106 protein-coding genes, 1 tRNA gene, 1 rRNA gene and 1 pseudogene (1 of these 109 only partly in view) are annotated in these 114,747 nt (G+C 65.1%); 62 read left to right on the plus strand and 47 right to left on the minus strand.

The features are described 5' to 3' along the window. Positions 1–101 precede the first annotated feature (101 nt). Positions 102–218, plus strand: a 5S ribosomal RNA gene (rrf, locus tag ABD791_RS18790). Positions 219–786: 568 nt separating this feature from the next. Here the strand turns inward: rrf and ABD791_RS18795 are convergent. After that, complete coding sequence (locus ABD791_RS18795) at positions 787–1,641, minus strand: RDD family protein (protein ID WP_345069413.1); 855 nt, start codon at positions 1,639–1,641, stop codon at positions 787–789. A 16-nt stretch (positions 1,642–1,657) separates the two neighbouring features. On the opposite strand from ABD791_RS18795, the gene ABD791_RS18800 reads away from it, so the two are divergent. Then, positions 1,658–2,653: a stage II sporulation protein M gene (locus ABD791_RS18800; protein WP_345069774.1), complete on the plus strand. Its 996-nt coding sequence runs from the start codon at positions 1,658–1,660 to the stop codon at positions 2,651–2,653. 53 nt (positions 2,654–2,706) lie between these two features. Here the strand turns inward: ABD791_RS18800 and ABD791_RS18805 are convergent, their stop codons facing one another. The 5 genes from ABD791_RS18805 to ABD791_RS18825 are packed head-to-tail and all read right to left on the minus strand — an operon-like array spanning position 2,707 to position 8,235. Further along, positions 2,707–4,014 (minus strand): DUF58 domain-containing protein, encoded by a 1,308-nt coding sequence (locus ABD791_RS18805; protein ID WP_345069414.1) that lies wholly within the window; start codon positions 4,012–4,014, stop codon positions 2,707–2,709. A 9-nt stretch (positions 4,015–4,023) separates the two neighbouring features. Beyond that, positions 4,024–4,995, minus strand: a complete 972-nt coding sequence (locus ABD791_RS18810) for an AAA family ATPase (protein ID WP_345069416.1) — start codon at positions 4,993–4,995, stop codon at positions 4,024–4,026. After that, positions 4,992–6,296, minus strand: coding sequence for a DUF4350 domain-containing protein (locus tag ABD791_RS18815; RefSeq protein WP_345069417.1), 1,305 nt, complete (start codon positions 6,294–6,296; stop codon positions 4,992–4,994). Before ABD791_RS18815 ends, ABD791_RS18810 begins: the two co-directional genes overlap by 4 nt. A 2-nt stretch (positions 6,297–6,298) precedes the next feature. Continuing rightward, positions 6,299–7,006, minus strand: coding sequence for a DUF4129 domain-containing protein (locus ABD791_RS18820; protein WP_345069418.1), 708 nt, complete (start codon positions 7,004–7,006; stop codon positions 6,299–6,301). A gap of 14 nt (positions 7,007–7,020) precedes the next feature. Then, entirely contained in the window at positions 7,021–8,235 is a 1,215-nt protein-coding gene (locus ABD791_RS18825) for a hypothetical protein (RefSeq protein ID WP_345069419.1), read from the minus strand. 131 nt (positions 8,236–8,366) lie between these two features. On the opposite strand from ABD791_RS18825, the gene mtrA reads away from it, so the two are divergent. The 7 genes from mtrA (at position 8,367) to ABD791_RS18860 (ending at position 17,619) form a co-directional block, all read left to right on the plus strand. Further along, positions 8,367–9,047, plus strand: a complete 681-nt coding sequence (mtrA, locus tag ABD791_RS18830) for an MtrAB system response regulator MtrA (RefSeq protein WP_345069420.1) — start codon at positions 8,367–8,369, stop codon at positions 9,045–9,047. Between the two features lie 5 nt (positions 9,048–9,052). After that, the gene (mtrB, locus tag ABD791_RS18835) at positions 9,053–10,762 is read left to right on the plus strand and encodes an MtrAB system histidine kinase MtrB (protein ID WP_345069421.1); all 1,710 of its coding nucleotides are present in this window, start codon (positions 9,053–9,055) and stop codon (positions 10,760–10,762) included. Further along, entirely contained in the window at positions 10,755–12,452 is a 1,698-nt protein-coding gene (locus tag ABD791_RS18840) for an LpqB family beta-propeller domain-containing protein (protein ID WP_345069422.1), read from the plus strand. The genes mtrB and ABD791_RS18840 overlap by 8 nt, the downstream gene beginning before the upstream one ends. Before the next feature lie 89 nt (positions 12,453–12,541). Then, positions 12,542–13,282, plus strand: a complete 741-nt coding sequence (locus tag ABD791_RS18845; RefSeq protein WP_345069423.1) for a ComF family protein — start codon at positions 12,542–12,544, stop codon at positions 13,280–13,282. Positions 13,283–13,368: 86 nt separating this feature from the next. Beyond that, complete coding sequence (hpf, locus tag ABD791_RS18850; RefSeq protein ID WP_345069424.1) at positions 13,369–14,070, plus strand: ribosome hibernation-promoting factor, HPF/YfiA family; 702 nt, start codon at positions 13,369–13,371, stop codon at positions 14,068–14,070. Between the two features lie 132 nt (positions 14,071–14,202). Continuing rightward, positions 14,203–17,001: a preprotein translocase subunit SecA gene (secA, locus tag ABD791_RS18855; protein WP_345069426.1), complete on the plus strand. Its 2,799-nt coding sequence runs from the start codon at positions 14,203–14,205 to the stop codon at positions 16,999–17,001. 147 nt (positions 17,002–17,148) lie between these two features. Next, a complete protein-coding gene (locus ABD791_RS18860; protein WP_345069427.1) occupies positions 17,149–17,619 on the plus strand; it encodes a DUF2871 domain-containing protein in 471 nt (156 codons plus the stop codon). Here ABD791_RS18860 and ABD791_RS18865 read toward each other — a convergent pair. After that, positions 17,606–18,046: an Rv3235 family protein gene (locus ABD791_RS18865; protein ID WP_345069428.1), complete on the minus strand. Its 441-nt coding sequence runs from the start codon at positions 18,044–18,046 to the stop codon at positions 17,606–17,608. The two genes, ABD791_RS18860 and ABD791_RS18865, sit on opposite strands and share 14 nt — an antisense overlap. A 209-nt stretch (positions 18,047–18,255) precedes the next feature. Here ABD791_RS18865 and ABD791_RS18870 point away from each other — a divergent pair, with 209 nt between their 5' ends. After that, the gene (locus ABD791_RS18870) at positions 18,256–18,855 is read left to right on the plus strand and encodes a hypothetical protein (RefSeq protein ID WP_345069429.1); all 600 of its coding nucleotides are present in this window, start codon (positions 18,256–18,258) and stop codon (positions 18,853–18,855) included. Between the two features lie 24 nt (positions 18,856–18,879). Here the strand turns inward: ABD791_RS18870 and ABD791_RS18875 are convergent, their stop codons facing one another. Further along, entirely contained in the window at positions 18,880–19,203 is a 324-nt protein-coding gene (locus ABD791_RS18875; RefSeq protein WP_345069430.1) for a helix-turn-helix domain-containing protein, read from the minus strand. 158 nt (positions 19,204–19,361) lie between these two features. On the opposite strand from ABD791_RS18875, the gene ABD791_RS18880 reads away from it, so the two are divergent. The 3 genes from ABD791_RS18880 (at position 19,362) to ABD791_RS18890 (ending at position 22,809) form a co-directional block, all read left to right on the plus strand. Continuing rightward, the gene (locus tag ABD791_RS18880; RefSeq protein ID WP_345069431.1) at positions 19,362–19,991 is read left to right on the plus strand and encodes an SAF domain-containing protein; all 630 of its coding nucleotides are present in this window, start codon (positions 19,362–19,364) and stop codon (positions 19,989–19,991) included. Between the two features lie 2 nt (positions 19,992–19,993). Further along, a complete protein-coding gene (locus ABD791_RS18885; RefSeq protein ID WP_345069432.1) occupies positions 19,994–21,244 on the plus strand; it encodes a CpaE/TadZ family protein in 1,251 nt (416 codons plus the stop codon). Between the two features lie 71 nt (positions 21,245–21,315). Next, complete coding sequence (locus tag ABD791_RS18890) at positions 21,316–22,809, plus strand: sensor histidine kinase (RefSeq protein WP_345069433.1); 1,494 nt, start codon at positions 21,316–21,318, stop codon at positions 22,807–22,809. A gap of 206 nt (positions 22,810–23,015) precedes the next feature. Here ABD791_RS18890 and ABD791_RS18895 read toward each other — a convergent pair whose 3' ends face one another. Beyond that, the gene (locus ABD791_RS18895) at positions 23,016–23,264 is read right to left on the minus strand and encodes a WhiB family transcriptional regulator (RefSeq protein ID WP_035837005.1); all 249 of its coding nucleotides are present in this window, start codon (positions 23,262–23,264) and stop codon (positions 23,016–23,018) included. 198 nt (positions 23,265–23,462) lie between these two features. On the opposite strand from ABD791_RS18895, the gene ABD791_RS18900 reads away from it, so the two are divergent. The 7 genes from ABD791_RS18900 to ABD791_RS18930 all read left to right on the plus strand — a co-directional run bounded on the left by ABD791_RS18900 (position 23,463) and on the right by ABD791_RS18930 (position 29,879). Beyond that, positions 23,463–23,921: a hypothetical protein gene (locus ABD791_RS18900; RefSeq protein WP_345069436.1), complete on the plus strand. Its 459-nt coding sequence runs from the start codon at positions 23,463–23,465 to the stop codon at positions 23,919–23,921. 35 nt (positions 23,922–23,956) lie between these two features. After that, a complete protein-coding gene (locus ABD791_RS18905; protein ID WP_345069437.1) occupies positions 23,957–24,730 on the plus strand; it encodes a DUF1684 domain-containing protein in 774 nt (257 codons plus the stop codon). Positions 24,731–24,839: 109 nt separating this feature from the next. Beyond that, complete coding sequence (locus ABD791_RS18910; RefSeq protein WP_345069438.1) at positions 24,840–26,333, plus strand: ABC transporter substrate-binding protein; 1,494 nt, start codon at positions 24,840–24,842, stop codon at positions 26,331–26,333. A gap of 171 nt (positions 26,334–26,504) precedes the next feature. Continuing rightward, positions 26,505–27,467 (plus strand): ABC transporter permease, encoded by a 963-nt coding sequence (locus ABD791_RS18915; protein ID WP_345069439.1) that lies wholly within the window; start codon positions 26,505–26,507, stop codon positions 27,465–27,467. Then, positions 27,464–28,330, plus strand: coding sequence for an ABC transporter permease (locus tag ABD791_RS18920; protein ID WP_345069440.1), 867 nt, complete (start codon positions 27,464–27,466; stop codon positions 28,328–28,330). The genes ABD791_RS18915 and ABD791_RS18920 overlap by 4 nt, the downstream gene beginning before the upstream one ends. Further along, entirely contained in the window at positions 28,327–29,118 is a 792-nt protein-coding gene (locus tag ABD791_RS18925; protein ID WP_345069441.1) for an ATP-binding cassette domain-containing protein, read from the plus strand. The genes ABD791_RS18920 and ABD791_RS18925 overlap by 4 nt, the downstream gene beginning before the upstream one ends. Further along, positions 29,115–29,879, plus strand: a complete 765-nt coding sequence (locus tag ABD791_RS18930; RefSeq protein ID WP_345069442.1) for an ABC transporter ATP-binding protein — start codon at positions 29,115–29,117, stop codon at positions 29,877–29,879. The genes ABD791_RS18925 and ABD791_RS18930 overlap by 4 nt, the downstream gene beginning before the upstream one ends. A 137-nt stretch (positions 29,880–30,016) precedes the next feature. Here ABD791_RS18930 and bcp read toward each other — a convergent pair whose 3' ends face one another. The 3 genes from bcp to aroA all read right to left on the minus strand — a co-directional run bounded on the left by bcp (position 30,017) and on the right by aroA (position 33,174). Beyond that, positions 30,017–30,496 (minus strand): thioredoxin-dependent thiol peroxidase, encoded by a 480-nt coding sequence (gene bcp, locus ABD791_RS18935; protein WP_345069443.1) that lies wholly within the window; start codon positions 30,494–30,496, stop codon positions 30,017–30,019. A 234-nt stretch (positions 30,497–30,730) separates the two neighbouring features. Beyond that, positions 30,731–31,780, minus strand: coding sequence for a ribosome small subunit-dependent GTPase A (gene rsgA, locus ABD791_RS18940; RefSeq protein WP_345069444.1), 1,050 nt, complete (start codon positions 31,778–31,780; stop codon positions 30,731–30,733). 35 nt (positions 31,781–31,815) lie between these two features. Continuing rightward, complete coding sequence (aroA, locus tag ABD791_RS18945) at positions 31,816–33,174, minus strand: 3-phosphoshikimate 1-carboxyvinyltransferase (RefSeq protein WP_345069445.1); 1,359 nt, start codon at positions 33,172–33,174, stop codon at positions 31,816–31,818. A gap of 109 nt (positions 33,175–33,283) precedes the next feature. Between aroA and ABD791_RS18950 the strand changes: the two genes are divergently transcribed. Then, the gene (locus tag ABD791_RS18950; protein WP_345069775.1) at positions 33,284–33,931 is read left to right on the plus strand and encodes a sigma-70 family RNA polymerase sigma factor; all 648 of its coding nucleotides are present in this window, start codon (positions 33,284–33,286) and stop codon (positions 33,929–33,931) included. Continuing rightward, positions 33,928–34,170, plus strand: coding sequence for a zf-HC2 domain-containing protein (locus tag ABD791_RS18955; RefSeq protein WP_345069446.1), 243 nt, complete (start codon positions 33,928–33,930; stop codon positions 34,168–34,170). The genes ABD791_RS18950 and ABD791_RS18955 overlap by 4 nt, the downstream gene beginning before the upstream one ends. Positions 34,171–34,204: 34 nt before the next feature. Here the strand turns inward: ABD791_RS18955 and ABD791_RS18960 are convergent, their stop codons facing one another. Next, the gene (locus ABD791_RS18960; RefSeq protein WP_345069447.1) at positions 34,205–34,984 is read right to left on the minus strand and encodes a VOC family protein; all 780 of its coding nucleotides are present in this window, start codon (positions 34,982–34,984) and stop codon (positions 34,205–34,207) included. 171 nt (positions 34,985–35,155) lie between these two features. On the opposite strand from ABD791_RS18960, the gene ABD791_RS18965 reads away from it, so the two are divergent. Next, positions 35,156–37,321: an MMPL family transporter gene (locus ABD791_RS18965; protein ID WP_345069448.1), complete on the plus strand. Its 2,166-nt coding sequence runs from the start codon at positions 35,156–35,158 to the stop codon at positions 37,319–37,321. Between the two features lie 124 nt (positions 37,322–37,445). Here ABD791_RS18965 and ABD791_RS18970 read toward each other — a convergent pair whose 3' ends face one another. Together ABD791_RS18970 and ABD791_RS18975 are read right to left on the minus strand one after the other, a co-directional pair. Next, the gene (locus tag ABD791_RS18970; RefSeq protein ID WP_345069449.1) at positions 37,446–39,170 is read right to left on the minus strand and encodes a cation:proton antiporter; all 1,725 of its coding nucleotides are present in this window, start codon (positions 39,168–39,170) and stop codon (positions 37,446–37,448) included. Between the two features lie 224 nt (positions 39,171–39,394). Beyond that, entirely contained in the window at positions 39,395–43,153 is a 3,759-nt protein-coding gene (locus tag ABD791_RS18975; RefSeq protein WP_345069450.1) for a multifunctional oxoglutarate decarboxylase/oxoglutarate dehydrogenase thiamine pyrophosphate-binding subunit/dihydrolipoyllysine-residue succinyltransferase subunit, read from the minus strand. A gap of 134 nt (positions 43,154–43,287) precedes the next feature. Here ABD791_RS18975 and guaB1 point away from each other — a divergent pair, with 134 nt between their 5' ends. The 5 genes from guaB1 to ABD791_RS19000 all read left to right on the plus strand — a co-directional run bounded on the left by guaB1 (position 43,288) and on the right by ABD791_RS19000 (position 48,413). Beyond that, positions 43,288–44,727, plus strand: coding sequence for a GMP reductase (guaB1, locus tag ABD791_RS18980; RefSeq protein ID WP_345069451.1), 1,440 nt, complete (start codon positions 43,288–43,290; stop codon positions 44,725–44,727). 116 nt (positions 44,728–44,843) lie between these two features. Beyond that, positions 44,844–46,232, plus strand: a complete 1,389-nt coding sequence (locus ABD791_RS18985) for a hemolysin family protein (RefSeq protein WP_345069777.1) — start codon at positions 44,844–44,846, stop codon at positions 46,230–46,232. Next, positions 46,229–47,290, plus strand: coding sequence for a hemolysin family protein (locus ABD791_RS18990; RefSeq protein WP_345069452.1), 1,062 nt, complete (start codon positions 46,229–46,231; stop codon positions 47,288–47,290). Before ABD791_RS18985 ends, ABD791_RS18990 begins: the two co-directional genes overlap by 4 nt. Before the next feature lie 157 nt (positions 47,291–47,447). Next, complete coding sequence (locus tag ABD791_RS18995) at positions 47,448–47,831, plus strand: VOC family protein (RefSeq protein WP_345069453.1); 384 nt, start codon at positions 47,448–47,450, stop codon at positions 47,829–47,831. A 204-nt stretch (positions 47,832–48,035) separates the two neighbouring features. Continuing rightward, a complete protein-coding gene (locus ABD791_RS19000) occupies positions 48,036–48,413 on the plus strand; it encodes a VOC family protein (RefSeq protein ID WP_345069454.1) in 378 nt (125 codons plus the stop codon). Between the two features lie 47 nt (positions 48,414–48,460). Here ABD791_RS19000 and ABD791_RS19005 read toward each other — a convergent pair whose 3' ends face one another. Further along, a complete protein-coding gene (locus ABD791_RS19005; RefSeq protein ID WP_345069455.1) occupies positions 48,461–49,552 on the minus strand; it encodes an NADH:flavin oxidoreductase/NADH oxidase in 1,092 nt (363 codons plus the stop codon). A 39-nt stretch (positions 49,553–49,591) separates the two neighbouring features. On the opposite strand from ABD791_RS19005, the gene ABD791_RS19010 reads away from it, so the two are divergent. Next, on the plus strand, positions 49,592–50,446 hold the full coding sequence (locus ABD791_RS19010; protein ID WP_345069456.1) for an ADP-dependent NAD(P)H-hydrate dehydratase: 855 nt from the start codon (positions 49,592–49,594) through the stop codon (positions 50,444–50,446). 902 nt (positions 50,447–51,348) lie between these two features. Here ABD791_RS19010 and ABD791_RS19015 read toward each other — a convergent pair. The 3 genes from ABD791_RS19015 to ABD791_RS19025 are packed head-to-tail and all read right to left on the minus strand — an operon-like array spanning position 51,349 to position 53,888. Beyond that, positions 51,349–52,116, minus strand: a complete 768-nt coding sequence (locus ABD791_RS19015) for an amino acid ABC transporter ATP-binding protein (RefSeq protein ID WP_345069457.1) — start codon at positions 52,114–52,116, stop codon at positions 51,349–51,351. Continuing rightward, on the minus strand, positions 52,113–53,018 hold the full coding sequence (locus ABD791_RS19020) for an amino acid ABC transporter permease (RefSeq protein ID WP_425562273.1): 906 nt from the start codon (positions 53,016–53,018) through the stop codon (positions 52,113–52,115). The genes ABD791_RS19015 and ABD791_RS19020 overlap by 4 nt, the downstream gene beginning before the upstream one ends. A 9-nt stretch (positions 53,019–53,027) precedes the next feature. Then, the gene (locus ABD791_RS19025; protein ID WP_345069458.1) at positions 53,028–53,888 is read right to left on the minus strand and encodes an ABC transporter substrate-binding protein; all 861 of its coding nucleotides are present in this window, start codon (positions 53,886–53,888) and stop codon (positions 53,028–53,030) included. A gap of 175 nt (positions 53,889–54,063) precedes the next feature. On the opposite strand from ABD791_RS19025, the gene ABD791_RS19030 reads away from it, so the two are divergent. After that, positions 54,064–55,314: a glycosyltransferase 87 family protein gene (locus ABD791_RS19030; RefSeq protein ID WP_345069459.1), complete on the plus strand. Its 1,251-nt coding sequence runs from the start codon at positions 54,064–54,066 to the stop codon at positions 55,312–55,314. A 3-nt stretch (positions 55,315–55,317) separates the two neighbouring features. After that, complete coding sequence (locus ABD791_RS19035; protein WP_345069460.1) at positions 55,318–55,623, plus strand: thiamine-binding protein; 306 nt, start codon at positions 55,318–55,320, stop codon at positions 55,621–55,623. Here ABD791_RS19035 and ABD791_RS19040 read toward each other — a convergent pair. Next, the gene (locus ABD791_RS19040; RefSeq protein ID WP_345069461.1) at positions 55,577–56,047 is read right to left on the minus strand and encodes a type II toxin-antitoxin system VapC family toxin; all 471 of its coding nucleotides are present in this window, start codon (positions 56,045–56,047) and stop codon (positions 55,577–55,579) included. The two genes, ABD791_RS19035 and ABD791_RS19040, sit on opposite strands and share 47 nt — an antisense overlap. Positions 56,048–56,132: 85 nt before the next feature. On the opposite strand from ABD791_RS19040, the gene ABD791_RS19045 reads away from it, so the two are divergent. Further along, positions 56,133–57,419 (plus strand): MFS transporter, encoded by a 1,287-nt coding sequence (locus ABD791_RS19045; RefSeq protein WP_345069462.1) that lies wholly within the window; start codon positions 56,133–56,135, stop codon positions 57,417–57,419. Between the two features lie 27 nt (positions 57,420–57,446). Here ABD791_RS19045 and ABD791_RS19050 read toward each other — a convergent pair whose 3' ends face one another. The 7 genes from ABD791_RS19050 to ABD791_RS19080 form a co-directional block, all read right to left on the minus strand. Then, complete coding sequence (locus tag ABD791_RS19050) at positions 57,447–58,415, minus strand: endonuclease/exonuclease/phosphatase family protein (RefSeq protein WP_345069463.1); 969 nt, start codon at positions 58,413–58,415, stop codon at positions 57,447–57,449. 142 nt (positions 58,416–58,557) lie between these two features. Further along, positions 58,558–59,208, minus strand: a complete 651-nt coding sequence (locus tag ABD791_RS19055) for a response regulator (protein WP_345069464.1) — start codon at positions 59,206–59,208, stop codon at positions 58,558–58,560. A gap of 46 nt (positions 59,209–59,254) precedes the next feature. Next, positions 59,255–60,523 (minus strand): hypothetical protein, encoded by a 1,269-nt coding sequence (locus tag ABD791_RS19060; RefSeq protein WP_345069465.1) that lies wholly within the window; start codon positions 60,521–60,523, stop codon positions 59,255–59,257. Further along, complete coding sequence (locus tag ABD791_RS19065) at positions 60,520–61,689, minus strand: sensor histidine kinase (RefSeq protein WP_345069466.1); 1,170 nt, start codon at positions 61,687–61,689, stop codon at positions 60,520–60,522. Before ABD791_RS19065 ends, ABD791_RS19060 begins: the two co-directional genes overlap by 4 nt. A gap of 53 nt (positions 61,690–61,742) precedes the next feature. Beyond that, entirely contained in the window at positions 61,743–62,948 is a 1,206-nt protein-coding gene (gene metX / locus ABD791_RS19070) for a homoserine O-acetyltransferase MetX (RefSeq protein WP_345069467.1), read from the minus strand. A gap of 102 nt (positions 62,949–63,050) precedes the next feature. Beyond that, positions 63,051–64,382, minus strand: a complete 1,332-nt coding sequence (locus ABD791_RS19075) for a bifunctional o-acetylhomoserine/o-acetylserine sulfhydrylase (RefSeq protein WP_345069468.1) — start codon at positions 64,380–64,382, stop codon at positions 63,051–63,053. A gap of 140 nt (positions 64,383–64,522) precedes the next feature. Next, positions 64,523–65,647: an acyltransferase family protein gene (locus ABD791_RS19080; RefSeq protein WP_345069469.1), complete on the minus strand. Its 1,125-nt coding sequence runs from the start codon at positions 65,645–65,647 to the stop codon at positions 64,523–64,525. A gap of 29 nt (positions 65,648–65,676) precedes the next feature. Here ABD791_RS19080 and ABD791_RS19085 point away from each other — a divergent pair, with 29 nt between their 5' ends. Continuing rightward, positions 65,677–66,462: an SDR family NAD(P)-dependent oxidoreductase gene (locus tag ABD791_RS19085; protein ID WP_345069470.1), complete on the plus strand. Its 786-nt coding sequence runs from the start codon at positions 65,677–65,679 to the stop codon at positions 66,460–66,462. Positions 66,463–66,490: 28 nt separating this feature from the next. On the opposite strand, the gene ABD791_RS19090 is transcribed toward ABD791_RS19085, so the two are convergent. Next, positions 66,491–67,993 carry an MFS transporter gene (locus ABD791_RS19090; protein WP_345069779.1) on the minus strand — a complete coding sequence of 501 codons (1,503 nt, stop codon included), beginning with the start codon at positions 67,991–67,993 and terminating at the stop codon, positions 66,491–66,493. Positions 67,994–68,084: 91 nt separating this feature from the next. Here ABD791_RS19090 and ABD791_RS19095 point away from each other — a divergent pair, with 91 nt between their 5' ends. From ABD791_RS19095 to ABD791_RS19120, 6 genes are all read left to right on the plus strand, one after another. Next, a complete protein-coding gene (locus ABD791_RS19095; protein WP_345069471.1) occupies positions 68,085–68,597 on the plus strand; it encodes a phosphoribosyltransferase in 513 nt (170 codons plus the stop codon). 148 nt (positions 68,598–68,745) lie between these two features. Continuing rightward, complete coding sequence (locus ABD791_RS19100) at positions 68,746–71,070, plus strand: arylsulfatase (protein WP_345069472.1); 2,325 nt, start codon at positions 68,746–68,748, stop codon at positions 71,068–71,070. Positions 71,071–71,202: 132 nt separating this feature from the next. Then, entirely contained in the window at positions 71,203–71,745 is a 543-nt protein-coding gene (locus ABD791_RS19105) for a DUF1697 domain-containing protein (protein WP_345069473.1), read from the plus strand. Between the two features lie 291 nt (positions 71,746–72,036). Continuing rightward, positions 72,037–72,756: a Type 1 glutamine amidotransferase-like domain-containing protein gene (locus ABD791_RS19110; RefSeq protein ID WP_345069474.1), complete on the plus strand. Its 720-nt coding sequence runs from the start codon at positions 72,037–72,039 to the stop codon at positions 72,754–72,756. A gap of 8 nt (positions 72,757–72,764) precedes the next feature. Then, the gene (locus ABD791_RS19115) at positions 72,765–73,493 is read left to right on the plus strand and encodes a uracil-DNA glycosylase (protein ID WP_345069475.1); all 729 of its coding nucleotides are present in this window, start codon (positions 72,765–72,767) and stop codon (positions 73,491–73,493) included. Positions 73,494–73,523: 30 nt separating this feature from the next. After that, the gene (locus tag ABD791_RS19120; RefSeq protein WP_345069476.1) at positions 73,524–74,102 is read left to right on the plus strand and encodes a GNAT family N-acetyltransferase; all 579 of its coding nucleotides are present in this window, start codon (positions 73,524–73,526) and stop codon (positions 74,100–74,102) included. Between the two features lie 16 nt (positions 74,103–74,118). On the opposite strand, the gene ABD791_RS19125 is transcribed toward ABD791_RS19120, so the two are convergent. Beyond that, positions 74,119–74,943 (minus strand): SDR family NAD(P)-dependent oxidoreductase, encoded by an 825-nt coding sequence (locus ABD791_RS19125; RefSeq protein WP_345069477.1) that lies wholly within the window; start codon positions 74,941–74,943, stop codon positions 74,119–74,121. Between the two features lie 100 nt (positions 74,944–75,043). Here ABD791_RS19125 and ABD791_RS19130 point away from each other — a divergent pair, with 100 nt between their 5' ends. The 10 genes and pseudogenes from ABD791_RS19130 to ABD791_RS19175 all read left to right on the plus strand — a co-directional run bounded on the left by ABD791_RS19130 (position 75,044) and on the right by ABD791_RS19175 (position 85,984). Further along, a complete protein-coding gene (locus ABD791_RS19130) occupies positions 75,044–75,433 on the plus strand; it encodes a hypothetical protein (RefSeq protein ID WP_345069478.1) in 390 nt (129 codons plus the stop codon). Positions 75,434–75,644: 211 nt separating this feature from the next. Next, positions 75,645–77,081 carry an amidase gene (locus tag ABD791_RS19135; protein ID WP_345069479.1) on the plus strand — a complete coding sequence of 479 codons (1,437 nt, stop codon included), beginning with the start codon at positions 75,645–75,647 and terminating at the stop codon, positions 77,079–77,081. Between the two features lie 217 nt (positions 77,082–77,298). Further along, positions 77,299–77,748, plus strand: a pseudogene (locus ABD791_RS19140) (Fur family transcriptional regulator); the annotation flags it as partial. 249 nt (positions 77,749–77,997) lie between these two features. After that, positions 77,998–79,464, plus strand: a complete 1,467-nt coding sequence (locus ABD791_RS19145) for a catalase (RefSeq protein ID WP_345069480.1) — start codon at positions 77,998–78,000, stop codon at positions 79,462–79,464. Between the two features lie 457 nt (positions 79,465–79,921). Then, the gene (locus tag ABD791_RS19150; protein ID WP_345069481.1) at positions 79,922–80,731 is read left to right on the plus strand and encodes an NAD(P)H-binding protein; all 810 of its coding nucleotides are present in this window, start codon (positions 79,922–79,924) and stop codon (positions 80,729–80,731) included. A gap of 66 nt (positions 80,732–80,797) precedes the next feature. After that, on the plus strand, positions 80,798–81,817 hold the full coding sequence (locus ABD791_RS19155; RefSeq protein ID WP_345069482.1) for a siderophore-interacting protein: 1,020 nt from the start codon (positions 80,798–80,800) through the stop codon (positions 81,815–81,817). 100 nt (positions 81,818–81,917) lie between these two features. Continuing rightward, on the plus strand, positions 81,918–82,961 hold the full coding sequence (locus ABD791_RS19160; RefSeq protein WP_345069483.1) for an iron-siderophore ABC transporter substrate-binding protein: 1,044 nt from the start codon (positions 81,918–81,920) through the stop codon (positions 82,959–82,961). A 28-nt stretch (positions 82,962–82,989) separates the two neighbouring features. Next, the gene (locus ABD791_RS19165) at positions 82,990–84,063 is read left to right on the plus strand and encodes a FecCD family ABC transporter permease (RefSeq protein WP_345069484.1); all 1,074 of its coding nucleotides are present in this window, start codon (positions 82,990–82,992) and stop codon (positions 84,061–84,063) included. Next, entirely contained in the window at positions 84,060–85,187 is a 1,128-nt protein-coding gene (locus ABD791_RS19170) for a FecCD family ABC transporter permease (RefSeq protein WP_345069485.1), read from the plus strand. Before ABD791_RS19165 ends, ABD791_RS19170 begins: the two co-directional genes overlap by 4 nt. Then, positions 85,187–85,984, plus strand: a complete 798-nt coding sequence (locus ABD791_RS19175) for an ABC transporter ATP-binding protein (RefSeq protein WP_345069486.1) — start codon at positions 85,187–85,189, stop codon at positions 85,982–85,984. Before ABD791_RS19170 ends, ABD791_RS19175 begins: the two co-directional genes overlap by 1 nt. A 212-nt stretch (positions 85,985–86,196) precedes the next feature. Here the strand turns inward: ABD791_RS19175 and ABD791_RS19180 are convergent, their stop codons facing one another. The 7 genes from ABD791_RS19180 to ABD791_RS19210 all read right to left on the minus strand — a co-directional run bounded on the left by ABD791_RS19180 (position 86,197) and on the right by ABD791_RS19210 (position 93,325). Then, a complete protein-coding gene (locus ABD791_RS19180) occupies positions 86,197–86,478 on the minus strand; it encodes a GIY-YIG nuclease family protein (protein ID WP_345069487.1) in 282 nt (93 codons plus the stop codon). A 261-nt stretch (positions 86,479–86,739) separates the two neighbouring features. Continuing rightward, positions 86,740–87,099 carry a Fe-S oxidoreductase gene (locus ABD791_RS19185; RefSeq protein WP_345069488.1) on the minus strand — a complete coding sequence of 120 codons (360 nt, stop codon included), beginning with the start codon at positions 87,097–87,099 and terminating at the stop codon, positions 86,740–86,742. Positions 87,100–87,203: 104 nt separating this feature from the next. Beyond that, positions 87,204–88,652 (minus strand): dihydrolipoyl dehydrogenase family protein, encoded by a 1,449-nt coding sequence (locus ABD791_RS19190; protein ID WP_345069489.1) that lies wholly within the window; start codon positions 88,650–88,652, stop codon positions 87,204–87,206. A 77-nt stretch (positions 88,653–88,729) separates the two neighbouring features. Next, a complete protein-coding gene (locus ABD791_RS19195; protein ID WP_345069490.1) occupies positions 88,730–89,563 on the minus strand; it encodes an arginase family protein in 834 nt (277 codons plus the stop codon). Positions 89,564–89,599: 36 nt separating this feature from the next. Further along, entirely contained in the window at positions 89,600–90,250 is a 651-nt protein-coding gene (locus tag ABD791_RS19200; protein ID WP_345069491.1) for an NADPH-dependent F420 reductase, read from the minus strand. A gap of 138 nt (positions 90,251–90,388) precedes the next feature. After that, positions 90,389–91,123, minus strand: a complete 735-nt coding sequence (locus tag ABD791_RS19205) for a PspA/IM30 family protein (protein ID WP_345069492.1) — start codon at positions 91,121–91,123, stop codon at positions 90,389–90,391. A gap of 111 nt (positions 91,124–91,234) precedes the next feature. Then, a complete protein-coding gene (locus ABD791_RS19210) occupies positions 91,235–93,325 on the minus strand; it encodes a TPM domain-containing protein (RefSeq protein ID WP_345069493.1) in 2,091 nt (696 codons plus the stop codon). Between the two features lie 124 nt (positions 93,326–93,449). Between ABD791_RS19210 and ABD791_RS19215 the strand changes: the two genes are divergently transcribed. Continuing rightward, a complete protein-coding gene (locus ABD791_RS19215; protein WP_345069494.1) occupies positions 93,450–93,812 on the plus strand; it encodes a VOC family protein in 363 nt (120 codons plus the stop codon). A 440-nt stretch (positions 93,813–94,252) separates the two neighbouring features. Here ABD791_RS19215 and ABD791_RS19220 read toward each other — a convergent pair whose 3' ends face one another. Next, positions 94,253–95,440: an ROK family transcriptional regulator gene (locus tag ABD791_RS19220; RefSeq protein ID WP_345069495.1), complete on the minus strand. Its 1,188-nt coding sequence runs from the start codon at positions 95,438–95,440 to the stop codon at positions 94,253–94,255. A 329-nt stretch (positions 95,441–95,769) separates the two neighbouring features. Between ABD791_RS19220 and ABD791_RS19225 the strand changes: the two genes are divergently transcribed. Then, positions 95,770–95,843 (plus strand) — tRNA-Met (locus tag ABD791_RS19225). Positions 95,844–97,603: 1,760 nt separating this feature from the next. Here the strand turns inward: ABD791_RS19225 and ABD791_RS19230 are convergent. Together ABD791_RS19230 and ABD791_RS19235 are read right to left on the minus strand one after the other, a co-directional pair. Next, positions 97,604–98,335 carry a PIG-L deacetylase family protein gene (locus ABD791_RS19230; protein ID WP_345069496.1) on the minus strand — a complete coding sequence of 244 codons (732 nt, stop codon included), beginning with the start codon at positions 98,333–98,335 and terminating at the stop codon, positions 97,604–97,606. After that, positions 98,332–99,774 (minus strand): glycosyltransferase, encoded by a 1,443-nt coding sequence (locus ABD791_RS19235; protein WP_345069497.1) that lies wholly within the window; start codon positions 99,772–99,774, stop codon positions 98,332–98,334. The genes ABD791_RS19230 and ABD791_RS19235 overlap by 4 nt, the downstream gene beginning before the upstream one ends. A 243-nt stretch (positions 99,775–100,017) precedes the next feature. Here ABD791_RS19235 and ABD791_RS19240 point away from each other — a divergent pair, with 243 nt between their 5' ends. From ABD791_RS19240 to ABD791_RS19250, 3 genes are all read left to right on the plus strand, one after another. After that, complete coding sequence (locus tag ABD791_RS19240) at positions 100,018–100,368, plus strand: VOC family protein (protein WP_345069498.1); 351 nt, start codon at positions 100,018–100,020, stop codon at positions 100,366–100,368. Positions 100,369–100,537: 169 nt separating this feature from the next. Further along, positions 100,538–100,714, plus strand: a complete 177-nt coding sequence (locus ABD791_RS19245) for a hypothetical protein (protein ID WP_345069499.1) — start codon at positions 100,538–100,540, stop codon at positions 100,712–100,714. A gap of 29 nt (positions 100,715–100,743) precedes the next feature. Then, positions 100,744–101,685, plus strand: a complete 942-nt coding sequence (locus ABD791_RS19250) for a carbohydrate kinase family protein (RefSeq protein WP_345069500.1) — start codon at positions 100,744–100,746, stop codon at positions 101,683–101,685. A 10-nt stretch (positions 101,686–101,695) separates the two neighbouring features. On the opposite strand, the gene ABD791_RS19255 is transcribed toward ABD791_RS19250, so the two are convergent. The 5 genes from ABD791_RS19255 to ABD791_RS19275 all read right to left on the minus strand — a co-directional run bounded on the left by ABD791_RS19255 (position 101,696) and on the right by ABD791_RS19275 (position 107,111). Then, positions 101,696–102,442 (minus strand): endo alpha-1,4 polygalactosaminidase, encoded by a 747-nt coding sequence (locus ABD791_RS19255; protein ID WP_345069501.1) that lies wholly within the window; start codon positions 102,440–102,442, stop codon positions 101,696–101,698. Between the two features lie 126 nt (positions 102,443–102,568). Then, positions 102,569–104,173 carry an ABC-F family ATP-binding cassette domain-containing protein gene (locus tag ABD791_RS19260; RefSeq protein ID WP_345069502.1) on the minus strand — a complete coding sequence of 535 codons (1,605 nt, stop codon included), beginning with the start codon at positions 104,171–104,173 and terminating at the stop codon, positions 102,569–102,571. Positions 104,174–104,525: 352 nt separating this feature from the next. After that, entirely contained in the window at positions 104,526–104,855 is a 330-nt protein-coding gene (locus ABD791_RS19265) for a hypothetical protein (RefSeq protein ID WP_345069503.1), read from the minus strand. A 96-nt stretch (positions 104,856–104,951) separates the two neighbouring features. Continuing rightward, entirely contained in the window at positions 104,952–105,746 is a 795-nt protein-coding gene (locus tag ABD791_RS19270; protein ID WP_345069504.1) for a response regulator transcription factor, read from the minus strand. Between the two features lie 234 nt (positions 105,747–105,980). Further along, positions 105,981–107,111 (minus strand): M24 family metallopeptidase, encoded by a 1,131-nt coding sequence (locus ABD791_RS19275; protein WP_345069505.1) that lies wholly within the window; start codon positions 107,109–107,111, stop codon positions 105,981–105,983. A gap of 141 nt (positions 107,112–107,252) precedes the next feature. Between ABD791_RS19275 and ABD791_RS19280 the strand changes: the two genes are divergently transcribed. Together ABD791_RS19280 and ABD791_RS19285 are read left to right on the plus strand one after the other, a co-directional pair. Next, complete coding sequence (locus tag ABD791_RS19280; RefSeq protein WP_345069506.1) at positions 107,253–107,615, plus strand: ArsR/SmtB family transcription factor; 363 nt, start codon at positions 107,253–107,255, stop codon at positions 107,613–107,615. Next, on the plus strand, positions 107,612–108,106 hold the full coding sequence (locus ABD791_RS19285) for an SRPBCC family protein (protein WP_345069507.1): 495 nt from the start codon (positions 107,612–107,614) through the stop codon (positions 108,104–108,106). Before ABD791_RS19280 ends, ABD791_RS19285 begins: the two co-directional genes overlap by 4 nt. On the opposite strand, the gene ABD791_RS19290 is transcribed toward ABD791_RS19285, so the two are convergent. Further along, positions 108,103–109,077, minus strand: a complete 975-nt coding sequence (locus tag ABD791_RS19290; protein ID WP_345069508.1) for an IS481 family transposase — start codon at positions 109,075–109,077, stop codon at positions 108,103–108,105. The two genes, ABD791_RS19285 and ABD791_RS19290, sit on opposite strands and share 4 nt — an antisense overlap. Positions 109,078–109,356: 279 nt before the next feature. Between ABD791_RS19290 and ABD791_RS19295 the strand changes: the two genes are divergently transcribed. The 4 genes from ABD791_RS19295 to ABD791_RS19310 all read left to right on the plus strand — a co-directional run bounded on the left by ABD791_RS19295 (position 109,357) and on the right by ABD791_RS19310 (position 112,345). Continuing rightward, complete coding sequence (locus ABD791_RS19295) at positions 109,357–109,797, plus strand: VOC family protein (RefSeq protein ID WP_345069509.1); 441 nt, start codon at positions 109,357–109,359, stop codon at positions 109,795–109,797. Between the two features lie 231 nt (positions 109,798–110,028). Then, positions 110,029–110,505 carry a TIR domain-containing protein gene (locus ABD791_RS19300; protein ID WP_345069510.1) on the plus strand — a complete coding sequence of 159 codons (477 nt, stop codon included), beginning with the start codon at positions 110,029–110,031 and terminating at the stop codon, positions 110,503–110,505. A 284-nt stretch (positions 110,506–110,789) separates the two neighbouring features. After that, the gene (locus ABD791_RS19305; protein ID WP_345069511.1) at positions 110,790–111,701 is read left to right on the plus strand and encodes a toll/interleukin-1 receptor domain-containing protein; all 912 of its coding nucleotides are present in this window, start codon (positions 110,790–110,792) and stop codon (positions 111,699–111,701) included. Beyond that, on the plus strand, positions 111,698–112,345 hold the full coding sequence (locus ABD791_RS19310) for a Thoeris type III anti-phage system protein ThcA (RefSeq protein ID WP_345069512.1): 648 nt from the start codon (positions 111,698–111,700) through the stop codon (positions 112,343–112,345). Before ABD791_RS19305 ends, ABD791_RS19310 begins: the two co-directional genes overlap by 4 nt. 56 nt (positions 112,346–112,401) lie before the next feature. On the opposite strand, the gene ABD791_RS19315 is transcribed toward ABD791_RS19310, so the two are convergent. Beyond that, on the minus strand, positions 112,402–112,689 hold the full coding sequence (locus tag ABD791_RS19315) for a DUF1905 domain-containing protein (protein ID WP_345069513.1): 288 nt from the start codon (positions 112,687–112,689) through the stop codon (positions 112,402–112,404). 127 nt (positions 112,690–112,816) lie between these two features. Here ABD791_RS19315 and ABD791_RS19320 point away from each other — a divergent pair, with 127 nt between their 5' ends. Continuing rightward, positions 112,817–112,975 carry a VOC family protein gene (locus tag ABD791_RS19320; protein ID WP_345069514.1) on the plus strand — a complete coding sequence of 53 codons (159 nt, stop codon included), beginning with the start codon at positions 112,817–112,819 and terminating at the stop codon, positions 112,973–112,975. Positions 112,976–112,987: 12 nt separating this feature from the next. Here ABD791_RS19320 and ABD791_RS19325 read toward each other — a convergent pair whose 3' ends face one another. Next, positions 112,988–114,142 carry a hypothetical protein gene (locus tag ABD791_RS19325; RefSeq protein ID WP_345069515.1) on the minus strand — a complete coding sequence of 385 codons (1,155 nt, stop codon included), beginning with the start codon at positions 114,140–114,142 and terminating at the stop codon, positions 112,988–112,990. 208 nt (positions 114,143–114,350) lie between these two features. Here ABD791_RS19325 and ABD791_RS19330 point away from each other — a divergent pair, with 208 nt between their 5' ends. Further along, on the plus strand, positions 114,351–114,747 hold the start of the coding sequence (locus ABD791_RS19330) for a hypothetical protein (protein WP_345069516.1). Its footprint extends 701 nt past the window's final position; 397 of the gene's 1,098 nt are visible here — the first part of the coding sequence; it begins with the start codon at positions 114,351–114,353; its stop codon lies beyond the right edge, outside the window.

The raw sequence follows: 114,747 nt of genomic DNA on the forward strand, positions 1-114,747 counted from the left end.
AAACAACATAATTGAAGAGTTTGTCCAGAACCTTGGACGACGAAGCGATGATTGTTCGAAACGACTTGACGACCACCCTCGGGTGGTTCATCACAAGATGTTTCGGCGGCCATAGCGAGAGGGAAACGCCCGGTCACATTCCGAACCCGGAAGCTAAGACTCTCAGCGCCGATGGTACTGCAGGGGGGACCCTGTGGGAGAGTAGGACACCGCCGGACTTAACTTAGCAACACCAAGAAAGCCACCCCACCGGGGTGGCTTTCTTGCGTTAACCCACCAAACCGGACAACTGCCACACACGCCGCTGGCCACCAGCACGACCACGCCACCCACCCGGGTGGCTTTTTGCGTTAACCCGTCGGAGGCCCGGCCAGGGACCGCGCACGCACCTGCCGCCGAGAGATCGATTCGCTTGATCTCGGCACACTCGATCGCCGGGAATCGAGAGCAGAAGTAGCCGTTGGTCGAGCCTGTCGAGACCCCGCGAGCGGATCTCGACACGCGAGCGCAGCAGAGTCGCCCGAGGTGGCGTTCGTATATGGACTTACCGAATGCCTGCGTGTGAAAGCGCTCACGAGAGTGCGATTGGCAGGCCCGCCGAAGTGGACTCGATGAGAAGGAGCTGCGCGGGTCGAGCGCCGCAATGCCGGTCGGAGCCGACGCGCGCAGCGGCGCCCGGCCAGCGCGGCGTTCACTGCCTCTCGCGACGGACTCTCGGAACCTTTCGCCAGAAGCCCGCAGACGCCCCACGTGGAGCCGAGCACAACTGTTCTGCGTGGGTGAACGTTAGCGGTTCGGGAAGTCGTGCGGCAGGCCGGTCAGAACCGGAGCGAGACGCTCCTGCTGAGCCTGCTCAAGACGCAGTGCCGCGAATTCACGATCGCGGCGAAGAACCTGCACACCCAGCAGAAAAGTCTCGGGCGGAACGGAAGGCAACGGTGACACAAATGGTGCGACTTCTGCCGCGAGCGATGTCGAGAGCTTTTCTCGCGCGAACGGAGTCAGTGCAGCGGACTGACGCAGAAACTGCGCCACTCGGCGAGCGAGCCGATCGGGCAGTTTGGCGACATCCGCCGTCTGGGACCAGAGCGTGAGTTCCGGGGGGAGGCGGTGTGCCGGGGCGGTTGCACGAGGCACGCGTTCGTGCTGGCTGTACGTGCCGGCCAGCAGATCGCCCAGGCGCTTCGATTTGCTGTTCAGCAGGCCCGTCGTCGCGGCGATTCCTCCGAAGGTCATGAAGATCTCCAGCACACCGAGCAGAGCGCGGATGAACGCGTGGCGTAACCCGATGGCGCCACCATCGTCGCGCACGATACGGGCACCGATGACAGTTTTGCCGAGCGACCGACCGCCGGTCGCTGTCTCGACGAGCATCGGAACGATCAGGATGGCGAACACCAGTCCGGCAACGCTGAGCGCCTTCGACAGAGCGTCATCGATGACGTCGGCGAAGAGCCAGAACAAGAGCAGCATGATCAGCAGGTACAACAAAAGATAGGCGGCCCAATCGATGAGTGTGCCGGCGCCGCGCAGAATAATTCCGGCAGGCCGGACATCGAGCGCAACGGCTTCGCCGGTGATGAGTTCGTCATCACCGCTGACACGCTCATCGTGAACTACCGACTCCGGGGGCTTCGCCATGTCACTATTGAACCAGATGGATCTTGACGCCTATTCCGCCGCGCATCGCGCCGAATGGGACCGCCTAGCCGCACTCGGCGCGCAGCGGTCCCTCACTGGGGCGCAAGCAGATGAGTTGATCGCTCGATATCAGTCGGGTGCCACCCAACTGTCCGCGATCAAGACCACCGCCGGATCGACTCTGCAGGGCGATCGGTTGTCCGTGGCGCTGTCGCGCGCGCGCCTGCGGTTCACCGGTGCGAGCGCGAATGTGATGGCGCAGATACCTCGTTTCTTCGTGCTGCAGCTCCCGGCGGCGCTGTACCGCCTCCGCTGGATCACTCTCGTGGTGGCACTTGTGACGTTTCTAGTTGCCGGACTGTACACGGTGTGGGCGCTCGGTAATCCCCAGGTTCTGGCCAACTTCGGTTCCGACGAACAACTCGCTCAACTGGCGAACCATGATTTCGTCGACTACTACTCGTCGAACCCCGCTGCATCCTTCGCTGGCCAGGTCTGGACGAACAACGCCTTGATCGCCGCCCAATGCATTGCCTTCGGAATTCTCGGGGTCTACGTTCCCTACATCGTTCTTCAGAACGCTCAGAACCTCGGCGTCAACGCGGCAGTCATGTTTGCCTATGACCACGGTGACGTATTTTTTCTCTACATCCTGCCCCACGGACTCCTGGAGCTCACAGCGATCTTCGTTGCGGCGGCCGGGGGCCTCCGCATCTTCTGGGCTTGGATCGCCCCCGGCGCACGCACGCGTGGCCAGGCGCTGGCAGAAGATGCCCGGGCTTTGTTCACCGTGGCGATCGGCCTGGTGTTCGTTCTGCTCGTGTCAGGGATCATCGAGGGTTTCGTCACCCCGGCCCCCTGGCCCTGGCCGATCAAGATCGGCATCGGTGCGTTGGCCTTGCTACTCTTCCTCGTCTACATGCTCGTCGTCGGCAAGCGTGCCACGCGGCTCGGCGAGACGGGCGACCTCAGCGAGTTCGAGGCAGGGGCTCGCCGCATTTACGCCAGTTGAATGGCTCCGGCGGGTCGTCGCCCGCGAGTTCGCCCGACCTCTGGCCTAGCCGGTTACAGGCGGCCGGCCGCCTTCAGCGCAAGGTAGGTGTCGGAGAGCGCCGGCGGGAGGTCGGCCGGAGAAGCGGTCACGACTTCTGCACCGAGCTGGCGGATCGCTGCCGACACACGGGCGACGTCGAGCACAGCGCGCTCAGCGGCGGCGGCGGTGTAGACGTCATTGCGGTTGGAGCGCTGGTGAATCGCACTCTCCGCACCCGGATCGGTGACGGACGCCACCACGACCGTGTGCCGACGGGTCAGCTGGGGCAACACCGCGAGCAGACCGGATGAGGAGCCGGCCGCGTCGATCGAGGTCAAGAGAATGACCAGGGCGCGCTGGCTGGTGATCTGCCGCACCTGGCCGGGCACGGCAGGCCAATCCATTTCAATCAACTCAGGTTCGATCAACGCCATCGTGTCGACGAGCCGGGACAGAAGCTCTGCGCCTTGCGCTCCCTGCACCCGGCCGCGACTTCGACGGTCATACGCCAGAAAGTCGATACGATCACCGGCGCGAGAGGCGAGCGCGGCGAGCAACAGTGAGGCTTCGAAGGAGGCGTCCAGGCGCGGTTCATTGTCGACACGCGCTGCAGCGGTGCGCCCGGTGTCGACCACAATGACCACGCGACGATCACGTTCGGGGCGCCAGGTGCGCACCATCACATCATTGCGCCGAGCGGTGGCCCGCCAGTCGATGGACCGCACGTCATCGCCGCGCACATACTCGCGCAAGGAGTCGAACTCGGTGCCCTGCCCACGCACCATCACGCTGGTTCGACCGTCGAGCTCCTTCAGTCGAGCGAGTCGAGACGGAAGGTGCTTTCGGGAGTGAAACGGCGGGAGCACGCGGATGCGGCCGGGCGCGGTGAGCGTCGCTTGTCTGGCCCACAACCCCAACGGACCCACTGAACGCACTGTCACCTCTCCGACGCGGCGTTCGCCCCGACGGAACGGCGTCAGGGTGAGGCTGACACGGCGCCGCTCTCCGGCAGGGATGCTGACGCGGGTACGGTTGTTTCCGGCACCGGCCGAGGGTTGCCAGGCGTCCCTCACGACTCCCTGGAGGCGTCGACGGCCCCTGTTGGTCAGATACAACTCGCTGGTGACAGATTCACCGAGTCGCACCCGAGACGGAAGGGTACGACTGAGTGCCACCTGGCGAGGCGAGGCGGCGAGAGCCAGGTCGAGCGAACCGAGAACGACCACTCCGAGTAGCCACCAGCCCAACACGGCAGCGGCCGCGGCGAGGGAATGTCCGAGCAGCACAAGAGGCACGACGCCGAGGGCGACGAGCAAAACGAATCGTCCGGTAACGGTCATCGACGCGGCCTAGATCGGAACCTGAACCTGTTGCATGATTGAGCGCAGGATGGCGTCAACGCCGATTCCCTCGAGCTCGGCTTCTGGTCGCAGCTGGATTCGGTGGCGCCACACCGGCAGCACCATCGCCTGAACATGGTCGGGAGTGATCGACTGATAACCGTTCAACCAGGCCCAGGCTTTGGCCGACGCGAGCAATGCCGTCGTGCCGCGGGGGCTCACCCCGAGTTTCACCGACGGGCTGTGCCGGGTCGCGCGGGCCAGGTCGACGAGATAGGCCAAGACATCAGCACTCGCTCCGACTGCGGCAACGGCCTGCTGGGCTTGGGCGAGCTCGTCGGCGCCGAGCACTGCGGTCACCCCTGCGCCGGCCAAGTCACGGGGGTTGAACCCATTCGAGTGGCGACGGAGCACCTCGACCTCCGTGTCTCTCTCGGGAAGATCGAGCACCAGTTTCAGGAGGAACCTGTCGAGCTGCGCCTCTGGCAGCGAATAGGTGCCTTCGTACTCGATCGGGTTCATGGTCGCAGCGACGATGAAGGGTTCGGGAAGCGGCAGGGATCGTCCGTCGACACTGACCTGGCGTTCCTCCATGGCCTCAAGAAGCGCTGACTGCGTCTTCGGTGGTGTGCGGTTGATCTCATCCGCCAGCATGATGTTGGTGAACACCGGCCCCTGGCGAAACTCGAATTCGCCCGCTTTGGCATCGTAGATCAGCGAGCCGGTCACATCGCCGGGCATCAGGTCTGGCGTGAACTGCACTCGCTTCGTGTCGAGGCTGAGCGCGTGGCTGAGGGAGCGCACCAACAACGTCTTGGCCACACCCGGTACCCCCTCCAGCAAGACATGGCCTCGCGCCAGCAGGGCGATGATCAGCCCGGTGACCGCGCCATCCTGTCCGACGACGGCTTTTCCAACCTCAGTGCGCACCTGAGCCAAAGCCTGGCGAAGAGTTTCGTCTGTTGCTACGAGAGTCGTCATATGTCAATTCTTCCGTGTGGGGGAGCGGGCGGAGAGGACGATGGTGTGGTGCCAGGCAGCATCCGACCGACCAGGGTCTCAAGGTCGGCGAGATGGTCGGAGAGACGGACGAGGTCACTGTCGCTGTGGGGCACGTCATCGATCAGGATGGCCCTCACCTCGGCGACGGGTTGACCAGTGAGCGCTGCGACGGCGAGCGTGATCTCGGAATGATGCGCGGTGCGCGGAAGGCCGAGGCGGGTCGCGAGTCGGCTGAGCGCGCCGATGCGGAGCGCATCGATCGCACGCAGCCTGGCGGAGTTGCGCGAGTACAGGCGCGCGCGTCCTTCCATCGTCTCGTTTGCTCGCACAGTCACCGGCAGATTCTCGGCGACCAGGGGCCCGAACCGTCGCCCGCGCCAGACAAACGCGCTGAACGCAGTGAGCATGAGAAGGAGCAGTACCGGCGTTACCCAGCCGGGGGTCAGCGCGCCGAGCGAGGGGGGACCGGTGCGCGGGACATCCGCCAGGGTGGGGAGATACCAGACGACGGTGTCGCTGACGCCCAGAAGGTTGAGGGCGAGCGCGGCATTTCCGAAGGTGCCGATCTCATCGTTTCGGAACACTGCGGGCTGAGCGACGAGGGTGAGGCTCTGGCCGCCGCGAGCGACTTCGACCATCGAGAATGCGCCGTCTCCGCTCGGGAAGCACCCTGTCATGTCGGGGCTGCTCTCGTCGACGATGCGGAGTGTCGTCCCGCCGGGCGAGAGTGTGCCGGCCCTGATCGCGGCCGGCACAGAGCAGTCGGCGGAGAGCGCGTCGGCGGTGCTCACCCCACCGAAGCCGACGCCGGGCGCCACCGCGTCGAGAAAGGTGAAGTCCGGCTCCGAAACCACCGCGCGGGAAGGAAGTCGCAGCAGCTGCGTGATTTGAGCGGCCGAGAGGTAGCCGTTCTCGTCGGCAAAGAACAGGGTGGGGTCCGTACTCGTGGACAGGGCGGTGATGGCGTCGTCGAAAGTGTCGGCCACAGTGACGTTGACGCCCTGCTGACGCAGCACCTCGACGAGAGCTCTGCTTCCGGCTGGCGCCGGATTGCTCGCTGCCAACGGCACGCCCCCTGCAGTACTGCCGCCGACGATGAGCGAAGCGACGATCGAGAGGATCACGGCCCCGGCCCCGGCCAGCACCCAGAACAGCGCGCGTCGCCCGGCCGTGCGGACGGTGGGAGTCGATGACGGAGTGAGTCGGGCAGACTGCTCTCTCTCCGCCAGACGCTGAGCCCGACGTGTCGGCGTCGGATCGATCGCGGGATCTGCGGTCATGGTCATGACAGCCCGACCGGGGACCGGTCATCCGGTGCGGTGTCGTGGTCAGGCAGAACCGGCCGTTCCGCACGAAGCGCGACCTCAAGCTCAGCGAGAGAGCCGAATCCCTCCTCGGTTCCCAGAGCGCCGAGATACCGAACCTGGTCAAAGGTCACGGCTGCGCCAGCCAACTGAACCTGGCGGCCAGGAAAAGCCGTCGCGGCAGCGGCAGCAACATCGTGCGCGGTGGTGCCGGGCGACAGCTGCACGATGGTTCGCTCGAAAAGACCTCGGGCGATGGCCCGAAACATCTCCTCACAGGCGAGGCTCCATGCGCCCGTCGCGGCAGCGGCCAAGGCCGACCGACGCATGGCATCGGCAGAGCGGCGATCATCCTCGCCGAAGAGCGCAGCAGCCGGTCTGCTGCGACGGTTCAGTCGAGGAAGGCCGAAGATCAGAAACGCCGTGACCACCACCGCCGCCACAATGACGGTGATGATGAGGGGAAGCCAGGGGCCGAGTCCCTCTCCAGAGGGAACGGTCAAGGAATTGATCCATTCGAAGAACGCCTGTGAGGCCCGGTCGAACCAGGTAGGTTGAGCCGCCTGGTAGGGAGCCTTGGCCAGTTCCCCTTTCAACCATTGCCGCGCATCCGGTGCACTGGGGTCGACGGGGATGCCGGCACGCTCGAGCGCTCCTGGCCAGCTGCCCAGCGTTGTGTCGACCATCCCCCTGACCACGATCATGCCCAGGGCGACCCCACATCGGGCTGCACCGACGAACGGCGATTCTGGGCGGGGACCGGAAGATACGGATCGGGGAGCGCCTGCGAACCTGGGGAACCGGAGTGTGCCGCTTCGACGAACCGCTGCAACTCGAGATCGAGACCCTCTTTGCGCATCCGCAGATCGATATAGATGAGAGCGGTTGTCGCCGACTGCACGACCGCGGCGATTGCTCCGAGAACGAGCGAGACCAGAAGCACCAGCACGTACACAATCGCGGAGGGGATGAAACTGTCCAACGCCCCGTTGGGGTCGACGAGTGAAAAGCTGATCGAGAAGAGGAACGACAGCGGAGTGACGACCACCTGGGTGATCACGTTGACGATGGTAGCGACCAGGAACTGCACACCGAGGGTGCGCCAGAAGTAGCCGATGGTCAACGACCAGGAACGGCGCACTGCCTGCCGGATGGTGAGCCTCTCGAGCACGATCAGGCTCGGTACGAGCGATGTGCGCGTGAACAGCCACGCGCCACAGACGAGGAGTCCCAAGCCACCGAAGATGCCGATCACAACGGCGAGTACGATCCAGGTTCCGCCGAGCAACACGAGCAGCGTGACGATTCCCGCAATCAGCCCCACACCGACGAGGAGAGCAGCGGAGAGCACCAGCGTCCACAGCACCAGTGTCCACAGCCGCCGCCCTGCCGTACGCCAGAGTACGTTGAGCCGAAGCTTCTCGCCGAGGGTGGCACGGGCCACCTCGAGCACGATGACGCCCTGAAGCAGAGCCGATGCGATGACCGAAAGCGCGATCGGCAGAATCGCCGACAGCACGATGGTGAGGGCGGCACCGGCCGAGACGGCATCCTGCTCGTCGATAGGCGCGGCTTCGATGCGACCCACCGCGAAGTAGGTGACGAGACCGATGACGAGCAGCGAGATGATCAGGCTTACCGCTTGGACAAGAAGTGCGCTTCCGAACGTTGCCTTCGGGTTGCGCTTCAAGACCTGAAACGGCGCAGCGAGGAGCGTGCCGAACCCAAGCGGTCTGAGCGGGATCAAGCCGGGCTTGGGCGGGGGAGCCCAACCGTTCGGCGCGCCGGATGGCGCAGCGGCAAATCCACCGGTCGGAGCCGCGTGCTCCCCGTAGCGAGGCGCGTCTGGCCGCTGTCCGGCCGGGTCTGCCGAGGGGCCAGGAGTGGGCGATTGCCAGTTCTGCGGGTCCGTCACGTCACCCATGCTGGCACACCGGCGCTCTCGAAGCATGTTCTGAGGAGTTCCGGAGCCGTACTCGACTACGCTGAGGCCAGAGATTAGAGGAGTTGCCGCCTGACCAGGGGGCCTCAAGCGGAAACGGATGAATGAACGCACGCATTTTGGTTGTCGATGATGACCCCGCTCTGGCGGAGATGATCGGCATCGTTTTGAACGGTGAGGGTTTCGACACTCACTTCTGTGCGGACGGCGCACTCGCGCTCGGAGCATTTCACGAGACGAAGCCCGACCTGGTGCTCCTCGACCTGATGTTGCCTGGTCTGGACGGGATCGAGGTCTGCCGTCTGATCCGCGCGGAATCCGGAACCCCCATCATCATGTTGACGGCGAAGTCCGACACCACCGACGTTGTCAAGGGTCTCGAATCCGGTGCAGACGACTACATGGTCAAACCGTTCAACCCGAAGGAACTCGTCGCGCGCATCCGGACACGGCTCCGCCCGGCCGCTGTGGTCTCGTCCGCGAATCTGCACATCGGCGATCTCGTCGTCGACGCCGCCGGACACGAGGTGAGGCGGGGCGATCAGCGAATCAATCTGACCCCGCTCGAGTTCGACTTGCTCTTGGCCCTGGCATCGAAGCCGCAACAGGTGTTCACGCGCGAGATGCTGCTCGAGCAGGTGTGGGGCTATCACTACAAGGCGGACACCCGCCTCGTCAACGTGCACGTTCAACGTTTGCGCGCCAAGGTCGAGGACGACCCAGACAATCCGCGCATCGTGATGACGGTGCGCGGCGTCGGCTACCGGGCCGGCGCGGTCGGATAGTTCCAATGACTGCGCGACCGCTGTCGGCGCGACCATCGACTGTGCGCACCCCTGTGGCGCTCGGCGGCCGAACGTGGCCCCGACGGGTTGCCGCGCTCTGGCGGTCGTCTCTGCAATTCCGTACCGTCAGCATCACCGTCGTGTTGTCAGGCCTGGCGATCCTGCTCGTCGGCGTCTACATGTCGGTGAGCATCGGCAACGATCTGTTCCAGTCGCGGCTCAACCAGGTTCTTCTCGAATCGAATCGGGCGACGGCAGCGGCCCAGGGAATTCTCGATTCATCGGATGCCGCCGATCGCGTGCAAGTGCAGGCGTTGCTTGGATCTGCCCGCACGCTCATCACCGCCACCTCGTCGAGCCGCCTGATCGCGGTCCTTCGTGTTCCCGGCCAGGAAGCCTCCTCTGTCACCCCGCAGGACTCGTCGACGTTCGGTGAATCGACCGACGTCATCTCTCCCCAGCTGAGGGCGGCGGTGAGAGAAAATGCCGGCGAGCAGTTCTGGCAGTCCGTCACGCTGTCGAATGAAGACGGTCAGCAGTACCCCGGAATCGTCGTCGGCTCGCAGATTTCGGTTCCGGTGGCCGGGCGCTATGAGCTCTACATCGGCTACAGCCTGCAAGAGGCCGAAGGCACTCTCCTCTTCGTTCAGCGCACGCTGGGGATCGCCGCGGTGGCGCTGATGCTGCTGATCGGAGCGGTGACCTGGATTGTCGTGCGATTCGTGGTGACCCCGATCCGGGTCGCGGCTGAAACCAGCCAGCGGTTGGCGTCGGGGGATCTGGCCGTGCGTATTCCGGAGAAGGGGGAAGACGTCATCGCGACATTGGCGCGTTCCTTCAATGGCATGGCCGACAGCCTGCAGAGCCAGATCAAGAAGCTGGCTGATCTCTCCGAGGTGCAGCAACGATTCGTCTCCGACGTTTCGCACGAGCTGCGCACTCCGTTGACCACAATTCGCCTCGCCGGGTCTGTGCTCTACGATCAGCGGGCCAGCTTTCCGCCGGCGACCGAACGCACCGCCGAGCTGCTGCACACCCAGGTCGAACGGTTCGAGCTGCTGCTCAGTGATCTTCTCGAAATCAGCCGCTACGACGCCGGTTCAGTACAGGTCGAAGCTGAGCCCACCAACCTGGTGCACTTGGCCGAAGACGCGATTGACAGCATGCGCTCCTTGGCCGAATCGAAGGGAACGGAGCTCAGACTTGTCGCTCCTGGTGGCCATCTCAACGCGGAGGTCGACCCGCGTCGCATCCGTCGCATTCTGCACAATCTCATCGGAAACGCCATTGAGCATGGCGAGAGCAAGCCTGTCATCGTCTCGGTCGACAGCAACGCGACGGCCGTCGCGCTCTCCGTGCGTGACTTCGGGCTCGGAATGACCGATGCCGACGTCGCCCATGTCTTCGACAGATTCTGGCGGGCGGATCCGTCGCGCCAGCGCACGATCGGTGGCACGGGACTGGGGCTGGCGATCTCGCTCGAGGATGCGGCGGTGCACGGCGGCTGGTTGCAGGTCTGGTCGAGCCCGGGCCAGGGTTCTTGCTTTCGGCTGACTCTCCCCAGGCGTTCGAGCGGCACGCTCACCGAATCGCCGCTTCCCCTTCCGCCAGTGGATGAGTTGCCAGATGAGCTGCCACTGGTGGATGAGCTGCCAGACGACGTGCTTCCTGACCTCCAATTCGACGGCAATACCCAGGGAGGCCCCCATGTCTGACGCGCCCCGTCGTCGGCGCCTTCGTATCTGGGGCGCGTCGGCCGTTCTCGCTGTGATGCTTCTCGCCGGCTGTTCGGGAATTCCTCGCGCCGGAGAGGTGCAGGCCGGCGCAGCGGCACCGCAAGGCGACACCTTGACCCCCATCTTCCTGCCGTCCAGCCCCGAAGCAAACGCGAGCCAGGAGTCGATCCTGCGCGGCTTCATCGACGCGGCCTCGAGTCCGGAGAACAACTACGAGATCGCCAGAGAGTTTCTCGCCCCTGCGGACAGCGCAATCTGGGCGCCGGATGCCGGAGTGACAGTCGATGACGGAAGCGGTCGCGTGATTCAGGTCGTTGACGACATGGCGATGCAATTCTCGGTGAAACCTGTCGCAGAGGTGAACGCGAACGGTGAATACCGTGAGGTCGGATCGTCTGCCCCTGTGACCCTGCTTTACCATTTCGTGCAGGTCGACGGTCAATGGCGGATCAGCCAACCGCCGAACGGAACGGTCATCGATCAGAACACGTTCCGGGACGTGTTCAGCTCCCAGGAGCTCTACTTCTTCGATCCGACGTTTACGTACTTGGTTCCTGACCTGCGCTGGTTCCCGCGCGGAGCATCCGCCCCGACGAAAATCGTCAATGCCGTGCTCGCCGGCCCGAGCCCGTGGCTCGCCCCCGCGGTGACGACAGCGTTCCCCGAAGGAACCAAGCTCACTGCCGACGCCGTGCAAGTCATCGCACGCGTCGCACAGGTCGACCTGAACAACGAAGCGCTGAACGCCGATCGTGTCACCCTGCAGCGGATGAAATCGCAACTGACGAACAGCCTGCCTTCCGGCCTCTCGGTGACCATCACGATTAGCCACAACTCGCAGGACATCAACGATCTCGGCGATGCCGCCCCGATTGTGAACCCGCGCGGAGATGCCAGGGCTCTGATTCTCCGCAACGACGAGTTCGGATTCCTGGGCGCCACCGGAAGCACGCTGACCCCGGTGGACGGCCTCTCAGACACCATTGCAGCGCTGAAGCCGACAGCCGTCACACTGGCCGCCGGGCAGCACTTCGCGGCAGCGCTCGCCGAAGGAGGCGTCTACGGAATCGGTATCGGAGCACCGGCCAAGCTCGTGGATCCGCGGGACGGGCTCATCGCGCCGTCGGTGGACCCCTACGACGTAATCTGGTCGGTGCCGGCCGACCGTCCGGCCGAACTCTTTGCCTACACGTCGAGCGGTGAGTCAGTCGCGGTGCCGACGAGTTGGCAGGATGCGACATCGATTCGTTCGCTCGTTGTCTCGCGCGACGGAACCCGGCTGATCGCTTTGCTCGGCACCGGCGCAGACCTGCGGTTCGTGGTCGTTGCAATCACCCGCGACAAAGGAGTGCCCGTCGCTCTCGGCGAACCGCTCACCCTCGCTGCCGCTGCAGGAACTCCGCTCGGCGCTACCTGGATCGACGATGTCACCGTAGCGTCGCTGACGGCCACGTCGACGGGCACGGAGCAGATCGTTGCGCAGGAGATCGGTGGCGTGCGCACACCGCTCGAACCGGCCCCGCACAGCGTCTCGATCACGGGCGGGAACACGCTGCGCGATCTTCGGGCGCTCTCGGTCAACGACGGGCTCCAGGTGCAATGGGGGAGCGGCTGGCAGGAGCGCATCGACCACGTCGCGCTCATCGCGACGCAGCAGGGACTTCTCTAGCGGTTCTCAACAGCCGAGCCCTGCCCGGGCATTTCCACCGGAATGGGTTGTGTCAGCCGCCGGAGCCGGCGGTGCGAGAACCTGGGCCTATGACGATTCCTGGAGGTTTCTCGGCGCCTCTTCTCGATGCGCTTGCCGTCGTGCTGCCGACGACCTGCGCGGGCTGCGGGCGTCCTGACCGCGGAATCTGCACCGGCTGCCGATTCGCGCTGGGGCCACGGGTGCACGTCGTGGCCAGGGGTGAGTTGGCAGTCTGGTCGGCTCTCGAGTATGCCGACGTGGCTCGGCGCGTGATCGCCGCCTACAAAGACGGCGGAAGAGTCGACGTCGCGTCGGTTCTGGCCACGGCGCTCCGGAGCGCCGTGGTGGCCGCCCTCGCCGCAAGCATCCCGACCGGTGTCGAGGGTTTCGACGCAACCGTGAGCGGGAGTGACGACAGAGCCCTCGGCGTGCGAGTGGCGACGATTCCGTCGTCGTCGGCCGCCTGGCGCCAGCGCGGGTTCAGCCCGGTCGGTCTGCTTCTTGCCCGCGAGGGAATCGTGTCGAGCCGGGTCTTGCGACAGCGGGGAAAACGCGCTGACCAAGTCGGCCTCGGCCTCGTCGAGCGGAGCCGCAACAAACAAGGTTCGCTGGTCGCACGCGGTCGACTGGACGGCCAGGACTTTCTGATCGTCGACGACATTCTCACCACCGGTGCGACAATGCTCGAGGCGAAACGTGCAATTCTTGCCGGCGGAGGACGGGTCGTCGGACTCGCCACACTGGCCGAAACACGACGCCGTCACCCTTCTCCGCTGCACTCACAGGAAACTGGTCCTCAAATGCTGTGACTTAACTGTCCAGCCCCGCTACGGTGGTCCTAAAGGCGCGAAACAATCGCCCGGATTTGGGCGATTCGCCAGATCTGGAGGTCGTCATGGAAACTATCATCGTCGGACGAAATCTAGGGATCACTGATCGGTTTCGCGAGTACGCAACCGACAAGGCAGAGAAGATCGCGGCACTCGCCGATAAGGCACTCGCCCTTGAAATCAAGGTGAGCCGTCACAGCGAGAAGAACGGTGCGATTGGCCCCGATCGAGTGGAACTCACTCTCATCGGCAAGGGTCCGCTCGTTCGGGCTGAAGCAGACGGATCAGACAAATATGCGGCATTTGATGTTGCCCTCGGTCGACTTCTCGAACGAGTACGGCGCGCGAAGGACCGCAAGAAGGTGCATCGTGGTGGTGCACACCGCCCCACCTCGCTACACGACGCGTCAGCAAATGGCTTCAACGTTGTTGACATCACACCCGCAACCAGCGAAACACTGGAACGAGTGCGCACGGGGTCCATTCCGGTTGTCGGCAGCGACGCCGAAAACGAAGAGATCGAAGAGGCATACAGCCCCGTTGTGATCCGCCGCAAGGTCTTCGAGGCTGCACCGATGACCGTTGATGACGCGCTCTATTTCATGGAACTCGTCGGACACGACTTCTATCTCTTTCAGGACGCGACGTCACTTCGCCCCAGTGTGGTCTACCGCCGCAAGGGCTGGGACTATGGCGTCATCGAACTGGGTGAAGTCTCAGAGGAATCGCAACTGCGGGAGGTCGCTGCCAGCGGGCGCGGCGTATGACCAAGTAGCATTGCTAGAGTTGCCGGCTGAGTCGGCGCGCTGTGTCGGTAGCAGGCTGTGCCGGCAACAAAACATGGCGTCCGACCGGACGACAGGCGTGGCTTGCGCCGTGACGACTAGTGGAGTGCATTCGTGGCCTCAATTCTTGAAAAGGTTCTTCGTGTAGGAGAGGGACGCATTCTGCGTCGTCTCGAGAACTACGCCAAGGCGATCAACGCGCTCGAGGAAGACTTCAAGGGCCTCAGCGACGAGGAGCTGAAGAACGAGACGACGACCCTGCGCGAGCGCTACTCGAACGGAGAGTCGCTCGACGATTTGCTACCGGAGGCCTTCGCCGCTGTGCGTGAGGCCTCCACCCGCACTCTCGGGCTGCGTCACTTCGACGTTCAGCTGATGGGCGGGGCGGCGCTGCACCTCGGAAACATTGCCGAGATGAAGACCGGTGAAGGTAAGACTCTTGTGGCGACGACCGCCGCGTATTTGAACGCCATCACCAGTCGCGGCGTGCACGTCATCACGGTCAACGACTACCTGGCCAGCTACCAGAGCGAGCTGATGGGGCGCGTCTTCCGCGCGCTTGGCATGACGACCGGCTGCATTCTCTCCGGCCAGACCCCCGAGCAGCGTCGTGAGATGTACGCCTCTGACATCACCTACGGAACCAACAACGAGTTCGGTTTCGACTACTTGCGCGACAACATGGCGTGGCAGACCTCCGACATGGTGCAGCGCGGGCACTACTTCGCCATCGTCGACGAGGTCGACTCGATCCTCATCGACGAGGCGCGCACGCCGCTCATCATCTCCGGCCCGGCATCGGGCGAGGCGAACCGTTGGTTCACCGAGTTCGCCAGCCTGGCCAAGCGTCTGGTTCCCGACGAAGACTTTGAGGTCGACGAGAAGAAGCGCACCATCGGTGTGCTTGAGCCCGGCATCGAAAAGGTCGAGGACTACCTCGGCATCGACAACCTGTACGAATCGGCCAACACCCCGCTGATCTCGTTCCTCAACAACGCCATCAAGGCCAATGCGCTGTTCAAGAAAGACAAGGACTACGTCGTGATGAACGGCGAAGTGCTGATCGTCGACGAGCACACCGGCCGCATCCTGATGGGGCGCCGCTACAACGAAGGCATCCACCAGGCGATCGAAGCCAAGGAAGGTGTCGCGGTCAAGGCCGAGAACCAGACCCTGGCCACCGTCACCCTCCAGAACTACTTCCGCCTCTACTCGAAGCTGTCAGGCATGACCGGAACCGCCGAGACTGAGGCTGCCGAGTTCATGAGCACCTACAAGCTCGGTGTGGTTCCCATCCCGACAAACAAGCCGATGCAGCGCATCGACCAGTCGGACCTCGTCTACAAGAACGAGGAAGCGAAGTTCAACCAGGTCGTCGAAGACATTGTCATGCGTCACGAAAAGGGCCAGCCGGTTCTGGTGGGAACAACGAGCGTCGAAAAGAGCGAATACCTCTCGCGGCTGCTGGCCAAGAAGGGCGTTCGCCACGAAGTGCTGAACGCGAAGAACCACGCGCGTGAAGCCGCGATTGTGGCCCAGGCGGGTCGACTGGGTTCGGTCACCGTCGCCACCAACATGGCCGGCCGTGGCACTGACGTGATGCTCGGTGGCAACGCCGAGTTCCTTGCCGTCGCGGCAATGAACGCGAAGGGTCTCAGCCCCGTCGAAACTCCCGATGAGTACGAGACGGCCTGGGACGACGTGTTCGCCGAGGTCAAGTCGGGCGTCGACGAGGAGGCCGAAAAGGTCATCGCCGCCGGTGGGCTCTACGTGCTCGGTACCGAACGTCACGAGTCGCGCCGAATCGACAACCAGCTTCGCGGACGCAGCGGGCGTCAGGGCGACCCGGGAGAGAGCCGGTTCTACCTGTCCCTGACCGACGATCTGATGCGACTGTTCAACGCCGGCGGCGCTGAAGCGCTGATGGGGCGCCAGGGTGTTCCTGACGACCTCGCGATCGAATCGAAGATCGTCAGCCGCGCCATCCGCAGTGCTCAGTCACAGGTGGAGGGCCGCAACGCCGAGATTCGTAAGAACGTGCTCAAGTACGACGATGTGTTGAACCGTCAGCGCGAGGCGATCTACAGTGACCGTCGTCACATCCTCGAAGGCGACGATCTGCACGAGCGCACGCAGAAGTTCCTCGAGCAGGTTATCGATGAGGTTCTCACGGTGCACACCGGCGAAGGCAATGGCGACGACTGGGACTTCGACGCTCTGTGGACCGAGTTGAAGACGCTGTATCCCGTGGGCGTCACAATCGACGAGGTCGTCACCGAAGCCGGAAGCCGCGGCAAGATCAACCGCGACTTCATGCGCCGCGAAATTCTGTCGGATGCGAAAATGGCCTACCAGCGTCGTGAAGAGTCGCTCGGTTCTCCCGCAATGCGTGAGCTTGAGCGTCGCGTTGTTCTCTCGGTCATCGATCGCCGTTGGAGGGACCACCTCTACGAGATGGACTACCTGAAAGATGGCATCGGTCTGCGGGCGATGGCTCAGCGCGACCCGCTGGTCGAATACCAGCGTGAAGGCTACGCCATGTTCCAGCAGATGATGGGTCAGATCCGCGAGGAGACGGTGGGCTTCCTGTTCAACCTGGAAGTCGAAGTCAGCCAAGGACCCGATTCCGTTGCTGGTCCGGTTGTTGCGGCCAAGGGCCTCACCCCGGCTGAAACCGCTGAGGAGAAACTCAGCTACACCGCTCCGAGCGATTCCGGCGGAATTGAGGTGCGCAACCAGCGCGGTCAGATTCAGCAGGCGGCAACGGATCGCGCCCGTCGCGCCGCGGCGCCCGCCCTCGCTGAGGACGAGGCTCCCGCCGCCAATGCACAGCGCGGCGCCTTCGGGCAGCGGGCAGCCGACACCGACCAGTCGGCTCCGGTCAACCGGGCCGACCGTCGCAAGAAGAAGTAATCTCACGAAGTGTGTGATCGAGCCGGTGGCCTGAAAAGGCCGCCGGCTCGATCGGTTTAACCCACCGTCAACCGGCACAGAGGATCAGACAGATTCTGCAACTTTTGATCGATGCCATGACGTGGGGTGCCGGGCAGACTGAACTTCATGATGAAACTCTTCTCAGCCTCATTCAGTTACATGGTGCTCGGTGTTCTCTCTGGCCTGTACTACCGGGAGTTCACCAAGGCGAATGATTTCACCGGCTCGACTCAACTCGGTCTCGTGCACACCCACCTACTCACCCTCGGCTTCATCGTGCTGCTCATCGTCTTGATTCTCGAGAAGCAGTTCACCTTGTCGCGCAGCCCGCTGTTCACGTGGTTCTTCTGGGTCTACAACGCCGGTCTCATTCTCACGTCGGCAATGCTTGCGGTTCACGGGTCTCTAACCGTTGTCGGCCTCGAGTCGAACAGCGCCATCGCAGGAATCGCCGGGCTCGGCCACATCCTGCTCTCCGTCGGAATGGTGCTGTTGTTTCTTGCCCTTCGGGCTCGGCTCGTCGCGAAGCCCGACGCTGTGGAAACGTTGACCGCCCACACCCCTGCGGCAGCCGGCCCTCGAGCTACAGCACGTTGATGGCGCTGGCTCTCCAGCGGTGATCGAGGCCCTCCAAACGCAGGGCGACGGCGCGCACGCGCACCTTGCTCTTCACGATGACGACGGCCTCGATCACGCCATCACGAGGTTCAGACATGGTGATGTGCCGGATGACAAGTGTCGGACGCTGCGCGCGTTGGCCGGTGACGGCGCGGGCGCGGGCGGAGAGCACCACCCGAGTGAGGAGGTGTTTATAGACATCGTCGCTCACCCATCTGGCCAGCTGGTCGAGCTCACGTGCGCCGGCGAGCACTTCGATCACGCACCGGGTGAGGTTGATGAGGAGAGGCTCTGGATCAGGAAGCTCACTTCGGCTGGTTGGCTGTTGCCCGAAGAAGTCGTCGTCTGGAATGACGTTGCGGGACGAGGCCCTCTTCTGGGTGGCTCCCGCCACGCTGTCGTTCATTCCAGCTCCGATCTGCGTCTCCAGAAAGGTGTCGAGAATCTTTCTGGTCTTCGGGTGTGCGCATTCGATCTTTCGCGAGCGAGTCACCCCCATCTGGGGGTGGCTGCCTTGGCGGACACTCAAGCAGGCCAAGCCGGTCTTGTCTAGGTGCTGCGAAGGCCTGTGGATAACCTCTTCGGGAGGGAGACCATGACCACTAGGTTCGGGATGTGCGCTGGGACAACTTGTTTGACGACCTCGAGGGGCAACTTGAGCATGAACTGACCCTCGACGAGGTCGATCTCCGTGCAGAGCAAGAACGGCTGCGTCTCGGCCGTCTGACGCTGCGCAGCAGGCTCGTCGGACTGGGCACTGCGGCGGTCCTGCGCATCGGGTTGGTCTCAGGAGAGAGCCTCACCGTACGCCCGACGACCTTTGGTCGAGACTGGCTTGCCGCCGACATCCTGATCGCGAATCAAAGCGGGGAGCGCGGCTCAGCCGGATCGATGTGTGTGCTGCCGTTCGCCGCAATTGTCAGCGTCGTGCTCCACTCCGCGCAAATCCCGCTTTCGCTCGCGGACGAGGCGGAGTCGGCGGCCCGACTCGTCGATCGGATCGGCTTGCCGTTTGTGCTGCGCGACCTGTGCCGCAGACGCAAGCGGGTGACGATTCTCACCGTGGCCGGTGAAATCTCTGGCACGATCGACCGCGTCGGGCGGGATCATTTCGATCTGGCTGTTCATGCGGCAGGGTCATACCGGAGGGCGGCGTCCGTCACAGAGTTCAGGATCGTGCCGCTGGCCCATATCGTGTTGGTGAAGCTCGACTAGTCGACTGTGCCCAGTGGTGCTCTGCTAATCGTCTGCGCCGGTGTCAGAGTCGGGCCGGTTGATCGTGTCAGGCTGAATGATCCGCCCGCCGGAGAGCTCAGGAATGTTGCCGAAGTCTGACTGCTCCCACAATGCCAGGCGTCTCGCCTCTTCGTACTTGGCCTCAATGTAGGACTCCAGAACGACACGCTCCACGCGCCACGCTCGCGATGTACCAATGCGAATCGCGGGCAGCTCGCCGGTTCGCACCAAATCCTGCGCCTGTGCGGCGGTGATGTTCAGGATCTCCGCCGTGTCAGCGAGCGTGAGAAAGCGCCCGAGGGAGTCGGAGGACACGGAATCGGTCATGATCCGATTATGCGCTGGACGCGGTGACTCCACTGGGCGAGTGAGGTGGGTTGTGGATAACTTGCGCGCAACCTCGCCCAAGCGACGACGATGGAGCCGACGACGATCGCGCCGAGTGAATGAATCCGACGATGGGTTCAGGGCAAGGGAGTGACCTGATGAACGCAGCCGCACGGTCCGGGCGCAGCCGGTTCTGGTTCGACCCGCGGTTCTCCATCGGGATCGGACTGGTGATCACGGCGATCATCGGCGTCGTCGCCATCGTCGCCAATGCCGATGCGACGACGCCGGTGCTCGCCGCACGGGAACCGCTCATGGTCGGCGACACGATCTCCCGGTCAGACCTCGTCGCCGTGCAGGTGCGGCTGGGCACCGCATCCGACCGCTATCTGATTCCCGATGCTCTGCCGGCCGACGGGCTCGTGGTCACGCGCACCGTGGCCGCCGGCGAGCTCGTGCCGATGACAGCGGTCGGCACACAGTCCGGAATCACACTCACGAATATCGTCGTCAGGCTGCAGGGTTCGCTGCCCGCATCGATCGGGCCGGGTTCTGTCGTCGACGTGTGGGCGTCCAGGGCAGGAGAGAACGGGCAGTTCGGGCCGCCGGCGGTGCTCGTCGACGGGGCAGAGATCGTGCGCCTCGTCGCCTCCTCTGGCTTCATGACCGACGACGGCACCTCAGTCGAGATTCTGGTGCCGAAGCACGATGTGGCCGCCCTGCTTGAAGCGATGGCAAATGGCAGTGCCATCGCTGCGGTGCCCGTGAACACCCCAGTGGAGCGCTGACCGTGGCAACGTTCGCCCTGGCGCTCGACAACTCGCTTGAGGATCGCATTCTCCTCGATCTGCTCGAGCACGGGCATACGGTAATCACCCGCTCCTCGACGGCCGATGAGCTCGTTCTGGCTCTCGGGCGGGAGGCCCCAGACGTGGTGCTGGTGCTGGCCGACCGCTTGACATTGACCTCAGCGCTTTTGGCGGCGTGCGACGAGCTCGGGGTACGACTGATTGCCTTGTTCGCCTCCGACTCTGGTCGTCGGCACGCGGCGACGCTGGGGCTCTACGAAGTGCTCGACGCCGCGGCGGGGTGGTCGGAGATTGAGGCGCTCATCACCGCGGAGGTGCCGGCACCGGTTCGGGTGGGTGAGTTTTCGACTGCGAGCCAGCTGGCGAGCACAGTGATTGCCGTCTGGGGGCCAGCCGGCGCGCCGGGGCGCACCACGCTCGCCATCAACATTGCGGCAGAGATCGCGTCGGCCGGACACACTGTCGCGCTCGTCGATGCCGACACGTACAGCGGCTCCGTTGCCGCGACGCTCGGCCTGCTCGACGAAGCGCCGGGCTTTGCCGCAGCGTGCCGCCTGGCCGGCGCCGACGCACTGACTCAGACCGAACTGGAACGCATCGCCCAGCGGTACACCTCAGCGCACAGCGCGTTCTGGGTGCTCACCGGCATCGGGCGTCCGTCCCGGTGGCCTGAACTCTCAGCGGAACGCATCACCCGTACAGTCGCGGCACTCCGCCAGTGGGTCGAGTATGTCGTGATTGACACCGGGTTCAGCCTGGAGAGCGACGAAGAATTATCGAGTGACTTGTTCGCGCCGCGCCGGAATGCGGCGACACTCACGGCACTCGGTGCAGCAGACCACGTTGTCGCGTGCGGGCTGGGAGACCCGGTCGGGATGGCCCGCTTCCTGCGTTCCTGGGTAGAACTGGCCGACGTCATCACAACCTCGACGCTGACGGTTGTGATGAATCGCGTGCGGTCAAGCGCTGTCGGTCTTGATCCGAAGGGGCAGATCCTGCACACTCTGCGCCGGTTCGGCGGCATCGAGGGAGTCGTGGTGATTCCCGACGACCAACTCGCTGTCGATGCTGCGTTGCTCAACGGGCGTCCGCTGCAGGATTCGGCGCCGAAGTCGCCGGTGCGCGCCAGCATCCGTCGCCTGGTGATGACCGAGATTCTGCCGGCCGCGGCGCCAGTCCGGCCCAAACGATGGCGGATACGGCCGGCGAAGGTGCAACGCGCCTTCAGTTGATCGCTCCGGAGCGAGCGTCCGCTCCACCGGGGCAGCAGCACGGCGGCATCCGGGGCCGTAGGCTAGTGATCGTGTCGACGCTTAGTGAACTCGTACTTGCCCAGGGCCGTAGCAGCGAAGAGGATGTGGACTGGCTTCACATGCTGGTCGCCGACGGCCAGTTGATTGCCGACCTCGCCTTCGCCGACATCGTGGTGTGGGTGCCGACCGACGCGGGAAGCTTTGTTGCGGTCGCGCACATGCGCCCGTCGAGTGCAGCCACCTTGTTCTACCGTGACTTTGTCGGGCAGAACATCAAGGGCGAATGGCGCAAGCAGGTCACCGAATGTTTTGAAACGGCGAAGATCGTCGACACGACGGCTCCCGATTGGTACGAGGAGACCCCGACCCGGGTGCGTGCGATTCCGGTGATGCGCCGACTGTCGACCAGCGGTGCACAGGTGACGGATGCCCCGGTCGCCGTGCTCACCCGGCACACCAATTTGAGCGAGGCGCGCACCCCGAGCCGCCAGGAGCTCACCTTCAACGACTGCGCCAACGACCTGTTTGTAATGATCGCCTCCGGCGATTTTCCGGACCTGGGCGCACCCACCGGACCGCGTCGCGGCGCACCGCGTGCCTCCGACGGCCTGATTCGACTCGGAGTCGACGGGGTGACCACTTTCGCCAGCCCGAATGCACTTTCCGCATTCAACCGCATCGGCTTCGCCGACGAACTCGAGGGCGAGTCGCTCGCCGAGGTCACAACTCGGCTGCTGACCGGCAATGCCGTCGTCGACGAATCGTTGCCGCTCGTCGTGACCGGCCGAGCCCCCTGGCGCACCGACATCGAAGCGCGCGGGGTGACGGTGTCGTTGCGCGCGATTCCGGTGCGCAACCGCGGTGAACGCATCGGAGCGATCGTGCTCTGCCGCGACGTGACGGAATTGCGCCACCAGGAACGTGAGCTGATCACCAAAGATGCCACCATCCGCGAGATCCACCACCGGGTGAAGAACAACCTGCAGACCGTGGCATCGCTGCTGCGCATTCAGGCCAGGCGCACTCACTCTGAAGAGGCGCGTGAAGCGCTGGCGCAGGCCATGCGACGGGTGGCGGCAATCGCTGTCGTGCACGACACCCTGTCAGAGGGGCTCAGCCAGAGCGTCGACTTCGATGCCGTGTTCGACCGCGTACTGCTGCTCATCGCCGAGGTGGCCAGCGCTCACAACACAACAGCGCACCCGAAGAAATCCGGATCATTCGGCATTCTTCCGAGCGCCTACGCGACGCCGCTCGCCCTCGCGTTGACCGAACTCGTCACGAATGCCGTCGAGCACGGCCTGGCCGGACGCGAAGGCGAGGTGTCGATCGAAGCGGAACGCAACGAGGAGACCCTCACCGTGCGCGTGCGTGACAACGGCTCTGGACTGCCGGAGGGCAAGGTCGGGTCGGGACTCGGCACGCAGATCGTGCGCACACTGATTCAGGGTGAGCTGAGCGGAACCATCGACTGGCACACCATGATGGGCAGCGGCACCGAGGTGACGATCGAGATTCCCCTGCGCTACATGCAGGAGAGTTAAAGCGCGTCGAGCTTGACCGTTGCGGTCGAGTTTCCCTGCTCTGCCGGGGAAACTCGACCGCACGTGTCAAACTCGGAGAGGTGTGAACCGGCGGAGGGACGAGCCGGCGCGCAGAGAGCGCACTGGGGACACAAAAACGTGGGCCTCGGGAGACGATGATCGGTGATCATCCTCTGCCGAGGCCCACGTGAAGGTGCTGTGTGCTGCTACGAAGCGCGACGTGCGCGTGCGGCACGACGCTTCAGGGCGCGACGCTCATCTTCGCTGAGGCCACCCCAGACGCCGGAATCCTGACCGGTCTCGAGGGCGTACTGTAGGCACACCTCCGTGACGTTGCAGCGTGCGCACACGGACTTCGCCTTTTCGATCTGGTCCACTGCGGGACCAGTGTTGCCTACCGGAAAGAAAAGCTCCGGGTCAGCAGTGAGGCAGGCAGCTTTGTCGCGCCAATCCATGGGGGTGCTCCTTTATTGCGGGGGTGCATGGCCGAGAGGCCTAAATGCGATGAGTGCCGGTTGCAGGAAATGTTCAGATCAGCGCAATGTGTGAATATGCGCATAAAATCGGCTCACGTCCCTGTGAGCGTCAACCGGGCCTCAAATATGGTCCCATAATAGGGAGATCAAATCAATAGTTTTGTATGGGATTCCTCTGTGAACGACCAGCCTGACCCGATCAATTCCGCGGCTGCGCGTGCTCCGCGCCCGGTACGTCCGCCCGCGCTGCGCCTGATTATCGTGCTGCTGGCTGCCGAGGCGTTGCTGCTCTGGGTCGCCGTGGCTTGGCTGGTGCTCGAGCTTCTCACCGCCACGCCGTCGTCGCTCGGCGGCGCACTGGTGATTCTGGGGATCGTCGTGATCGCTGCGATCGGCGTGAGTGCGATCGCCGCGGGCGCCGCTCGTGGTCGCTCCTGGATGCGAAGCCCGGCGGTGACCTGGCAGCTGATGCAGATCGCCGTAGCAGTCGGCTGTTTTCAAGGTCTGTACGCGCGGCCCGACCTCGGCTGGGCTTTGCTGATCCCGTCGCTTCTCGTGCTCGTCTTGCTCTTCACGCCGCGCGTGATCGACGCGACCCGCAACACCGCGAAAGGAAATATTTCGCAATCGGAATAGTTTCGACGGTGCGGATCGTTGAGAATGGCATGGTCATGACATCCACAGCATCTACCGGCGAACTGCGCGCCTCGACCGAACAGCGTGAAGCGGCACGCTTCGGCTGGCCGGAATGGCGAGCCGCACGGTTGGCGTCGGTGGTAGCTCCGACCGGCAACCTGGCACTCGTCGAGACACGCTGGCTCGATTCGGATGCCCCGGCGCTGAGCGCCGAAGACGCACTGGTCGGTCAGCCCGACACTGTCACCGCAACGGTGCTGGCCCGCACGAATGCTGCGACAGGCCAGCCGGAGCGTGGCATCCGTCTGTGGGATGCTGCTTCGCCGTCGATCATGAACTTCGACTCCGTCACGGCGTGGGACTTCAACCCGGAATGGGTGGTCTCGGCCGTGTTCACCCCGGTAGACGCCGACCGCACCATCCCGTTCGAGCACATCCGCGACAACGGTGGAACCCGTGACCTCGTGGTTCCCGGCGACATCACCTTCACTCGCGACGGGGTTGACTACACCTTCAGCGCTTTTGACGACGACGGCACCCTGCTGCTCGTCTTCGGCGATGCGAGCAACGGCGCCACCGGCGCAGACGGAAGCTACGAAGCCGGACGTTTTCTGTTCGTGCACCGCGATGCGTCCGAATTCGGCGTCGCCGGACCCGTCGTTCTTGACTTCAACCGCGCCTTCGTGCCGCCGTGTGGTTTCTCGATTCACTACAACTGTCCGTTGCCACCACGAAACAACCGTTTCTCATTTCCGGTCGAAGCCGGCGAGAAGGCTGTTGTCTTCAGCGGTGGCCACTCTCTCTACTAACCGCGATCCGCTGGACGCGTCGATTGCTCTCAATCGATGCGTCCGTCGACCGGTTGTCGGGCAGCGTCGAAGCTGAGTCCGACCTCACACACAGCACAGGAGAATTTTCGTGAAGAAAACAACGTTGGCGATTGTCGCCACCGCCATCGCCGCAACCCTGGTACTTGCCGGCTGCGCCCCGTCCAACGGGGGCGACGCATCCACGGCGAAGGCCATCGAGGTCGGCTCGATCTACGAACCGCAGAACCTCGACAACACCGCAGGCGGCGGACAGGGCAGCGTCGAGGCGTTCAACGGCAACGTCTATGAGGGCCTGTTCAAGCTCACCGACGACGGGGCGGTCGAACCGCTGCTCGCCGCGTCGAACACGGTCAGCGAAGACGGCTTGACCTACACCTTCACCCTCGTCGACGGCGTGAAATTCCACTCCGGCAAGGCGCTCACCAGCGCCGACGTCAAGGCCAGCATCGAACGCGTCACCGCCGAAGATTCGCAGTCGGCGCGCAAGTCGAGCCTCGCCGTGATCTCCGGTATCGAGACCCCCGACGACAAGACTGTCGTCATCGACCTGTCGAGCCGCTCGATCTCGCTGCCCTACCTGCTCAGCTACGTCTGGATCGTCAACACCGAAGCGAAAGACCTGAAGACTGCCGAAGACGGAACCGGCCCGTACACGCTCGGTTCGTGGAAGCGCGGCAGCTCGCTGAGCCTGGAAGCCTGGGACGGCTACTGGGGCGAGAAGGCCAAGAACAAGGAAGTCGTCTTCAACTACTTCACCGACGCGACGGCCCTCGGCAACGCACTGCTGACCAACCAGGTCGACATCGTCACGAGCGTGCAGAGCCCGGATGCCCTGACCCAGTTTGAGAACAACCCCGACTTCACCGTCAACGACGGCAAGTCGACCACCAAAGAGGTCTTGGCCTTCAATGACCGCGTCGCACCGTTCGACAACGTCGACGTGCGCAAGGCACTCTACTCGGCGATCGACCGGAAGAAGCTGCTGAACTCCATCTGGGGCGACTACGGCACCCTGATCGGATCGATGGTTCCGCCGACCGACCCGTGGTACGAAGACCTGACCGGGGTCAACCCCTATGACACCGAGCTGTCGAAGACCCTGCTCGCCCAGGCCGGTTACCCGAACGGCTTCGAGTTCACCCTCGACACCCCGACCTACGACCCGCACCCCGCCGTTGCCGAGTTCGTGAAGAGCGAGCTGGCCAAGGTCGGCGTGACGGTGAACATCAACCCGATCAGCTCCGACGAGTGGTACACCAAGGTCTTCAAGAGCCAGGACTTCGAGGCGACGCTGCAGGAGCACGTCAACGACCGCGACGTGGTCTGGTACGGCAACCCCGACTTCTACTGGGGCTACAACAACCCGCAGGTGACCCAGTGGGTCGCCGAGGCAGAGCAGTCGGCCACCACCGACGAGCAGACCGCAAAGCTCAAGCTGGTCAACGAGCAGATCGCGAAGGATGCCGCGAGCCTCTGGCTGTATCTCTACCCGCAGATCGTCGTCTCGGCGAGCGACCTCACCGGCTACCCCGTGAATGGGCTCAACTCGCAGTTCTACGTCTACAACATCACCACGAAGTAGAGAATCTCGCTGGTCGAGGAGCGAGCGCCAGCGAGCGTCTCGAGACCTCGGAGGCCGATCCTCAAACGCGACCCAAGTTTGGAGATCGGCTCGCCGGGTCTCGAGACGCGCGCTCCTTCGTCGCGTGCTCCTCGACCAACGAGACGGATGAAACGGTAACCTGAAAGTCTCATGATCACCTATCTGCTGCGTCGCTTCGCCTTCTTGGTGATCTCGCTGCTGCTGGCCATGGTCGTGATTTTTCTGCTGCTGCGGCTCCTGCCGGGAGACCCGGCCAACGCCCTGCTCTCGGTGAACGCAACACCGGAGCAGATCGCCGCGGCCCAGGAGCAAGTGGGCAGCAACCTCCCACTCGGCGAGCAATTTCTCACCTGGTTCGGTGACATGCTGAGCCTGAACCTCGGGAGCTCGTTCATCAGCTCTCTGCCGGTCGGCCCTGAAATCATGTCGCGGCTTGCCGTCACCGTGCCCCTGACCCTGATCTCCTTCACCCTGGCCCTCGTGCTCTCCCTGTTCGTCGGCTTCATCGCCGCCTGGAAAGCCAACACCTGGTATGGCGCCGGACTCTCCGCGCTGTCGCAGCTCGGCATCGCCGTGCCGGCGTTCTGGGTGGGCATCCTTCTCGTCAGCGCGTTCTCGGTGAACCTCCGGTGGTTTCCGTCGGGCGGGTTTCCGCGCGACGACTGGGCGGATCCGGCCGCGGCGCTCCACTCGCTCGCCCTGCCGATTTTCACCATCACGATCGTGATGACCGCGTCGATCTCCCGCTATGTCAGGTCGGCGACCCTCGACGTGCTCGGGAGCGATTTTTTGCGTTCGGCCCGAGCCCTCGGTTCCGGGTTTCGCGAGGCGATGTGGCGGCATGGGCTACGCAACGGCTCGGTTCCGGTGATCTCGATCCTCGGCATCGAACTGGCCACCACGTTTCTGGGTGCCGTCGTCGTGGAGAGCGTGTTCAACCTGCCCGGACTCGGCACCATGCTGCTGAAGGCGATCGCACAACATGACTACCCGAACATCCAGGGCATCTTGCTCATCTCGACCTTCGTGGTGCTGGTGATCGGTTTCATCGCCGACATCGTGCAGCGCCTCGTTGACCCTCGCCTGCGTGGCAGCGTCTCGGGGAATCGATGAGCGCCGCCGTCGAAGTGCGCGCGGATGCGCCCGGCCCCGTGCGGCGACGGACACGTCGGTCGGTGACCCTGTCGATCGGTCTCGTGCTGGTGGGGATCGTTGTGATCACCGCGGTCGTGTCGCTGTTGTGGCTGCCTTATCCGCTTTCCGACACCACGGGCGGCCGACTTGAGGGTCCAAGCCCCGAGCACTGGCTCGGCACCGACAAACTCGGTCGGGACCTGCTCAGCCAGCTGATGGTCGGCGCCCGGATCGCGCTCGTCGTCGGCGCGGGCGCGACCCTGATCGCCGCGGTGCTCGGCGTCTCCCTCGGGCTGGCCGCAGCATTCGCCACCGACTGGCTCGACGACACCCTCTCGGCCTTTCTCGACATTCTGATCGCATTCCCGGTGCTGCTGCTGGCGATGCTCATCGTTGCCGCGCAGGGGGCGTCGCTCTGGTCGGCGACGCTGGCGATCGGTATCGCGATGTCGGCGATCGTCGCACGGCTCACCCGCGTCTTGGCCAAACGGGTGCTCGGCACGCAGTACATCACCGCCGCGCGCACTTCCGGCACCAGCCGGCCCGGCATCATCGCGCAGCACGTGCTGCCGAACATCGCGCCGACGCTGGGCGTCAACCTCGCCTTGCAATTCGGAATCGCAGTGCTTGCAGAGGCCAGCCTCTCGTACCTGGGCCTCGGCGCTCCGCCGCCCAACGCGTCATGGGGCCGGATGCTGCAGGAAGCCCAGGGGACTGTCGCGACGGCGCCGGTCGGTGCGATCGCGCCAGGGCTCGCCCTCGTCATTCTCGTCATCGGCGTGAATCTCGTCGCCGATGGTCTGCGGGATGTCGCCGATCCGACCCGGAGGAGATCACGGTGAGCCTGGTAGTGGTGTCGGACCTGTCGGTTGCGACCAGCGACGGGGTGCCGCTCGTGCGCGCGCTGTCGTTCGAACTCGCTCCGGGGGAGCGCCTCGGCCTGATCGGTGAGTCTGGATCGGGCAAATCACTCACCGCGCTCGCTCTGACCGGTTTGCTCGCACCGGGGCTCGGCGCTTCGGGCAGCGTTGTGCTCGATGGTCGTGAAATCATCGGCACCGACGAACGCGAGCTGGTGACGCTGCGCGGACGCGTGGCGGCTGTGGTCTTTCAAGACCCGCTCTCGGCACTTGACCCGCTGATGCGGATCGGCGCCCAGCTCGCCGAGCCCCTGCGTCGACACCGGGGACTTCGCGGCGCCGCCCTGAAAATGGCGGTCAGCGACGCGCTTACCGAGGTGAGCCTGCCGGATCCGGAGCGCATGGCCCGGTCATACCCGCATGAGGTGTCGGGTGGTCAGCGCCAGCGGGTCGCGATCGCGCTGGCCCTGGCCTGCCGCCCGCAACTGCTGATTGCCGACGAACCGACGACGGCGCTGGACGTGACGGTACAGGCCGAGGTGCTTGACCTGCTCGACCGCCTCGTCGCCGAGCGCAACATGGCGTTGCTGTTCATCAGCCATGACCTCGCGGTCGTGGCCAGGATGGCTGACCAAGTGATTGTGATGAGAAGGGGCGAAGCCGTGGAATCCGGATCGTTGGCGGCGCTGCTGAAGGCGCCCGGGCATCCGTACACGGCAGAGCTCGTGGCAAGCGCCCGCGCCCTCGACGTCGCATTGGAACTCTCGTGACCGCGCTGCTGGAGCTTCAGGGCGTCGGTTTCTCCTATCGGGGTGGGGCACAGGCCGTCGACGACGTGTCGTTCGCCGTGACAGAGGGCCGCAGCGTCGGTCTCGTCGGCGAATCGGGGGCAGGCAAGACCACGCTCGTGAAGCTGCTGCTCGGGCTGGCGACGCCCACCAGCGGCACGGTGCTCTTCGACGGGGCTCCGCTCGTGCCGCGGGATCGGGCACAGATGCGCAGATTCCGCCGCAGCGTGCAGACGGTGTTTCAAGACCCCTACTCGTCGCTCGACCCCCGGCAGAACGTGTTTCGGATCGTGGCAGAACCGCTCAGATCGCTGGGAATTGCGTCGGGGGCCGAACTGTCCGACCGGGTGAGCGCGGCGTTGGCGGCCGTCCATTTGCCGGCGGATGCCGCTGGCCGGTTTCCGCACGAATTCTCGGGTGGTCAGCGGCAACGCATCGCGATCGCCCGGGCGATTGCGCCGGGGCCGCGACTGTTGCTCGCCGACGAGCCGGTCAGCGCGCTCGACGTGACGACGCGCATCCAGATCATGGAGCTGCTGGCCGAGCTCGGTCGAACCACCGGCCTGACGGTGCTCATGGTCTCGCACGACCTCAGCGTGGTGGCCGCGCTGTGTGCGGAGACGGTGGTGCTGCAACGGGGCCGTGTGGTCGAGCAGGGGGATACCGCATCGGTGCTTGGCGCCCCACGTGAGGACTACACACGGCGGTTGCTTGCAGCGGTGCCGCGGTTGCCCGCACTCTAAGCGGGCGGCGGAAGTCTCGGCGCACCTCCTCCCATTCGACGGAGTTTGAGCGCGAACCTGGCCAAATTTGGCTCGAAAGTGCCTCAGAGGCGAAAATCTCCGTCGAATGGGAGAGCGCAGTCCAGTGCAGGGCGCCGCTACGCGTCGATGCCGAGTTTCTTGCGCAGGCTGGCGACGTGGCCGGTGGCCTTGACGTTGTAGAGCGCCAGCTGGATGAGGCCGGCCTCGTCGATCACGAAGGTCGAGCGCAGCACGCCGGTGACGATCTTGCCGTAGAGGTTCTTCTCGCCGTAGGCGCCGTAGGCGTTGTGCACGGTGAGATCCTCGTCGGAGAGCAGCGGAAAGTTGACGGCGTCGTGCTCTTGGAACTGCTTGAGCTTGGCCGGGGCATCCTTCGAGATGCCGAGCACCTGGTAGCCGGCGGATTTCAGCGAGCCGAGGTTGTCGCGGAAGTCGCAGGCCTGCGTCGTGCAGCCGGGGGTCATCGCGGCCGGGTAGAAGTAGACGACGACCTTCTGGCCCGCGTAGTCGGCGAGCGAGACGGATACGCCGTCTTGGTCGGTGAGGGTGAAGGCGGGAGCGGTGTCGCCGGCGGCCAGGCGCGTTGAATCAGTCATGGTTCAACGCTACCCGGTGCCGTTACCTGTTGCCGTCGCGAGCCGGTGGGTGGATTCGACCGTCGGATGTGGCTAAATCCGGTAATCCTCGGCTGGCACGGGGCTCCGCCGCACTGCTTCGGCGCCACCCGCCGCGATTACCGGAGTTACCCACCAACCCCAGCTACCTTGCGCACAGCACACAGCACCCGGTTGATCGGAGAGTGACCAGACGGGATGGCGGGGCGAGGGGCGCTAGTGCGAAGGCGCGTTGGCGAATGTGGTGAGCAGTCGCTGCAGCGAATCGAGGCGCGCCTTGCCGGTTTCGCCGAGGGCTCCGGCTTCGACGGCCTCCATGATGGCGCAATCGGGGGAGTCGGGCAGGTGGGTGCAACCGCGCGGGCAGTTCTCGGCGATGGTGGCGAGGTCGGTGAACGCCTTGAGGATGTTGTCGGTGTTGATGTGGCCAAGCCCGAATGAACGCACACCGGGGGTGTCGATGACCCAGCCGCGGCCGGCATCCGTCTCGAGACGCAGCGAGATCGTCGACGACGAGGTGTGCCGGCCGCGACCGGTGACGGTGTTGACGACGCCGACGGCACGCTTGGCGTCGGGAACCAGCCCGTTCACAAGCGTTGACTTGCCGACACCGGAGTGTCCGACGAAAACCGTGTCATGCCCGATCAATGCTTCGGAGATCTCGGCAAGCGGCATGACGTCTTCGCGACTGCGAAAGACCCGCAGGTCGAGTCCGGCGAAGTTACTGAGGAACTCGGCCGGGTCGGCGAGGTCGGTCTTGGTGATGCAGAGAATCGGCGTGACGCCGGCGTCGTAGGCGGCAACGAGGTAGCGGTCGACGAGACGGATGCGCGGCTCGGGGTTCGCCGCGGCGACGACGATGAGCATCTGGTCCGCGTTGGCGACGATGACGCGTTCGACGGCGTCTGTGTCGTCGGCGCTGCGACGGAGCAGCGTCGTGCGCGGCACGATCCGCACAATGCGGGAGAGGCTGCCTTCCGCCCCTGTCGTGTCGCCGACGATGTCGACGCGGTCGCCGGTGACGACGGCCTTTTTGCGCAGCTCGCTGGCTCTGGCGGCGGTCACCCGGCGCTCTTCGGGGAGTCCCTCGTCGAGCATGACCGTGTAGCGGCCGCGGTCGACAGAGAGGATGCGCCCGGTCAGCGCATCTTCATGCCCCGGCCGGGTCTTCGTGCGCGGCTTGTTTCCCTTACGATTCGGCCGGATTCGCACGCTTGATTCGTCGAATTCGGGCTCGTCGTCTTCGTCGGTCGTCCACCAGCTCATCGGATCACGGTCCTGATCGCGTGCTGCATGCGCATCTAGAGCACGGCCTCACCGATGAGATTCTGCCAAAGTTCGGGAAACTGCGGCAGCGTCTTGGCGGTGGTCTTGATGTTCTCGATCTCGACGCCCGGAACAGCGAGGCCGATGATCGCACCGGTGGTCGCCATCCGGTGGTCGTCGTAGCTGCGCCATGGTCCGCCGTGCAGGGGGCGCGGCTCGATGTGCAGGCCGTCGTCGAGTTCGGTCACCTTTCCGCCGAGTCCGTTGATCTCGGCGGCGAGTGCGGCGAGGCGGTCGGTCTCGTGGTGGCGAATGTGGCCGATGCCGGTGAAGGTGCTCGGCGAATCGGCCAGGGCGGCCAGAGCAACGAGGTTCGGCACGAGTTCACCGCCGGTCGACAGGTCGAGTTCGACGCCACGGATGCTGCTGCCTCCTGTGACCGTCAGGCGATCGCCGTCGCGGGTCACCGTCGCACCGAACAGCGGCAACAGGTCGATCAGATCGGCGCCCACCTGGGTGGTCTCGGCCGGCCAGCCGATGATCGTCACGCTGCCGCCGGCCACGAGGGCTGCGGCGAGGAACGGGGCGGCGTTGGACAGGTCGGGTTCGATGTCGATCTCGGCCCCATGGATGGCGCCGGCCGGCACGATCCACTCGCCGACCGACGGGCTCTCGACGGTGACACCGCGCCCGGCAAGGGTGGCGATGGTCATTTCGATGTGGGGGAGGCTCGGCAGACGCTCGCCGTCGTGGCGGAGGTGCAGGCCGTTGTCGAACCGGGATCCGGCCAACAGTAAGGCTGAGACGAACTGGCTCGACGAGCCGGCGTCGATGGTGACGTCGCCACCGGCGAGCGAACCGGTGCCGTGCACGGTGAAGGGCAGCGCCATGCGTCCGTCGTCGTTGATGTCGGCACCGAGTGCGCGCAGCGACGAGACGGTGGTCGCCATCGGGCGGCGGCGGGCTCCTTCGTCACCGTCGAACGTTGTCGGGCCGAGGGCCAGTGTCGCAACGACGGGGAGGAACCGCATGACGGTTCCGGCCAGGCCGCAGTCGATGGTGGTCGAACCGAACAGCTCACCGGGGGTGATCCGCAGGTCGTCGCCATATTCGCCGTTGCCAGGCACCGATTCGATCGTCGTGCCGAGCTGGCGCAGTGCCTCGACCATGAGGTCGCTGTCGCGGGAGTGCAGGGGAGCGCGAAGAAGCGAGGGCGAATCGGCCAGAGCCGACAAGACGAGTTCGCGGTTCGTGAGCGATTTCGAGCCCGGCAGGCCGAGGGCGGCGGTGAGCGGGCCGTGCGCGACGGGCGCCGGCCAGAGCACAGTGGCGTCGTCTGGCGCGTTGTCGCCGTAAGGATTGAACTCCGGCTTGGAATATCTCGAGATCAGCATCGGTTATCAGAATAGTCGGTGCAATGAAGATGAGGGAGGTCCGGTGGCTGCACAGCTACTTCTTGAACGGCCGAGCACACCCCAGGCCAACGGCCTAGGATTGCCGGTGATGACTTCAGACACGCCACTTCCCTCCACCCTGCAGGAGACGACAGAGCTGGCCGATAAGAGAGACCTGTTCGAAGAACAGGCTTTGCCCTTCATCGACCAGCTGTACGCCGCTGCAATGCGCATGACGCGTAACCCGTCGGATGCGCAAGATCTGGTTCAAGAGACGTTTGTCAAGGCGTTCGCCGCGTTCAAACAATTCGAGCAGGGCACAAACCTCAAGGCGTGGCTCTACCGAATCCTCACCAATACGTTCATCAACACCTACCGCAAGAAGCAGCGCGAGCCCTATCAGGGCACCATCGATGAGCTCGAAGATTGGCAGCTGGGCGGTGCCGTGTCGACAACGGCGATGGCGAGCAGGTCGGCCGAGGCCGAGGCTATCGATCACCTGCCCGACAGTGCCGTCAAAGACGCTCTGCAGGCCATCCCTGAGGACTTCAGGTTGGCCGTCTATTTCGCCGACGTCGAAGGCTTCTCCTACCAGGAGATCGCCGAAATCATGAAAACACCGATTGGCACAGTGATGAGCCGCCTGCATCGGGGCAGACGGTTGCTTCGCGACATGTTGTCCGGTTACGCCGCCGAGCGTGGGCTCGGCACGGGGCAGGCAGCAAGCCAAAAGAAGTCTGGGAGTACGAAGAAATGACTGACTGTGGATGCGAGAAAGCCAAGGCTGAACTCGAAGAATATCTGCACAACGAACTCTGCCGAGAAGATGCGGCGGACGTGCGCGAGCACCTCGCGAGTTGTGCCGACTGCAGCAGCGAACATCTCGTGGGCCGCACGCTCACCGAGGTGATGCAGCGCGCCTGCAAGGAGAGCGCTCCGGAAGACCTGCGCGACATGGTGCTGCTGAAGCTGCGCGCCATTCAGTCAGCGCACTAGTCAGCACGCTCGGTCGGCACGACCCCTCCCGGCGCTACACCTCTCGAATTGAACTGAGCAGGAACGTGGCACCTGTCGGGTCGTTGACCTGCGCAAAGGTGCCGAACTCGGTGTCCCACGGCTCACGCTGCACCGCCCCGCCGAGCTCGGAGACCCGTCGCGCCGCATCCGCCACGTCGGCGACGCCGAGATAGAGCAACCAGTGCGAGGGCACGCCGGGCGGCAGATAAGTGTCTGAATCGTAGATGCCACCGGTGAAGCCGTCGCTCGGACCGAATGTGCTGTAGCGGAATTCGTCGGTGTTGGAGAGCGGCGTGAGTTTCAAGCCGAAGACGTTTTCGTAGAACGGTACCGCAGCGTTCCAGTCGCGCGTGCTGAGCTCGATCCACACCGGTGTTCCGGCCTCCCCGAACCGGCCGAACCCGGTGTGCGCCGCCGACTGCCAGATTCCGAAGACGGCACCCGACGGGTCGGCGAGAATGGCCATTCGCCCTTGTTCGCCGACGGTCATGGGCGGGGCAAGCTCCTGCCCGCCTGCTTCGAGAGCGGCGGCGGTAGTGACGTCGGCATCCGCCGTCGAGAGATAGGTGGTCCAGGCGCTGCGCTGCGCCTCGGCGCCGGGCATAGCGCCCGCGAGACCGGCGACCTGGGCGTCGCCGTTCCAGAACGTGACGTAGTTGCCGTACTCCGGGCCCGACGTTGTCGCGGTCCAGCCGAAGAGTGCGGTGTAGAACGCCTGGGCGGATGCGGGATCGGTGGACATCAGGTCGACCCAACAGGGTTCGCCGAGGCGGGTCGTGTCGTGAGCAGGCATGCTCAGGCTCCTTTCGAGCGCGGCGTGCGGCAAGCCTACGTCTGGCCTCCGGCCCCGACAAGAGGAGCCGGATCTCTGGCTTGTGGCGCTGGCACGAAGAGCCGAATCTGGATGATTCAAACTTTTGACGGAAGCACGCGGACGTTCTACGGGGCTAACGTCGGCTGTGTGATGAACAAATCTTCTCTGTCCACCCGCTCTGGGGTGCCCCTCTGGCTGCGCGCGCTGATTCCCGTTGTACTGATTCTGATCTGGTTCGCGCTGTTCGGCGCCGGCGGAGCCTCATTCGGGCAGATCAGCGCGGTGTCGAAAAACGACCTGGTGCAGCAGCTGCCGGCCAGCGCCGATGCCACCCAGGTGCAGGCGTTGCAGAGTGAGTTCCGCGGCACTGAAACGATTCCGGCGGTGATCGTCTTTCAGCGAGATGGCGGGCTGACCGCGGCCGATCAAACGGCCGTTGACGCCCAGATCAACCGGATCGCGACTCTTCCCGGGGTGATGAAAGACGGGGTGTCCCCGGCGATTCTCTCGGAAGACGGCCAAGCGATCGAGGTTGTTGCCAGTCTGGACAGCAGTGTGAAACCGGCAACGACGGTTGAGGCGCTCCGGAGTTCGATCGCCGACAATCCGATCGATGGGGTCAGTGTCTACGTGACAGGGCCGGCCGGCCTCACCGCCGATCTGACCGGGGCGTTCGCCGGGATCGACGGCATCCTGCTGATCACCGCCCTCATCGCTGTGTTCATCATTCTGATCATCGTCTACCGGTCACCGCTGCTGCCTCTGATCGTGTTGGGCACGAGCCTTGCTGCACTCTGCGCGTCGGTGCTCGTTGTGGTCGCGCTCGCCAAAGCAGAGCTGCTTATTCTCACCGGGCAAACCCAGGGCATCCTCTTCATTCTGGTGATCGGTGCCGCCACCGACTACTCCTTGCTCTACGTGTCGAGATTTCGGGAGGCCTTGCGCGACAACGAACGTAAATGGGATGCGACCTGGGTGGCGCTTCGTGGGGCGTTCGAGCCGATTCTTGCTTCGGGTGGCACGGTGATCGTTGCCCTGCTCTGCCTGCTTTTCAGCGATCTCAACTCCAACAAGTCGCTGGGCCCCGTGGCGGCCATCGGCATCGCGTTCGCGGTGTTGGCGGCACTGACTCTGCTGCCCGCTCTGTTGCTCTGGGCGGGGCGCACCGCGTTCTGGCCGGTGCGCCCGAAACTCGGCACCCCGCATCCGGCCGTCTCAGGGCCGAACGCGAAGGGCATCTGGCCGAAAGTGGCCCGGCTCATCGACAAGCGTGCGCGCCTGGTCTGGATCTCCTGTACCGTTCTCTTGGCGATCGCCTGCCTGGGAGTGTTCCAGCTCAAGGCCGACGGTGTGCCGCAGAGCGCATTCGTCTTGGGACAGTCGGAGGCACGTGACGGCCAGGCTGTTCTCGGCGAACACTTTCCGGGCGGCTCGGGAGAACCCGCCGTCATTATCGCGCCGGAAGACTCGCTGCACGAGGTCGCTGACATCGTGCTCGGCACGCAGGGGGTTGCCTCACTCTCGGTGATATCGGCCGACTCGGTGTCGGGAACGCTGCCGGTGACGACAGCCGGTGTGCAGGCGTTTGGCCCTCCCGGCACTCCGCCGGGTGCCCCGACGGTGGTCGACGGTCGCGTGATGCTGCAGGCGACACTCGACGATGCGGGGGATTCGCCGGCCGCCGAACAGACGGTGCGGGGGCTGCGCACCGAGCTGACGGATGCCGACAGCAGCGTGCTCGTCGGAGGAACGACGGCCATCGCGATTGACACCAACGACACGGCCATTCATGACCGTGACCTGATCATCCCGATCATTCTCGTCGTCATCCTGCTCATCTTGATGCTTCTGCTGAGGTCGATTCTGGCTCCGATTCTACTGATCGGCACCGTCGTGCTCTCGTTCGGTGCGGCGCTCGGCGTCTCGGCGTGGGTGTTCGACGGAGTGTTCAACTTTCCGGGGGCAGACCCGTCGGTGCCGATGTTCGGCTTCGTCTTCTTGGTGGCTCTCGGGATCGACTACAACATCTTCTTGATGACGAGAGTGCGTGAGGAATCGATCGCTCACGGCACCCGGGAGGGGATTCTGCGCGGACTCGTCGCAACCGGAGGGGTGATCACCTCGGCCGGGATCGTGCTCGCGGCGACGTTTGCGGCGCTCGGAGTGCTTCCGATTCTGTTCCTCGCCCAGATCGCGTTCATCGTCGCTTTCGGGGTGCTGCTCGACACCTTCGTGGTGCGGTCGCTCCTCGTGCCGGCGCTGGCGCACGACATCGGCCCGAAGATCTGGTGGCCGTCGAAACTCGCGCGGCGGTAGGGCGGCCCGACCAACGAGAGGGTGTCGCGCAGATTCAGCTGTGGGCCGATGCACGCCGTGCGGAGGGATGCGGGTGGTCAGGGCTGGACATGATCGTGCGGTGGCACGAGGGTGAACGCACCCGTCAGTGTTCGTCGCTGCCGCCGCCGAGCTGAATCAGCCGGGACTCCTCCAGGTCGAGCATGTGCGCGGCGGCCTCGGTGATTCGCGAACTGTACGTACCGGTGGAGCGGGCATCGAGCAGGGCGTCACGTTCGGCCTGCAGAACCCGCAGGCGGAGCGCACGCCGTTGTTCGAGGGGGCCGACGCTGTCTGTCACTGTCAGTTCAGACACCGCCTCGCTGGCGAGCTGGCTGTCGTGCCGCACCTGCTCAATGACCTGGGGGTCGAAGGGCTTGCCGTTGTCCTGGCGAAGAGAGGGGTTGTCCAGTGTCGAAACGCCGAGCCCGCCGATCTCGGCGAGGAGACCGGCCAACTCGACCCGGTCGGCGTCGACGCTCGTGCCCACGATTCCCAGCCTCCGGATGAGCAGAGGAAGCGTGCTGCCCTGCAGGAGGAGCGAGGCGACAGCGACGGTGAACGCGATCAGGATGAGCTGCGGACGGTAGGGAATGCTGTGGGGTAGTGACTGCGCGGCGGCCAGCGTCACCACACCGCGCATCCCCGACCAGGCGAGCACCGCACCTCCTCGCCAGCCGAGTCCTTCTGAGCGGAGAAAATCAACGTCGGCTTGCCTACGCGTCAGAAATCGGCGCAACCGGCGAAGTCCGCGTTCGGACCGTTCGTCGACGACTTCCCAGGTGTCGATGGTCTTTCTGACGCCCTTCAGGCGCGCGTCGGTGCGCTCTGCCCGACGTTGATCATGCCGCAGAAGCGCAATCAGCGGGATGACGAAGAGTATTCGCACCACGATGAGAAGGCCAGTGGCGAGGAGGCCGAACAGCACGGCATGGTCGACACCGAGCTTGTCTTCGGTGACCTGCTCGATGAGTGGCTTCAGCTCGAGACCCATCAGCAGAAAGACGCCATTCTCGAGCACGAACTGCACGGTGCGCCAGTTGATGCGCTCGGTGATGCGGTCTTGGGCGGTGAAATACCGGGCGCTACGATGCCCGGTCACGAGGCCGGCGACGACGACAGCGAGCACCCCTGAGGCGTTGACGGCTTCAGCCGGGGCATACGCGAGAAACGGAACGGCGAACGAAATCGTGGTGTTGAGGATCGGGTTGTCGAGTTTTGATCGGAACCAGACCGTCAGATAGCCGACCACAAGCCCAACGACGATAGCCGCAGCGACCGCGAAGGCGAAGTCGCCGGCCACCTGCCAGAGTGAGACAGTGCCGGCCGTTGCGGCCAGGGCTGATCGAAGCAAGACCAGGGCCGTCGCATCATTGACGAGGCCCTCGCCTTCGAGCACCGTTACGAGGCGCGGAGGGAGCCCGAGACGTTTGCCGATGGATGTCGCGGCGACGGCATCCGTCGGGCTGATGACGGCACCGATCGCGATCGCGGCGGGGAGCGTGAGTTCGGGAAACAGCCACCAGAACAGCAGGCCGGACAGCAGCGCAGAGACGATGACGAGCAGCACAGACAGGCCGGTGATCGCTTTGATGTTGCGGCGGAAGTCGGTCAGGGGAACGGTGACGGCCGCCGAGTAGAGGATCGGCGGCAGCACGAGGGCAAGAATCAGCTCCGGCGGAACATCGACCGGCGGCAGGCCGGGAAGAAAGCTGCAGACGATCCCGACGACGACCAGAACGAGCGGGGCCGCAACCCCGAGCTTGCGGGCGAACGTCGAGACCAGAACGATGACGACGAGGCTGAAGAGACCGAGAAGCGCGTAGGACACGGGTCAACTCTAGGCGCAGGGAAGTGGTGCAGTTCGATCTCCCCGAGTCATGCGCCAACCGCCCATTCGACGGAGATTTTTGTGAATAGGGCCAAAAACGGTCCGATTTCGGCCCGATTCGGGGCTGAGGGAAAAAATCTCCGTCGAATGGGCGTTGCCACCAGGCCTCGACACATGAGTGTGGCCCGGTCGATGTCGACCGGGCCACACTCGTTCAGGCGCGACTAGAGCGTCAGCGCGCCCTTGATCAGATCTGCCTGCTCAGCCGCGTGACGCTTGGCCGAACCGGCTGCCGGTGAGGCAGAAGGCGCCCGCGAGAACAGGCGAACCGCGCGCGGGCCCAGCTTGTTGGTCTCGAGGTAGAAGAACGGCCAGGCACCCTGGTTCTCCGGCTCATCCTGCACCCAGGCGAGTTCGGCGTTGGGGTATTCGGCCGCAACCGCCTTCAGCTCGACCGCGGGAAGCGGGTAGAACTGCTCGAGACGCACCAGTGCGATCTCGGGGTTCGGGTTCTTCTCCAGCTCGTTGAGCAGGTCGTAGTAGAGCTTGCCCGCCATGAACAGAACGCGCTTGACCGCGCTCTTGTCAGTGATGCGCGCATCATCGATGACCGGCTCGAACTTGCCATTGGTGAACGCCGGGATGTCGCTGGTCGCGCCGCGCAGGCGCAACATCGCTTTCGGGGTGAAGACGACCAACGGGCGACGGGGGCGCATATAGGCCTGACGACGCAACAGGTGGAAGTACGACGCCGGGGTCGACGGCCGCGCAACGGTCATGTTGTTCTCGGCACAGAGCTGCAGGAATCGCTCGATTCGAGCCGACGAGTGGTCGGGACCCTGGCCTTCGTAGCCGTGCGGCAGCAGCAGCACGACGCTCGAGCGCTGGCCCCACTTCTGTTCGGCCGACGAGATGAACTCGTCGATGATGGTCTGCGCGCCGTTGGCGAAGTCGCCGAACTGGGCTTCCCAGAGCACGAGGGCGTCGGCGCGTTCGACCGAGTAGCCGTACTCGAAGCCCATGGCGGCGTACTCGCTGAGCAGCGAGTCGTAGATCCAGAATCGGGCCTGGTTATCGCTCAAATTGGCCAGCGGCAGCCATTCCTGGCCATTGACCCGGTCGTGCAGAACCGCGTGACGCTGCACGAACGTGCCGCGGCGGGCATCCTGACCGGCGAAACGTACAGGGGTGCCTTCGACGAGCAGCGAGCCCAGGGCGAGGAGCTCGCCGAACGCCCAGTCGATCTTGCCGCTGCGGCTCATCTCGAGGCGCTTGGCGAGCAGCTGCTGCAGCTTGGTGTGCACCGTGAAACCGGCCGGCTTGTTGTTGAACGCATCGCCGATCAGGGCGACGACGTTCTCGGGAACACCGGTGGACTCCGGTTCGCCGGCGGCGTCGTCTTGATCCTGGCTGATCGGGAGGCCCAGGCTGTTGGTCGCCGAACCGGTGATCACGGGGATCGACTCCGACTGGGCGGCGTGGGTCTCCATGAAGGCGCGCTCGAGGCGGTCCTGGAAGTCGCGGTGAGCGGCTTCGTACTCCTCAACGGTGATGTCACCACGACCGACGAGAGCCTCGGTGTACAGCTTGCGCACCGACCGCTTGGCTTCGATCAGGTTGTACATCAACGGCTGCGTCATCGAGGGGTCGTCGCCCTCGTTGTGCCCGCGTCGGCGGTAGCAGACGAGGTCGATCACGACGTCGCGCTTGAATTCCTGGCGGTACGCGAAGGCGAGTTCTGCGACCCGCACCACGGCTTCAGGGTCATCCCCGTTGACGTGGAAGATGGGCGCCTGAATGGTCTTGGCGACATCAGTGGCGTAGATCGAGCTGCGGCCTTCGCCGGGAGGGGTGGTGAACCCGACCTGGTTGTTGACCACGATGTGGATGGTGCCGCCCGTGCGGTAGCCGCGGAGCTGCGACATTTGCAGGGTTTCAACGACGATGCCCTGGCCGGCCATTGCCGCGTCGCCGTGGATGAGGATGGGCAGCGTCGAGAAGGTGCCGATGGGCTTGCGGTCTTGCTTGGCCCGCACGATGCCTTCGAGCACACCGTCGGCGGCTTCGAGATGCGAGGGGTTGGCAGCCAGGTAGACCGGGATCTCTTCACCGTTGGCGCCGCGGAAGGTGCCCTCTGTACCGAGGTGGTACTTGACGTCGCCTGAGCCCTGAACGGTGCGCGGGTCTTGTGTGCCTTCGAACTCACGGAAGATGTGACCGTAGGTCTTGCCGGCGATGTTGGTGAGCACGTTGAGACGACCGCGGTGCGCCATGCCGATGGCGACCTCATCGAGGCGCTGTTCGGCGGCACCCTGAAGAATCGAGTCGAGCAGGGCGATGGTTGACTCGCCGCCCTCGAGGCTGAACCGCTTCTGGCCGACGTACTTGGTCTGCAAGAACGTCTCGAATGCCTCGGCCTCGTTGAGCTTGCCGAGAATGCGCATCTGCTCGTCGTGAGTGGGCTTCTCGTAAGCCTTCTCGATCTTCTCCTGCACCCACTTGCGCTGGATCGGGTCTTGGATGTGCATGTACTCGATGCCCGTCGTGCGGCAGTACGAGTCGCGCAGCACGCCGAGGATCTCGCGCAGCGGCATCCGTCGACGGTCACCGAAGTTGCCGGTCACGAACTCACGGTCGAGGTCCCAGAAGGTGAGACCGTGGCTCGCAATGTCGAGGTCGGGGTGCGAACGCTGCACGTATTCGAGCGGGTCGATGTCGGCCATCAGGTGGCCGCGCACGCGGTAGGCGTTGATGAGTTCCTGCACACGGGCCGTCTTGTCGACGGCGCTGGCGAGGTCGACGCTGATGTCGGGTGCCCAGTGGATCGGGTCATACGGGATGCGCATCGCCGCGAAGATGTCTTCGTAGAAGTTGTGCTGACCGATCAGAAGCTCGTGAACGATCTTGAGGAACTCGCCGGAGCCGGCACCCTGAATGACGCGGTGGTCATAGGTGCTGGTCAGCGTGATGGTCTTCGAGATGGCCAGGCTGGTCAGCGTCTTGAGGCTGGCTCCCTGGAATTCGGCCGGGTAGTCGAGGGCGCCGGCGCCGATGATGCAGCCCTGGCCCTTCATCAGACGCGGGACCGAGTGCACGGTGCCGATGCCGCCGGGGTTGGTCAGCGACATGGTGGCGCCGGAGAAGTCATCGGCGGTCAGCTTGTTCTTGCGGGCACGGGCGACGAGGTCTTCGTAGGCGGTGAGGTACTCACCGAAGGTCATCGTGTCGGCGCGCTTGATCGACGGCACCATCAGGGCGCGGCTGCCGTCGGGCTTCGGGATGTCGATGGCGAGACCCATGCCGACGTGTGCAGGGGCGATCACCGACGGCTTGCCGTCGACCTCGTCGTAGTAGACGTTCTGGCTCGGGAACATCTTGAGGGCACGAATCAACGCCCAGCCGATGAGGTGGGTGAACGACACCTTGCCACCACGGGCACGCTTCATGTGGTTGTTGATGACGATGCGGTTGTCGATCAGAAGCTTCGCCGGAATGGTGCGCACGCTCGTGGCGGTGGGCACGGTGAGGCTGACAGCCATGTTCGTGGCCAGCGACTTCGATGCACCGCGCAGAGGGGTGACGACGTCGACGACCGCTGGGGTGTCGGTGGTGACCGGCACGATCTTCTGCGGGCTCGTGATCGGAGCGTCGGCAGGAACCGGCTCTGGCTTCGGCGCGACAGACGTCGTGCGTGCGGCAGGCTGGCTGCCGATCACGGTGATCGGCGCGGTGACCGGCGCAGCGGTGGGCGCGGCGGCGGCAGGAACTGCAGGCGCAGCATCCGGTGCCGTGGCGGCCGGGCCGCTTGCGTGCTGGCCGTTCGCGGTCTGGTGGTAGCTCTCGAGAACCGGCCACCATGATTGGTCTACCGAGTTCTTATCAACGAGATACCTCTCGTACAGCTCATCAACGAGCCACTCATTCGCTCCGAATTCGCCCGACGTCGTTTCGTCGGATCCTCCACCGGTCAACTGGCTTGGCACAGCCCGATCGCCCACTCTCTCCGTTGATTCTGGATGCACCAGGCGACAAAGAATCGCCGGTTCAGTTTGCCCTTCAAGCCTAATCCAATACCAAGCTGCTGCGTTCACCGACGCGGCGCGCTAGCGTGGTTCGCATGAGGTTCTACGAAGCCGTGCCCAATCATGACCTGACTTACTCAGATGTGTTTCTCGTGCCGAGTCAGTCAGCCGTGACCAGCCGACTCGACGTCTCACTCGCCCCGGGAGACGGAACCGGCACCACCCTTCCGATCGTCTCAGCAAACATGAACTCGGTCACCGGCCCGCGTCTCGCCGCAGCTTTGGCCCGCCGCGGTGGGCTCGGCGTGTTGCCACAAGACATGCACCTACAGGATTTGGATGCAGCGATTCGCTGGGTCAAGGACCAGTCGCCGCGTTTCGACACCCCGTTTCACTTCGGGCCGGACGACACCGTTCAGGATGCGCTCCGTCAGGTTCCGCCCGTCGACGGGCAGGGCCTGGTCATCCGCGACTCACAGGGCGAGTACCTCGGCTGCATTGTCGCGTCCCGTCTGGCAAGCGCGCTTCCCGACGCCAAACTCGGCGACCTGATTCACGGCACCCTCGCCTCGATCGACGCCGACGATGTCGATGGACCACGCCGCGCCTTCGATCTGATGACCGAGGCCGACCTCGACTTCATGCCCGTGATGCACCACGGCGCGGTCATCGGAACGCTGAGCCGCAAGAGCGCGCTGCGCTCGACCCTGTACGAGAGCGCGGTCGACACGTCTGGTCGGTTGAAGGTGGCCGCAGCGGTCGGAATCAACGGCGATGTGGCGGCGAAGGCGAAGGCTTTGGCCGTTGCCGGCGTCGACGTGCTCGTTCTCGACACGGCGCACGGGCACCAGCAGGGCATGCTCAGGGCACTCAGCATCGTCGCCGACCTCGGGCTCGGCCTGCCGATTGTGGCGGGAAACGTGGTCACCGCCGACGCGGTCGCCGATCTCGTCGGCGCAGGTGCGAACATCCTGAAAGTGGGTGTCGGGCCGGGCGCCATGTGCACAACGCGCATGATGACCGCCGTTGGGCGACCACAATTCTCGGCGGTTCTCGAAACAGCAGCTGCTGCTCGCGACGCCGGGGCGCACGTCTGGGCCGATGGCGGGGTGCGCTACCCACGCGACGTCGCCCTCGCGCTTGCGGCAGGGGCATCCGCCGTCATGATCGGCTCCTGGTTCGCCGGAACGATCGAGGCTCCCGGCACACTCAACACCGATTCCCAGGGTGCGCTCTACAAAGAGAGCTGGGGGATGGCGTCGACGAAGGCGGTGCGCGACAGGTTCGATCGGCTCGACGCCTACGAACTCGCCCGCAAGACGCTGTTCGCTGAGGGGATTTCAAGCTCGAAGATCTACCTCGACCCGCTGCGGCCGTCGGTCGAAGACCTGCTCGACATGATCACCTCCGGTGTGCGCAGCTCCTTCACCTATGCAGGGGCGAGCACACTGACCGAGTTTCATGAGCGGGCGCTGGTCGGCATTCAATCGGCTGCGGGCTACGAAGAAGGCAAGGCGCTGCCCGTCTCCTGGTAGCGACGTGCAGCAACAGCCCCGAACCGGTCGATATACTTGGCGCACAATGGATGACCCTCCCTCTGCCAGTTCCCCCAGTCATAAACCTTCGCCCGTGAGCTGCGGCGGTGAGTGCATTGTTTGAGTGGATTCTGCTCGGCATCGGCCTCATCCTGACCGTGGGCACGGGCCTTTTTGTCGCCAGCGAGTTTGCGCTGGTCAACCTCGATCGAACAGACCTCGAGGCGCGTCAGGCACGCGGTGAGAGCCGATTGGCGATGACCATCGCCGCGCTCAAGATCACCTCGACCCACTTGTCGAGCGCGCAACTCGGCATCACTCTGACGACGCTGCTCGCGGGTTACACGATGGAGCCGGCGCTCAGCGGGTTGCTTACCCCGCCGCTGACGGCCCTCGGCCTGCCGGAAGTGGTGATTCCGGGAACCGCGACGGTGCTCGCCGTGGTGATCGCGACCCTCGTCTCGATGATCATCGGTGAGCTGGTGCCGAAGAACTTCGCATTGGCCCTGCCCATCCAGACCGCGAAGCTGGTCGTTCCGTTTCAGACCGCGTTCACGACCGTTTTCAAGCCTGTCGTGTTCGTGCTGAACGGCAGCGCGAACGGCATCCTGCGATCGATGGGCATCGAACCGAAAGAAGAGCTCTCCGGTGCACGCACGGCTGAGGAGTTGTCGTCGCTGGTTCGCCGCTCGGCCAGCGCAGGACTGTTGGAGAAAGACACTGCGACGCTGCTGCACCGCACCCTGCAGTTCTCCGGGCACACCGCATCCGATGTGATGACCCCGCGCCCCCGGGTCGCCAGCATCAATCGCACCGCGTCGGCCCAAGCCGTGATTGACCTGACCAGGCAGACCGGCTACTCCCGGTTTCCGGTCATCGACGAAAGCGTCGACGACGTGGTCGGCATCGTGCACATCAAGCAGGCTGTCGCCGTGCCGCGGCATCGCCGAGCGGATGTCCCGGTGTCTGCCCTGCAATCTGAGGCAATTCGCGTGCCAGAGACCATGAAACTCGACAGCCTGCTCGGGGAGCTCAAAGGCCGCGGCTACCAGATGGCCGTCGTCGTCGACGAATACGGAGGAACCGCCGGCGTCGCGACCCTCGAAGACCTGGTCGAAGAGCTGGTCGGTGAGGTTGCCGATGAGCACGACCGCACCCGTGCCGGTGTGGTGCGCTCGCAAGACTCGCTCACCTTTCCCGGTCTGCTCCGCCCCGACGAGGTGCTCGAACGCGCCGGATTCGTGGTTCCTGACGACGGGCCCTACGAGACAGTCGCTGGTTTTGTGATGAGTGAACTCGGCCGGCTTCCGGTCGTTGGCGACGTAGTCGACATCGACGCGGGGACGATGCGCGTCGAACGTCTGGACGGGCGCCGCATCGACAGACTGCGCTTCACCCCTGCTCCCGAACCGGAGCCGGAAGAAGCCGTGAAGAATACAACGAAGAACGCCGTGAAAAACTCCGTGAAGAATTCCGCGAAAAGTGATGCGGAGGCGAAGCGATGAGCGACTGGGCCGGAATAGCCTGGCTGGTGGTGCTGCTTGCCGGCAACGCCTTCTTCGTCGGTGCCGAATTCGCGGTGATCTCCGCGCGGCGCTCGCAGATCGAACCACTCGCCGAGGCGGGCAAACGCAGCGCGAAGACCGCGCTCTGGGCGATGGAGCATGCAACTCTGATGCTGGCGACGGCACAGCTCGGCATCACCGTCTGTTCTCTGCTGATCCTGAACGTGTCAGAGCCGGCCATCCACCACTTGCTGGAGATTCCACTTGGCCTGACCGGACTGTCTGAAGAGGCGATCGGCACCATCGGTTTCACCATCACCCTGCTGCTGGTCACCTACCTGCACGTCGTGTTCGGCGAGATGGTGCCGAAGAACCTCTCATTCTCGGTGCCCGACCGGGCCGTGCTCTTGCTCGCGCCGCCACTGGTCTTCATTGCTCGCGTGTTCAAGCCGGTGATCTACATGCTGAACGCCTGCGCGAATGCGGTGCTGCGCCTGTTCGGCGTCGAGCCGAAGGATGAGGCGACGAGCACGTTCACGCTCGATGAGGTGGCCAATATCGTCAGCCAGTCGACCCGCGAGGGCGTGCTCAGCGATGGAACCGGTGCGTTGAACGCCGCGTTCGAGTTCACGACACTCAAGGTGAAGGATGTCGCGGTTCACATCGACAAACTGATCGGCCTCCCGGCAACGGCAACCCCTGCCGATGTCGAGCGCGCTGTGGCCAAGTACGGGTTCTCGCGCTATGTCGTGGTCAACCCGGCCGGGGAACCGACCGGATACGTGCACCTGAAAGATGTGCTCGACCTGGATGCAGAGACCGACGAAGACGGGGAATCCGGCGGGTACTTTGCGCCGATCCCGGCCAAACTCATCCGTCAGCTGGTCTCGATCTTCGAGAACACCGACCTGGAAGACGCCCTGGCGACGATGCGTGGTTCCGGCGCTCACCTCGCGCGCTCGTTCACCGCTGAGGGCGAAACGACGGGTGTGCTCTTCTTGGAGGACATCATCGAGGAGCTCGTCGGCGAGGTTCAGGATGCGACGCGTCGCGACTGAACCAACGCCTCGCTGAGCTCGCGCGCTGGTCTCGCTGAGGGCCGTTGACGTCTCGCGCTGGGCTCGAACCGTGACCGGTACGAGCCCAGTGAAGGGGCCTCGCGAGCTCGCTGACCCGGGCGTACGCTGGCCGCGGGGCGAGAAGAAGGGCATGCTCATGTTGCAGAAATTGGAATCGATGGCCGTGCTTCCGGCCAAGGATTTGGCGCGGGCGCGGGCGTTCTATCAAGACACATTGGGGTTCGAAGCCGAGGAGATGCCTGGCGGGGACGGGGTGTTGTATCGCACCGGCGGCGGGACATCGTTCCTGCTCTACGAAACCGACAATGCCGGATCGGCGAAGAACACCCAGTTGAGTTGGTTGTCGGAGGACCTCGACGCGGAAGTCGCCGATCTGCGGGGGCGCGGAGTCGTCTTCGCCGAGTACGACTTTCCGGGCCTGAAGACAGAGAACGGCATCGCCACGACGGAGGGGATGCGAACCGCCTGGTTTCTCGACACCGAAGGCAACATCCTCGCCGTGAGCGAGCGCACTGCGTAGCGATGACTCCCATTCGGGTTGTCTGACGCTGACTCGACACCTGGGTCGTCATGCGACGGAGCACGCAGCTAGAGCGTCGCCTCCGCGGTGCGATGTGGTCGGGTAGAGCGCGAGCGGGCGTGGGGGTGAGACCGTGCCCAGAGGTCTCGCCTGCTCGCGGGCCCGGGCGTACGCTGGCCGCGGGGCAAGCAGAAAGACGGAGTCATGTTGAATTCATGCGAAGCAATGGCTGTGCTTCCAGCTAAGGATCTGAAGCGTGCGCGGGAGTTTTATCGGGACGTGCTCGGGCTCGAACCTGCAGAAGAGAACGAGGCGGGCCTGACTTACCGCACGACGGCCGGCAGCGGGTTCTTCCTCTACGAAACCGACAATGCGGGATCGGCGAAGAACACCCAAGTATCGTGGACCACCGACAATCTCGAAAAGGAAATGGCCGAGCTTCGAGGGCGCGGCGTCGTCTTCGCCGATTTCGATTTTCCCGGTCTGAAGACGGAGAACGGAATTGCAGAGCTGGGCGGGGAACGCACCGCGTGGTTCACCGACAGCGAGGGCAACATCCACGCACTCGGGCAACGCGCGTAGTCGCTGCACGTGCAGTCAGAGCAGGCGCCTCGTCAGAGCGCTGAAATCTAGTCACGCCACTGCGCACGCAGGTACTGCGGCGGCCAGTAGTCGAGGCTGACTCCGAGTTCGTGCGCCGCGCGCAGCGGAAAGTGCGGATCCCGGAGCAGTTCCCGACCGAGCAAAACGGCGTCAGCCTGCCCGGACGCCACGATCGCCTCCGCTTGGGAGGGAGTCGTGATGAGGCCGACCGCGCTCACCGGAAGCTCAGTGCGGGTCTTCACGAACTCGGCCAACGGAACCTGATAGCCGGGTCCCAGTGGAATCGTCACCCCCGTCACGTTTCCGCCCGAGGAGATATCGAAGAAATCGGCGCCCCGTTCGGCCGCCCAGCGGGCGACGGTGACAGTCTGCTGCTCATCCCAGCCGCCCGGCGCGTAGTCGGTCGCCGAGAACCGCACGAAGATCGGAATGCCTTCGCCGACGGCATCCCTGATCGCACTGATCACCTCGAGCAGCAGCCGCGCCCGGTTCTCGAGAGAGCCGCCATAGGTATCGTCGCGCTGGTTGCTCAGCGGCGACAGAAACTGATGGAGCAGGTAGCCGTGGGCCGCATGAATCTCAACGAGGTCGAAGCCAGCGGCAACCGCACGCACTGCCGCGGCGGCGAAGTCGGCAATGACCGAGCGGATGCCGGCCTGGTCGAGGGCGATCGGTGGCTCGTACCCCGGGAAGGGAAGGGCGGAGGCTGACACGGTCTGCCAGCCGCCCTCTGCGGCAGGAACGGTGCCGTGCACGTCGTGGCCCCAGGCCGGCCAGGTCGAGGCCTTGCGCCCGGCGTGTGCGAGCTGGATGCCGGCGTGTGCGCCCTGCGAGTGGATGAAAGTCACGACGCGACGCCAGGCCGCTGCCTGCTCGTCGTTCCAGATTCCGGTGTCGACGCGGGAGATGCGGGCTTCCGGACTGACCGCGCTCGCCTCGGCGATGACGAGTCCCGCCCCGCCGGTCGCCAATCCGCCGAGGTGCACAAGGTGCCAATCGCCCGGAACGCCGTCGGCCGCCTCGATCGAGTACTGGCACATCGGTGCGACCCACACCCGGTTGCGAAAGGTAAGCCCGCGCACGGTCAAGGGGGTGAAGAGCGCAGAAGTGGGCGACATCGGAGACCTTTCGTAGACGAAACAACCTATCGTGAGTGAATGACGATTGCCGGGAACTGGCTCGATTGGACCGCAGAGCGAGCGCGCGACTGGATTGCCGTGCCCCTGGCCTCCGACGATAAGTACTCACGCGGTGTGCTCGGGATGATCACCGGCTCACGTGAGTACCCGGGAGCCGCGGTGCTCGGTGTCGAAGCAGCGGTGCGCACGGGGGTCGGGATGGTGCGCTACCGCGGACCGGAGCGTGCAGAGAACCTCGTGCTGGCCCGTCGCCCGGAGATCGTGAGGGGCGCCGGACGCGTGCAGGCCTGGCTGACGGGGTCGGGAATGGATGCCGGCACACGCTCGACTGAGACGACGGCGATGGTTGCCGCGGCGCTCGCCGAGGGGCTGCCGAGCGTCGTCGATGCAGGATGCCTCGACCTCGTGGTGGGCGGCGCACCGATCGTGATCACCCCGCATTTTCGTGAACTCTCGGCGCTGCTCAGCCGGCACGGCATCGAGGCGACACCCCAGCAACTTCAGCAGGCGCCGGGGGAGTGGGCGGTTCGTGCGGCGGCGACGCTGCAGGTGACGGTGCTGCTGAAAGGAAGCGTGACCCACATTGCGTCCCCGGCCGGAATGCAGATTCGGGTGTCGGGGAGTACCCCGTGGCTGGCGACGGCCGGGACCGGCGACGTGCTGGGCGGCATCCTCGGAGCTCTGGTCGCCACTCACGCTGAGCAGGCACAGAACGACCAGAACGCACTGGCGGAGTTGGCCGCGACGGCGTCGCTGCTGCACGCGCAGGCTGCGCTGCGGGCGTCGGCCGGGGGACCGATCGCGGCACTCGATGTCGCGGAGGCGCTGCCCGCAACGATCGCTGCCTTGTTGGGCGGCACGCCCGGTCGGTGATTGAGGAGCAGCCGACGGAGGAGGCCGCGTCTATGAGGTATATGGGCCGTCTCGTTGGTCGAGGAGCACGCGACGCAGGAGCGCGCGTCTCGAGACCCGGCGCGCCGATCTCTTGACGCTGGTTGCGTTCGAAGCTCGGCTTACGGGGTCTCTGTAACGATCGCTAGCCTGTCTGGTTGACAGCTGGCAGGCTGGTGCTCATGCACAAGGTGGAAGGTGACTCCCGAGGTCGCTGACCGTTCTTGTCGACCACCGGAACGCCGTCGCGTCGGTCGAAAACCGTGACGCCCGATGAGTTCAGTGGGCGTGGCGGTTGTCAACCCGCGTGGTGCAATCGGGCTCGGCGTCCGACCCGCGCGGTGGCATTCGACCCGCGTGGCGGATGTACGGCAGGGACGTTGATGGGCGGACTGCGAATTGCGCGCGTTGGGCGCCGCTGCGCGCATTGGCGCCGACCCGCGTGGCGGCACCGGACCCGCGCAGCGGATGCGGTCTGTCTGACGGAGGTTCGCTGCCTCAACCAGCTACATCGCACGGTCAACTTTTAGGAAACTCGACGCCCACGCGGCTTGGCATCACCCAGAGAAGGGTCGGGACGGCCGCAGGCGAGCCGATGTTCACACGCAACCCAAGTTCAAGGGTCGGCTCGCGAGATCTCGAGCTTCGGGGCCGCTGTGCGGCATTGTGGTGGACGAATTTGACCATTTCGGTGGTCGAGGAGGCCGCCCGCGGCCGTCTCGAGACCCCGTGAGCCGATGTTCACACGCAACCCAAGTTCAAGGATTGGCTCGCGAGATCTCGAGACGCGTGCTCGCACGCTCGCGCGCTCCTCGATCAACGAAACGGTCATATACCTCATAGACGCGTGCTCGCACGCGCGCTCCTCGATCAACGAGGAGGTTCTAGCGCGGGATGCGCGCCAGGAACTCGCGCGTGCGCTCCTCCTGCGGGTTCTCAAACACCGCGGCGGGCTCCCCGATCTCCAGCACCCGACCGTGATGCAGGAACGCAACGCGGTCGGCGACATCCCGGGCGAAGCTCATCTCGTGGGTCGCCATCACGATCGTGGTTCCGGTCTGCTTGAGCTGACGCACGAGATCGAGCACCTCGCCGACGAGCTCGGGGTCGAGCGCGCTCGTGACCTCGTCGAGCAGCAAGAGTTCTGGCTCGGTGGCGATGGCCCGCACGATGGCGGTGCGCTGCTGCTGGCCGCCGGAAAGCCGGTCAGGAAAGTCGCGCGCCTTGTCGGCCAGGCCGATCTGGTCGAGCAGCTCGAGGCCGCGCTTCTCTGCGACGGCACGGGATTGCTTGTGCACGGTGCGGCTGGCGAGCGTCACGTTGTCGAGCACGGAGAGGTGCGGAAACAGGTTGTAGTGCTGAAAGACCACGCCGATGCGGGAGCGAACGGCGTCGACCGGGGTGCGCGGGTCGCTGATGTCGTGTTCGTTCAACCAGATTTGGCCGTCGTCGACCTGCTCGAGCAGATTGATCACGCGCAGCAGTGTCGACTTGCCCGATCCGCTCGCGCCGATCAGGGCGAGCACCTCGTGCTTGTGCACGTCGAGGGTGATGCCGTCGAGCACGGTGTTCTGGCCGAACGACTTGCGGACGCCGTCGAGGCGCAGCACCGGAGTGGTCGTGGCCGGGGTCGTCGCGTTGAGTGCGCTCATACGAGGCTTCCGATCTGCTCGCGCCGGCGCATCCGCGCAGTAATCCAGTCGGTCAGTCGGATCATCGGCAGCGCGAGAAGCACGAAGAGCAGCCCGGCGAGCACGTAGGGGGTGAAGTTGAAGCTGGCGGCGGTTTCGATCTGTGCGGCCCGCACCGCGTCGACGGCGCCGAGCACCGAGATGAGCCCGACGTCTTTCTGCATGGCAACGAAGTCGTTCATCAGGGCAGGGGTCACCTTGCGCAACGCCTGCGGCAGCACCACCCTGCGCAGGGTCTGGCCGTGGCTGAGGCCGAGCGATCGGGCGGCGAGCACCTGAGACGGGTGCACCGCCTCGATGCCGGCCCGCCAGACCTCTGAGACGTACGCCGAGTAGGTGAGGATGAGAGCGACGGTGCCCCAGAACGCCACCGGCATCCGGGGGAAAATGTCGAGGCCCGGCAGGCCGAAACCGACCAGGTAGAGCACGATGAGCAGAGGCACGCCGCGGAACAGATCGGTGTAGCCTGCGGCGAGGGCACGCAGCGGAAAGAAGACCGGGCCGCGAAGCGTGCGAAGGGTGGCGAGGATCAGGCTGAAGATCAGCACTCCGAGCGCCGCAAAAATCAGCACCTGGATGTTGAGCAACAGACCCTCGAATACCCTTGGCCACGCTTTGATCGCGACGGCGGGGTCGAAGAAACTCTTTCGTACCGCGGCCCAGCCCGGCGTGTTCACGACGAACAACCACACCAGCGCCGCGAATACGAGGGTGCTGACGACGCTGATCAGCACCGCCCGCCCGGTTTGGCGTTGGCGGAAGGCGCGGCGGCCCAGCTCGTTCTCGCTGGGAGGCGGTGAGGTGGAGAGCGGTGCGGTGGGCAACGGGTCGCCGGAGCGACTCCGGCCGAGTGTGGTGGTCACGCCCTCGAACTACTTGAGTACTGGAGCGTCTGCGTTGCCGGCCAGCCAGGTCGCGGCCAGCTCGTCGAGCGTGCCATCGGCCCGCAACGCGTCGACGGCAGCGGTTACCGCCGGCGTGAGCGAGCTGTCCTTCGCCAGGACCAGCCCGAACTTGTCGCCACCGGCACCCGACTCCGGGAGCTGGCCGATGATCGTACCGCCGTCGAGCTCGACTCCGGTCAGGTAGAAGGCGGTCGGCAGGTCGACGACGATGGCGTCGACGGCCCCGCTCTGCAGGGCCAGCTTGGCATCGTCGTTGGTGTTGAAGACCTGCACGCCCGCAGTCGGAGCAATCAGCTTTTCGGCATCGGTGAAGCTGGTCGTGCCGGTCTGCGCGCCAACGAGCAGACCCTTCAAATCGGCGATGGAGGTCGCGGACGCTGCGGCCGAGGCATCGGTGGTGATGACGACCTGGGTGGTCTCGTAGTACGGCGAGGAGAAGTCGACGGCGGCCGCGCGCTCCGGGGTGATCGAGAACTGCTGCAGATTGAAGTCGAAGTCCTTCGGCCCTGGAGCGATGGCCTGATCGAACGTGCTGCTGACCCAGACGACGTCGGAGTTGGTGAAGCCCAGCTTGTCGGCGACCGCATAGGCGACGGCGGATTCGAACCCCTCGCCCGATTCGGGCTCGCCGATCACCCAGGGGAAGTAGGCCGGATCGCCGGTGGCGATCGTCAGCTTGCCCTCGGTCACATACCCGGCACCCGTGCCGGACGTCGATTCTGCGCTCGTCTCCGCTCCGGAGGTCGCGCCACAGGCGCTGAGTGCGAACACGGTTGCGGCGGCGGCAGCGACCGCGAGGCCGCGGGTGAAGGTGCGACGACGGGGCATGAGGTCTCCTCGGTGATGCGAACGTTTCATCCAGCATGGCGGAGCAGCCGATTCGCTGCTGGTGCGCGTCGAAATGTGACGAGGAGGGGGCGCGGCTCATGTTGCGTCCGACAATGTGGGAAAGTGAACCGTGCAGCAACTTGAGACTTCGCCCGTCGCGGCATCCGCTGGGTGGATGACCCGTCGCTCACTGCTCTGGACCGGATTCGCACTCGTGCACGGCTGGCTGATCTGGCTCTGCCTGAGCGCCGTCGGCTGGCCGCTCGGCGATGTCGAGGGCGTCTACCGACCGTGGGCCGAACTGAGTGTGTCTGGCGACGCGATTGTCGGCATCGATACCCCGTTTGTCTACCCGATCATCGCGCTGGTGCCGATGGTTCTCGCCCTGGCATTCGGTTCTGCCGCCTACGCACTCGTCTGGCTCGGTCTGGTCACGGTGCTTGACGCCGTGGCATTCGCCGTTCTGCTCGGGATGGGCCGGGCGCCGACGCGACGTCTCGCCGGGACCGCCTGGTGGTGGCTCGCCTTCCTGCTGTTGCTCGGGCCGATCGCCCTGGCTCGGATCGACTCCATCACGGTTCCACTCGTCATCATCGCCCTGCTCTGGCTGCGCACCCGACCGTTCTGGGGAGTCGTGTTGCTCACCGTCGCCACCTGGGTGAAGGTGTGGCCGGCTGCGGCGCTCGCCGCGCTGGTCGTGGTGTCCCCGCGGCGCTGGCGCATCACGCTGATCGCCGGAGTCACGAGCGCCGTGATCGTGGTGATCGCGCTCATCCTGGGCAGCGGCCTCAACGTCGTCAGCTTCGTCGGCCAGCAGACCGGGCGCGGTATTCAAATCGAGTCCCCGGTCGGCACCATCTGGATGTGGCTGGCCGCGCTCGGCGTGCCAGGCTCTACCGTCTACTACGACTTCGACATTCTCACCTTTCAGGTCGTTGGCCCTGGCACGGATCTGGCCGCGCTTCTGATGACTCCGCTGCTGGTGCTCGCGGTCGGGGTGGTGCTTCTGCTCGGGGTGCGGGCTCAGCGTCGGGGGGCAGCGATCGAGACACTGCTGCCGCCGTTGGTGCTCGCGCTGGTGCTGACCATGATCACGATCAACAAAGTGGGGTCACCGCAGTTCATCAGCTGGATCGCGGCGCCGCTCATTCTGGGAATCGCGGTGGGGGGTGCGCGCTGGTCGACCCCGGCGATTCTGGGATTGGTGCTTGCCGCGCTCACCCAGCTCATCTACCCCTACTTCTATGACGGGTTGCTCGTGCCGACGGTGGCCATGGTGCTGGTGCTGACCCTTCGCAACGTGCTCGAGTTCGTGCTGCTCGGCTGGGCGCTCTGGGCCCTCGCGACCGCGCACATCCGGCGCGACGGTTCGGGTGGCACCCAGCTGCCTGGCGCACACTTTTCACCAGAACTCGTGAAGGAGTAAACAATGCTTGTCGCTTTTTCGGTCGCGCCCTCCGGCGCCGGCAATGAGGATGCCTCTGTGCACGACGCGGTTGCCGCCGCGGTGAAGATCGTGCGGGAGTCCGGTCTGCCGAACCACACCGATTCAATGTTCACGACCCTCGAAGGCGAGTGGGATGAGGTGTTCGCGGTGATCAAGGCCGCGACAGAAGCCGTCGGTGCGTTCGGCCCGCGGGTGTCCCTCGTGCTGAAGGCCGACATCCGCCCCGGTCACACCGGGGAGCTCACCGGAAAGGTCGAGCGCCTCGAGAAGGCGATCGACGAGGCGTAGGCGGCTGTGACGGCAGCGGCTGGGCCGGCGTCGAGAGCGCCTCAAATGGCGCGAGCGTGACGATGCCGGCGACCGCGTGCGCGAGGTCCGCGTCGTCGGTGATGAAGGCATCCGCCTGCAGCTGGGCGATTGCGACGTACTCGGCACGCGCCGTGTCTTCCCAGTCGTGCTCTGCCGCGATTCGCCAGGCGACGGCCCGCGAGACGCGATCACCGAGCAGACGGATGCGCATCGTGGTGATGCCGTCGAGGAGTGCGAGGGCGTCATGGTCGTTCAGCTCGCCCCGGCGAACCGATCGGTAGAGCACGGAGAGCGCCTCCGAACGCAACCGATGAGGGGCGACGAGCTGGTGTTCGTCTGACACCGTGATTCGTTCGCGCACCAGACGGATGGCCGTGGCGGCATCGATCGCGTATCGAGTCATGGGCACAGTATGCGCCGCACTGACGACATCCGCCCGGGGCGCGCCCGAGGAATGGGCGGCGCTGACCAGGCCTTAGGCTGGAATGATGCACCCCTCTTCTGACGGGCCGACGTTGTTGTCGCCGGCCCGAATTCGTCTTGCCCTCGTGGCGCTTGCGCTCGGTGGCTTCGGCATCGGAACGACCGAGTTCGTTGCCATGGGACTGCTGCCGAACCTGGCCGCCGATCTGCTGCCGAACCTGGCCGCCGTCTCACCGGATGCCGCGAATGCGCAGGCCGGCTGGCTGATCACCGCGTATGCGCTCGGGGTCGTCGTCGGTGCGCCGACGATCGCGGCAGCGGCGGCTCGGTGGCCGCGCAAACAACTGCTGCTGGTGTTGCTGACCGCCTTCACTCTCGGAACCATCGCCTCGGCGCTGCTGCCGAGCTTCGGCCTGGTTCTCGTGGCCCGATTCGTGGCAGCCCTGCCACACGGCGCTTATTTCGGAATCGCGTCGCTCGTGGCCGCCGACCTGATGGGGCCGGGCAAGCGCGCCCGCGGTGTCGCATTCGTGTTGGGAGGGTTGACCATCGCCAATGTGATCGGCGTGCCGGCGATCACCTGGCTCGGTCAGCACTCCGGCTGGCGCATCGCCTACCTGGCGGTTGCAGTGATTTTCGTGCTCACCTTTCTCGCCGTCGCCCTCTTCGTTCCCCTGCAGCCGGGCAACCCGCAGGCCACCATGCGCAACGAGCTGCGCGCGTTCGGGCGCCTGCAGGTGTGGTTTGCCCTCGGCATCGGGGCCATCGGGTTCGGTGGGCTTTTCGCGGTGTACACCTACGTGGCCCCCCTGGTCACCGAGATCACCGGGATGCCGGCGAGCACGGTTCCGCTCGTTCTCATGGTCGTCGGCCTGGGAATGGTCGTCGGCAACTTTGTCGGTGGGGTACTTGCCGACAAGAGTGTGCGCCGCACGATCTACGGGTTCTTCCTGCTGATGATCGTCGCCCTGGTGGGGCTGGCGCTCAGTGCGCAGCTCTTGATCGGACTGCTGCTCGGCGTGTTCTTGATCGGGGCGTCGGCATCCGCTCTGTCGCCGGCGATTCAGAGCAGGCTGATGGATGTCGCCCACGACAGCCAGTCGATCGCCGCGGCTCTGAACCACTCGGCGTTGAACATCGGCAACGCCCTCGGCGCCTACCTCGGGGGCGTCGCCATCGCGGCTGGGTTCGGCTACCTCTCACCGATCTGGATCGGCGCGGGCCTCAGCACCATTGGAATCCTGCTCGCGGCGGGAACGTTCGGCATCGACAGGGCGCGGCGGATGAAGGGTCTGACGGTTCCGTACGGCACGCAGTCGGTGGCCGTCGTGGGGGCCGGCGCCCGGGAGTAGCAGCGGCGGCGAGTTCAGGCCTCTGGCTCAGAGCAGAAAACGTGTGACCACGGCCCGGTGATCGCTGTCGCCGGCCGGAACGACGTCGTTGTGCACCGGAGTGAGACCGGACTGAAAAATGTGATCGATCCGCACGACAGGGTTCGCGGCCGGCCAGGTCGGGCCGAGCGACATCGTGGACTGGTTAGGCTCCGACACGACGCGACGCAACGCGGTCAGTGAGGGATCCGTCACCGCCGCATTGAAATCGCCGACCACGAGCACCCGGTCGTTCTCGTCGCGCGCCACTGTTGCGGCCAACGCCGCCAGCATGTCGTCGCGGTCGCTCTGAAAGCCGATACGCAGCGAGGCTGCGTGAATCACATACACGCTGATGAGGCCGTTCGGCGTGTCGACGTCGGCGGCGAGGGCTCGCTTCCAACCCAGCCCGAGATCGAGCGGCTGTTCGTTGAGGATGGGGTAGACGCTCCAGAGGCCGACGGTTCCCACCGCGTAGGAGTATGGATGGGTGGCTTCGAGTGTGTCGCTGGCCGCATCGCGTGCCGTGCCGTCCAGTTCGACGAGAGCGATCACGTCGGCTCCCTCGTCGACCAGGGTCTGCGCCGACGCGGCGGCGGTGCCAGACCCGGCCTGAACGTTCTGACTGGCGACGGTCAGCGTGGAGGTATCCTCCTCGGCTGCTGAGGCGCCGCTGAGGGGAACAATCAGGGGTACGACGAGCAGGAGCCACACGAGCAGGGGAACGGCGCTGACAAGCCACGCACGTCGCCGGCGTGTCAGGAGCGCCGCGAGAACGAGCAGCGGAACGACGAGGCCGAGCCACGGAAGTACCGTCGCGATCGCGGTGCCGAATGGGCCGACAATCAGCGGGTGGATCGCCAGGAGCACCGCGAGCAGCAGGGCGATGACTGCAATGACGCGTGCCCACGCCCGTCGAGAGCGCGCGGAACCAGGCGGGCGCTCCGCAGAGTGAGTGTGATCGACGCGTTCCGGCATGGTTGCCATGCTATTTCGAGGCCACTGTGAGGCTGATGTGCGTGCCAGGTCGAGTGGCGCCCGCGTGTCCCCTCGTCATCGACGCAGAGCAGGCGCCAGCCAGGGGCGAGTATCGCGACTGCAGCTGGCGCGGCGAAAGAAGTTAGTCGTTCTGCAGCAGAATGCCGTCACGGATGGCGCGCTTCCGCAGCGCCACTTTCGTGCCGACATCGTGCCCGGCCAGGCGGTACTTCTCGCGAATGCGCTTGAGGTACGACTTGGCCGTCTCTTCTGAGATGCCCAGCTGGGTGGCGACGGCCTTGACCGGTTCGCCGGCGCCGTAGAGAGCCATCACGCGGCGCTCCTGAGCGCTCAGACGGGGAGAGCCTTCGTTGCCGCCGGTGAGGGCGAGATCGAGCTCGGCTGAGATAAACGATTCACCGTTGTGCGCGGCGCGGATCGCCTCGACGATCATGCTCGCTTCTTCGCTCTTGACGAGATAGCCGAGCGCACCGGCCGCGAGGGCCTCGCGCACGAGAGCCGGCTCAGAGTAGGTGCTCATCAGCACGGTCTTGACGCCAGTGGTCTTCAACGTGGAGATCTTGAGCGAGACCGGAATGTTGTCTTTGAGGTCGAGGTCGAGCAGAACGACATCGACAGGAAATTCCGGGTGGGTGAGCAGCTCTGGCCAGGTGGTGACAGCAGCAACCATGCTGATGTCGTCTGCCGCGCTTCTGATCCATTCGGTCAAAGCACCGAGCAGCATCCGGTGGTCATCCACGATGGCCAGACGGATGGGGCTGTTCGCATTCATCTCTGAAGTCTCCTACTGCCTCTGCTCCCGCTGGACCGTGGCGATATTAAGCATCTGCGGGATTGTCAACACTGCATTCGATATCAACTCGAAGACTGCCGTCTCGAACGGAGTCAAGATGCGTGCCGACTACACGGATAGCATGCCATGTCTCGGGGTCAACCTTTTGGCGTGGCACGCCTTTAGCGAGCAATTTGATTGGAAATCGCACATTTTGGTGTAGTAATCCACGTTTTGACGGCGAAATTGGTCCGAAAGCGAGCGAGATCGTCGTTGCCGGACGCGTGTCGTCACTGATCAGCAACCAGATCGCGAGAAGCAACGCATCCCGCTGAGTAGGGGCGAGCAGGCCGGCCAAGCCGTTCGGGTCTTCGACGCTCACCGACGGGCCGAGGAATTCCGATTCGGTGACGGCGTGGTACAGCCAGGTTTCGGTGCGTCCTTCGATCAGGTGCAAGCGCAACTGAGTGGCGAGTGACGCGGCAGTTCCTGCTGTGGCGGCGGGCAGCGGCAGCGGTGAGCGGCCCTCCGCGACGTCGTCGAGCAGGGTTTCGGCTGCGAAGTCAAGAGCGGCGAGTCGTTCGGAGGCCAGCATCCCCACCGCAAAACGAGGCTGAGACACGGTGCTCTGCACCAGCACGAGGTCGAGTTCCAGCTGCACCATCCGGCGAAAGGCGCGCACGATCTCGATTCCGATTGCCGGCGTCAGCAGAGCCAAACTCAGAATCAGGATGTCGGGCGCCAGGGAGAGCGGGTCGGTGCGCGGCTCAAGGAACGCAGCCGTGACCAGCGTCACGCCGAGCACGCCCGTCGCAATGAGCAGGCTCCGTTCGCTCTGCACCGTGATGAGTGTGCTCAGGAGTACGCCGACGGCGGCAGCGGCCGTGGGAAAGACGCCATCGCCCCTGAGTCCGGTTGTTCCGGCCAGGTCGAGGGCCACAACGACAGCCCCGCAGCCGAGCACACTCCAGAAGGCCCAGCGCGGCAGCTGGGGAACGAAGAGGCGAGCGCTGATGACGGCGACCGTCATCACAATGGCGAGCAGAATCCAGGCGGTCAGCGTGGGAAACGGGTTCGGATACGACGACCATTGAACGGCGAACCGCCAGAACAGAAAAAGCGTGATGAAGCCGCCGCTGAAAACCAGGCCGATGCCGAGGTGGCGTCCGCCGAGACCGTTCTGCTCGAGTCGGGCTTCGCGCGCGGTGTGACCGGGTTGCCGCGCGGAGCGCCGAGAATCCGCCCGCGGTTGAAACGCCTGCTCGCTGGGCTGTAGTGAACGCGGGTATGCCCGGTTGTCGGTCGACTTGGTCATTTCGGCACCTCAAGAACGACAGTGGTGCCCGAGTTGGGCGAGGAGAAGAGGCGGGCGTTGCCGCCGACATCGCGGAGCCGGGCGACGACGGATTCGGCGAACCCGAGCCGGGCCGTGTCAACGGCGGTGAGATCGAAGCCGACACCGGCATCCGTCACCATCGCTCGCACCGTCGTGTCGTCGTCTGTAATGGTCACGTCGGCTCGGGTGACACCGGAATGACGGCGCACATTCTCGAGACATTCGGCGAGGGCGAGAAGGAACGAGTCCAGCACATCGCTCGGAAGCAACACCTGACCGCTGCCGTGCCAATCAACATCGAGGCCGAGACGGCCGAATCGCTGTTTCACCGACTCCAGCGTGGTGCCGAGGGTTGACTCGGTGGCGGGTTCCAGGGTGTACACGCCCGACCGCTGGGGTGCCGGCATCCCGCCGAGGCGCAGCTGGCGCAGCAACTGGGCGTCATCGCCGGCTTGCGCACGCAGGGCTTCCGGCCGCACGCCGACCCCGGAGTGCGCCAACAAGGTGAGGGTGGCGAGCACCGTGTCGTGAAGGAGTCTGGCGTCGTGGCGACGTTGAGCTTCACGCTCGCTCGCCTGACGTTCGACGCGGTGAGCACGACCGATTGCGGCGATCCGCTGCATGACCTTCGGAATGCTCTGCCCCATCCACCAGCCGCCGAGTGCGTTGGCGAGCCAGCCGCAGAGGGCGAGGGCGAGGGGGAGTGATGATCCGCCGGCGGCGATGGTCACGAGTGCAACGCTGCTGAGGGTGAGCACGAGTGACACGGCGAGCAGCACCGCACGGCGCAGACTCTGAGCGAGCACCATGGCCACACAGCTCACGGCCCCTGCCGCGATCACGCCGACGACCGACTCCTCGACGACGTTGAGGCCGTCGGAGGTGCTGTCGCCGAATCCGATGGTGAGGATGATGCCGACACCGGAGAGCACGATCCCGGTCGCCCAGCCCACCGAGCCGCTGCGGCCGAGAAGGTACTGGCAGAGCGCCAGCGCGACGGCGAGGGGAAGGCAGAGCACGAGGGTGGCCGGAGCGACTCCTCCGGGAACCAACAAGCAGAGCACGGCCGTGGCCGTGCACGACAGACCGATCAGCCGGGCTGTCTTTCGCAGAAGCCGGTCGCGCTCCTTGACAATGCGTTGCATGGTGCTTGCTTCGATTCTGTGAGGTTGGACTCTTGCACCATATCGGGATTCCGCTAGCCAGGCAGGAGCCGGCGTAGTTGTGCGCCGACGAATTCAGATTCGATGAGGAACCCGTCGTGACCGTACGCAGACTCGAGGACGACGGCTTCGGCGCCGTCGATGTTGTTTCGAAGATGTCTGGCGATCTCCTGCTGGCCTGACAAAGGGAACAACCGGTCAGTGTCGATTCCGAGAACAAGACTGCGCGCGGTGATCTCGCCCAGGGCAGCGGCGACGCTCTCTCTTCCGCGTGCGACGTCGTGGGAGTTCATCGCCTCGACCAGGGCGATGTAGCTGTTCGCATCGAAGCGACGGGTGAACTTGTTGCCGTGAAAGTCGAGGTAGGACTCAACCGCGTAGCGCCCATTGTTGCCGAGTGGGCTGATCTCGCTCTGCCAATCCCTCTCAAAACGGGTGTTCAGCTCGTCGGGACTGCGATAGTTCAGCAGGGCCATCCGGCGGGCCAAGGCGAGACCGCGGGTGGGGCCGTCGCCGTCGGCAACGTCGTAGTAGTCGCCGGAGCGAAACAGCGGGTCGGTGCGGATCGCCTCAATCTGCACCGAGTTCAACCCGATCTGATCGGCCGTGGTGACCGGGGGAGCGGCGAGCACGGCGAGCCGTTCCACGCGCTCCGGTTGCATGATCGCCCATTCGAGGGCATGCATCCCGCCCATTGAACCGCCGACCACTGCCGCCCAACGGTCGATCCCGAGCCGGTCGGTCAGCTTGAGTTGGGCGGCCACCTGGTCTCTGATCGTCACGAACGGAAATCGTGGGCCCCATTCGAGGCCGTCGGGGGCGAGCGTCGACGGACCGGTGCTGCCCTGGCATCCGCCAAGCATGTTGGGCGCGACCACGAACCAGCGATCGGTGTCGATGGCGAGGCCGGGGCCGACCACCCCGCCCCACCAGCCGGCAGTGGAGTGACCGCGACCCGACGAGCCGATCAGGTGACTGTCACCCGTGAGGGCATGAAGGATGAGCACCGCGTTGTCGCCGGTAGGAGAGAGCGTGCCCCAGGTTTCGTAGGCGAGGCGCACGTTCGGGAGGCTGCCCCCCGCTTCGAAGCTGAGCGGCCCGAGATTCTGAAACTGACGGTTGCCGACCGGATCGCCATCACGCCAGGCACCCGTCGCGGGAGGCTTGCCGAGGAGCGAGCGCGCCTGTGCCTCTGTGATGAAGCTGGACGGGACCGTGTCTGCTGATGATTGCCATTCCATTGCGCCTCTATTCTGCCCGTCAACGCGACACCCCCGCCGATTGTTACGTCGGCGGGGGTGTCTGTGCGGTTCAGAGGGGGCGCCGTTCAGGCGCAGGGCCGATCAGGCGTTGGCACGTGCAGCGGCGACGACGGCGCGAGCGGCGGCGAGGCCGAGCTCGAGGTCAGCCTTGATGTCGTCGATGTTCTCGATGCCGACCGACAGGCGCACCAGTCCAGGCGTCACTCCGGCGGTCAGCTGCTGCTCAGGTGACAGCTGGGCGTGAGTGGTCGAGGCCGGGTGGATGATGAGCGAGCGCACGTCACCGATGTTGGCCAGGTGGCTGAACAATTCGACGTTGTCGACCAGCGCGCGACCGGCATCCACGCCACCCTTGAGCTCGAACGACAGCACAGCGCCGACACCCTTCGGGGCGTACTTGTTAGCGTTGGCGTACCACGGGCTCGACGGCAGGCCGGCGTAGTAGACCTGCGCAACGTCGGCGTGGTTGTCCAGCCATTCGGCGATGTCCTGGGCGTTCTGCACGTGACGCTCGATGCGCAGGCTCAGAGTCTCGATGCCCTGAATCAGCTGCCAGGCGCTGGCCGGGGCGATGGATGCGCCGAGGTCGCGCAGCAACTGCACGCGCGCCTTGATGATGTAGGCGATTCCGTCGCCGACCGCCGTCGTGTAGCTGGCACCGTGGTACGACGGGTCCGGCTCGGTCAGCCCGGGGAACTTGTCCACGTTCTTCGACCAGGCGAACTTGCCGCCGTCGACGATGACGCCGCCGATCACCGTGCCATGGCCGCCGAGGAACTTGGTGGCGGAGTGCACGATGATGTCGGCGCCGTGCTCGAACGGACGGATCAGGTACGGCGTCGCGATCGTGTTGTCGACGATCAGCGGGATGCCGGAGCCGTGGGCGACATCCGCCACCAGCGAGATGTCGAGCACGTTGATCTTCGGGTTGCCGATGGTCTCCGCAAAGAACAGCTTGGTGTTCGGGCGGATGGCACGACGCCATTCTTCGGCGTCGTCCTGGTTCTCCACGAACGTCGTCTCGATGCCGAGCTTGGCCAGCGTGTACTTGAACAAGTTGTAGGTGCCGCCGTAGATGGAGCTCGACGAGACGATGTGGTCGCCGGCCTGGGCGATGTTCAGCACTGCGAAGGTCGAGGCCGACTGGCCGGAGGCGAGCAACAATGCTGCCGTTCCGCCTTCGAGCGCAGCGACGCGCTCCTCGACGACCGCCTGGGTCGGGTTCTGGATGCGCGTGTAGATGTTGCCGAACTCGGCCAGTGCAAACAAGTTCTGAGCGTGCTCAGAGCTGTTGAAGACGTAGGAAGTGGTCTGGTAGATCGGTGTGGCCCGCGCGTTGGTCACCGGGTCAGGCTGTGCTCCGGAATGAACCTGCTTGGTTTCAAACTTCCAGGATGCCGAGTTGTCGCTCATGGGAAAATCTCCTGCTTCGCTGTCGGGGAGAGCGCGGTCCATCCTCGCTCTGGTGAGAGCCTAGGCAGCCTGCGCCCGGCTCGCAAACGCATCGACACACAATGTCATCTGCGCCGGTCATTCGGGGGGTATCCGCCGCGTCAACTCGGGGTTGGACCGCGTGGAGGAAGCGAATCTTCGGGCGGCAAAACGATGGTTCCGGTGGGGGTCGCGGCTTCGGTGCGAAACAGCCAGCGGGCTTTCGGTTCGACCAACGGCCGGAACAGCCGTTTCACGAACTTTTGTGACAACAGCACCGAGATTCCGACGCTCAACACGATCACTCCCGGCAGCACCCAGAATGGCTGCGGTCCGCTCAAGATCCCGCTCTCCCTCAGCGGGTAGAGCAAGAACGAGTGAAGCAGATAGATGTACATGGTCGCGGCGCCGAGAGCGGTGAACCAGGTCTGTCGGCGCGGCATCAGCACCAGGAACGCCACTATCAAGGCGCAGGCCAGACCGATCAACAGCAGACGGATGCCGCCGGCCCAGATCTGGTCGTAGCCGAACGTGGGGTAGGCCTCGTCGTAGAGCAGAAACCGCCGGATTTTCAATGCCCGCAACGCTTCGATGTTGGCGAAGATCACCAATAACAGCGTGCCGAAGAGAGCGAGGGCGCCCGCCCGCCAGCGCCAGACCACCGCCGTACGCAGGGTGAGCCAGCGACCGGTGATCTGCCACTGGCGCAGATGCCAGCCGAACACGAAGAACGGCAGGAGGCCGAGAGTGCGGGAGAGGGCGAAGGTGCTGTCGATGGCGGGAAGGTAGCCGGCGCCGACCGAGATGAGCACGCTGATCAACAGCGGATAGCGCAGCAGCACCAAGTACGGCAGTGCGATGCGCCAGATCGTCAGGGCGATCAGAAACCAGAGGGTCCAGGATGCCGTCGAGTAGTCGAGCCAGAACCGGCCGCCCAGCATCCAGCGCAGAACCGTCCAGATCGTTTCGAAGATCAGGTACGGAAAAACAATGTCGGTCAGCAACCGGTGAAGCTGCCGGGTACCAGGCGGGCCCGACTTGGCGAAGTACCCGCTGACGCCGACGAAGAGTGGCACGTGGAAGGCGTAGATGAAGAGGTAGACCGCGTAGGAGACATCCGATTCGCTGATCAATTTCAGAATCGCGTGCCCGATCACCATGAGAGTGATGGCGACCCATCGCGCGTTGTCCCAGAGCGGGACTCGTCGTCGATGGGTCGGTGGGGCGCCGGTCAGTGGGGCAATCATTGTGTCTATTCTCCCGGCAGAATGGAGGAATGGGTACACGCAGAGTTGTGGTGACGGGTGCAAGTTCGGGAATCGGGGCGGCTACCGTGCGCTTGTTCCGGCAGCACGGGTGGGATGTGGTCGGGGTGGCCCGGCGTGCTGACAAGTTGGCGGCGCTCGCCGCGGAGACCGGCGCGGCGGTGTTCGTCGCCGATCTGACCGTGCAGAATGACGTCGATGCGCTGCAGGACTATCTCGCTGCATCCGGCCCGCTGCATGCGCTGGTGAACAATGCCGGCGGCGCGATGGGGCTCGACAGCGTCGAAGACTCGGCGGTCGAGGACTGGGCCTGGATGTTCGAGATCAACGTGTTGGCGGTGAAACGCGTGACGAGTGCGGTGCTTCCGCTGCTGCGCCGCACCATTGCGGCGGAGGGCGGCTCTGCCGACATTCTGACCGTGACATCGATTGCCGGACACGTCGCCTATCTCGGTGGGGGCGGCTACAACGCGGCGAAGTTCGCGGCGCACGCCTTGATGGAGGTGCTGCGGCTTGAGCTGAACGGAGAGCCGATTCGGGTGATTGAGGTCGCACCGGGAATGGTCAAAACCGATGAGTTCGGTCTGGTGCGATTCGGCGGTGACGCGGTCAAGGCGGCCGCGCCGTATGAGAACGTGCCGAATCCGTTGACCGCTGAGGACATTGCCGACACGATCGTCGACGCGGTCGAGCGTGCTCCGCATGTGAATCTCGACCTGATCACGATCAAGCCGGTGGCGCAGGCGGCGCCGTCGCGGCTGGCGCGGGGTGCGCTCTCGGTGCGTCCGGAGGCTTAGCTCGGGATTCTCCGCGCCAGAACTCGGGTCACGGGATCTCGGCCGGCTCGACCGTCGAACGCGCGGCCGGCAGATCCTCGTCGGGCGCGACATCCGCGAATGACAGCTTCGGCACGAAGAACAGCAGAACGCCGGCGACGAGCGCGCCGAGGCCACAGATCGTCCAGACGAGCATGTAGCCGAAGAGGCTCGCCGCGGTGGACGTGACGGCGGTTGCCGCGCCCATCAACAACACCACGCCGAACGTGGCCGAGGCGAACGAGCCACCGATGGTCTTGGTGGTGTTGGTGAGCCCGGCCGCGATGCCGGTCTGACCGCGGGGTGCTGCGGCGGCTGCGGCGGCCGGCAATGCGCCGACCAGCGCACCGGAGCCGATGCCGGCGATGGCCATGTTCAGGAATACCTGCCAGGTTTCGAGGTGGAATGGCAAGAACATCAGATAGCCGAGTGCCATCAAGAAGGTGGCGATGATCAATGCGATGCGCGGGGTCGTCCACTTCGACACGAGAGGAAAGAGGAGCGCGCCGACGATCATCGAGATCAGGTAGGCGCCGATCAGAGTCGAGATGTCGGAGGCGTCGAGCCCGAGCCCGTAGCCGTTGGCGCGGTCGGTGCCGGCGTAGGTGGCCAGCGGCGCCTGCGCGCCCAGCAGACTGATGCCGATCAGTCCGGCCGTCAGCTGCACCGGCCACATGTTGGGCTGACGCAGTACGCGCAGGTCGATCGCCGGGTCTTTCTGCTTGAGCTCGAATTTGCCGAACGGAATGAAGCTGGCGACACCGGCCAGAATGAGCGCCCAGACCCACCAGGTGTCCGGCCCGTTCAGACGCAGGAAGGTGAGCCCCGATGTGATCAGCAGTAGGCCGCCGGCAAGCATCAGGAAGCCGCGCGGGTCGAGCGACCGGCCGCCGAGCGGCTCGGACTCCGGCACCCCGAAGAGAATCGCGAAGAAGACGAGGGTGACGGCGATCGCCGGCAAGAAGAGGGTCAGCGTGATGTCCTCGCCGAGCGCGGCGAAGATGCGGCCGGCGCTCAGCGCCCCGATGATCGCTCCCGCCTCCAGTGCGACGACGAGCAGCCCGGCGGCCCGGCGGGTTTGCGAGGCTCCAGTGTTGGTGCGACGTCCACGGTCGAAGATCAATGCCACTTCGAGTGGCAGCCAGACCACATAGAAGCCCTGCAGTGCCCAGGCGAAGAGAAAACTCCAAAAGTCTCCGGCGAAGGCGAGCCACCAGGTCGCCCCGGCGGTCAGCACCGTTGAGGCGAGCAGGATGCGCTTGTGGCCATACATGTCGCCGAGCTTGGCGAGAAACGGCACAACGATGGCTGAGAGCAGTAGCTGCGAGGCCTCGAACCAGTTGAAGTCGGCGTCGTGGATGCCGAGATGCGTCACCAGGTCGGGAATCAGCGGAACGTAGTAGCCCTGCAGGATGCCGCTGGTGATCTCCACCACAAAGAGGAATCCGACCAGGCTGGCGGTCACACCGATTGCTGAGCCCCGCATCGTTGTGGGGCCCTTCACGAAAGACATCATTCACGGATGCTAGCGGCACCGCGGCCGCTACGGGGCAGGCGGGGCATCGCGTTTTCGGTTTCACAACCCGGTCGAATTACCATGAGGGATGACTTTCGATGCAGGCGATGCGGCAACTTCCGATGCGACAACGATCAAAGAGATTCTGCAATGGTCAGATTTCGCCGACGCCTCCCGTGAACTCGCCGAAGCGGTGTTGACGAGCGGCTTCAAACCGGATGTCGTGATCGCGATCGCGCGCGGAGGCCTGTTGCTCGCCGGCGCGATCTCCTACGCCCTCGGCACCAAGAACTGCGGCAGCATCAACGTCGAGTTCTACACCGGCGTCGACGAGCGGTTGCCGAAGCCCGTGCTTTCAGCGCCGATGCTCGACGCGCCCGCGCTCGCCGGCAAGCGCGTGCTGCTCGTCGACGACGTCTCGGACTCGGGTCACACACTCGCCCTCGTCGTGGGGCTGCTCGGCGAAACGGCGATGGAGGTGCGCACGGCGACGCTGTATACGAAGCCGCGGACCGTGCACGTGCCCCACTTCACCTGGCGCACCACCGACGGCTGGATCGTCTTTCCGTGGTCGGCGCTGCCGCCGGTGCAGGTCGCCTAACCGCCCGGGTGCTCCTCTGGCTCGTCAATAAAGGGTGATACCGCGCTTTCTCACTCGGGAATAGCATGGTGCCGCATCCGGGGCCGAACAACTCTGCACATGGATTCTGCCTCGCACGCGCAGTTATTCACTGACGGAGGAGAGCGCAATGGCGAAGAAGTTCGGCGGCATTATCAATCTGGACATCAGGGACTCGGTTCCGGATTGGACGCCTTACACGGCAGACCGGGCACCCGACGGGTCGCCGAACGTCTTGATCATTCTGTTCGACGACACCGGAATGGCTGCCTGGTCGCCCTACGGCGGGCGCATTGCGATGCCGACGATGGACCGGCTCGCGGCGAACGGGCTGACGTACACGCAGTGGCACACGACGGCGCTCTGCTCGCCGACCCGGTCGAGTTTTCTGACCGGCCGCACACACCACCAGAACGGCTTCGCGTCGATTTCGGAGGGCGCGACGGGCTATCCGGGGGCCAACTCTCATATCCCGTTCGAGAACGCGTTTCTCGCCGAGGTGCTGCGCGAGAAGGGCTGGAACACCTTCTGGGTGGGCAAGAACCACAACGTGCCGATCGACGAATGGCACTCCGGCGCCTCCAAGCGCAACTGGCCGCTCGCCCGCGGCTTCGACCGGTTCTACGGATTCCTCGGCGGCGAGACCAACCAGTGGTACCCCGATCTGACCGAAGACAACCACAACGTCGACCAGCCGTACCTGCCTGACGACGGCTATCACCTCTCGAAAGACCTCGCCGACAAAGCGATCGAGTTCATCACCGACTCGCAGCAGACAGCGCCGGAGAAGCCCTGGTACATGTTCTTCTGCCCCGGCGCCAACCACGCACCGCACCACGCGCCGCAGGAATGGATCGACAAGTACAAGGGGCAATTCGACGACGGCTACGAGGCCTACCGCGACTGGGTGTTGCCGCGCATGATCGAGCGCGGCATTCTGCCCGAGGGCACGGACATCACCGACATCAACCCGATGCCAGACGGCACCTTTGCCCCGAGCGACTCCGTGCGGCCGTGGGCCACGCTGTCTGCAGACGAAAAGGCGCTGTTCTCGCGGATGGCCGAGGTCTACGCCGGATTCTCGTCGTACACCGACTACGAAACCGGCCGCATCATCGACTATCTCGAAGAGTCGGGTCAGCTCGACAACACCATCGTGATGTTCGCCGCCGACAACGGCGCATCCGGTGAGGGAAGCCCAGACGGCTCGGTGAATGAGGGCAAGTTCTTCAACGGGATCCCCGACGACATCGCGCAGAACCTGACGATGATCGACAAGCTCGGCAGCCCCGACACCTACAACCACTACCCGACGGGCTGGGCGATGGCGTTCTCGACGCCGTTTCGCATGTTCAAGCGCTACAGCTACCAGGGCGGTGTCGCCGACCCGCTGGTGATCAGCTGGCCGAAGGGAATCGCGGCACGAGGCGAGGTGCGCAACCAGTATCACCACGTCACCGACATCGTGCCGACACTGCTCGAAGCGCTCGGGGTCGAGTTTCCCGACGTCGTCAACGGCTACATGCAGACCCCGCTGCCCGGCGTCTCGATGGCGTATACCTTCGCGTCGGCCGATGCCCCGACGACCAAGCAGACGCAGTACTACGAGATGCTCGGCACCCGCGCCCTCTGGCATGAGGGCTGGAAAGTCGTTGCCCTGCACGGCCCCACCTCGGGAATCGGGCACTTCGAGAAGGACGTCTGGCAGCTGTTCCACACCGATGAGGACCGCTCGGAGGCCGTCGACCTCGCCGAGCAGTATCCCGACAAGGTCGCCGAACTCGTCGCGCTCTGGTTCGAAGAGGCGGGCAAGTACAACGTGCTGCCGCTCAACGACCTGACGGCGAGGGAGATCCTCGCGATGGAGATCCCGGCGGTCATTCCTCCCGGCGGCACCTACACCTACTACGCCGGCGCATCCGATGTGCCTGAGCGCATGGCGGCCAACGTGCACGGTGTCTCGTACACGATCGCCGTCGAGTTCGAGGCGACGGATGCCGACGCCGAGGGTGTGCTCTTCGCCCAGGGCTCGCGGTTCGGCGGGCATTCTCTGTTCATCAAGAATCACAAGCTGTACTACGCCTACAACTTCTTGGGCATCCCACCGGAGACGCAGTTTGTCTCGGATGTTGCGGTGGGCGTCGGCACTCACGTCGCCGGCCTCGAGTTCGCCAAGGAATCGGTGGGAGAGTACGGCGTCTCGATTGGAACCGCGAAACTCTACCTCGATGAGGCGGTGGTGGCCGAGGGCCCGCTGACCACGATGACCGGACATTTCTCGCTCTGCGGGGAAGGGCTGGCGGTCGGTCGCGACAGCGGTGACCCGGTCAGCAAAGAGTACGACCACGGCTTCGACTACCGAGGCGGCACCATCGTCAAGGCGCAGGTGCACGTCGGCGACGATGCGTTCATCGATATGGAGCGGATGCTCGAGGCGGCGATGGCGCGCGACTAGTGGTGTGCGCTGTCGTCGCCGATGCGACTACGTGGGAATGACATCGATTCAGCGCGCACGTCGGTCATTTGAACGTCGGTCATTTGAACGTCGGCCATTTGAACGCCGGTCAATCGAACGCCGGGCGCGCTGATGCCGTCGTTCGTCGCGCTGCTGCGCGGGATCAACGTGGGCGGAAAGAACCTGATTGGAATGCCGGACCTCGCTGCCTGCTTTCGCGACGCCGGATACGACGACGTGCGCACCTACATCCAGAGTGGCAACGTGCTCTTCACCTCACGCCGCCCGGCTGGGGCTGTGCTTGAGGACGCAATCGAGCGGATGCTTGAGCAACGGTTCGAGATTCCCATCCTCGTCGTGGTGCGGTCGCGTGATGAACTCGCCGCCACGATTGCCGCGGCACCCGCAAACCATGGCTCCGCTGAGCTGCGCAGCGATGTGTACTTTCTCAAAGATCCGCTCACCGCCGAGGCGACATTTGCCGAGCTGCCGGAACTGCGTGAGGGGGTCGATTCGGTGGCGCTCGGCCCCGGCGCGATCTTCTTCTCGCGGGTGGCGGCACACGCAACCAAGACCCGCATCACTCGTCTGAATGGCATGCCCGTCTTTCGGCAGATGACTGTGCGCAGCTGGCGCACGACGACCCGCATCCTCGAGATGCTCGACGGCGGCTGATCGCGCCGCCGAGTCGCTCGGCAGTCAGCCTCAGTATCCAGAGCCCGTGGATCTGGGACCGCGCGGCCACGAGGTCGAGGAACGACTCGCCATGGCTCCGTTGATGGACCGAGCCTTCGTCCCCGATCGAGTCGAGGTAGGTGAAGAGCCCCCGACCAGAGTCGACTTGCCGGAGCCGTTGTCCCCGACGAGGATCTCCATCGGTCCGAGAGCGAGCCCGTCATCGAGGAGTTGTCGCACCGGCGACGAGGGTCGGCCCGGCCGCCAGGTTCAACCGCTTACTCTTGAACCATGAGTGTGCACCTGGTAGGCGGCGGCTGGGCCCCCGAGAATTTTGAAGCAGTATTCGGACAGTTCGTCGCCGAGGCGACGGCACGCGGAGTGGCGGCAGGCCGCACCGAGCCACGCATCGCCGTGATCGCAGTGCGCGACGGCGACGGGGCTGAGCACGCGGCCCAGTTGGGAGTGGCGCTCGCCGCAGCCGGCCCGTTCGAGGCGAAGACCACGACGCTCGGCCACGATGGGCTCGCCGAGCTGATCCACGTCGCGGATGTCGATGGCATCGTCATCGGCGGCGGGCTCACCCCCGCCTACCTCACGGCGATCACCCCGATCGCCGGTGAGATCCGTCGTCAGGTTTCTGCGGGCATCCCGTACCTCGGGTTCTCGGCTGGCGCGGCGATTGCGGCCGAGCGTGCCCTGATCGGCGGCTGGCGCATCGGCGGTGTCGAAGTCAGCAACGAAGACGGTTCCGAAGACCTCGATGAGGTGACCTTCGCGCAGGGAATCGGCCTGCTCGACGTCACGGTTGAGGTGCACGCGGCGCAATGGGGCAACCTGTCCCGGCTGATCGCTGCCACCGAAGCCGGCCTCGTCGACGGCGGGCTCGCCATCGACGAAAACACGGCGTTGGTTGTCGGCGAGGGCGCATTGGCCGTCGAAGGCGCCGGCAGCGTCTGGCGAGTCAGTCAGGCCGACGGCGGCGTGCTCGTGAGCACCTTCGGCGCGTAGCCACTGTCGTGGAGCTTTTCGATTCGGATTTCGGCCGCGAGGGCGAGCAGCCGGTAGTCGAGCCTCCTACGCTCGACCCGCCGGCGCTCGACCCCGGCTGGGCGGCGGCCTTGCAGCCGGTAGCCTCCGAGCTGACCGCAGTGCAGAGCTTTGTGAATGCCGAGCGGGAGGCCGGTCGGCAGGTCTTGCCGGCGCCCCAGAACGTACTGCGCGTGTTCACCCGGCCGCTCGATGCGGTGCGCGTCGTGATCGTCGGTCAAGATCCGTACCCGACGCCGGGGCATCCGATCGGCTTGTCGTTTGCCGTCGACCCGGCCGTGCGCCCGCTGCCGCGGAGCCTGTCGAACATCTACCGGGAGCTGCACGACGACCTCGGCGTCACGCTGCCCGCGCACGGCGATCTGAGCGCCTGGGCCGACCAGGGCGTGCTGCTGCTCAACCGTGTGCTCACCGTGGGCGCCGGCGAGGCCGGTTCACACCGCAAACGTGGCTGGGAAGCGGTCACCGATCAGGCGGTGCGTGCACTGGTCGACAGGGAGCGCCCGCTCGTCGCAATCTTGTGGGGCAAGGATGCCCAAGCTCTCGCGCCGCACTTCGGCCAGACGCCGCTCATCGAGTCGGCGCACCCCAGCCCGCTGTCGGCGCGACGCGGGTTCTTCGGATCACGCCCATTCAGCCGGGCGAACGCGCTGCTGACCGAACAGGGCGCGGTCGGCGTCGACTGGAGTCTCGGTTAGCCTTGATGAAGAACGAAAGGGAGTTGCACGGTGCTTGAAGAGGAATACCAGCCGCGTCGCCGACTGCCCCGGCACCTAGCCCCCGAACCCGCTCCCGAGGCGCCGTTCGCTTACACGTTGCGCTTGGTTGAGGCGCCCGATCTGCCCTACATCAGGGAGATCTACAACCACTACGTCGAGAACAGCACCGTCACGTTCGACGAAGACACGATGACTCTCGCCGAGTGGCGGGAGAAGTTCTACTACCTCTCGCGGCTCGGAATGCCGTTCATCGCGGCCGTCTCACCGAGTGGGCAGATTCTGGGCTATGCGCTCGTTGCCCCGTGGAAACAGAAGAAGGCATTCCGCTTCACCGTCGAGAACTCCATCTACCTGGGCCCGGCATCGACCGGCAAAGGGCTGGGGCGGGTGCTCCTCGCCGAACTGCTCGACCGCTCGAAAGCCGCTGGCCTGCGCGAGGTCATCGCGGTGGTCGCCGATCAGGGCGCCGACGCCTCAATCAAGCTGCACGAGAGCTTCGGTTTTCACGAGATCGGGCGAATGGGCAAGGTCGGCTTCAAGTTCGAGCGTTGGCTCGGCACGGTTCTGCTGCAGAAGAGCTTGAAGTAGGGAGTCAAACTTCGCCCTAGCCGGTGCGACCGGGTGCCGACATCCGCCCCGTGACCGTGACAACCGCACGCCGCGGAGCGAGTGTCGCGAATCGGGCGAGCACTGCGTTTTGGGTGCCGCTGATGGAATGCAGCGGAGTTGTCACGCGGTCGAGCGCGTCGAAGGTGGTGGCCATCACCTCGTCGACGCTGAGGAAGCGTCCGAACGCCGCGTCGTGGTTCAACGCCACATCGAAGAACTCGGTGTCGACCGGGCCGGGGCACACTGTCGTCACCTTGAGACCGGTGCGCCGGGTTTCGTACCAGATCGCTTGTGTGAAACTCAGGACGTAGGCCTTCGTTGCACCGTAGACGGCCATCCGTGGAACCGGTTGAAAGGCGGCGGTGCTTGCCACGTTCACCAGGGCTGCGCCGTGCGGATGCGAGATGGCCGTCTTCAGCAGATCGGGCAGGAAGGCATGGGTGAGAGCGGTCAATGCACCGACGTTGACGGCGACCTGTTCCATCTCGCGCTGGGCATCCGCGTCGACGAAATTGCCATAGGTGCCGAACCCTGCGCAATTGATGAGGCTGCCGACGGAGATTGCCCGGGTGCGGAGGTCCTCGACCAGCTGCGGGACGGCATCGGGCAACGACAGGTCGAGAGGGATGACGGTCGACGTTGCGCCGTATTTCTCGGCGAGATCGACGGCCAGGGCTTCGAGCCGGTCTTGCCGCCGAGCCACGAGCACCAGGTCGGCGCCGCGTTCAGCCAGCGCGTGCGCGTAGCCCACGCCGAGTCCGCTCGAGGCGCCGGTGACCAGCGCGGTGGTTCCCATCGGGTTGAAGTGTGCGCGCACCATGCTCTGAGGGTAGTCGCCGAGGCTGCCCGGCGACAGAGTGGGCTTCAACGCTGAACTGAGCTTCGCCGTCGCACCAGGACGCCGCGCCTAACATTGGAGCATGACTCACGCGCCACTCGACCTGCCGGCCAAGCACACCGTGCTGCGTTCATTTGCCGGGCATCTCGAGGCGCAACCCGATGACGTCTTCGCCGTGTTGCTCGAGAAGCTGGCCGCCGGCGACGAGAACGGCGAGCACTTTCTTGCCGATCCCGCCGAGCGTTTCATCGTCGTGCAGGGCGACTGGTGGTATCGCGGCGAGTACCGGGTGCTGCCAGAAGAAGACGGTGGCGGTACGCGTCTCGAACACGAGATCTTGAATGTGGCCCAGATCGCGCACTGGGCCGGAGCGATCACCGGACGGTCGGTCGTCGCCGCCGCTCCCGCAGCGTTTGGTCGGTTGCTGACCGAGATCGATGCGGAGCTCGGCGGGTACCCCGACGCTGAGTAGCACCCTCGCAGTGGGCGAGCCGTGCGGCAGGCGGGCCACGCGGTGGGCGGCCACGCGGTGGGCGGCCACGCGGTGAGCGAGGCGTGCGGTGAGCGAGGCGTGCGGTGGGCGGCCACGCGGTGAGCGAGGCGTGCGGTGAGCGAGGCGTGCGGTGGGCGGCCACGCGGTGAGTGGGCCGTGCTTTGAGGGAGTCACGCCGTAGGCTCGAGGCATGACTGAGCTGCACGAACTGACCGCGCTTGAGCAGTGGCAGGGGCTGCAGAAGGGTGAGATCGGCGTCTCTGAACTGACCGAGCACTACCTCGCCCGCATCAACTCGCTGAACCCGGCGCTCGGCGCGTTCGTCGCCGTGACGGATGCGGCGGCGCGGACTCGGGCCGCCGAGGTTGCCGCCCAGGCCACCCGCACCGCGACCCTCTGGGGTTTGCCGATCGGCGACAAAGATCTTCAGCAACGGGCGGGGATTCCCGCGCGGTTCGGCTCCCGGCTGATGGCCGACTTCGTGCCAACCGAGTCCGACGACCTCGTGCAGGCTCTCGACGACGCGGGCGCGGTGAGCCTCGGCAAGACCGCAACGCCGGAGTTCGGACTTCCCTCCTATACCGAGACCCTGGCCGGGCCGCCGGCCCGCAACCCGTGGGACCTCTCCCTCGGCTCCGGAGGCTCCAGCGGCGGGGCTGCTGTCGCGGTTGCCGCACGGATGCTTCCCTTCGCGCCCGGCTCGGACGGCGGCGGCTCCGTACGTATTCCCGCAGCGGCCTGTGGACTGGTCGGGCTCAAGCCGTCACGGGGCCGGGTGCCGGCGGCATCCGGTGTCGACAAGCTGGCCGGGCTTCCCGTTGCCGGTCCGCTCGCACGCACCGTGGCGGATGCCGCCCTGCTGCTCGACGCGATGATCGCGCCGCTCGGCGGCCGGCCGGACCACCACTTCACGCTGCGTTCGCCGGGCGACGACGGCGGACCGCTCTTGGCAGCGGCCGTGCGTGGCGAGGGTCGGTTTCAGCTCGGCGTGATGACCACCTCGGCCTGGGACAACGCGTATTCCATCGAGATCGCGCCCGAGGCGCAGGCGGCGCTCGCGCTGGCAGTGGCCGAGCTCTCGGCACTCGGCCATGGTCTCGAGGAGACGACTCTCGAACCCGATGACAGCTATGCCCCGGCGTTTCGCACGATTTGGCAAGCCGGGGCGGCGGGCATCCCGGCGGAGGGTGACGCACAGGAACAGCTGCTCGAACCACTCACCCGCTGGCTGATGCACCGGGGCCGGGCCCTCACTGCGCGTAATCTGGCCGAGGCGCTGGCCGCACTCTCGGTCTACGAGCGGTCGTTCATTCGCCAACTGTCGCGGTTCGACGCGGTGCTGACGCCCGCGCTCGCGCTTACCCCGCGGCCGATCGGCTGGTACGACGCGCATGACGGCGAGGCGAACTTCGCCCAGCAAGTGCAATACACGCCCTTTACGTCGATGGTCAACGTCAGCGGGCTGCCCGCCATCGTGCTGCCGGTGCTCGAGACCGCCGAGGGGCTGCCGATGGGCGTGCAGCTGATCGGGCGCCCGGGTGGAGAGGCGACTCTGCTCGCGCTCGGTGCACAGCTGGAGCGCCGGTTGCGGTGGCAGCACCGGGTGCCGGCCATCGCGCGCGCCTGATCGGGCCTCGGCTCGCCCCTTTCGTGCACCGACCCGTTCCGCTGACCGGCTTCACGTCCCCATTCGACGGAGATTTAGCCGAAAAAGACGCTTTTCGGCCCGATTCGGACTGTTGGGAGCAAAATCTCCGTCGAATGGGAGACACGGAAAACGGAGACACGGAACACGCGGGGCGACGTTGTTTTGAATTACTCAAAACAACTGATAGATTCGAGGAATGATAGGGACAGTGACGGATGCCGTGGGGGCAGACGAACTGAGCGAGCGCATCCGTGCGGCGTCGCTCAAGGTCACGGCGACCCGTCGATCGGTGCTGGGTGCGCTCAGTGCGACTCCGCATGTGAGTGCCGACACACTCTTCGCCGCGGTGGCGACCGAGCTGCCCGGCACCTCGCTGCAGGCCGTCTATGGAGTGCTCACCGCCTTCACGACCGCCGGCCTGGTGCGTCGCATCGAACCCGCCGGCTCAGCCGCACTCTACGAGTGCCGCATCGGTGACAACCATCACCACCTGGTCTGCACCCACTGCTCCGCGGTGCAGGATGTCGACTGCGTCGTCGGGGGAGCCCCGTGCTTGACTCCGTCTGACACCGGCGGATTCGCAATCCACACTGCCGAGGTCACGTTTTGGGGCCTCTGTGCCGCGTGCCAGGCGTCCGCCGCATCCGGCGTAACAGCCGCACCTGCTGCCGCACCCGCACCCGCACCCGCACCCGCACCCGCACCCGCACCCGCCCCCGCTGCCGCATCCGCCCCATCCGCCCCATCCGCCCCATCCGCGGCACCCGCGCCCGCGGCACCCGCGCACGCGGCACCCGCGCCCGCCGCGCCCACTCAGGCCGACGCATCCGCGCCCTAGACCCACGACTTTCTTTGCCTCATCTGCCCATCGCAACCATTCGAGATAAGGATCAGAATGACTGAACCCACCACCACCCAGACCGGTACCCCGGTTGCCAGCGACGACCACTCGCTGACCGTCGGTACCGACGGCGTCACCGCGCTGCACGACCGTTACCTGGTCGAGAAGCTCGCGCAGTTCAACCGTGAGCGTGTCCCGGAGCGCATCGTGCACGCCAAGGGCGGCGGAGCATTCGGCACCTTCGAGGTCACCGGTGACGTGTCGGCCTACACTCGCGCTGCTGTCTTCCAGCCGGGCACCGTCACCCAGACCATGCAGCGCTTCTCCAGCGTCGCCGGCGAGCAGGGCTCGCCCGACACCTGGCGCGATGTGCGCGGCTTCTCGGTCAAGTTCTACACGACCGAAGGCAACTACGACATCGTCGGAAACAACACCCCGGTGTTCTTCATCCGCGACGGCATCAAGTTTCCTGACTTCATCCACTCGCAGAAGCGCCTGCCGGGCAGTGGCCTGCGCGACGCCGACATGCAGTGGGACTTCTGGACCCTCTCGCCGGAATCCGCACACCAGGTCACGTACCTGATGGGCGACCGTGGCCTTCCGCGCTCCTGGCGTGAAATGCCCGGCTTCGGCTCGCACACCTACCAATGGATCAATGCAGCGGGCGAGCGCTTCTGGGTGAAGTACCACTTCACGTCGAACCAGGGCAACATCGAGATCGACGGAACCGAAGCCGAGCTCATCGCCGGTGCCGACGCCGACTACTACCGCCGCGACCTCTACGAGGCCATCGAGGCCGGCAACTTCCCGTCGTGGGATGTGCACGTGCAGGTCATGCCCTACGAAGAGGGCAAGACCTACCGCTTCAACCCGTTCGACGTCACGAAGGTCTGGCCGCACGCCGACTTCCCGCTGATCAAGATCGGCACGCACACCCTCGACCGCAACCCGGAGAACTTCTTCGCGCAGATCGAGCAGGTGGCCTTGTCGCCCGCGAACCTGGTTCCCGGAATCGACGCCAGCCCCGACAAGATGCTGATGGCCCGCATCTTCTCGTACCCGGATGCCCAGCGCTACCGCCTCGGCGCCAACTACAACCAGATCCCGGTGAACTCGCCGATCGCTCCGGTGAACAACTACTCACAGGATGGCGCAGCTCGCCACGGCTTCAACTCGGCGAACACCCCGGTCTACGCGCCGAACTCGCTCGGCGGACCCGCCGCTGACCCGGTAGCAGCCGGCACCGGTGGCTGGGAGAACGACGGCGAACTGCTGCGTGCCGCTGCGGTTCTGCGCTCGGAGGACAGCGACTTCGGCCAGGCCGGAACGCTCTACCGCGACGTCTTCGATGACGCGGCCAAGGCGCGCTTCCTGGTGACCATCACCGATGCAATCAGCGGCGTCACGCGTCCCGAGGTGCGCGAGCGCGCTATCTGGTACTGGACAAGCGTTGATGCAGAGCTCGGCGCAGCCCTGCGCTCGAACCTCGAGGCCGTCGACCTGGTCGGTGCCGCCGAGTAATTCGGTTCTGCACTGCCGCGTCTGAAGCGCAACGAACGCCCGACCTGTCCAAGGTCGGGCGTTCGTCGTTTCACACACCTGGCATCCAGCGATACGGCAAGTGTCGGGCGGGCGACGGATGCGCGGCGCGGCGATGATCGCACTGGCCGTGATCCTGCTCGTCGTCGCGTTCGCATCCCTGCTGCTCGGCGACGCCAAGCTGCGCGCCGGCGACCTCGTGACCTCGTGACCTCGTGACTTCGTGACCTCGTGACTTCGTGACCTGAGTGACCGGGCAGCCGGCCGGCACTAGTCTTGACCCGAATGCTCTTTCAGCGTGTTGCCTAATCAACACCATCCGTAGACGTCGTCGGCTCAGCCGACCAGGGATGGCGATTCTGTGTGCCGTCGGACGGAACTCCCCTCGCGAGTTCCGCATCCGCCATCGTTCACACAATCCCTCACCCTGGAGTACTCCATGACTACATTTCTCGTCACCGGCGCAACCGGTCGCCTCGGCGGCGCCGCGCTGCGCGGCCTGCATTCTCACGTGTCGTCCAGCGACATCCGCGTGCTGGCGCGCACCGACCACGACGCAGCCCGGCTGTCAATGAATGGCGTCGCGGCCCACCGCGCCGACTATTCCGAGCCCGCCACGCTGCGCGACGCCTTCGTCGGCGTCGACCGCCTGCTGTTCGTGTCGAGCCCGATTCTCGACCCGGTGGTGCGCAGCAGCCAGCATCGGGCAGTGATTGAGGCGGCGATCGTGGCCGACGTCGGCCACGTCGTCTACACGAGTGCGATGGGAGCTCCGCATGATCCAGGGCATACCACCGCCGAAACAGCGCTGGGCGCCAGCGGGCTGGGCCACACCATCCTGCGCAACGGGCTCTACACTGATCCGTTCGTTGCCCGTGCGATCGAGGACTCCCGAACTGGCGCGGTACGCTCGGCCAGCGCCGGAGGCTCGATCGTGACCACCTCGATCGCGGATCTCGCTGCGGCGGCCGTGACCGCCTTGATCGACCCGCCGAGCAAAGTGATGTGGGAGTTGCGCGGGCCGGCCTGGACCTTCGACGAGATGGCCTCGACTCTCTCGCGGCTGACGCACCAACCGATCCGCCACGAACTGGTGACCGATGCGGAGACTGGTGCATTCAGCGTCTTGTTTCCGCTGATCCGGAGAGGTGTTTTCTCGGCCGAAACCGCTGACCTGAGTGAGTTGCTCACACGGGAGCCACAGGGCATCGAGGCGGTGGTCGCCGAGCAGCTGCGTTCGCGGGGATAGCGAAGGAGGGAGGCGGGCTCGTGCCATTGTGACGTCGCCTTAGGTTAGGCATGCCATACTTAGGTCATGCTTACTTCGACGGTCACTGAGCTCGCCCCCCGCCCGACGAAGCCCAGCTACCGCCCGTACAGCGTTTCGGTTGCCGGCATCCAGCGTCTGTCAGACTCGTTCACCCGGGTGACCTTCAGCGGTGCCGACCTCAACGAGTTCGGCACGGTCGGCCTCGACCAGCGCGTCAAAGTCATCCTCCCGTTGCCGGGCGTCGGGATCTCCCCGCTGCCCGACGACGACACCTGGTACGACGCCTGGCGCCAGCTTCCCGACGCGGCCCGCAACCCGATTCGCACCTACACAGTGCGCGCCGTGCGCCCGGCAGTGCGCGAGATCGACATCGATTTCGTCATGCACGGCGACGGCGGTCCTGCCTCGCGATGGGCCGGGAACGCGACAGTGGGGCAGCAGCTCATCGTTGTCGGGCCCACCACCGGGGGAGAGTTTCCCCGTTCCGGCGTGGAATGGAATCCGGCCGAGGCGAACACGCTACTGCTGGCCGGCGATGAGACCGCAGCGCCCGCGATTTGCGCCATTCTCGAGTCGCTGCCGGCCGACGCGTGCGGCACCGCGATCATCGAGGTGCCTCACGCCGCTGACGCCCTCGAGACGGTCGCTCCGGCCGGAGTGCAGGTGACCTGGCTCGTTCGGGATGCCGCCGCAAGTGTTCACGGCTCGGCCCTCGATGCCGCGGTGCGGGAGTGGACCTCGAGGTTCATCAGTAGCTCGCGGGTTGTCGCCGCGACCGAGCTCACCGACGTCGACGTTGACACCGAGATTCTCTGGGAGATTCCCGACGCCCCTGTCACCGACGCAGCATCCGCCTCTGCCTCTGCCTCTGCCTCTGCCTCTGCCTCTGCCTCCGCATCCGCATCTGCCTCAACGGATGTGGCCTCAGGCCTCTACGCCTGGCTGGCCGGTGAGGCCGGAGTGATCAAGATGCTGCGCCGGTTCCTGGTCTCTGAGACCGGAATCGACCGGCGGCAGGTTGCCTTCATGGGCTACTGGCGTGCGGGCCGCGCCGAACTCAACTAGCGCATTCCACCGGCGATCAGTGCTCGACGGCGATCACCGAACTCCCGCGCTTCACCACCTCCAGATTTTCACCTCCAGCTTGTCAACGAAAGGACCTCCTGTGCCCAGGAACACACTCACCCGCCGAATGAACGCCGGGGCTGCCCTCGCCGCCGCTGCCGTTGCCGCGCTGGTTTTGGCCGGCTGCTCCACCGGACCGACGGCTGACTCCACGGCGGATGCCTCGGCCGATGGGTCCTTCCCCGTCACCATCGCCAGTTCCCTCGGCGACGCCGTGATTCCGGCAGCGCCCGAACGCATTGTGACGATCGGCTGGGGATCGGCGGATACCGTCGTCGCACTGGGCGAGACGCCCGTCGGCGTCGAAGCAGCCACCTGGGGCGGCGACGAAGACCTCTACTTTCCGTGGGTGCGTGACGCCATCGAGACATCCGGTGCCGACCTGCCCGAGACGTTCAATGTCTACCCCGAGGTCGACGTCGAAGCGGTCCTCGCGTTGAAGCCCGACCTCATCCTGGCCCCGCAGTCCGGCATCACCGCTGAAGACTTCTCGACGCTGTCGGCGATCGCGCCGACGGTGGCCTACCCCGGCGAGGCGTGGCAGACGAGCTGGGATGACCAGATCAGCATCATCGGCACGGCGCTCGGCAAGAGCGCGCAAGCCGACGACTTGATCGACGGCATCTCGACCCAACTCGCCACGGCTGCCGCAGCGAACCCGGAGTTCGCCGACCTCAGCTTCGCTTATGTCTACACGGCAGAACCCGGCCAGCTCGCCTTCTACCAAGCCGGCGACCCGCGTGTCGACCTGGTTTCGGGCCTCGGGCTGACGCTTGACCCGGCCGTCGCCGCCGTTCCGCTCACGGCCGGCACCTTCGCGTCGACGGTGGGCCTCGAACAGGCCGACCTGCTCAACGACGCTGATGTGCTCTTCACCTGGTTCAACGACGCCGACAACCAGAAGGCGATCGAGGCGCAGCCGCTCTTCGCGCAGATTCCGGCATTCGCCAGGGGCTCCTACGTGCCCAACGTCGACAACCAGCTGGCGATGGCCTCGAGCCTGCTGACCCCGCTGAGCGTGCCGTGGGCACTCGACGCGTACATTCCGATGATTCAGGATGCCGCAGCGAAGGTCGCGAAGTAACGGCCAGGCCGCACCTCCACGAAGCACTATGACTGACACCACGTCACTCGATCGATCCGGCGCAGCAACCCCTGCGCCGGATCGTCGCGCACGCGAGCGTCGCCCGCGCCGAGTGCCGAAACTCGGCCTGGCCGCCGGGCTCGTCGTGCTGGCAGTGGTGCTCGTCGTCGTGATTCTGCTCAGCCTGGCGATCGGCAACAAGTACGTGCCGCTCCCCGACGTGATCGGCGCACTCTTCAATCCGGGCGACACGTACGCGGATACCGTCGTCGCCAGCCGCATCCCGCGCACCCTGCTTGGTCTCCTGGCCGGGGCGAGCCTCGCCGTGGCCGGCGCCGTGATGCAGGGCATCACGCGCAATCCGCTGGCCGATCCCGGGCTCTTCGGGGTCAATGCCGGGGCGGCGGCGGCCATCGTCACGGCATCCGCTTTCTTCGGCGCAGGTTCTGCGGCAACCACCGTCTGGGTGGCCCTGCCCGGCGCCCTGATTGCGGTCGTCGTCGTGTACCTGCTCGGTTCGGTGACGGGGAGTGCAACTCCCGTGCGCCTGGTGCTCGCGGGCGTGGTGGTGGGAGCGGTGCTGGCCGCCTACATCCAGGCCATCACGCTGAGCTTTCCGAAGGTCTTCGACAGCTACCGGTTCTGGGTGATCGGTTCGCTCGCCGGCCGCGACCCGCACCTGATCGTTGACGTGCTGCCCTTCGTGCTCGTGGGCCTGGCCCTCGCGCTCGGTCTGGCCGGGTCGCTGAATGCGCTCGCGCTGGGCGACGAGACGGCGAGCGCGTTGGGCGCGCATGTCGGGCGCACCCGCATCCTGGGGGCGATCGCGACCACACTGCTCTGTGCAGCGGCCACCGCCGCTGTCGGCCCGATCGCCTTCGTCGGCCTGGCCGTGCCGCACATCGTGCGGTCGGTGACGGGCAGCGACCACCGGTGGTTGCTGCCATATTGTCTGCTGGCCGGGCCCGCCCTGCTGCTGCTCGCCGACATCCTGGGCCGGGTGATTGCGAGCCCCGCCGAGCTCATGGTCGGCATCATCACCGCGTTCGTCGGTGCCCCCATCCTGATCGTTGCCGTGCGCCGGATGAAGGTGCGCGCATGAGTGGAGCGTCACGAGTCTCGCACGAGCGGATGCCGTCACCGCTCCAGAAACAGACGCGGGCAGAGGCCCCGTCGCAGCGGCAAGCCTCGCCCGCCCGTGAGTCGACACTACGCATCGGCAGCTGGCTGAGCCTGCGGGTGCGGCGTCGCAGCTTGATCATTGCGGCGCTTCTCGTGCTCGCGATCCTCATTGTCGGGGTGCTCGCCCTCACGCTGGGCACGCTCGGCGTCTCGTTGCCCGGCCTGGCGTCTGCGCTGTTCGGGCAGGCGACCGGCACCGATCAGATCGTGCTCGGCGTCATCCGCGGACCCCGTCTCGTGGTGGCCGTTGCAGCGGGCGCAGCATTCGGTGTGGCCGGAACGCTGTTTCAGACCGTCACCCGCAACCCGCTCGGCAGCCCGGATGTCATCGGCCTCACCTCGGGGGCGGCCGCCGGTGCCGCCGCGTTCGGCGTGATGTGGACCGGCATCGTGCCGCTGCCGGTCGGCGCGCTCATCGGCGCCTGTGTCGCCATGGCACTGGTCTACTTCGCGACGGGAACCGGCTTCGCCTCGCCGACACGCATGCTGCTGGTCGGCATCGGAGTCTCGGCGATGTCGCTGGCCTTCGTGCAGTTCGCCATCGCCCGCACGGGCCTCGAGCAGGCCACCATGCTGGCGTCATACCTCAACGGCAGCCTGGCCTCACGCTCGTGGGAGCATGCGGCGATCATCGGAGGCGCTCTTGTCGTCTTGCTGCCGCTGGCGCTACTGCTGAGCGGTCGTCTGCAGCTGGCCGAGATGGGCGATGAGCAAGCGGATGCCTTGGGCGGCAGGAGCGCCGGCACCCGTCTGCTCAGCATCCTGACCGGTATCGGACTCGCAACGGCCGCCGTGAGCGTGGCGGGCCCCGTCGCGTTCATTGCTCTGATCGCCCCGCAGATCGCGAAGCGGCTCACGCGGGCACCCGGCCCGAACGTGGGGCTATCGGCCTTGGCCGGAGCCCTGCTGCTGACGTTCGCCGACCTGCTCGCCCAACAGTCGCCGTTCCCCGTGCAGCTGCCGGTCGGCATCCTCACGGCGGCGCTCGGTGGAATTTACCTCGGCTGGCTGTTGCTGGGCGAGTGGAAGAAGGGAACGGTCTAGTGGCCACGTCACGACTCGCCGCAGAGCACCTGCGCCTGGCCTATGACAAACGGATCGTCGTCGACGACCTCAGTGTCGACATCCCCGACGGCGGGTTCACCGTCATCATCGGACCCAACGCGTGCGGCAAATCGACACTGCTGAAGGCGCTGTCGCGCACCCTCAAGCCCGAGGCCGGAACGGTGCTGCTCGACGGGCAACCCATCGGTTCATACCGCAGCCGTACTGTGGCACGGGAGCTCGCGATGCTGCCGCAAAGCCCGATCGCGCCCGAAGCCATGACGGTGAAAGACCTCGTGAGCCGCGGACGATACCCGCATCAGGGGCTGCTCCGGCAGTGGTCGTCGGCCGACGAACGTGCAGTGGCGGCGGCGCTCGAGTCCACCGGCATCTCGGATCTGACGGCGCGCTTCGTCACCGAACTCTCCGGTGGGCAGCGCCAACGCGCCTGGATCGCCATGGTGCTGGCCCAGGAGACCGAGCTGCTGCTGCTCGACGAACCCACCACCTTCCTTGACATCGCACACCAATACGAGGTGCTCGAACTGTGCGGGAGATTGCACAATCAGGGACGCACCCTCGTTGCCGTGCTGCACGACCTCAACCAGGCGGCGCGCTACGCCACCAACCTCGTGGTGATGAAGGCAGGGCAGATCGTGGCAACCGGTGCCCCGCAAGATGTCGTGACGGCCGAACTCATCGAGGATGTGTTCGGGTTGCCCTGCGTGGTCATCACCGATCCGCAAGCCGGAACCCCGATGGTCATCCCGCGCGTGGCACGGCCCGTGTTGCGATAGTCAGCTTCACCGGTGGTCGAGGAGCGAGCGCCAGCGAGTGTCTATGAGGTATATGACCGTTTCGTTGATCGAGGAGCAGCCGACGCAGGAGGCCGCGTCTCGAGATCTCGCGAGCCAATCCTCGGACTTGGGTTGCGTTTGAACGTCGACTCACGAGGTCTCGAGACGGCCGCGGGCGGCCTCCTCGACCAACGAAATGGGACCGCCTTCGATCACCGAGAGGGACCCCGCGCACTCAGACCAGGAAGCGCATCGAAATCGCCCGTGATCAGAGCCTCGCGCTTGCGTCGTGACCAATTCTGAACCTGCTTCTCCCGAGCGAATGCGTCGTCAATTCGGTCGTACCATTCGGCATAGACAAGTTCGACGGGCCGCCGCCGCGTGTAAGCCGCTCCGACGCCACTGGCGTGCTCAGCGACTCGACGCTCCACGTTCCACGTGCTTCCGACGTAGTAGGTGGCATCTGCGCACCGCACGATGTACATGTAGGGCATGCCCGTGAGTGTGACGGATGCCGTGGCTTCCTGCTGGAGTTCTCCACAGGCGCTTCGGTGGTCGAGGAGCGAGCGCCAGCGAGTGTCTCGAGACCTCGCGAGCCGATGTTCGAACGCAACCCGAGTTCAAGGATCGGCTCGCCGGGTCTCGAGACGCGCGCTCCTGCGTCGCGTGCTCCTCGACCAACGAAATGGCCCATATACCTCATAGACGCGGCCTCCTACGTCGCGTGCTCCTCGACCAACAAAATAGACAGCCGCCTAGCGCAGGTACCCACCCTTTTCGAGACCGGCCTCGATCTCCCAGCGATTCTTCAACGGGTTGCGCCCGGCGATCAGATAGAGCAACGGAAACACCATGCCGTACCGCTGCCACTGGCGTTTGTGCACTGCCTCATGCTCAAGAATGTCGTCTGACACATTCTGATTGGTGAGGTAGCAGCCGCCCACGCACGAGCCGCCGCGACCGAACGCCCAGGTGGGCATCCCGCGAAAGACGATCAATCCGCCGCGCCGTTCAACTCGACCGGTGCTCCAGATTGAGCCCCAGACGATTCCGACGGCGGTGGCGTAGAGGTAGCCGGCCCGGCTGAGGGGGGAGTCGAAGAAGATGCGGCGCACGCTCCCAGCGTAGGCGGTCGAGACGGATGCCCGCGGCTCGTTCGCCCGCGTTCGCGGCTGGCGCACAGCCGGGCTATCCGACGTTCCCGCCCGCCTGCGAGATGTCAGGCGCCCGTCGGCCGACCGTACTCCTCGAGTAGCCGCAGCCAGACCTCGCTCAACGTCGGATAGCTCGGCACCGCGTGCCACAGCCGCTCGAGCGGCACCTCCCCGACCACGGCAATCGTGGCGGCATGCAGCAGCTCCGCGACATCCTGCCCGACGAAGGTCACCCCGATCAGCACCCGGCGATCCTCATCGACAATCGCCCGCGCATGCCCGACATAGCCGTCGGCGAGCACTGTCGCACCACCCAGCCAGCTGAGGTCGTAGTCGAGCACACGGATGCGATAGCCCGCCTTCTCGGCAGCCGCTTGGGTCAGCCCGACGGAGGCGATCTCTGGGTCGGTGAATGTCACCTGCGGAACAGCACTGTGATCGGCCGTCGCGACATGCGCGCCCCACGGAGCGTCGTCGACCCGGCGTCCGGCCGCCCGCGCCGCGATCACATCTCCGGCCGCCCGCGCCTGGTACTTGCCCTGGTGAGTGAGCAGCGCCCGGTTGGTGACATCGCCCACCGCGTAGAGCCAGTCGCCGGCGAGGGCGGGGGAGTGACCCTGCACGAGCAGCGTGTCATCGACCTGCAGCCAGTGGCCGGGTGGCAGGCCGACGGTTTCCAGGCCGAGGTCGCCCGTGCGCGGAACCCGGCCGGTGGCAACGAGAAGTTCGCTGGCCGTGACGGTGCGTCCGTCGCTGAGGATGACTGCGATGTCGCCGTCGAGTGTGCGGGTTGCGGAGTTGGCGCTGACTCCGGTGAGCACCGTCGCGCCATCGCGTCGCAGCGCTTCGGCGACGAGTTCGCCGGCGAAGGGTTCCAGACCCGACAGAAGCTGCCCACGGGCGATGACCGTCACCGTCGAACCGAGCGCGGTGAATGCCGTCGCCATCTCGGTGGCCACGGTGCCACCGCCGATGATCGCGAGGGTGCGCGGCACGACCTGCGCCGAGGTCGCCTCCTTGCTTGTCCACGGCTCGACTTCGGCGAGACCAGGGATGGCGGGCATCAGCGACGCCGAACCGGGGCAGAGCGCGACAGCGTGCTTGGCTGTCAGAACAGTTGTCGAGCCGTCCGCTGCGGTGACCGTCACCTCACGGGTGCCCGTGATCCGACCATGCCCGCGCACCAGCGCGATGCCCGCCGACTCCAACCAGTCAACCTGACTCTGATCAGACCAGTCGTGCACGATCGTGTCGCGCCGACTGAACGCGGCCATCGCATCCAGCTGCCCGGTGATCGCCTCGGCGGCCCCCTGCACGCGGCGGGCTGCGGCGAGTGCCGTTCCGGCCCTGATCAATGCCTTCGACGGCATACACGCCCAGTATGAGCAGGCTCCACCGACGAGTTCACTCTCGACGATGACGGCGGTCAGACCACCCTGCACCGCGCGGTCTGCGACGTTTTCGGCGGATGTCCCGCCGCCGACGACGATGAGATCATAGGTCTGTTCTGGCATGTCGACGCCTTCCGATACGTTTCACCCACGTAGTGGCTGTGCGCGGTTAGCCTACGCCTCTCGATCCAACAGCGTCCTCAGCGCGTCAGCGAACCGATGATTCGCAACACATTCGACAGATCGTCGGTCGCCGCCTCGGGGGAGGCAGGGGCGAACCCCGCGATCGTCGCACCGGCCAGCCCGAAGTGCGCGCGCAGCCCTGTAACGGCAGAGGTCAGCGCCTCCACGCTGATGCCGAACGGCAGCGGGTTTGCCAGCCCGTTCAGCTCTGCCGGATCGAGCACGTCGAGGTCGATGTGCAGATAGACCTGCGTGGCACCGGTGTGACGCACGGCCTCGACGAGGGCGTCGGCGGTGCTGAGATCTTCGGCGTCGATCATCGCAATCGAGTGCGTGCGGATCAGCTCTGCCTCTGCCGCGTCAATGTCGCGAGTGCCGGCAAGCACGACCCGGTCGAGGGGGATCGCGGTCGAGGTGCCGAGCGCCAAACCATTGGCTCCTTCGCCGCTGATCGCCCGCAACACCATGCCGGTGAATGCGCCAGAGGGTGACGACGCCGGCGTGTGCAGATCGGGGTGGGCATCCAGCCACACCACGGCGACGTCGCCCGGATGCTGCCGCGATGCGTGTTCGACAGCGGCGAGCGACACCCCGCAGTCACCACCGATCGTCAGCGCCCAGTCGGCGCTCGCGCGAAGCACTGCCGCCTGGGCATTCCTCACCAGAACGAGTGTGGAGAAGCGGTTGATTCCGGTGTCTTCGGCGTCGCCAGCCTCCACCGGAACTGCGACGACGACGGTGGCTGAGGTCGGCAAATCGCCTCGAATCGCCTCCGCCCCGTCGGCCAAGCGCATCGCGCGCGGAGAAACAGAACCTTGCCATTGCGGCACGACAACGAAGGTGGGAGACACCCCTTCAGTATGCTCTTAGAACTCTGCGCAGCGCCATTACGACATGTCGCGATAGCGCTGGGCAGCAGCGACGGCGGTGCGCAGTTCGTCGAGTGTGAGCCGCACTCCGTAGCCGGGGGTGTCCCGCTGAATGCGCCAGCCCTCGGCGAGTGGGCCGAGATCGAGCGTGTCGAATCCGAACTGGTTGAGCAGCGCCGAGGCGGCGTGACGCGCCGCGGCGTCGTCGCCGGCGACGACCAACGCTCGCCGATTCGGCGTGCCGGCCGGGCTGCCATCCGTCAGCAGGTCCGACGCGTAGATGTGGTTGAACGCCTTGACCACATGCGAATGCGGCAGATGGTTCTGCAGCAATTCGGCGGTGGTCGACGATTCGTCGTCGAGCTCCGCGATCGCTCCGTCGCGCTGCGGGTAGTAGTTGTTGGTGTCGATCACCACTTTGCCGGCGAACGCCGCAGCCGGAAGCTCTTGAATGCGACGCAGCGGAATCGTGACGATCACGAGGTCGCGGGCCGCGGCGGCATCGGCAGCGGTCGCCGCTCGCGCTTTCGGACCGAGCTCTGCCACCAGGTCGCCGAGGGTCTCCGGACCACGTGAGTTGCTGATGACCACGTCGTAGCCGCTGGCCACGCCGAGTCGTGCGAGTTGGCTGCCGATGTGCCCGGCGCCGACGATACCCAAAATTGTCACGCTTGATCAAACGACGAAGGCCGGCGGGATGTTCCCGCCGGCCCTGAAAACACACCGCGCGTTGGCGTTGCGAAGCGACGACCGTCACAAACGGATCGCGTGCTACTGACCGATCGCGTGCTACGAACCGATCGTGTGCTACGAACCGATCGCGCCGGCCGAACCGGGGTTCTTGAGAGCGGCCAGGCGGGCGTCCACCTCGGTCAGCTCGCCCAAGTCATCGAGGCTTTCGAACTGGGCGTCGAGGCTGGAGGCCGCGAGCTCGCTGGCACCGCGAACCTTGGCCTCTTCACGACGGATTTTGTCTTCGAACCGGCTGACCTCGCTGGTCGGGTCCATGATGTCGATGCTCTTGACGGCGTCCATCACCTGCGTCTGAGCCGCAGCCGACTTCGAACGCGCGACGAGTTCATCGCGCTTCGACGCCAGCTGACCCAGCTTGGTCTTCATCGCGTTCAGGCCGTTCTTGAGCTGCTCGACGACCGCAGTCTGCGAGGCGATCTGCGGTTCGGCAGCCTTCGCCTCTTTCTCGGACTGCAGCTGGCGGCCGAGGGCCACCTTGGCGAGGTTGTCGAACTTGTCGGCGTCGACGGTGTTGCCTGCGGCACGCAGTTCGTCGCCCTTGCGGCTCGCGGCGAGGGCCTTGCCGCCCCACTCGGTGGCGGCTTCGATGTCTTCGCGGTGGTCGTCCTCGAGCAGGCGCAGGTTGCCGATCGTCTCGGCGATCGCGCTCTCGGCGTCGGCGATGCTGCTGGTGTAGTCGCGCACCATCTGGTCGAGCATGAGCTTGGGGTCTTCAGCGGAATCCAGAAGTGCGTTGATGTTCGCCTTCGCCAGCTGGGAGATGCGGCCAAAGATTGACTGCTTTGCCATTTCGGTGGTGTCCTTTCGAGTGGATGTTGCGGTGTGCGTTTCGTTCATACGTGTGTGTCGGTCGTGTGGTCGATCAGATGTGAGGGTCGGAGTCAGCCGGTCATGGACAGTCTAGAAACGGCCGCCACCTCCGCGCCGGGACCGGGTGCCGCCGCCGCCGAAGCTGCCGGCACTGCGGGAACCACCGCCGCCTGAGCCTCCGCCTCCGCCGCCGAAGATGCTGCTGCCACCACCGCCGCGCGAGCCGCCACCCCCTCCGCCGCCAAGGATCGAGTTGAGCAGGATTCCGCCCAGCACGGCGCCCATCGCGCCATTGCCGCCACCCGAGCCGCCCATGCTTCCGCTCGGACCGCCGCCGAGCAGCCCGCCGAAGCCGCCGCCGTTGACGGCGTTGAAGCCGTTCACGTCATTTTGGGCGAGCCGAATGGCTTCGGCCGCGAGTGCATCGGCGCGCTGAGCGGCGGCGAGAGCGTTGGCCGGATCCGTCGCTCCGAGCGAGTCCGCTTGCACGACAAGTCGGCCCGCCTCGGCCAGCCGGGTGCGCGCCTCGGCGCCGACGGCACCACGCCGGGCGGTGATGAAGTCTTCGGCGGCGGAGACCTGGCTGCGCGCGGCGAGCAGGGTCTGGCTGAGGGCGGCCTGCGCGCGCTGCTTCTGCACCGCGGCCTCCCGCACGCCGTGCAGCGCAGCATCCACCGGCTCGTTCGCCGCCTCGAGGGTCTGCACGAGCTCGATCGGGTTGATCGGCCCGTCGGCCAGGCGCGCCTTGACGGCGGCGAGGGTCTGTTCGGTCTGCGCGATCACGGCGGGCAGGCTGGCCGATGCCCCGTCGCCGACCGGGAGCCCCCGCGCGGCGACCAGGTCGGTCTCCAAGTCGGTGATGGCCGGGCCGACCGTCGCGGCGGCCCGCCGCAGGTCGGCGCCCAGACGATCGACGGCATCCAGCAGCAGAGAAGCCTGGTCGACCGACTCCTCAGCCGCACGGATGCCGACGGCCGCGGCCCCGGTGTCGCCGGCCGCCAGTCGGGTGTTGGCTTCGGCCAGGGCCGCCCCGGCAAACGTCACGCGTTCCCGCGCCTGGGCGGGGTTGTCGGCGACGGTGGCGATGCTGCTCGCGGTGTAGCGCGCGGAGAGATCGGCCAGGCTCGCTTCGGCGGCTGCAATGCGCGCCTCGGCGGCGGCGGCGGCCGCGGCGACGGTGGCCGCGACCTGCGGAGCGTTCTTTTCGAGCTGACGCAACGCGTCGAAGTCGTCGGCCTGCTCGTCGAGGGTCGCGTTCGCCTTGCCGCAGAGGTCGAGAATCTCGGCGTACCAGGCGCGCTGCTGCTCCTCGGAGTCGGGCTCAGAATCGTCGAGTTTCTGCTGCAGGGTGAAGGCCTGGCGCAGCAGGGCCGTCGCCTCGGCCAGCGCCGCCTGAAACGCGGTGGTCGCCGCCTCGCCATACTGAGCGACCGCGAATCCGAGCTCCTGACCACTGGTCTTGATCGCATCGTCGGTTTGCACGAGCGCGCTGCCGGCCTGCTGCTTGAGCTGCGGCGTCGGCACCGACTGCACGGCGGCGGGGCCACCGGCGGCTCCCACCTTCTTGCGGCGTCGGCGCACCGCCAAAAAAATGATCACGCCAATGGCGGCGACGACGATCAGAATGCCGATGAACACTCCGAAACCGCCCCCACCAGTGCCGGGGTCCGCCTTTCCCGGAGTGATCTGCGGGGTAGTCACGGCCTGCCCCTGCAAGCTTTGAGAGAGGCCGTTCGCGGCCCCGATCCCGGCGCCGGCCCAGTCGTTTTCACGCAGGGGCGGCTCGATGGCGACCGATTCGATCTCGCTGAGCTGGGCATCCGTCAGTGTGAAGTTCGGCGAAACCGAGAGCTGGTACTGCCGGTCGCCTGTCGCGACGGCGAGCAGTACGTCATTGGTACCGAGACCGTTGTCGTCGGCGGTCTGGTCGGCCCAGGCCTCGCGATCGTCGACGCCGGTGAAGCTGTCGACGTAGGCGATGAACAGGTCGGTGCCGGTCTCGTCAGCCAGCTTCGTGATGGCAGCGGCGACCTCGCCCTCACGATTGCCGAGCGCGCCGGTTTTGTCGACAATGTGGCTCGCGCCGAACGTGACAGGGCTCTCTGCATATGCGACCGTTGGAACCCCCACCGCCAGCGCGCCCACCAGAAGTGCGGCGCCGAGCTTCGACCATGCGTGCATGTGCCTGCCTTCTCACGAGGATCCGTTGAGCCGAGCTTAGGGCGCGCGGGATTGCCAGTCTAGGAATGTGGTGTGAACGCCGGTTGACGCTGTCAGGCGGCGCGCAAGTCGATAAAATCCGCGCATGGCTCTTCGAATTCACCACATAGTTCTTGATTGCGTCGATGCGTCGCGGGTTGCCACCTTCTGGTCTGAGGTGCTCGGCCGCGACGTTCTGCCCGATGCGAGCGCGGATGCCGCGTTCATCGGCGCAGGGGAGGCGGGGGAGCCCGGCTGGTTGTTCTTCAGCGTTCCCGAGCCGAAGACGGCGAAGAACCGGATGCATGTCGACTTCGAGTCCGCTGACCGGGACGCCGAGGTGGAGCGTCTTCTCGCGCTCGGGGCGACGCGGGTGGCTGACCACGACGAGTGGGACACGCGCTGGACGGTGTTGCAGGATCCGGAGGGCAATGAGTTCTGTGTGTCGCAGCGGCCGGCGGGCGACTAGGCGTAATCCTGCCTCGTTGATCGAGGAGCGCCCGACGGAGTCGGCCGCGTCTCGAGATCTCGTGAGCCGACGCTCAAACGCAACCTAGTTTCAGAGATCGGCTCGCCAGATCTCGAGCGTCGGGGCTGCTACGCAGCATTGTGGTGGACGAATTTGACCATTTCGTTGGTCGAGGAGGCCGCCCGCGGCCGTCTCGAGACCCCGTGAGCCGACGTTTGAACGCAACCCGAGTTCAAGGATTTGCTCGCGAGATCTCGAGACGCGTGCTCGCAAGCTCGCGCGCTCCTCGATCAACGAAAAGGCCATATACCTCATAGACACGTGCTCGCAAGATAGACACGTGCTCGCAAGCTCGCGCGTTCCTCGATCAACGTAAATGGTGATCTTCGTTCGTCACCGTGCCTCGACACTCGCGCCGGACATCCGTCGAAACCCGCCCCCTACGCGGTAATCCGCGCCACGCTCTCCAACAGCTCGTTGCGCACCTCGGTCACGAGCAACTCCCGCGCGCCGGTCAGAATCGGGTTGCCCGTCACGGTGCTCGCCGCCACCGCCGGTGCCCAACGGCTCGAGCCGCGGATCTCCTTCGACACCAGCTCCGCGAGCTCATCCCCGCCGGCACGGCAGGTCGGGCCGCCGAGCACGACGAGTTCAGGGTCGACGACGGCGAGCAGCGGAATCACGCCGAACGCCACCCGGTAGGCCAGCTCATCCAGAATCGCACCGCGGGCGGGGCTCGTCGGCAGCGCATCGAGGATGCTCGCCAGCGTGCGCCCGTGCATGCCGTGTTCGCGGGCCAGGCGCACCATCGCCTTGCCACCCATCACGTCCTGCAGGTCGCTGACCGGCCGGCCATCGAGTCCGGTGAGCGCTTGCGGAGCGGGAAGAAAGCCGATCTCACCGGCGCCACCGAACGACCCGCGGTGAATTCCGCCGTTCAGGTCAAGCGCTGCGCCGAGGCCGTTGCCGAGCCAGAGCAGGGCAAAGTTGCTCGCCGATGAGGCCGCCCCGAATGCACGTTCGGCGACCGCGGCGAGGTTTACGTCGTTGTCGACCTGCACGGCGACGCCGAGTTCGTCTTCGATGATCTTGCGCACCCCGCTGCGTGGCCAGCCCGGTAGCGTTTCGGTGAACAGGTGATCGTCGTCGAGTGTGTCGAGGTAGCCCTGCACGCCGAGGCAGACCGTGCGCACCGACGCCGGGTCGGCGCCGCTCGGAGCGCACGCCGCCTCGATGGCCGCACGCACTTCGTTCACCGCGTTGCGTTCCGATGCATGGGCCGGCAGCGCAATCTCGACGGTTTCGTGGTCGGTGCGGATGGCGTCGACCAGGCAGGCGCGCATCCGTTTCGCGTCAATGTCGATGGCGACGCCGAGCACGCGGTCGGCGCGTGCCGCGTAGGTGACCGAGGGGCGGCCCTGGCCGCCAGTGGCTTCGCCGTCGATGCGGATCAGCCCGGCCTTCTCAAGCCGGGTGACCACGAGGGATGCGGTCGGTTTCGACATCTCACCGAGTTCGGAGATGCGCACGCGGCCGAGCGGCCCGTGCTCGAGCAGAAGCGAGAGGGCGGTGCGGTCGTTCCAGGCGCCGAGCCAGGCGGGGGTGCCGGGGGCGGAGTTCGCTGCCATGAACCCTCTCTTGAGTGCTCCTGAGCGCGGTCAGAAACGGTACTGATGTCGGAGTGATGAATGTGGGCGCTCTTCGTGGGAGCGCAGTCAACAATCTAATCGTTTGGCGCGGTGGGGCTGAACTCGACACGGATGGGCGCGGTCTGATTCGTGGGCCGGCCCGGGCGTGGGGAATCCCCGCTGGCGTGCGACATCGCGCGCGCCCACGGGGATTTCCCACGCCGGAGTGACGGCAGCGGTGACGTAGCGCTGACACACACAGTTACATTTCGTAAGAGGGCGCAATCAGGCATGCAAGTCGGGCTTCGGGATGCGTAGGGTGGGCTGATCGCGGCGTGCCCGAGTGGTCCAAGGGGTCGGTTTCATACACCGGATGTCGCAGGTTCGAATCCTGCCGTCGTGTCAATTCCCTCCTGTACGGGTACCGAAATCAGGAGTGGAGGTGTGTCGTCCGGTGAATGCCCGCGGATTCCGGGCCGCGGCATCCGCGACACGCACTCCACTCCTGATTTCGGTCCCGCCCGGCCGCCGGGAACCCCTGTCCATCAACGGATGCGCTTGCCTCACGCCCACATCGACGGATGTGCCCCCTCGGTGATTGAGGAGCGCCCGACGGAGTCGGCCGCGTCTCGAAATCCCGCGACCAGGTCTCCGGACTCAACCCACGCCCTCTCCGCGGTGGGACCGCGTTCAGGAGTGGAGGTATGTCGGCCGGGGTGCGCCTGCGGATTCCCAGGCCGCCGCATCCGCGACACGCACTCCACTCCTGAACCCGGTCCCGCCCGACTCGCACTCGCGCCTCGCGATGGACGCGCCCACCTCGGTGATTGAGGAGCGCCCGACGGGGTCGGCCGCGTCTCGAAATCCCGCGACCAGGTCTCCGGACTCAACCCACGCCCTCTCCGCGGTGGGACCGCGTTCAGGAGTGGAGGTATGTCGGTCGGGGTGCGCCTGCGGATTCTCGGGCCGTCGCGTCCGCGACACGCAATCCACTCCTGAACCCGGTCCCGCCCGACTCGCACTCGCGCCTCGCGATGGACGCGCCGGCCTCGGTGATTGAGGAGCGCCCGACGGGGTCGGCCGCGTCTCGAAATCCCGCGACCAGGTCTCCGGACTCAACCCACGCCCTCTCCGCGGTGGGACCGCGTTCAGGAGTGGAGGTATGTCGGCCGGGGTGCGCCTGCGGATTCTCGGGCCGTCGCGTCCGCGACACGCAATCCACTCCTGAACCCGGTCCCGCCCGACTCGCACTCGCGCCTCGCGATGGACGCGCCCACCTCGGTGATTGAGGAGCGCCCGACGGGGTCGGCCGCGTCTCGAAATCCCGCGACCAGGTCTCCGGACTCAACCCACGCCCTCTCCGCGGTGGGACCGCGTTCAGGAGTGGAGGTGTGTCGGCCGGGGTGCGCCTGCGGATTCTCGGGCCGTCGCGTCCGCGACACGCAATCCACTCCTGAACCCGGTCCCGCCCGACTCGCACTCGCGCCTCGCGATGGATGCGCCGGCCTCGTTGATTGAGGAGCGCCCGACGGGGTCGGCCGCGTCTCGAAATCCCGCGACCAGGAGGTCTCCGGACTCAACCCACGCCCTCTCCGCGGTGGGACCGCGTTCAGGAGTGGAGGTATGTCGGTCGGCTTGCGCCTGCGGATTCTCGGGCCGTCGCGTCCGCGACACGCAATCCACTCCTGAACCCGGGCCCGCCCGACTCGCACTCGCGCCTCGCGACGGACGCGCCCACCTCGGTGATTGAGGAGCGCCCGACGGAGTCGGCCGCGTCTCGAAATCCCGCGACCAGGTCTTCGGACTCAACCCACGCCCTCTCCGCGGTGGGACCGCGTTCAGGAGTGGAGGTATGTCGGCCGGGGTGCGCCTGCGGATTCCCGGGCCGTCGCATCCGCGACACGCACTCCACTCCTGAACCGGACCATCTCGTTTGTTGGTTGCACTCGGCGAAACTCCTCACATCGCCCTGCGAGCGAGTGCCGTTCCTAACCTCGGAGATTCTGCAAAATCATGCCATTTCAGCCTTGAATCGCGCCGAATTTCGGAGAATCTCCGAAGTTGCGAACGCGAGTGCGGGGAGGGCGCAGCTGGGCCTCAGAAACAGCGCACGGAATCCAGCGCGCCGCTCAGCTCCCCGCAGCCGCCTCGCCTGCGGCGCCCCTACAGAACCCGCAACCCCACACTCGTCACGATCGACTCCCGCTGCCCGCCCGAGTGCACGACGTGCGTGCCGTCCACCGTGAGCTGACTGGCGTGACAGCGCAACGCACGCGTGACCGTGTCGAGCCGGTCGTCGAGCGCAAACCACTCGGTGTCTGTCACCGGCGCATGCAGAATCTCCGCAAACCTCACACCCTGCGCGCGACTTGCCGCAATCGTCGCCTCATGCACCCGCACGTGATCCGGATGGCCGTAGCCGCCCTCGTCGTCATAGCTGATCACCAGCGACGGCTGCAGCTGCTCGATGAGCGCCGCAACATCGGCGGCGACCTCTGCGAGTGGCGCTGTCGTCAGCGCATCCTCACCCGAATCCTCAGCAGGACCGGCAACACCCGGCCGGATCCACTGCATCCCCGAATCGCGATAGAGGCGCGGAGCCAATCCTGCAGCGCGCGCCGGGGGAGTGCCGAGCCAGAACCGCTCGGCGACACCCAGCGCATCCGTCGCGCACTGCAACTCCTGCTCCCGATGAGCGGTGAGCGCATCGGTGCCCTCGAGGCCCGACAGCGGGCCAGGCACGACCTCGCCGCGCTCCCCGCGTGAGGCGGTGAGCAGCGTGACCCGCACCCCGCGCGCCACCAGCTCCGCGATGAGCGCCCCGGTCGAAATTGTCTCGTCGTCGGGATGCGCATGAACGAAGAGAACGGATGCGAGCCCGTCGAGAATGCTCACGAACGCGACTCCGCATCGGTCGATGACGGGTCGGTGTCGCCAGCCGACCCACCGTCATCAGCCGAACCCTCGGCCCGCAGCAACCCGCGGTACACCTCAAGCAGCGTTTCGGCCGACCGAGTCCAGGAGAACTGCTCGGCCCGCTCGCGCGCTGCCAGCGACAGGCGCCGCGCCGTCTCGGGATTCGACACGATGTCGGCGATCGCCGCCGCCCACACCGCCGGATCCCGCGAGTCCAGCACCATTCCGGTCACGCCGTCGTCGACGGCCTCACGCAGCCCGCCGGATGCCGCGGCCACGACCGGAACACCGCTGGCGGCCGCTTCGAGGGCGACGAGCCCATAGGTTTCCGAGTGCGAGGGAACCAGCACCAGGCGGGCACCGCGGAACAAATCCGCCAAATCCACCCGGGACTGCGGGCCGACAAAACGCACATGCTGCAGTACGCCGAGCTGGGAGGCCAACTCCTTCAACTCATCGACGTAGCCGTCGAAATCTGCCGAGGCATCGCCCGACACCAGCAGGTCGGGCCGCATCTCGTCGGGCACCGCCGCGATCGCTTCGATGGCCAGGTCGATCCCCTTGAGCGGCTGCAACCGCGCGGCCACAACGGCGTAGCCGCGGCCCTCAGCCTGACTCGTGGCGAGGCCCTCAGCATCCGCTTGATCCGCGACCAAATCAGGAGCCAGCCCAGCGTCCAAGCCAGAGCCGGATTCAGCGTCCAAGCCAGAGTTGGACCCAGCGTCCAGCCCCGCAGCGAACCTAGAGACGCCCTCGGCCGCACGCACGTCAGAGTCACCCGCGTCGGCGTCAACCGCCGCCGGATGAAACAGCACCCCGTCAATTCCGGGCGGCACAACAGTAATCCGTTCCGCCTGCCCACCGAGCCGCGTCACGATGGTGCAGGCCTCCGCCTCACTGATCGCGACGACCGCATCCGATTCCCGCGCCAACCAGGCCTCTCCGGCCATCCGCCCGGGCGATTCCGGTCGTTCGCCCGCCGAGAGCGGCGTCGACAGGTCGGCGGCAATGCTGTGAAAACTTTGCACATGCGGCGTTCCCCAGTGCTGCGCGAACGGCAGCCCGGCCATGCCCGAAAACCAGTGATGCGAATGCATGACGTCATACGGGCCGAGCGTGCCCATGCGCATCCGAAATTCGTCGATGAATTTCTCGTGGTCGCCCTTCGGCACGGATGCCGCCGGCCCGGCACTCAGAAAACGCAACGTCACGCCCGGTGCCAGCTGCATCTCGGCCGGTTGCTCTGGCGACGAGCGTCGCGTCAGAATCTCGACCGAATGCCCCAGCGCCCCGAGCGCTTCGGCCTGGTGCCGCACCACCACGTTCATGCCGCCGGCGTCGCCGGAACCCGGCTCAGCGCCAGGGGAGGTGTGGAGGGAGATGAGGGCGATGCGGAGTGGATCTGAAGAAGGTGGCACGCAAAAAGCGTAGTCCTCAATAGAGGGGACAACGAGCGGGCCGCTCCCTGTGCCCAGGCGTTCGCCCCCTCAATCGCACTCGAAAGCGCGTTGTCACCGCCGAAGACCAGGCGCCAGACCTGCCGGTGGATGATCTCGACGATGAAGAACCGGCCGTTGCCGACCCCGACGCCCGCGACGACAGAGCGGGGGTATGTTCAACACTGTTTTCAGCGGCAATCGAGCGCAACGAGAAAGGTCACCATGTCCAATCCAGTTGACTATTTCGAGATCGGCTCACCCGACCCTGAGGCCGCACGAGCCTTCTACTCGGGGCTGTTCGATTGGGAGATCGGGCCGCCGTCTGCCGCCAGGTACAGCACGATCAATACCCAGGACGGTGGTTTGTGGGACACCTCCGAGATGGGTGGCGGCTCCTGGGCGATCTTCTACGTGCATGTCGACAACGTCAGTGATGCGCTCGACAAGGCTGTCGCGCTCGGAGCGACGGTGGTCATTCCGCTGGTCAACAACGGCCAGATCGAGTTCGCTCATCTGCAAGACCCACTCGGCAACCGATTCGCAATCTGGCGCCCGAACACGCCGAACGCCTGACGTGCACACGCCGGAGCGCCGGAGCGCCGGAGCGCCGGAGCGCCGGAGCTGAGCGTGTGGACTCTTCTTGCTGACGATCAGCGGGTTGTAGACGCGCGAATCACGAGTTCGGGCGCACGGGCGTAGTCGGTTCACGCTGGATGACGCGGCTGCCGATAGTCTCGTTGCGGTGGCTTCAGGCGATCCACTCGGATTTCTGGCCGGCGTCCCTGCGCTTGCCGCGCTGGCCGAGTCGCCGAGGTTCGTTGACGCCTACCTCACGGCCGTCGTCGAGCTTGAGACGGGCACGGTCGACGATCTTCTTGCTCAGTTCACGGCGCCGAATTCCACGCCGACCACGGTTTGATAAATGTAACAACGAGGGATAAAACACTGATGCCCAGCACTCGCACCACGGTTCGTTCTGACCTCCAGGGCCTCCCGGCGCTCGACGTTGTGGTCATTGGAGAATCGCTCGTTGACGTTGTCGAGCGGAATGGTCGCACCGAGGTGTTGCCCGGAGGCAGCCCGCTCAATGTCGCCGTGGGTCTCGCCAGACTCGGCCGAGAGACCGCCCTCGTGAGCAGACTCGCCGACGATGAGAACGGCCGAATTGTGCGTCGGCACCTCGACGAGTCGCACGTGCGGCCCGACTTGATCGCGCTGTCGTCGCGCACGTCATCGGCGCGCGCGACGCTCGCCGACGATGGCAGCGCGACGTACCACTTTGACATCACGTGGGAGCTCGACGAAACCACCGCGCTCCCGGCCTGCCGCCTGGTGCACACGGGGTCCATCGGCTCGTGGATGGCACCGGGCACCGACCGGGTGCACGCACTCCTCGCCGCTCGGCCCACAGGGGTGATCGCGACGTTCGATCCGAACATCCGCCCCTCGCTCATCGACAACCGGCAGGCCGCTGTCGCGCGCATCGAAGAGCTGGCCTCACTCGTCGATCTCGTCAAACTCAGCGACGAGGATGCCGCGTGGCTCTATCCCAAAGAATCTCCGGAAGCCGTTCTTCGGCGTCTGCTTGATCTCGGACCGGCCGTCGCGGTGATGACGCAGGGGGGAGCGGGCGCCCTCGCGCTCTCCGCCGGCGCGCGCGTAGAGTTGCCCGCTGCAACCGTCGACGTCGTTGACACGATCGGCGCGGGCGACGCCTTCATGAGCGGACTCATCGACGCGTGGCTCGCCGCGGATCCCTCCGTCAACCGCACGAGTAGCGCAGCCGTGCAAGCGCTGCTCGGTCGAGGCATGGCCACGGGAGCGCTCACTGTCGCGCGGGCGGGTGCGAATCCGCCGTGGCGCCACGAACTTGACGCCTACGACAAATAGCAATTCGTCATCAGCAGTGCTGGTAGACGTACCCGTCGGTGCCGCGCACGGTCAGATTGTGATCGCGCAGCATCAGGCTCTCGGGTCGGTCGCCGCTCGCGCACACCTCCGCGAAGGTCGCCGGCACGTCATCCGCATACTCGACATCGATCACATGCTGCCCGTACGCGTCGGTGTAGCTCGCGCACTCCTGGTACCGAAAACACTCCTCGGCGACAGCGAAATCGAAGCCGATCGATGTGGCGCCCTCCGCGGCCAGATCGGGCGCATTCTTCTGCCCGGCGGCGAGACCCGCGGTGTGCGCGACCGCCACCAGATCTGTAGCGAACGCCACGGCATCCGCCTGGGTCAACGCTCCGGCTGAGCGCGTATACGAGTCGAAATTGTCGAACTCCACCGCCTGAAAACCATCCGAAGCACAGCCACGGATGCTCTCGGCCAAGGCCTCAGAGAGCTGGTCGCGGTTCGCCGCGGTTGAGATATCAAAGAGGTACTCGTCGGGCCAGCCGGGGTCCGCGAGCGGCGCACCGGAGGCATCCGTCAGCAACAGCTCGCGCGGCCACTCGGCGCCTGGCTGGCTCTGAAAACCGTTGAGATAACAAATGGAGTACAGCCCGGCGGCCGGCGTTTCGGTGCTGTCGCGCGCGACGATGCGCACCTCCGGTTCGAGGGAGTAGGAGCCGCCGAGCTGATAGTCGGCGACCCCGCCCGCGGGCGGCAACACGATGTCGCTCGCGCCGGCGCTGCACCCGGTCAACAGAGCGATTGCAAGAATTCCGGTGGCTGAGGAGGCCCGCCACGGCCGTCTCGAACCCCCGCGAGCCGACCTCCGACCGTCACCCATCGTCTTCACCCCCCTCCTCGTCAACGCCCCCAAAACTCCCTAAGCCACCCGCAACTCAATCTCGCCCGGCAGCGCATCCGCCCCGCCGAACACCAGGTGCCGGTTCGCGATCTTGTCGGTGAAGAACCGGTCGTGGCTGACCACGATCACCGCGCCGGGAAAGTGCAGCAGCGCGCGTTCCATCACCTGAGTGCTCGACATGTCGAGATGGTTGGTCGGCTCATCGAGCAGCAGAACGGATGCGCCCGAGAGCAAACACTGCGCCATCGCGACGCGTGCCCGCTGACCTCCGGAGAGGTTGCCGATCTTCTGCTTGAGGTCGGCTTCGCTGAACTGGAACATCGACAGAAACCGATTCACCGATTTGCGTGTCGCGGTGAAGGCGAGGCTGCCCGGCATCGCATTGACCGAATGGCTGACGGTGTCGTCTTCGTCAAGTTCGGCGAGAACCTGGTTGTACGAAACCACGCCGGCGCCGGGAGCCCAGGTGACCTTGCCGGCATCCGCTTTCTCTTCGCCGTTCAGCACCTTGAGCAGCGTGGACTTGCCGCTGCCGTTGGAGCCGAGTACGACGATGCGGTTGCCCCGGCGCACCTCGAAGGCGAGGTCGCTGAAGAGCAGCTTGTCGCCGTAGCTCTTGTCGAGTGACTCGACGCGGCAGAGCACATCCTTGATGTGCAGGCCGCTGTAGATCTCGGTGATGATCTGGTCGACCGGGCGCGGGGCGCGGTTCTTTTTGATGCTGGCGAGCTGGCTGCCGAGCTTGCGGCTGGACGCCTTCGCGGCCTCGCGGCGGTCGGCGATGCCTTCGGATTCGAACGCGAGCAGCTCGGACTCGTGCACGAACTGCGCTTCGAGCGTCTTGAGCCGGAACTGCTTCTGCACCACGTATTCACCGAAGTTGCCCGGGTATTCGTGCAGGTGAAAGTTCTCGACCTCGATGATGCGGGTGACGACGGCATCGAGAAACTTGCGGTCATGCGACACGATGATGGCGGCGCCCTTGAAGTCGCGGAACCACGACTCGAGCCACTCGACACCGGCAACGTCGAGGTAGTTGGTGGGCTCGTCGAGCAGCAGCACGTCGGGGTTCTCAAGCAGGATCTTCGCCAGCGCCGCGCGGTTGCGCCAGCCGCCCGACAGTTCGTCGATCGGGCAGACACGGTGCGCCTCGTTGAAGCCGAGCGTGGTCAGCGCGGTGTCGATGTTGCGCTTGTAGTCCCAGCCGCCGAGGCGTTCCATCTCTTCGAACAGTTCGGCCTGGCGATGGATGAGCCGGTCGAGTTCGTCGCCGGCATTCGGGTCGACGGCAACGCTCGCGATGGTCGTGTCGATGGAGGCCAGTTCGGCTTCGATCGCTTTGATCTCGACGAACAGTTCGTCGAGAACTTCAAGAATTGTCGACTCGCCGTTCAGCTCGGAGAACTGGGAGAAATAGCCGATCTTGACGCCGGCATCGACGGTGACGGTTCCGGTATCGGGGGTCACCTGTTCGAGGATCAGCTTGAGGATCGTGGACTTGCCCGAGCCATTCTTGCCGATCAGGCCAACCCGGTCGCCGGTTTCGAGGCGCAGGAAAACCTCGCGCAGAATCTGGGTCTTCTCGAATTGAACGTTGATGTCTTGCAGCCTGATCAGGCTCATTGCTGGTGTCCTCTCGCGGGGCATCCCTCTGGCCGTCTTCGCGCTTCGCTGTTCGCTCGGGGCAGAGCTCGTGACAAGAAGCTCGCGGCACGCAACGGTGCTCGGAGCACGTGTGGAAACACGTGCCGCGAGCGCGAACGCGTGCTGCGACGAATGGGCTGGCCAGCTGGCGCTGACCGGGAGGGCATGTGGCCCGCGTTGAGTCTACAAAGTGTTGCTGTGGGAATCGGACCGATCTGCTGCGTGTACTCCGGTGCGCAGCCCGAACTCCTGTCTGCCCATTTCGGGCGTACAAAAGGGGCCACGCATGTGTGCGCAGTCCCCATCGCCTTACTGCCGAGCTAGCTGAGTTTTAATCCTCCTCGCAGTGTTGCTCAAACCAGTGCTCGAGGGCGTTCCAGCGCTCGTTTGACCAACGGTCGTTGGATTGATGGTTGCGGCGATCGTTCGCGAAGAAGCGGTCGAGGAAATTGCATGTGGCTTCGATGTGCCGATCGTTCCTGCGATCGTTGTTGTGGCCGTCACCGTTGTTGTGGCCGTCACCGTTGTTGTTGTTGTTCGACGACACCGTCTGCGAAACGCTTCCACTCGCAGCCGCGGGCATCGCCATGGCGACAGATCCTCCAAGCAATGTGAGCGTGATGGCCGTGCCGCTCAGCCATTTCGTGGTCATTTTGTTCATTTCGACTCCTTCGTCGTGGGTGGGAAGGCGCTTTGCCGGCCCAGGTTCAACGCTAGGGACGCAACCATGAGAACAAGATGAGACGCCGCACGTCGCTCACGGATCGGCGGCGATCACGTACCCCGAGCCGCGCCTCGTCTCGATAATGTCAGGCTCGCCGGCGGCCGTGAGCTTCTGGCGCAGGTATCGGATGTAGGTCTGCACGACGTTGCTGACCCCGTCGTAGTTCTGGTCCCAGGCGTGGTCGATCAACTCGCTTGAGCTGACGACGGAACCGGCGTTTCGCATCAGGTACTCCAGGACCGCATATTCCTTTGCCGTCAGGAAGATCTGCCGTGCGCCGCGTTCCGCGCTTCTGCTAGCGGGATAGAGGCGCACCCCCTGCGCTTCCAGGACCGGCGGGACGGCTCGAGGCGAGCGGCGCAGGAGTGCCCGCACCCGGGCGAGCAGCTCGACCAGTTGGAAGGGCTTCACCAACGAATCATCCGCCCCCGCATCGAGACCTCGCGCGCGCGCGGTCGGCGAATCGAGAGTTTCGAGCATCAGGAGGGGCACCTGGGTGTCATTCGCGCGGATCTCTCGGCAGAGTTCCGTCCCGCCGCCACTGGTCCCGGGCAGCGTGATATCAAGGATGATCAGGTCGTACGTTTCAATTTCGAAATACATCAAGGCCGCGGCCCGGTCGGGGGCGACGTCAACGGCATAGCCAGCCTCCGCGAGTGACCGCGCCAGCAGGTCTGCGATCATCGCTTCATCATGGGCGACCAGAATTCTCACTGGCAGGCTTTCACTGTGCTCGCACGGAGCCACCTTCGGAACGACTGGTTTCAGTTCGCTCTCGTAGAGCCTGAAACACCCTCCAGTTTCACCGATCGGGCTGAGAATTTCCACAGAGATGACGTTCTTGATTGGCCTCGATGTGATCCGAACTACAGTGCAGAAGTCCGAACACGCGTCACTCGAATGTGGTTGTCGCGTGACAGCGCAGTCCGGACGGGTTGCCAAGCCCGGACACGCGGAATGACGCGGAAGTTGCTCCGCAGTATGCCAGTAGTTTTTTGTTTCCGACGCTCCCGGATGCGGGCGGCGGATGCGATGGGCGGGTCTCCGCTCGGCGACCGATTCCTACTCGACGAGGCGCAGCATCCGGTCGCTGTTGTTGAAGCGCTCGCCGCCGGTCTCGGTGACCGTGACGATGTCTTCGATGCGTACACCGAACCGACCGGGGAGGTAGATGCCCGGCTCGATCGAGAAGCACATGCCGGGGCGGAGCAGCTGCTCTTCGCCCTCGACCATGTACGGCGGTTCATGGGTAGTGACGCCGATGCCGTGGCCCGTGCGGTGAATGAACTCCTTGCCATAGCCAGCCTCGGTGATCACGGCCCGGGCAACTCGGTCGATCTCCTGGCACGGGATGCCGGGGGCGACGGCGTCGAAGGCGGCTTGCTGGGCGTTCCGCACAATTTCGTGCACGTCGCGCTGCTCCTCGGTGGACTCGCCGACGCAGACCGTGCGGGTCGTGTCCGACCCGTAGCCGTGCATCAGGCCGCCGAAGTCCAGCACCACTGCGTCGCCGACCTGAATCACGCGCTCGCCGGCTTCGTGGTGCGGGTTTGCGCCGTTCGGACCCGAACCGACCACGGTGAAGTCGACCTGCTCGTGGCCGAACTCGCGCAGGAGCCGGGCGAGGTCGGCGGCGACCTCGGTCTCGCGGCGACCGGCGAACTGCACCTTGACGATTTCGTAGAACGTCGCATCCGCTGCGGCACCGGCCAGCGCCAGGCGGGCGAGCTCGTCGGCGTCCTTGACCGCGCGCATCATCGGCAGGCTCTGACTCAGGGAGCGGTAGCGGGTTTCGGGCAGTCTCTCTTGCAGGCCGAGCAGATGCATCGCCCAGGCCGAGTCGGAGATGCCGAACTGTCCGTGCGACCGCACGAACCGACTGGCTGCCTCGTAGGGATCCGTCCCGTCCGTCCAATCCACGATCTCGACGCTCGGCGCACCGGCAGCGGCTTCGGCGTCTGCACGCTCCAAGATCGGTACCAGCAGGGTCGGCGGTTGGCCGGGAGTGAGCGTCAGCATCGTCAGCCGCTCGGTGATGGCGGTGGGCTGGTAGCCCGTGAGCCAGACGAGGTCCGGCCCGGGCATCACTACGACGCCGTCCAGCCCGGCGCCGAGCGCATCGGCGACGACCCGCGCCATCCGTGCCGCATAGTCGTCACTTGTGAACGGGACCGGTTCCGTTTCGGGATTCATCGCGCGCCTCCTCAGCTGCCGTACCTTCTGAGGATCCCACTGCGGCTGGCTGCGCGGAAGCCGAACACCCGCCAGGCCGGGCAAATTCATGCGTCGGAAAGCCCTTGCGCCCGATTGCACCGCGAACTAACATGCAACCAAATGGTTGTATTAAATGTGAGCGCACACGAGATCGACCGCATCTTTCAGGCAATGGCGGATGCGACGCGACGCGACATCATCACGCGGGTGATGGTGCGCGAGCAGTCGGTTTCAGCGCTCGCCGCACTCTATGCGATGAGCTTCGCCGCGGTGCAGAAGCACGTGGCGGTGCTTGAGCGTGCCGGGCTCGTCGGCAAAGAAAGACACGGACGGGAACAGATCGTGCAGGCCAAACCGGAGACACTGCGGCGTGCAGCGCAACTGCTCGACGCTTACGAGGAGATCTGGCACGACCGGGCCGAACGCATGGTGGGCATCCTCACCGAAACCCAACCGATATCCGAGAAGGGACAGAAATCATGACCGTACTCAGCTCAGAGAAAGACCTCAAAGCGCTGACCCTCACGTTCGTCGCCGAGTTCAACGCAGATGCTCCCCGTGTCTGGCAGCTGTGGGAAGACCCGCGCCAGCTCGAACGCTGGTGGGGGCCGCCCACCTACCCGGCCACGTTTGAGCGCCATGAGTTTCGCGAGGGCGGCAACTCCCGCTACTACATGACCGGTCCGGAAGGCGAGAAGCCCCGCGGCTGGTGGGCCATCACCGAGATCGACGCCCCGCGCCGGTTCGTGTTCGACATGGGATTCTCGGGTGACGACGGAGAACCGGATGCCTCTCTGCCGGCTCAGGCACTGGTCACGTTGGAGGAGCACGGCGACAGGACACGGATGACGATCGTGTCGACATTCTTGAACCCCGACCAAATGGAGCAAATGATCGCGATGGGAATGGAAGAGGGCCTGCGTGAGGCCCTCGGCCAGATCGACGCGCTGCTTGCGGAGAGCGTGTCGGCCTAGCTGTTCTTCCCATTGACGTTGTGGACACGTTCGATGGGTGACTTTCCTCCGATGCCGGTATGGGGTCTGTGGTGATTGTAGCTATGAACCCAGTCCTGGTAGGTCGCTGCGCGGGCAGCGTCTGAGTCGTAGTGGTGGGCGTATGCCCACTCGAATGCGAGTGTGCGGTGGAAGCGTTCGATCTTCCCGTTCGTCTGTGGTCGATAGGGCCGGGTGTATTTGTGCTTGATCTTCTCGCCCAGGGTGTCTTTAAACAGCCCTGACCGGTAGCAGGAGCCGTTATCGGTCATCACCCGGGTGACGGTGATTCCCAGGCCGGCGTAGAAGGCGTTGGCCCGTTTCCAGAACTCGGCGGTGGTCTCCTTCTTCTCGTTCTCGAGGATCTCCGAGTAGACGACACGAGAGTGGTCATCGATCGCCGAGTGCAGGTAGGCGTAGCCGGCGCCGGACCGGTTCTTGTTTCCCTTCACCCGGCCCAGGGTGCGGTGCCCGCCGCCGTCCGGGATCCAGCCGAGCTTCTTCACGTCCACATGCACCAGATCGCCGGGATTGGCGCGTTCGTAGCGGACCGGTTTCGCTTTCCGCACCCGCACACCGGTGTTCAGATCAAGGTGTCCCAGCAGCGGCACCCGGTAGCGGCCGAGGACCTTCGACACCGTCGACTGCGGCAAATGCAAGTGATACGCGATTCGGTGCGGGCCCCACCGCCGGGTGACGCGCAGGGCGACGATGCGGCGTTCCGTGCGCTGGGCGGTCTGCTTCGGTGAGTGCTTCGGGCGCGACGAATGATCAGCCAGCCCGGCTTCGCCCTCAGCCCGATAGCGGGCCACCCACTTCGAGACGGTGGCGCGGTGGCACTGGAACCGCTCCGCGACACGGGACTGTTTCCAGCCGCCGTCGACGACAAGATTGACGAGTTGCAAGCGGCCCGCAGGCGTGAGCTTCGCGTTGGCATGGGTAACGTAGGACAAGAGAACCTCCGTGGATCGATTTGAGTCTGGTAACCCATATCGATACCGGAGGTTCTCGTCTTATCCCGTCACGCCACGCTGCGCACAACCTGTGTGGGAAGAACACCTAGCTCGCATTCGCTGAATACTCGGCCCGTTTCGTGCCGGCCCACCTGGTCGCCGCGGGCGGGCCGAGGTTCGTTGAAACAGCTGATGCGCTGTGCTAGGTTCCGATCAATTCTGGTTCCGGCGGCAAGCGAGCCGCCACAGGGTTCTCGTGCAGTGTTCGGATGTGGCGACATGACTATTCAACGGATGGACAACGTCGCGATCGTCGTTGACGATTTGGATGCGGCTGTCGCCTTCTTCGCTGAGCTCGGCATGGAGGTGGAAGGCAGTACCCACATCGAAGGCCCGTGGGCAGACCGCACCGTCGGACTCAATGTGATCCGAAGCGAAATCACAATGCTGCGCACTCCCGACGGTCATGGCAGGTTGGAGCTGACCAAATATCACGCTCCCGCGTTGTCTGGCGCCGGATCGGAAAACCCGCCGCCCAACACATTGGGATTGCATCGCATCATGTTCGCGGTCGACGACATCGACGACACCGTCGACCGTCTGCGCACCCATGGCGCGGAACTCCTCGACGAGATCGCGCAGTACGAGAGCACGTACCGGCTCTGTTACCTCCGCGGCCCCGCGGGCATCATCGTCGCGCTGGCCGAGCAAATCGGCTGACGTCGGCCGCGGATTCATTCGGGGCGCGTCCGGCTGATCACCTGCGGGTCGTCTAGTTTCAACTTCAGGGGCGGTGCGGTTCTTCGACCGGCGACAAGGCTGGTTCGAACTTGAACCGTCGCAGGCCGCTCCGCGTAGCGGGCGACGCGTCGATCGCATACGCGAGCGCAAGTCGTCCTTGCAGTAGCCTTCCAATGTCCGCTTACCCGCTCTCGTTCAACGGAGACATGAATGGCCAGGCAAGTCTTTTTTTCTTTTCACTATGCACGGGACATCTCTCGAGTAAACATCGTTCGCAAGTCTGGATTTCTCCAAGACGAGACAGGGTTCATTGATCACTCACTCTGGGAGAAGAGCAAGCTTCAAGGAAAGTCCGCCCTTCAGAAACTCATCGACGACGGACTCAAAGGTGCGAGCGTGACGGCAGTCCTTATAGGGAAAGAAACCGCGGGTCGCGAGTGGGTGAATTACGAGATTGAGAAGTCCTGGAATGAAGGAATGGGAGTTGTCGGAATTAGAATCCACAACTTGAAAAATCTACAGGGCATTGCGGACTCTGCAGGGGCGAATCCATTTGACTCGTTCACTATCAAAAAGGGTACGGAGTCGCTAAGCAAACACGTGAAAGTTTACGACTGGGTGAACGATGACGGTTATGCAAACATGAGCGATTGGATTGAAACTGCGGCAGCAGCCAGGGGCCGATAGGCGTGCCAGTCCCTCGCGGGAGCTACAGAATCGTACTCCTTGGCGAAAATAGTAGTGATGAGATCATTTTGCTGTCGGAGGCAATTCGTCGGATTGCGAAGGGATCTGGCGCGGGGAGGCTTCCTCTCGAGATCACAGATGATGCAGCGGTCCTCGAATTAGAACCAGACCCTGGTTCGCCTACGACTGCAGCAGTTTTTGTTGGGAGCGCGGCCGCGGGGCAGTCATCTCGACTTCGCGCAGTTTCCAGAAACTGTCTCAAACACTTCACGCCGACGCTACCCGTGTTCGATCCAGACCAAGGAACTCTGCAGTCTCAACTGCCGCCGGAGCTACACGCGCTCAACGCCACCAAGTGGTCATATGGGACATCAGCGGACCACCTGGCGAGTCAGATCCTGAGGCTAGTGGGGTTGGCCGAAGACGAGCGCAGGCTATTCGTGTCCTATCGACAAGTCGATGCGGCGAAGCTCGCGGACCAGCTTCGACATGAGCTGATCGATGCCGGCTGGGATGTGTTTCTCGACAGATTTAGCATCCCTCCAGGAGCGGACTTTCAACGCCGGCTGGACAAAGAGCTCGCCGAGAAAGCCTTTGTGCTGTTGCTTGAAACTCCGACTGCATCTGGAAGCCCCTGGGTGGAACACGAGATTGCCTTTGCGTTGCAACGCCGGTTGGGACTCATGTCCTTGACCCTTCCCGATACCCGGGATTCCGAACTCTACCCCGCTCTAGATTCCTCGGCGCGATTCAGGATCGGAGAGTCAGATGTAGTCGGTGCCGCCCCTGAGTATGTCCTAACGAAGGAAGCAATTCGAAAGGTTGTTGAGGAGGTCGAGCAAAGGCATGCTGCTGCATATTCTCTTCGACGAGAGAGCGCGATGCTCGAAGCCTCAGAGGAATTGAGAAGGTGCGGCTATCTGGTTCGGCCTTTGGGCGAGTGGACACTTGTTGCAGAGAAATCGGATAGACGTGAAGTTGTATTCGTTACTGCAAGAGCGCCTGAGGCGAGCGATCTAAGAACCGTGGCGCAACTGCGAGCGTTACAGAAACCCTATGTATTGCCGACACGAGGTTGGATCGTTCATCCCACAGAGGACATTGATACCGACAGGTCATCACTTATCAGATGGCTGTCGCGCCATCGGCAAATCTCCTCGACCCCAGTAATGCTTCTCGCGAAGAGGGTCGCATGAGCGGAACAATTTTTCTATCAGCGAGCTTCCCCAACGGGAATCGGCCTGGTGAATCGGGCGTATTTTTCCCTGCCGACATCGCGGCGGCCGCTTCCGCCGTTGTTGAGGGCACGTTGCGGTCAGGTGGCAGGTTGGTGTTTGGTGGGCATCCGACGATTACGCCCCTCGTTCTGAACATCGCGTCGATGCTGCAAGCCGGAGATCGAATACTTTGCTACCAGTCCTTGCACTTCGAGGGTCAATTCACTGATGAAATGATCAGACTCATAGGCGAGGAAGGCGCAGTGGCTAAGTTAACGCCGGACGAAGGAGAACTCAAGTTGAGCCTGATGGTGCTGCGGGAGGACATGCTCGCAAACCAGTTCCAGGGAGCCTTCTTTGTGGGGGGGATGTCAGGAATTCGAGATGAACTTGCAATACTTCAGCGGATTCAGCCTGCCACTCCAATGTTTGCTTTTCAGGCACCGGGAGGCGCAGCGGGATCTCTAGTGGGACACAGTCCCGGTGGTCCCGTCGGATTGGATCAGGCGGGAGGTGCGCCTTGGCGCGAAGAAGGACGACTTCGGGACGTTCGGCCGTTGATGGGGCGCGCCTATTCGTCGTTGGTGCTGCAGGCGTTGGAAGAGGTGGGGCTCACTCCATAGATGCGAAGTTCGGCCCGTGAAAGTGGCGCGTTGAACGAAAGCGGGGGACTTATGGCTCAGCTGAGGCGTTCCGACAAATGAACCGTCACGTCGTCGCCCACGTTCTTGCCGAGCTTCTTGCGTACCTTGGCACTGATCGAGACCATGTGGCAGCCGGATCCGTTCGGCATCAGCGCGAGCGACACCGGCTCGTCGTCGGCGAGACGGACCACCTTGATGGCCTTGCCCGTTCCGAACAGCTCGACAGAGCCCGGAAACTCCACGCACGACCACAGGTCACCCTTAATCTCGATCCCAATCGGGCCGGTAAAGGTGACGTCCAAAGGGCCAGGGGTTGTGTTCATGAGTGGTAATCCAATCTGGCCACGGAGGCTGCTCAGGCTCTGACGGGCCTCGGGAGAGGCTACCCGCGAACGAAGTCAGACAGATTTGGAAAACCCTCCGCCCAACGCATTGGGCTTGCATCGCATCATGTTCGCTGTCGACGACATCGACGACATCGTCGACCGTCTGCGCACTCACGGCGCGGAGCTCCCCGACGAGATCGCGCAGTACGAGAGCACATACCGGCTCTGCTACCTCCGAGGCTCCGCGGGCATCATCGTTGCGCTGGCCGAACAGATCGGCTGACGCCGGCCGCGCTCATTCGAGGCGCGGTCGGCTGATGATCTGCGGGTCGTCGGGCTTCACTTCTTTGGCGGTGCGATTCTTGGGTCGGTGTGGCAAGACCGGTTCGAACTTGAACCGTCGCGGGCCGCTCCACATTGCGGGCGGAGCATCGATCGCGTAAGCGAGAGCGTAGGCTACCTTTTCGTAGTTGACGCGCCATCCTCGGAAGTGGGGCCAAGCCTGTTCCGGCGTCACCTCAATCGGAAAGTCGACGGTTCGCAGAATCTCGACTGCCGTTTGGAAGTCCTCGAACGTCACGTCGATGGGGAAGTCGGGATCGGGATCCTCGTCAACCGGAATGTGAATGGCTCGCGCCACTTGATTGAGGCAGGTGAACCCCATCCGCAGCACGAGTCGGGCCCGGATGTGCGGGGCCGACTTCGGGCTCAGCGAAAGTTGCAATGCCGCGGCATCCATCACGCTGAGCAGTGAGATGAGCCAGTTCGACTGCGCCGCAGGTGAACGGAGCCACACCAAGGTGAGGTAGGTGGTGTGCGACTCGGCAACTTCGGCAGCCCAGCGCTCCCAGCGTTGGTAGAGCTCGCCCAGCTCCTGGGTGGTGTTCTGGGCCTCCATGCCGAATCGTGTGCGAACAAGGAGCTCGGGTCCCCACGAGGGGGAGCCGGCTCTCGAGACGAGAAGTGTGACTTCCGCTTCCCGCCTATTGAACGCGGCGTAGAGGGTGGGTAGATATCCGACCTGCAAGGCGATGACGATCAAGCCGGTAATCGCGGCCATATAGACCAACACAGTGTTGCCGGCGTTCGTCGGCTCCGCGTAACCGAGCGTGAACATCGCGGAGCCGGCCTCGCTGGCGGCATTCCAGAAGTCGCCGTCAACGAACGGGAGCAGAAGCAGGATGAATGAGAGATTGAACATCGCAACCCACGCGAGCAGGCGCACGAACAACGACATCGGGGACTGCCAGGCCAGCACCCGGTCGCGCACCACATAGGAAGAAATTGGCTTCGTGATGGCATGAAAGAACTTCATCGTGGCGCGGCCCGTCACCCGAGAAACAGCGCTGCGTGTGGATCGCGGCACGATCAGCGTTCCGATCACACTCATCCACGTGAGAAACAGCAGGACCGCTCCGACGGTGAAACATGCCCACACGAGTACGGTCACAGTGGTCTTTCGGTAGTCGGACGCTTAATCGGCCAGGTCCTGCGTCGAAGACCCAGGCAAACCTGTTGAGGATCGAATCATTGATTCAGCCTTAGGGGTTTGTCAAGGGATCGAGCGTTGGGTGGCATTGCAGAGAGGTGGGGCTTTGCGCTCTGCGGGACGCACCTGCACGGCGAGGAAGGGAGACGTCGCGTGAGAAGGTTGTGCTGTGAGCAGACCAAAGAGGCTAATCTCCAACATTCCATTTGTGACGGCTACCCTCACCCTGGGGTCCGTGTCGTTTGCGATATTCTTTGTAGTCGTTCTTTCGACTGTTTCTCTCGTCTTCTTGACCGATGACTTCAAAGGCATCTGGTTTCACACAGGATTGCTAGGAAACGAAATTCTTGACGGCGCAACCTGGTTACTCCCGTCGTTCATTGGCGCGCTTTTTGTCGTCGCTGTGATTCCACACGACGAAACCGAATCGAATTTAGGAGACTACGTATCGGTGAAGGAAGGGCTTACGCGGCTCATACCATTTGTAGTGGGCGTGCTGACCTTCGTGAGTTTCATTTTCTGCGTCATAGGCGCCGCTGCATACCCGGGCAAGGTCTACGAGCTAT

Source organism: Glaciibacter kafniensis (genome assembly GCF_039538945.1).
GTDB lineage: Bacteria > Actinomycetota > Actinomycetes > Actinomycetales > Microbacteriaceae > Cryobacterium > Cryobacterium kafniensis.

Bases quoted from the DNA above. Each gene is read 5' to 3' on its own strand.
- ABD791_RS18795 (WP_345069413.1), bottom strand. From the start codon at position 1,641: ATGGCGAAGCCCCCGGAGTCGGTAGTTCACGATGAGCGTGTCAGCGGT.
- ABD791_RS18800 (WP_345069774.1), top strand. From the start codon at position 1,658: ATGGATCTTGACGCCTATTCCGCCGCGCATCGCGCCGAATGGGACCGC.
- ABD791_RS18805 (WP_345069414.1), bottom strand. From the start codon at position 4,014: ATGACCGTTACCGGACGATTCGTTTTGCTCGTCGCCCTCGGCGTCGTG.
- ABD791_RS18810 (WP_345069416.1), bottom strand. From the start codon at position 4,995: ATGACGACTCTCGTAGCAACAGACGAAACTCTTCGCCAGGCTTTGGCT.
- ABD791_RS18815 (WP_345069417.1), bottom strand. From the start codon at position 6,296: ATGACCGCAGATCCCGCGATCGATCCGACGCCGACACGTCGGGCTCAG.
- ABD791_RS18820 (WP_345069418.1), bottom strand. From the start codon at position 7,006: ATGGTCGACACAACGCTGGGCAGCTGGCCAGGAGCGCTCGAGCGTGCC.
- mtrA (WP_345069420.1), top strand. From the start codon at position 8,367: ATGAACGCACGCATTTTGGTTGTCGATGATGACCCCGCTCTGGCGGAG.
- mtrB (WP_345069421.1), top strand. From the start codon at position 9,053: ATGACTGCGCGACCGCTGTCGGCGCGACCATCGACTGTGCGCACCCCT.
- ABD791_RS18840 (WP_345069422.1), top strand. From the start codon at position 10,755: ATGTCTGACGCGCCCCGTCGTCGGCGCCTTCGTATCTGGGGCGCGTCG.
- ABD791_RS18845 (WP_345069423.1), top strand. From the start codon at position 12,542: ATGACGATTCCTGGAGGTTTCTCGGCGCCTCTTCTCGATGCGCTTGCC.
- hpf (WP_345069424.1), top strand. From the start codon at position 13,369: ATGGAAACTATCATCGTCGGACGAAATCTAGGGATCACTGATCGGTTT.
- ABD791_RS18860 (WP_345069427.1), top strand. From the start codon at position 17,149: ATGATGAAACTCTTCTCAGCCTCATTCAGTTACATGGTGCTCGGTGTT.
- ABD791_RS18865 (WP_345069428.1), bottom strand. From the start codon at position 18,046: ATGAACGACAGCGTGGCGGGAGCCACCCAGAAGAGGGCCTCGTCCCGC.
- ABD791_RS18875 (WP_345069430.1), bottom strand. From the start codon at position 19,203: ATGACCGATTCCGTGTCCTCCGACTCCCTCGGGCGCTTTCTCACGCTC.
- ABD791_RS18880 (WP_345069431.1), top strand. From the start codon at position 19,362: ATGAACGCAGCCGCACGGTCCGGGCGCAGCCGGTTCTGGTTCGACCCG.
- ABD791_RS18895 (WP_035837005.1), bottom strand. From the start codon at position 23,264: ATGGATTGGCGCGACAAAGCTGCCTGCCTCACTGCTGACCCGGAGCTT.
- ABD791_RS18905 (WP_345069437.1), top strand. From the start codon at position 23,957: ATGACATCCACAGCATCTACCGGCGAACTGCGCGCCTCGACCGAACAG.
- ABD791_RS18915 (WP_345069439.1), top strand. From the start codon at position 26,505: ATGATCACCTATCTGCTGCGTCGCTTCGCCTTCTTGGTGATCTCGCTG.
- ABD791_RS18920 (WP_345069440.1), top strand. From the start codon at position 27,464: ATGAGCGCCGCCGTCGAAGTGCGCGCGGATGCGCCCGGCCCCGTGCGG.
- bcp (WP_345069443.1), bottom strand. From the start codon at position 30,496: ATGACTGATTCAACGCGCCTGGCCGCCGGCGACACCGCTCCCGCCTTC.
- rsgA (WP_345069444.1), bottom strand. From the start codon at position 31,780: ATGAGCTGGTGGACGACCGACGAAGACGACGAGCCCGAATTCGACGAA.
- aroA (WP_345069445.1), bottom strand. From the start codon at position 33,174: ATGCTGATCTCGAGATATTCCAAGCCGGAGTTCAATCCTTACGGCGAC.
- ABD791_RS18950 (WP_345069775.1), top strand. From the start codon at position 33,284: ATGACTTCAGACACGCCACTTCCCTCCACCCTGCAGGAGACGACAGAG.
- ABD791_RS18955 (WP_345069446.1), top strand. From the start codon at position 33,928: ATGACTGACTGTGGATGCGAGAAAGCCAAGGCTGAACTCGAAGAATAT.
- ABD791_RS18960 (WP_345069447.1), bottom strand. From the start codon at position 34,984: ATGCCTGCTCACGACACGACCCGCCTCGGCGAACCCTGTTGGGTCGAC.
- ABD791_RS18965 (WP_345069448.1), top strand. From the start codon at position 35,156: ATGAACAAATCTTCTCTGTCCACCCGCTCTGGGGTGCCCCTCTGGCTG.
- guaB1 (WP_345069451.1), top strand. From the start codon at position 43,288: ATGAGGTTCTACGAAGCCGTGCCCAATCATGACCTGACTTACTCAGAT.
- ABD791_RS18990 (WP_345069452.1), top strand. From the start codon at position 46,229: ATGAGCGACTGGGCCGGAATAGCCTGGCTGGTGGTGCTGCTTGCCGGC.
- ABD791_RS18995 (WP_345069453.1), top strand. From the start codon at position 47,448: ATGTTGCAGAAATTGGAATCGATGGCCGTGCTTCCGGCCAAGGATTTG.
- ABD791_RS19000 (WP_345069454.1), top strand. From the start codon at position 48,036: ATGTTGAATTCATGCGAAGCAATGGCTGTGCTTCCAGCTAAGGATCTG.
- ABD791_RS19005 (WP_345069455.1), bottom strand. From the start codon at position 49,552: ATGTCGCCCACTTCTGCGCTCTTCACCCCCTTGACCGTGCGCGGGCTT.
- ABD791_RS19010 (WP_345069456.1), top strand. From the start codon at position 49,592: ATGACGATTGCCGGGAACTGGCTCGATTGGACCGCAGAGCGAGCGCGC.
- ABD791_RS19015 (WP_345069457.1), bottom strand. From the start codon at position 52,116: ATGAGCGCACTCAACGCGACGACCCCGGCCACGACCACTCCGGTGCTG.
- ABD791_RS19025 (WP_345069458.1), bottom strand. From the start codon at position 53,888: ATGCCCCGTCGTCGCACCTTCACCCGCGGCCTCGCGGTCGCTGCCGCC.
- ABD791_RS19030 (WP_345069459.1), top strand. From the start codon at position 54,064: ATGACCCGTCGCTCACTGCTCTGGACCGGATTCGCACTCGTGCACGGC.
- ABD791_RS19035 (WP_345069460.1), top strand. From the start codon at position 55,318: ATGCTTGTCGCTTTTTCGGTCGCGCCCTCCGGCGCCGGCAATGAGGAT.
- ABD791_RS19040 (WP_345069461.1), bottom strand. From the start codon at position 56,047: ATGACTCGATACGCGATCGATGCCGCCACGGCCATCCGTCTGGTGCGC.
- ABD791_RS19045 (WP_345069462.1), top strand. From the start codon at position 56,133: ATGCACCCCTCTTCTGACGGGCCGACGTTGTTGTCGCCGGCCCGAATT.
- ABD791_RS19050 (WP_345069463.1), bottom strand. From the start codon at position 58,415: ATGCCGGAACGCGTCGATCACACTCACTCTGCGGAGCGCCCGCCTGGT.
- ABD791_RS19055 (WP_345069464.1), bottom strand. From the start codon at position 59,208: ATGAATGCGAACAGCCCCATCCGTCTGGCCATCGTGGATGACCACCGG.
- ABD791_RS19060 (WP_345069465.1), bottom strand. From the start codon at position 60,523: ATGACCAAGTCGACCGACAACCGGGCATACCCGCGTTCACTACAGCCC.
- ABD791_RS19065 (WP_345069466.1), bottom strand. From the start codon at position 61,689: ATGCAACGCATTGTCAAGGAGCGCGACCGGCTTCTGCGAAAGACAGCC.
- metX (WP_345069467.1), bottom strand. From the start codon at position 62,948: ATGGAATGGCAATCATCAGCAGACACGGTCCCGTCCAGCTTCATCACA.
- ABD791_RS19075 (WP_345069468.1), bottom strand. From the start codon at position 64,382: ATGAGCGACAACTCGGCATCCTGGAAGTTTGAAACCAAGCAGGTTCAT.
- ABD791_RS19080 (WP_345069469.1), bottom strand. From the start codon at position 65,647: ATGATTGCCCCACTGACCGGCGCCCCACCGACCCATCGACGACGAGTC.
- ABD791_RS19085 (WP_345069470.1), top strand. From the start codon at position 65,677: ATGGGTACACGCAGAGTTGTGGTGACGGGTGCAAGTTCGGGAATCGGG.
- ABD791_RS19090 (WP_345069779.1), bottom strand. From the start codon at position 67,993: ATGTCTTTCGTGAAGGGCCCCACAACGATGCGGGGCTCAGCAATCGGT.
- ABD791_RS19095 (WP_345069471.1), top strand. From the start codon at position 68,085: ATGACTTTCGATGCAGGCGATGCGGCAACTTCCGATGCGACAACGATC.
- ABD791_RS19100 (WP_345069472.1), top strand. From the start codon at position 68,746: ATGGCGAAGAAGTTCGGCGGCATTATCAATCTGGACATCAGGGACTCG.
- ABD791_RS19105 (WP_345069473.1), top strand. From the start codon at position 71,203: ATGCCGTCGTTCGTCGCGCTGCTGCGCGGGATCAACGTGGGCGGAAAG.
- ABD791_RS19110 (WP_345069474.1), top strand. From the start codon at position 72,037: ATGAGTGTGCACCTGGTAGGCGGCGGCTGGGCCCCCGAGAATTTTGAA.
- ABD791_RS19125 (WP_345069477.1), bottom strand. From the start codon at position 74,943: ATGGTGCGCGCACACTTCAACCCGATGGGAACCACCGCGCTGGTCACC.
- ABD791_RS19130 (WP_345069478.1), top strand. From the start codon at position 75,044: ATGACTCACGCGCCACTCGACCTGCCGGCCAAGCACACCGTGCTGCGT.
- ABD791_RS19135 (WP_345069479.1), top strand. From the start codon at position 75,645: ATGACTGAGCTGCACGAACTGACCGCGCTTGAGCAGTGGCAGGGGCTG.
- ABD791_RS19145 (WP_345069480.1), top strand. From the start codon at position 77,998: ATGACTGAACCCACCACCACCCAGACCGGTACCCCGGTTGCCAGCGAC.
- ABD791_RS19150 (WP_345069481.1), top strand. From the start codon at position 79,922: ATGACTACATTTCTCGTCACCGGCGCAACCGGTCGCCTCGGCGGCGCC.
- ABD791_RS19155 (WP_345069482.1), top strand. From the start codon at position 80,798: ATGCTTACTTCGACGGTCACTGAGCTCGCCCCCCGCCCGACGAAGCCC.
- ABD791_RS19165 (WP_345069484.1), top strand. From the start codon at position 82,990: ATGACTGACACCACGTCACTCGATCGATCCGGCGCAGCAACCCCTGCG.
- ABD791_RS19170 (WP_345069485.1), top strand. From the start codon at position 84,060: ATGAGTGGAGCGTCACGAGTCTCGCACGAGCGGATGCCGTCACCGCTC.
- ABD791_RS19180 (WP_345069487.1), bottom strand. From the start codon at position 86,478: ATGCCCTACATGTACATCGTGCGGTGCGCAGATGCCACCTACTACGTC.
- ABD791_RS19190 (WP_345069489.1), bottom strand. From the start codon at position 88,652: ATGCCAGAACAGACCTATGATCTCATCGTCGTCGGCGGCGGGACATCC.
- ABD791_RS19205 (WP_345069492.1), bottom strand. From the start codon at position 91,123: ATGGCAAAGCAGTCAATCTTTGGCCGCATCTCCCAGCTGGCGAAGGCG.
- ABD791_RS19210 (WP_345069493.1), bottom strand. From the start codon at position 93,325: ATGCACGCATGGTCGAAGCTCGGCGCCGCACTTCTGGTGGGCGCGCTG.
- ABD791_RS19215 (WP_345069494.1), top strand. From the start codon at position 93,450: ATGGCTCTTCGAATTCACCACATAGTTCTTGATTGCGTCGATGCGTCG.
- ABD791_RS19220 (WP_345069495.1), bottom strand. From the start codon at position 95,440: ATGGCAGCGAACTCCGCCCCCGGCACCCCCGCCTGGCTCGGCGCCTGG.
- ABD791_RS19240 (WP_345069498.1), top strand. From the start codon at position 100,018: ATGTCCAATCCAGTTGACTATTTCGAGATCGGCTCACCCGACCCTGAG.
- ABD791_RS19250 (WP_345069500.1), top strand. From the start codon at position 100,744: ATGCCCAGCACTCGCACCACGGTTCGTTCTGACCTCCAGGGCCTCCCG.
- ABD791_RS19260 (WP_345069502.1), bottom strand. From the start codon at position 104,173: ATGAGCCTGATCAGGCTGCAAGACATCAACGTTCAATTCGAGAAGACC.
- ABD791_RS19265 (WP_345069503.1), bottom strand. From the start codon at position 104,855: ATGAACAAAATGACCACGAAATGGCTGAGCGGCACGGCCATCACGCTC.
- ABD791_RS19275 (WP_345069505.1), bottom strand. From the start codon at position 107,111: ATGAATCCCGAAACGGAACCGGTCCCGTTCACAAGTGACGACTATGCG.
- ABD791_RS19280 (WP_345069506.1), top strand. From the start codon at position 107,253: ATGGTTGTATTAAATGTGAGCGCACACGAGATCGACCGCATCTTTCAG.
- ABD791_RS19285 (WP_345069507.1), top strand. From the start codon at position 107,612: ATGACCGTACTCAGCTCAGAGAAAGACCTCAAAGCGCTGACCCTCACG.
- ABD791_RS19295 (WP_345069509.1), top strand. From the start codon at position 109,357: ATGACTATTCAACGGATGGACAACGTCGCGATCGTCGTTGACGATTTG.
- ABD791_RS19300 (WP_345069510.1), top strand. From the start codon at position 110,029: ATGGCCAGGCAAGTCTTTTTTTCTTTTCACTATGCACGGGACATCTCT.
- ABD791_RS19310 (WP_345069512.1), top strand. From the start codon at position 111,698: ATGAGCGGAACAATTTTTCTATCAGCGAGCTTCCCCAACGGGAATCGG.
- ABD791_RS19315 (WP_345069513.1), bottom strand. From the start codon at position 112,689: ATGAACACAACCCCTGGCCCTTTGGACGTCACCTTTACCGGCCCGATT.
- ABD791_RS19320 (WP_345069514.1), top strand. From the start codon at position 112,817: ATGTTCGCTGTCGACGACATCGACGACATCGTCGACCGTCTGCGCACT.